Raw genomic sequence first — 112,064 nt, 5'->3', positions numbered from 1 at the left:
CCAGGGCATCGGCGGCGGTTGCTGCCACCCGGGTACTTCCGGTGGTTTCGAGCGCATGCGTCACGCCGCCGCCGTTGGTCAGCTCGAACAAAGCCTGCAGCGCGTCGGTGCTGCCGGAATTGATGACGTCGGTGGCACCAAGTTGGCGGGCCAGCTCCAGCCGGGAGTCCACCAGGTCCATCACCACAATGCGGGTGGAGCCGGAAAGGGCTGCGGCCATCACCGCGGCCAGGCCCACGGGTCCGGCTCCGAAGACGGCGAGGGTGGACCCGGGCTCCGGCCGCAGGACGTTCATCACCGCGCCGGCCCCGGTCTGGATGCCGCAGCCCAGCGGTGCCAGCAGGCTCAGGTCGGCGTCCGGGTCCACCCGGGTGACCCCGCGGGCATCGGCCAGAACGTAGTTCGCGAAGGAAGACTGGGCGAAGAAGTGCCCGTGGACCCCTTTACCGTCCTTGGTGATGGTGGCGCTGCCGTCCATGCGCTGCCCGCCCACCAGGTTCAGGTCCAGGAAATCAGTGCAGTAGGCCGGGTGGCCCATGCGGCAGTTCCGGCAGACTCCGCAGCTGGAAAAGCTCAGCAGCACCTGGTCGCCGGGCACAACCGAGGTGACGCCGGAGCCAACAGCCTCCACGATGCCGGCGCCTTCATGCCCAAGGACTCCGGGCAGGGGAAAGGGAATATGTCCGGCCTGGACACCCAGATCGGTCCCGCACACTCCGGAGGCGGTAATCCGGACCAGCACCTCGTCCGGCCGGGGATCATCGAGGGTGACGTCGGTGATTTCGAAGGGTTCGTGGACGCCGCGCAGAATCGCGGCACGTGCCTGGGTAGTCATAGGGCCACGCTACGCCGCCGCCGTCGCCGCCGTCAGGGCCTCCGGGAAGTATGGCGGCCGGATGAACCGGGATTTTTGCCGCCCGCATCCTAGACTGTTGCGCCATGGAAGAGATCAAGGAACCGGTGCAGCTGTCCCGGAAGAACGGCACCCTGAATCCCGCCGCCGCAGGCTTCTCCCGCACGGCCCTGCATGGCTTCACGGACCTTCCCGCCGGGCTGCGGCACGGCTGGCGGACCAAGCGCTGGGAGTACTGGGGTGTGCTGACTCCGGAGCTGGCCGTCGACATGACGATCGTTCATCTGGACTACGCGGCTGCACTGCAGCTCTATGTCCTGGAGCGGGCCACCGGCAAGGAGATCAGCTATGACCCGCTGACCATCCCGCCCGGTTCCACCGCCGTCCTGCCCAATACGCCCCCGCCGCTGACCGCCGTCGGCACCATGGGCGGGACGCACCTGCGTTTCCACGACGACGACGGCGGCACGCACCTGCGCGCCGCCGCGGAACGCATCGGCGTCGAACTTTATGCGCCCGCTGCCGGCGACGTGCTCGGCGTCGTGGTCCCCTGGTCGGCTACCCGCTACCAGTACACGCTCAAGGACGTTGCCCGCGAGGTCAGCGGAACCGTCACCGTGGACGGCCGGGAGTACCGGGTCGGTGACGGCGCTTTCGCCGTGCTGGACCGCGGCCGCGGCCGCTGGCCGTATGCGAAGCGGTGGATCTGGGCGGCCGGGTCCGGGACCGTGGACGGCACCCGGCTGGGTCTGCAGCTGGGCGGGCTGTGGACCGCCGGCACACCGGCGACGGAGAACGCACTGATCGTGGACGGTGTGCTGCACCATTACGACGGCGAACTGGAGTTCAGCTATGACCTCACCAATCCGATGGCAGCGTGGAAGGTCCGGGGCGAGTGGATCGACGCAGTGCTGACCCCGTTCCACCGGCGCCGGGCAGCCACCAACGCCGTGCTGGTGTCCTCCAAAATCTGGCAGGCCTTCGGCACCTGGTCCGGCTGGGCGGCCTCGCCGGACGGCACCCGCTACCAGCTCGACGGGCTGGAAGGCTGGGTGGAGGAGGCCCGGAACCGCTGGTAGCTGCGCCTCCCGGGTCGGCAGAAGCATCGTTCCCGGTCCGGTCCCGCGGCCGGGAGAGCTGTCCATTGACGCCCGGAGAACGCCGCTGCTAAGTTCGCAGGTACTTTTCCGCGCCGCCGAAGGAGCCAGCCGTGAGCAGCAGATTCTCGTCCCTCGCCCTGGACGCCGTTGACGTCCCCATGCTGGCCGGGTTTTGGACCCGGGCACTGGATTACCGGGTGGCCGAGGAGTTCGACGGCGGGATGAGCCTGGCACCACGCAACGGTTTCCTCGGCCCACCGCTCGACGTTTTCCCTGTCCCCGAACCCAAAAAAGCCAAGAACCGGCTGCACCTGGATCTGGTGCCGGACGGCTGCACCCAGGAGGAGGAAGTCGAGCGGCTGCTCGCTCTGGGCGCCGTCCTGGTCGACGTCGGCCAAGGACCGGATGTCTCCTGGGTCGTGATGGCGGATCCGGAGGGCAACGAGTTCTGCGTCCTCTCCGGCGACGGCTCGGAGTAGGCCACGGGCTCGAAACGGCGGCAGGACAGGCGAAGGCCCCGCAGCCAAACGGCTGCGGGGCCTTCGCTGGAAAAAACTACTCGCTGATCAGGTCGCGGATCACGATCGTCTGGTCGCGGTCCGGGCCGACGCCGATCGCGGAGAACCGGGTGCCGGACAGTTTTTCCAACGCCAGCACGTAGTTCCGGGCGTTCTCCGGCAGGTCCTCAAGGGTCCGGGCGCCGGTGATGTCCTCGGTCCAGCCGTCGAAGTACTCGAAGACCGGCTTGGCGTGGTGGAAGTCCGTCTGCGTCATCGGCATTTCGTCGAAACGCACGCCGTCGACGTCGTAGGCCACGCAGACCGGGATCTTCTCGATGCCGGTGAGCACGTCCAGCTTGGTCACGAAGTAGTCCGTGAAGCCGTTCACGCGGGAAGCGTGGCGGGCCAGGACGGCGTCGTACCAGCCGCAGCGGCGCGGACGGCCGGTGTTCACACCGAACTCGCCGCCGGTCTTCTGCAGGTACAGGCCCATGTCATCGAAGAGTTCGGTGGGGAACGGGCCGGCGCCGACGCGGGTGGTGTAGGCCTTGATGATGCCCACAGCGCGGTTGATGCGGGTGGGGCCGATGCCGGAGCCCACCGAGGCGCCGCCGGCCGTCGGGTTGGAGGAGGTCACAAACGGGTAGGTGCCGTGGTCCACGTCCAGGAACGTCGCCTGGCCGCCTTCCATCAGGATGACCTTGTCTTCGTCCAGGGCCTTGTTCAGCTCGTACACCGAGTCGATGACCATCGGGCGCAGCCGGTCCGCGTAGGAGAGGAAGTACTGCACCATCTCTTCGGGATCCACGTCGCGGCGGTTGTAGACCTTCAGCAGCAGCTGGTTCTTCTGCCGCAGCGAGCCTTCAACCTTCTGCCGCAGGATCGACTCATCGAAGATATCCTGCACCCGGATGCCGAGGCGGGCAACCTTGTCGATGTAGGCCGGGCCGATGCCGCGGCCGGTGGTGCCGATGGCACGCTTGCCCAGGAAGCGTTCGGTGACCTTGTCCATTACCTGATGGAACGGGGCAACGAGGTGGGCGTTGGCGGAGATCCGCAGCTTCGAGGTATCCGCCCCCCGGGCCTCAAGACCGTCGATTTCGGCGAACAGCGCCTCGAGGTTCACTACGCAGCCGTTGCCGATGACCGGAATCGCGTTGGGGCTCAGGATGCCGGCGGGCAGCAGCTTCAATTCGTACTTTTCACCGCCGACGACGACGGTGTGGCCGGCATTGTTTCCGCCGTTGGGCTTGACGACGTAATCGACGCGGCCGCCGAGAAGGTCGGTGGCCTTACCTTTACCCTCGTCGCCCCACTGGGCGCCGACGATGACAATTGCTGGCATGGGATCCTCCCCCATTAGTTACGCTAGGGAGCCGCGCCAGGCGCTGAACCGCTACCGTGCATGAGAACGCCCCTGCACTCGTGGCGTGGAACACGCTCAAGCTGCGGGGCTCTTACCAGTCAAGTTTAGCCGATCTCCGGCCGGCCCCCTCCGGAAGCGGCCGGCCGGGCGTACGGTTTAAGCCATGGAGCGCTTCCGCGGCTATATCGCCGGGCTGGGCACCGCCTCCGGAACCCGCCTGGTAGTGGGCCACTGGCCGGATTCCCCGTTCGGCCCGTTCACCGATGTCATGGTGGAGAACCGGTTCGGTTCCCGCCTGCTGCTGGCCCCTGACGAAAACACGGCCCGGTACGTTTCCTCCACCTATTCCTTTGATGCGGTGGACGTTGTGCCGGTCAGCGCACGGTTGAACGGCGGAACGCTGGCGGTCGACGGCGGTCCGCTGCGGCTGCGCGCCGAGCTGGGACGGGTGACGGTCCTGGGCCGCGTCCTGCAGACCGTGCCGGCGCCGCTGGCTGTGCATCCTTCCTGGCTGCGGGCAGTGAATCCGCTGGCCGGGCTGATCGTGCGCGGGGTACGGACCGCGGGAACCACCGGGGACCGGCTGGAGTATTACGGTGTGCGTTCCATCCGCCGTATTGCGGCGGCGGAATGCTCCTGGAACGGGCTGGACCTGGGACCACTGGCACCGGTCAACCCGCCGGTGCGGTTTGGGTTCTCCTCGGTGCCGTCCCGGCCGCAGATCCTTGCAGTCACCACCACCATCACCGCCCATGAGGCGGCACGAGACGAAGTGAGCGGGCCATGGCGAACCGTTTTCACCCGCATACCGAATCCGTCTGGTCTTACCCGCGCCCGCCCCGGATCGAACCCAGCGATGAATCGGTAGAAGTCTGGCTGGGCGGGACCCTGCTGGCGCAGTCCTCGTCGGCGCTGCGGGTGCTGGAGACCAGCCATCCTCCGGTCTACTATCTGCCGCTGGAGGACTTCATCTCCGGCGCCCTGCACCCGGTGCCGGGCCGCACCTTCTGCGAGTTCAAGGGTGCTGCTTCCTATTACGACGTCGTCGCAGGCGGCCACCGTGCCGCGCGGGCGGCCTGGGCCTATCCACACCCGGCACCCGGCTACGAGGAGCTGGCCGATACGGCCGCCCTGTACCCCGGGCTGATGGACTCCGTGCGGGTGGACGGCGAGGAGGTGCAGCCCCAGGACGGCGACTTTTACGGCGGCTGGATTACCAGCCGGGTGACCGGCCCGTTCAAGGGCCCGCCTGGCACCTGGGGCTGGTAACCGCCCCGCCGGATACCTGGGCCTGGTTAGGGGCTATAGGAGCAGACAGACGGCAGTGCACGTGGCGGCTGAATAACATCTGGTTTATAAGGATTAGAGTTTTGACCTCCCCAGCCGCCCTTAGCACCCGCCGTCTATTGACTTAAATGACCTCATTGTTTCCGCCATTAAGGTCCGGGAAAACAAAAATGGTAACACCGCGGGACTGTGGCGAGAAGATCAGAATGCGTATCGCAGTGGAAGCTGCTAAATGCCTCTGCATTCCAGCAGGGACCCTTGCTTTCATTAGTCTTTCCGGGTTTTCATCATGACATCGCGAGTCTTTCCCCTGTGCGACCCACGCCTGTCGAGCTGTACCGGAAAAAGGAGCACCATGACTTTGGCAACGCAAACACACCGCAGCAGCGGAAGGGACACGGACCATCGGGCAGCGACCTTGACTGTTCTCACCACTCAGCTCCCGAGCCAGGCCGCCACTGACCGGGCGTGCACCTTGATCCTCACCCCCCTGGTGGCGCAGGCCCGCACATGGAATTCCCAGCGCTGGTATTTTTCGCGGCGGCCCGCCAAGGGCGGCATTTTGCTTGAAACCCGGTTCTCCGGCGCGGCGGACTCGGGGCGGCGGATTACTTCATTCCTTGCCGCCTTGCGGCAGCAGTCAGAGGAAGAGCTGGGTCTTTTGCCCACGGAGGTGAGCACCCGCAGGCACACCTCCGCCGGCTCCAGCCCGGACAGCGGCAGCGAAGATTCCCTGCAGCTGTACCGGCTGGGCGGTGAGCAGGGGCTCAATCTGGCGGAGGAACTGTTCGAGCTGTCCTCTGACCTGACGCTGTGGGCAGTCTCCAGGTTTGCCACTGCACAGACCCGCCGCGCGCTGCTGGCCCTGCTGATGTACGACGCAGCCGACGCGATGATGCGCGGTCCCCGTTCCGCAGCATGGGCGGACCGGCGACGCGTCTCCTGGGATTTCTTCTGGGATGCCCATCTGGACACCACGCTGGGCCGGATTGGCCGGTCAGGGGGCCACAGCAACCGGAGCTTCCACCGCCAGGTTTCGACCCTCCTGCACCGTGAGCATGCCGTGATGCGCGCCGCGGCCGCCGAACAATCGGTACACAACTGGCGCCGGAAATGGCTGCGCGGAGTCGATAACTACCTCTACCGCGCAGACAAGGCCGGGGTCAGCCGCTGCGCCCAGCAACTGACACTTCACCAGATTCATGAAATGGCGGCCCGCTTCGGCATGGATGCGCAGTCCGAATCCCAGGCCGGCATACAGTCCAGGCATTGGAAAGCACCCCAAGAGGACTAAGATTAATGAGCGTCATTCACTTTTCCGGATTAGCTCTGCAGAGAACCCTGACTATCCTGTGCCAGAAAGACCATGCGCTTTTCGGCAAATAACTCCCGGGAAATAAAAGAAATCCAAGGAGCCCTCAGGCTCCTTGGATTTCTTTTATCGGTTATTTCAGTTATGCGGCTTCGATGGCGGCCTTGGCCGCCGGATCGGAGCTGTCCAGGAACTTCTCGATCCGGTCCACCTCTTCACCCTCATTGATCGCGGCAGCCGCGCGGCCCAGGGCGTAGAGCGACCGGAGGAAACCGCGGTTCGGCTCGTGCTCCCAAGGGATGGGCCCGGTGCCGCGCCAGCCGGCCCGGCGCAGGGCGTCCAGGCCTCGGTGGTAGCCCACCCGTGCGTAGGCATAGGACTCCACCGGCTGGCCCTCGGCGTAGGCATCGTCGGCCAGCAGGGCCCAGACCAGGGAGGACGTGGGGAACTTAGCTGCCAGGTCCACGGGCTCGTCACCGGCCTCGAGGCGGGCGAGGACGTCCGTTTCCTCGGGCAGATAAGTGGGCTCGGGGCCGAGCAGGTTCTTGCGGAATTCGTCTGACATTAGAGGTGCTTTCCTGCCGATCCAAGGGACTGTGCTGCTTCGACCACGCGGGCGGCCATGCCCTTCTCGGCAGAGGCACCCCAGACGCGGGGGTCGTACTGCTTCTTGTTGCCAACCTCGCCGTCGACCTTCAGCACGCCGTCGTAGTAACGGAACATGTGGTCCGCCACCGGACGCGTGTAGGCGTACTGGGTGTCGGTGTCGATGTTCATCTTCACCACGCCGTAGGACACGGCGTCAGCGATCTCCTGGGCGGAGGAGCCGGAACCGCCGTGGAAGACCAGGTCGAACGGGGTTTCCTTGCCGATCGAAGCGCCGACTGCGGTCTGGATTTCCTGCAGGATTTCCGGGCGCAGTTTCACGCCGCCAGGCTTGTACACGCCGTGCACGTTGCCGAAGGTCAGCGCGGTGAGGTAGCGGCCCTTGCTGCCGTCGCCGAGGGCCTGGATGGTGGCCATGCCGTCTTCGACGGTGGTGTAGAGCTTCTCGTTGATCTCGTTCTCCACGCCGTCCTCTTCACCGCCGACGGTGCCGATTTCGACTTCGAGGATGATCTTGGCGGCCGCGGTACGGGCCAGCAGGTCCTGGGCGATCTTGAGGTTTTCATCCAGTGTTTCGGCGGAACCGTCCCACATGTGCGAGTTGAACACGGGATCCTCGCCGCGCTTCACCCGCTCCTCGGAGGCTGCCAGCAGCGGGAGCACAAAGTCCTCCAGCTTGTCCTTGGGGCAGTGGTCGGTGTGCAGCGCGATGTTCACGTCGTAGCTCTTGGCCACTTCGCGGGCGTAGGCGGCGAAGGCCAGCGAACCGGTGACCATGTTCTTGACCGAGGCTCCGGACCAGTAGGCCGAGCCTCCGGTGGAGACCTGAACGATGCCGTCGGAGCCCGCTTCGGCGAAGCCGGCAAGCGCGGCGTTCAGCGTCTGCGAGGAGGTGACGTTGACAGCCGGGTATGCGAATCCCCCCGCCTTGGCCCGGTCGATCATCTCTGCGTAGATCTCGGGGGTTGCAATAGGCATGCTGACTCCTTAGCGAAGTTGAGAAAATGCGGCAGGGACGGGCCCTCTTTGGCTCCTCCCATCCTAGCCACAAGTGCCCCGGGAGCATCAGGGTGGTTAAACTCCTTCGCCGGGGCTCAGGAGACTTTCTGCCCGAAAACGTGCCGGCGCACCCAGCCGTGCATCGCGATGGCCGCCGCCGCGGAGGCGTTCATGGACCGGGTGGAGCCAAACTGCGCGATCGAGAGGGTGGCTTCAGCGGCTTCGTGGACTTCCGGCGTCAGGCCCGGACCTTCCTGGCCGAAGACCAGGACGGCGTTGCGCGGCAGGTCGTAAGTTTCCAGCGGAACGGAGTCCGGGAAGTTATCGATCCCGATGATCGCCAGCCCCTCCGAGCGGGCCCACTCGGTGAAGTCCTCCACCGTGGGGTGGTGGCGCACGTGCTGGTAGCGGTCGGTGACCATGGCTCCGCGCCGGTTCCACCGGCGTCGTCCGATGATATGCACTTCCTTGGCCATAAACGCGTTGGCCGTGCGCACCACGGAACCGATGTTGAGGTCGTGCTGCCAGTTTTCGATGGCGACGTGGAATTCGTGCCGCTTGGTATCCAGGTCCGCGACGATCGCGTCGTGCTTCCAATAGCGGTATTCATCCACCACGTTCCGGCGGTCGCCGGCGGCCAGCAGCTCAGGGTCCCAGTGTTCTCCCTCAGGCCAGGACCCTTCCCACGGTCCGACGCCGACCACGTGGACTGCGGAGTCCGCCGGTCCGGGCTCGGGAACGTCAATTGTTTCGGGGCTCTCTATCACCCTTCCAGCCTAAGGTGAAAGACTGGACCTTCCCGCATCCGCGCGGGGCGGAGACTTTGCGCCCCGGCGTTCCGCGGGACGAGCCGGCATTGAACGCAGGAAGAGGGAACCGTGGGCGAAAACGAGAACATCGAGTGCTGGCTGACCGACATGGACGGAGTGCTGGTCCACGAGAACCAGCCGATCCCCGGGGCCTCGGAACTGATCAACCGCTGGGTGGACACCTCCAAGCGGTTCCTGGTGCTGACCAACAACTCGATCTACACACCGCGGGACCTGGCCGCCCGGCTGCATGCCTCCGGCCTGGAAGTCCCGGAGGAAAACCTCTGGACCTCGGCTCTGGCCACCGCGGAGTTCCTCAAGGACCAGCTCAAGAACTCCTCGTCCCCGGGCCGCGCCTTCGTGATCGGCGAGGCGGGACTCACGACGGCGCTGCATGAGGCCGGCCTGATCCTCACCGACACAAACCCGGACTATGTGGTCCTGGGCGAGACCCGGACCTACTCCTTCGGCACGATCACCAAGGCCATCCGGCTGATCCTGGACGGTGCCCGGTTCATCGCGACCAACCCGGACGTCACCGGTCCCTCCGCGGAGGGTCCCATCCCGGCGACGGGCGCGATTGCGGCGCTGATCACCGCGGCCACCGACCGCGTCCCCTACATTGTGGGCAAGCCGAATCCGATGATGTTCCGCTCGGCCATGAACAAAATCGACGCGCACTCGGAAACCACGGGCATGATCGGTGACCGGATGGACACCGACATCATCGCCGGGATCGAGGCCGGCCTGACCACGGTGCTGGTGCTCTCCGGGATCACCCAGCGGGAGGACATCAGCCGCTACCCGTTCCGCCCGTCCCAGGTGCTGAACTCCGTGGCAGACCTGATCAACACGGTTTAGTTCCCGGTTCCGGCGCGGAGGCTAGAACGGTGTTTTAGTGCCTCCGCCGCCGGTGGCCGGGAGCGGCGCGTAGGTATCCAGGATGTCCTGGACCACCTGCTGGTAGATGACCGGATTCCACTGCGGGCTGGCGTGCGCCGGCCGCGCGCCGTCGGTCACCAGGCCGTTGGAAACCATGTTCTGAGGGAACAGTTCGGTCCAGCGCTGCCGGGCGGTGTAGTAGTTCACCGTGGTGTCATCCGGGTTGCCGAGGTACGCGAGCTCGGCCTTCCCGAGAGCACCGGCAAAGGTGGCTGCGTTGTAGTGGTAAATGTAGGACGATTCCGATTGGATCAGGGTGCTCGACGGCGCCAGCGGTGAGAGCTGCTCCAGCGTCTGGTCCGCGATGGTGCTCCAGCTGCGTTCGTCCTTGTGCAGGATCCGCTCGCCGAGCTCGTAGCCGCCGCGCAGTGCACTGGGGATCCGCGCGCCGGCTTCGTAGAGGAAAACCACGCCCTGGATCATGGCCGCGTCCAGCACGTCGAACCGGCCGGACGGGCTGGAGTCCAGCAGGATGATTTCCACCTGCACGCCGCGGGCCAGCAGCCGGGCGGCGATTTCCACAGCGAGCATCCCACCGAAGCTGTGGCCGTAGAAATAGACCCGGTTGATCCGGCGGGTGCGGATGAACCGGAAGACCTCCGCCTCCACGGTATCCACGTCCAGGCCCTTGTTGGAGTAGCCGACGGCGGCCATCTGCCCGCGGCTGGCCAGGGCTGGGCGCAGCGAATTGAGGATCCAGACGGCTTCTTCCCAGCTGGTTTTGTATCCGGGAAAGAGGAACCACATGGACCGCGGGAAGCGGGCGGCCGCCTCGTCGTCGCGCACCGGCAGGATTTCCAGTTCCTCGCGGCCCTCCTGGATGAGCCGGGTGACAAACAGATCCGTGGCCAGGGTCAGGCCTGCGGCGGCTCCCACCAGGAACCGCCGCCGGGAGTAGCGTCCCAGGTCCGACGCCGAGCGCAGGACCTCTTCTGGGTCATCGGTCATAGGCTCCCGCTGCAGGTGTTGGACCTAGTCGAGTCCGAGTTCATCCTTGCCGAACGCGAACAGGTACGGGACGCCGGCTTCGGCTTCGATCCGTTCCTTGGCGCCGGTATCGCGGTCCACGATGACCGCGACGGCCACCACGTTGCCGCCCGCCTTGCGGACCCCTTCCACGGCGGCGAGCGCGGAGCCGCCGGTGGTGGACGTGTCCTCGAGCACCACAACATCCCGGCCGGACACGTCCGGGCCTTCAACCTGGCGGCCCATGCCGTAGGACTTCTGCGCCTTGCGGACCACGAATGCGTCAACGGTGCCGCCGTTGCGGGCCGAAGCGTTCATTACGGCAGTGCCCACCGGGTCGGCACCCATGGTCAGGCCGCCGGCGCTCTGGAAGCTGATTCCGGCGGATTCGATCATGTCCAGCATGACCTCGCCGACCAGCTGGGAGGCTTCGTGCTGCAGCGTGACGCGGCGCAGGTCAATGTAGTAATCGGCTTCCTTGCCGCTGGAGAGGATCACCTTTCCACGCACCACCGCCAGTTCCTTGATTAGTTCCAGGAGGCGGGCACGGGACGCGGCGGTCTGCGGGGAAGTCATGGTCCTAATCCTATCGGAGCACGTTGATCTGGCCACTGTTGGGACAGCCGTGCCTGGCCCGTCCCTCCGCAGTGATTCGTATCACCTGCTGCACCGGCCCTGCTTTGGATAGGCTGAACGCCATGCGCGAACTACAAGCACAAATCATTGCCGAAATGGGTGTGCAGCCCAGCATCGATCCGGAGACGGAGATCCGCCGGCGGGTGGACTTCCTCAAGGACTACATGCTCGCGTCCCACACCGCAGGATTCGTGCTGGGCATCAGCGGCGGTGTGGATTCCACTCTGGCCGGCCGGCTGGCCCAGCTGGCCGTGGAAGAGCTGAACGACGGCGGCACCGACGCCAACTTCATCGCGCTCCGCCTGCCCTACCGCGTGCAGCACGACGAAGACGACGCGCAGGCCGCCCTGGACTTCATCCGGCCCAAAACTTCCTGGGTCTACAACATCGGGGACGCGGTGGACGGCTTCGAAAAGGAATACACCGCCATGTCCGGCGAGAACATCAGCGACTTCAACAAGGGCAACATCAAGGCGCGCGTGCGCATGACAGCCCAGTACGCCGTCGGCGGCCAGCACAACCTGCTGGTCATCGGCACCGATCACGGCGCGGAGTCCGTGACCGGGTTCTTCACCAAGTACGGCGACGGCGGCGCGGACATCCTGCCCTTGTTCAGCCTCAACAAGCGCCAGGTCCGCCAGCTGCTCGCAGCCCTGGGTGCCTCGGACACCCTGGTCGGCAAGGTCCCGACGGCGGACCTGCTCGACGGCGTTCCGGGCCAGACAGACGAAACCGAACTGGGCATCACGTACGACCAGATCGATGACTACCTCGAGGGCCGCGAAGTCTCCGAAGACACCGCGCAGAAGATCGAGAAGCGCTATCTGGCGACCCGTCATAAGCGCACCACACCGGTTTCGCTGCTTGATTCCTGGTGGAAGTAGGGGCGGGCCTTTCCCTTCCATCGCGGTTCCACGGGCGTCGCACGGCGGGTGGCCAGCCGGGCACCCCAGGGTCGCCCGCCGGGCGGCCCGGAACGGCGGCAACGAAACTCCTTTGCTCGCAGAGCTCGCCGGAGTATTAAAGCCGCCTTATCCGGCCCGTCCGGAGGGCTGCTCGGTAGCTTCCCGCGGGACCCGCGGCGGAGCATCGGACGGAGTCCGGAGTGAGGGGCGGGCGTCCTTCGTGATTGTTGCTGCGGCGGCGATGGCAGCGAAAAGCCAGATCGAGGAGAGCAGTTCCATCCACCAAGGGCCATGGCCCTGAATACGCCCGAAATAGACGAGGCTCATGGTGTAGGAGGACGTTAGGAACAGAGCGTAGAGGCCTGCCGCGCCGACCCGCATCCTCCTCCGGGCCAACCGCGAAACGTGTTCGGGCGGGAAGGCCAGCGCCGGCAGCAGCAGGATGAACCAGACCCAGTGGTGGTACCAGCTGATGGGCGAAATGATCAGCATCACCAGGGCTGCCACCCCCACCGCTGCCAACTGCTCGGATGCGGCCAGCAGCCGGCGGATAGCTGCGTACCCGGAGATCACTGCTGCGAGCGACAGGGCTGCCCACAGGGCGGTGGCCGCGTGTTCCGGTAATCCGAGGTGCAGCGTGAACGACCGCAATGCCGCGTTGTACATGTCATCCACGGTGCCGACCCTTGAAGCCGTCCACAGGGCTTCGGTCCAGTAGTAGACGGACCCTTCGGCGCTGATGATGAAACCGGCTGCCACGGATCCGAAGAGACCCGCCGCCATCCAGAGCAGGGCCTTAAAGTCGCGCTGGGCCAGGAAGAACAGCCCCAGGGCCAGGGGCGTCAATTTCACCCCGGCCGCAAGACCTGTGAGAAGGCCTCTCGGAAGTCCCAGCTTCCGGGCACCCAGCAGGTCGGCCAGGAGGATGGCCATCAGTGCCGCGTTGATCTGGCCAAAGGACAGTCCCTCCCGCCACGGGCCGCACATGCCGATGAGGACCACAATCAGCCCAGGCAGAACCGCAGTCCGCCAATCTGTCCGCCGCTGCAGGAGCCCGGCTATCCCCTTCGATCTGGTGATGATCAGATGCACAACGGCCAGCAGGGACATCAGCAGAATCACCGAATGGATGTGAGCACCCGTTTCGGCAGGCATCACGGCGTACGGCAGGAACAACAGGACCGCGAAGGGAGGATAGGTGAACGGCAGCCACGCATCCCCGGCGATGTTCCATAGCTTCTCGTCATACAGCTGGGCGGATCCGTCCAGCCCCAAAAAGGCCCGCGCCCCTGCCCGGTAGACGTTGAAGTCCAGGCTGTGGACTGAGGCGGCCCACCAGACCAGTGCACACCCAACAGCAACACTGAGGACCGCCGGAACGCTGCGCAGCAAGGGTGATTTGGAAAACACCCCCAAAGCCTACGGTCCAGCTGAGGCGGGTCAGGGAGGCGCCGCGGCGGTAATCTCTGCGGAGGCTTCAGCCGCAGGTCCCGCTACCGGCGACCGCGCTTCGGGCTGGACCGCTCGCGCTCAGATTCCCACCTGCCGTTGCCCAAGTGACCATGGGGAACCCACCAACACCACACGCACCACCACCTGGGAAAGCAGATCGCCAAACGTCCTCACGGCGGGCTTGGACCCCGTGCGGCCTTCACCCCGGATGCGGTTCCATTCCGAACAACCCTTTGCCTGCCCATGGACGCACTGCGGACCAGCACACCAGTCCGGACGAGGAGGATTCGGCGGAAACGACCTGCCAAGATACCTGACCATGCAAACCTCGGCCAGCGGTCGGAGGCGGCCTTATCCACCCCGGCAATCCACCCCGGCAGTCCAACCCACCGGACGGTCCAGGTAAGCAGTCCTGCCCCCCCCAGACGGTCCGGGTTTACGTAATCCAGCCCGCCGCGACACCTGACCATGCAGACCCGCGGCCCGCGGTCGGAGGCCAGAGTGTCCACCCAATCGGTCCAGCCCGCCGGTCGGGTCAAGCTACGCGGTCACCCCGCCGGTCGGGTCAAGCAACGCGATCCAGCCCTCCGGACGGACCGGGTTAGGCGGCTTTAATATTCCGGCGAGCTCTGCGAGCAAGGAATTTCGTTGCCGCCGTTCCGGTCCGCCCGGCGGGCGGACGGGCGGGCGGACGGAAGGGCAGGCCGCTCACCCGTCCGCGGTCGCCCACCAACGCGGCGCACCCCGGCACCGGCCTCGCCCCGGCACCACCCCAGCCCCGGCCAGCCCAAGAGACGCGCGAGCCAGCACCGCAGGACGCCGATGCCCGGATTGGGTAACGTAGCAAGGGTGAAGATTGCTACCTGGAATGTGAACTCCATCCGTGCCCGTGCCGACCGCGTTGAAGCCTGGCTGCAGCGCTCCGACGTCGATGTCCTCGCCATCCAGGAAACGAAGGCGAAGGATGAGAACTTTCCGTGGGACATGTTCGAGTCCAACGGCTATGAAGTTGCGCACTTCGGCCTGAGCCAGTGGAACGGCGTCGCGATTGCGTCCCGGGTGGGGCTCGACGACGTCGAACGCACGTTCCCCGGTCAGCCGCACTTCGGCAAGACCGAGGAAACCACGGCTGCTGAGGCCCGGGCCATCGGTGCCACCTGCGGCGGGGTCCGGATTTGGAGCCTGTATGTTCCCAACGGCCGGGCCGTTGGCGATCCGCACATGCCGTACAAGCTGGAGTGGCTGAAGGTCCTCAAGGACCAGGCGGCTTCCTGGGTGGAGGCTGACCCCAAGCTCAACCTGGCGTTGATGGGCGACTTCAACATCGCTCCCCGGGATGAGGATGTCTGGGACATCGACTGGTTCCGGGCCCAGAACGCCACCCACGTCACCGAGCCGGAGCGCGCTGCCTTCCAGGCTTTCCTGGATGCCGGGTTCCAGGACCTTTCCCGGCCCTATACCGAAGGCCCGGGCGTGTACACCTACTGGGACTACACCCAGCTACGTTTCCCCAAGCGGGAAGGCATGCGCATCGACTTCGCCCTGGGTTCCCCCGCCCTGGCGGCGCGGGTCACCGGCGCGAGCATTGACCGTGAAGAACGCAAGGGCAAGGGCGCTTCTGACCATGCGCCCGTGATTGTGGAGCTGGATTAGCCGTGGCCGGAGCATCCGGGGGTACCGCGTGGCGCACGTTCCCGTACGTGTCCTACCTCCGCGTCTATGAACCACTGGATGCCTTCGACGACGACCAGCAGCTGAGGATCCTGGACCAGCGCTCCCGGGCCCGGCATGAGACCGAGGTGCTGGAGCGCAGCGACGCGGTCCGCCGCCTGGTCCGGGCCGTATCGGATCCGTTCCCGCACAATTCGACGGATCTGGTCCGCGTCCTGCACCATCCCCGGCCGGACGGAACCACCACCCGCCTCTACTGCCCCAACCAGCTGGCAGTGCGGACGTCGTTGGCGGCCGAATCCCTTGGCGAGACGGTCAATGGGCCGCTGGTGGACGTACTGCTGCCGGAGGTTGCCCGCGAAGCCCATGCTGCCCGCATCGATCCGGATTCCTTCGCGGATTCCCTCGCCAAACTGCACACGCGCTCGGCCACCTGGGGCGTCCCGTTCGGCTGGTTTGTGCTGATCCATGAGGACGACCAGGCAGAGGTTATTGAGGATGACGGCCGGGTCCTCACCGTTAGGCTGTCCGCACCGATCCTCCAGTGCATTGAACGGGCGCGGCACGCCGCCGCAGCCCTTGCGCTGGCGGCCCCGGAGCTGGACCTGCTGGATGAACTCACCGACCTGGTGGCCTGGCTGGATGTTTTCTCCCCGGACGCGGTGCTGGAGCTGGACTACGGGCCGGTGGCGGAACTGGTGTATCCGGACGATTCCCCGTCCGACGTGCGGCTGGGCATCGAATCCCTCGCCGAGGGAGACATGACCGGCGCAGCCGCCGCCTACCGCCGGCTGGCCGGCCGCTGGATTCCCATCCGTCAGCTGGCCCGCGCCTCCTAAGCGTCCGGGGTTCCAGCCTTTCGGTGTCCCAGCGTCCCGGCGTGTCAGAGTCCGGTGACCCAGTCCCGGCGCCTCAACGTTCCGGGCCCCCATCGTTCCGGCCCCTCCAACGATCCCGCGCCTCCAACGTTCCGGGCCCCCATCGTTCCCGCGCCTCCAACGATCCGTCAGGTCACCGGTCCAGCCGCGTCAGCGCACCCGGTCCTCGCGGCCGAGCCGGTAGCGCGGCCCTGCCTCCAAGCTGATCAGCACCGTCGAGCTGCGGCCGAGGGCAGCGTCCAGTGCGTCCACCAGATGTGTGGCGTCGGCGGCGACCAGATGCGGCGCGGCCCCCTGGCGGGGCGTAATACGGACCCGCAGGCCCGTTCCGGAACGCAGAGACCAGGTACTGACCGCCACCGATGTGACGTCCGGATCCTGCTGCAGTGCCGCCCGCAGTGCCTGCTCAGGCACGGCACCGCTGACCGCGATGCGGCCGGGGGCGCCGTCGTCGTCGTATTCCTCCAGCAGCGTGTCCACCCGCCCGCGGCCCTGGGCGGAAATCCAGAGGACCAGCAGCACGGCGGTCACGGCCATGGCCAGCGCAAGCAGCGGCCACAGCCAGCTCTGGGATTGGCCGGGCATGGCCGTGTCCTCGAGCATCCGTCCGGCATCGGCCACCAGCGACGGAGCCGTGTCCTGCCACCAGCGGGCCGCCGCGGCGTTGGTGCTGAGCAGCAGCAGGCCCCCGCCGGCCGCCAGCAGCAGCAGGCCGCCCAGCCCCAGCAGGACCCGGTTCAGGGTTCGTGGTGTGCGGTTCACTGGCCGATCGCCCCCATGGTTGAAATCTGGATGCTGACGGCAGGCTGCGGATCCAGGCCGGTCAGCGCCAATTCATCCTCCACCGCGGCCCGGACGGCGTCGGCGTTCACCGGAATTCCCGAGGTGGGGCGGATGCGGACCTCAACGCGGGTCCGTCCCACCGTTACCAGGACCTGGCCGGCGGTGACCCCGGCACTGACCCGGCTGCGGCGGGCCAGCGACGCTGCCAGCACTTCGGCTTCAACCACGACGGCGGCACGCGGGTTGGGGATGGCGTAGCGTGCACGGCGTCCCGGGAGGACAGCCATGAGGAAAAACCACAGCCCGGCCAGGAAGATCAGGCCCCCGGCGAGTCCCAGGAAAAGCGGATCGGCGTCCCGGGGCAGGCCGGCGAGCCAGTGCGCGAAGGTCGGCGGATCGATCAGCCATTCCTCCTGGCCCAGGGACTGCAGGACCGATTCGAGCAGGACGTAGAGGCAGAACAGGATGCCGAAGACCGCAGCGATGATCGCAGGAACCGTACGCGCGGCATGGGTTTCACGCCGCACGATCCGCTTGATGGTGCCCTCTGCCGGCGGCGCGGCGGTTGTCGCACTCACCGGACCCGGCTCCCTTCCTGTACCCGGATACCAGTCACGCGGATGTCAACGAGGGAAAGGATCGAACCGGTGAGGTAGGTGATGCGCTGCAGCAGCAGCGGCTTCGCCGCGTGGACCCGGTGCCAGACCGAGCCTCCGGTGCGCTCCACCAGCCCCGGGTCTTTCACGACGGCGTCCAGCGGCGGCATGGTGACGGGCAGGGCCAGGGCCAGGGCAAGCAGCCCCTCGTCGTCGCTCCAGGTGACGCGGACCGCTGCGGCAGGGATGCCGAAGTGTTCTGCGGCCACCGCCTGCGCCGTGCTGGTCAGCGCCTGCGTGCTGATCCGGTTGTGTCCGGCCAGCTTGGAAGCCGTACGGGTTCCGGCGGGTGCGGTCATAACGGCACTGCTCATGAGGAGGAACGGCGTCCGGTCAGCGCATCCCGCACGCTGCGGAAGTCGACCTTGCCTTCTGCTGCCCGGCCCAGGAAGGCTCCCACTGCTATGAACAGGGCCATCAGCAGGAAGCCCCAGAAGTCGAAAATCAGGGCAGTGAAGGCCAGCACGGCGCCTACGGCCATGCCCACCACGGTCGGTTTCATAATTCCTGCCTTACTTTCGTTTCCGCGCGGGGCTGGAGCCACGTTGGGTATTCGGTTAATGCCATCGCGCCGTTCACGCACGGCTACTCCTGGCCGCCTGCGCCGGGCGGGCGTTTGGCGCCGCGGCTCTCCGCGGCCTCCGGAAGGTGCACATCGGCAATGGAGACGTTGACCTCCACCACGTTCAGTCCCACCAGGTCTTCGACCGCCGAATAAACGGCCTGCCGGACCTGATCGGCGATCCCGGTCAGCGGTGTGCCGTACTCGGCGATGAGGGTGATGTCCACAGCGGCTTCGGTCTCCCCCACTTCGACATTCACGCCGGCGGTGGCGCTGCTGTCCGAACCGGCGACGGCATCGCGGACCGCCCCAAGCGTCCGCCCGCCGCCGGAACCCAGAGCATGGACGCCCGGGACCGCACGCGCAGCGATCGCGGCAACCTTCGCGACGGCCTGTTCGGAGATGGCAGTCCGGCCGCCGGCCGCTTCACCAGGGACAACGGGGACTGCCGGAGGCATCTCCGCAGCAGGGGAAACGGTACCGGGCACTGCGGCATCCGGGATTGCAGTGGCGGGCGCTGCGTTGGCTGCCCGGCCGCCGCTTGGCTCCTGCGGTTTGGGTCCTGGCCCGGGTGGCGGAGCCGATGCGCCGGCCGGACCATTCCCGCCGGCGGGATGGGGCTGGCTGGCAGGAGGAGGCCCCGCGGGGCCGCGCTGGCCTGCGGGAGTATGCCGGCCGGACTGAGCGCCCGGCTGCGGCGGCAACGGTGATGCTGGCTGTGCTCCGGGATCGGCGGGACCGGACCCCGGCGTGTTCTGGGCGTCATCCATAACAGCCAAGCCTAGCCCCTCACCTGCTTCGTTGGGCAGGGAAGGGCTCAGCCCATCTGCACCCGTCTGCCTGTCACCTCGGTCGGCTCGATGCCCACAAACAGGTTTCGCTCTCCGCCGCCATAGGGCGCCGCAGCCCGGAGCCCCCACAGCGTAGTGAGCAGGGCTTCGTCCCGGACAGCGTTGGCGCGCCCGCTGACCAGCACGGACCAGCCAGCCATGCGCTCCCCGTCGTGGGAATCCACCTGGAAAGAGGTGTTCAGGTCTCCCGGCAGCAGCGCCAGCCCGCTCTGGCTGCTGGTCCGGAAGTAGACGGAGTTCCCATGCACCAGATAGTTCACCGGGAAGACGAGCAGCCTCCCGTCCTGCAGGAAGGCGATGCGCCCGGTGTCCTCGCCGCTCAGCAGTGCCCAGCATTCTGCCTCACTGAGCTTTTGGTTTTCGTGGGGACTCACGGACTCCCACTCGAATCTCTCGCTGCTTGGAAACATCTTTGTCCTCCAGGTAGGGGTCGGGCGTCCCAGTGAACCCGGTAAAGGAGGAGTTGAAAAGGGTGCCGGCGCCCGGGGAGCCTGTAACCCGGATTCGGGCAAAAGAAAAACCCCGCACTCAGTGAGTACGGGGTTTTTAGCTGGTGGCTCCGACCGGCGTCGATCCGGTGACCTTTCGATTTTCAGTCGAACGCTCTACCAACTGAGCTACAGAGCCGGGCATCATCGAATCGATGATCACCGAGATCTTCCAAATCGCTTCAGAAAATCTGAGCGACCCTGACGGGACTTGAACCCGCGACCTCCGCCGTGACAGGGCGGCGCGCTAACCAACTGCGCTACAGGGCCTTGCATTTCACGAGTGTCAACTCTACCAGCTTTTCAGCCGGCCATTTACCACTTGCGTGAGTACCCCCAACGGGATTCGAACCCGTGCCGCCGCCGTGAAAGGGCGGTGTCCTAGGCCGCTAGACGATGGGGGCTCAGAACACGCAGCGTTCAACTTGACCAACTCCGAACATCTGTTCGGTGTCAGTCAGATTTCCCGGCTGCGGACCTATAAAACTATAGGGCCTACTTCCCGGATTTCCAAAATCGGCACCCGCACGGCCCCGGACCCGGCAGTAACAGCGTCACCCCGGGCCCTCCCCGGAGCCACGCATTAGAGTGGAAACGTGCCGATCGAGATGACTCCCGACGACTTCGAAGCAGCGGTCGACGACGCCCTGAACTCCATTCCCGCCGACCTCGCCAAGGCCATGAACAACGTGGCCGTCTTCATCGAGGACGAATATGTTCCCGCCCCCGGCGAGGACCCTGCCACCGAGCTCCTGGGCCTCTATGACGGCACTCCCCTGACCGAACGGGATTCCTGGTGGGGGGCCGGCTCCCTGCCCGACCGCATCGTGGTCTTCAGCGGTCCGCTCATGCGGATGTGCGGCACCCGGGAGGAACTGGTGGACGAAATCCGGATTACCGTCATCCATGAAGTGGCCCACCACTTTGGGATCGATGACGCGCGGCTGCACGAACTCGGCTGGGGATAGCCTGTAAGCATGGGGAATCATTCCGGCCACAGCCACGGCCTGCCGCAGGGCACAGCGACTGGTAAGCACCGCCGCAAGCTGCTTGCCGTCTTCCTGATCACCATCACCGTGGTCTTCATCCAGGCAGCAGGGGCTTTGGTCTCCGGCTCCCTGGCTCTGATGGCCGACGCCGGGCACATGCTTTCCGACGCCGCCGGCGTCTCCATCGCACTGCTCGCGGCCTGGATCGCGGGACGGCCCGCGACGTCGAAACGGACCTACGGTTATCAGCGGGCCGAAGTCCTGGCCGCGCTGGCCAACTCGCTGCTGCTGATCGTGATCGCCGTCGTTATCTTCACCGAAGCGATCCGGCGGATCGGGGATGCCCCGGAAGTGCAGACCGGCATCATGCTTTTCGCGGCGATCATCGGCGGGCTCGCCAACCTGGTGTCGCTCTTCATCCTGCGCAGCGGCCGTAAAGAGAGCCTGAACGTGCGCGGCGCCTACCTGGAGGTCCTTGGGGACCTGCTGGGCTCCGCCGCCGTCGTGGTTTCGGCCCTGGTGATTATGCTTACCGGCTACCAGCAGGCGGATGTCTGGGCATCCTTCCTGATCGCCTTCATGATCCTGCCGCGCGCCTGGTCGCTGCTGCGCGAGGTGATCGATGTGCTGCTCGAAGCCACGCCGCAGGGGGTGGACGTGGAAATGATCCGCGAGCACATTGTCTCGGTCGAAGGTGTCAGCGACGCCCATGACATCCACATCTGGACGATTACCTCCGGCGTTCCCGTCTTCTCCGCCCACGTGGTGGTGGACGAGGAGTACCTGACCCCGCATGGGATGGACACCATCCTGGACCGGCTGGGCACGTGCCTCTCAAGCCACTTCGACACCGAGCACTGCACCTTCCAGCTCGAGCCCGAGCGGCATGCCGTCCACGAAGGTGAACGGCACGCCTAAGCGCTGGCTCCGGAGGCCGGCCTAAAGGTTACTGCTCCACCATCGGTCCGAACTTCGGACGGTCCGCCAGGCGCGGATCCTCATGATCGGGCACCACCATGACCGGGCCCTTGGCGTGGTGCAGCACGCTCTGGCTGGTGGAGCCCAGCAGCATCCCGGTGAATCCACCGCGGCCCCGGGTACCCAGGACCACCAGTTCGGCCTTCGCCGTGCGTTCCACCATAATTTCCGCGGGCGGGCCGTCCACCAGTTCCACTGACATCTCCAGGTCCGGGAAGTGGCTCTGCAGCCATTCCCGTCCCGCGGTGAGCTGCACCATCAGTTCCTCGTGGAGCGCTTCGACGTCCAAGGGTGCCGGCACCCAGGCAAGGGAGCCGCTGAACGGGGGCAGCGCGCACACAATCCGCAGCGGCAGGCCCATGCTGCGGGCCTGCTCGGCTGCAGCCAGCGAAGCCGCGCGTGCGTGTTCGGAACCGTCAACACCCACCACGACAGCCTGATGCACGTCGTCGGTCACCGGAGAGCCCGCCGGTGCGGCCACACCGGATTCCGGCAGCCGGCCGGCCGTCCGCAGCGGAACAATGACGGTGGGGCACTTGGCATGGGCCGGAAGCGCACTGGAGACCGAGCCGAGGAGCCGCCCCACGAATCCGCCGCGGCCGCGTGAACCCACAACCATCAGGTCGGCGTCTTCGGAGAGTTCCAGCAGGACGGCCGCAGCGTCTCCGCTTTCGACGCGGGGGATGATTTCCAGGCCGTGCTGGTTGAGCCTGGCCAGAGTTTTCTCCTGGACGGAGCGGGCGCCGTCACGGATTACGGCGTCATCAACGGCCGTGTAGCCGGCATCCATCGAGGATGCGGCGAAGATCGGAACCGTATAGGCAGTCACCACATGGAGCGGGACATCACGCCGCCGGGCTTCCCGCGCTGCCCAGGTCAGCGCACAGATACTCTGGTCCGAACCGTCAACGCCGACGACGATCCCGGACCGGGCAGCAGCCGCATTCCACTCTGAATCGGTCATTACCGGCTCCCTTCGGGTAAGCGCCCAACCACCATCGGTTGCGCTCCTGAACCCAGCCTACTGCGCGGGGCGGGGCGCTGTGACTTACATCCAACACACGCACGCTCTGTTAAGGGGCCGGTTCCGTGCAGGACTATTATCGGTATGCGGCATGTCCGCTCGCCCCCAGACACCACAACATCTTCAGAGGAAATCCGCCATGCTCAAGCAAGGTTCCAGACTGGACCGGTATTTTGAAATTTCCAAGCGCGGTTCCACGGTAGGGACGGAGATCCGTGGAGGTCTGGCCACCTTCTTCGCCATGAGTTACATCGTGGTGCTGAACCCGTTGATCCTCGGCGGGGAGGACGGCACAGGCCGGTCCCTTGGCGGGCCTGCGGTCGCAGCGGCGACCGCTCTGGTAGCCGGCGTCCTGACCATCATCATGGGCGCCTGGGCCAAGCATCCGTTCGCCATGGCCACCGGGCTCGGCGTCAACGCATTCGTTGCCGTGACCGTGGCAACCAATGAGAATCTCACCTGGCAGGATGTTATGGGCCTGGTGGTGCTGGCCGGCATCACCATGTTCATCCTGGTGCTCACCGGATTCCGGACAGCCGTGTTCAAGGCTGTACCCGCGAGCCTGAAGACTGCGATCGTGGTGGGCATCGGTATGTTCATCGCGCTGCTCGGCTTCGTGAACGCCGGCTTCGTCCGCCGGATCCCCGACGCCGCCGGAACCACCGTGCCGGTGCAGCTTGGCAACGGCGGTGAACTGCTCGGCTGGCCCACCCTGGTCTTCGCTTTCGGCCTGATCCTGACCATTGGGCTGATGGCCCGCAAGGCCCGGGGCGCCATTCTGATCGGCATCCTGGCCTCCACCGTGCTCTCCGTGATCATCGAGGCTGTGGCATCTCCCGGAAGCCAGGGCGCAGGCGAGGCAACCGGCTGGTCGCTGGTCACCCCGAGCATGCCCGAGTGGGGCGCACCGGATCTGTCCCTGATCGGCAACTTCAATCTCTTCGGTTCCTTCGAGAAGCTGGGCATCATCGGTGCTTCCCTGCTTGCGTTCGTCATCCTCCTCAGCATCTTCTTCGATGCGATGGGCACCATGGTTGGCCTGTCCAGCGAGGCCGGAAGCATCGACAAGGACGGCAACATCCCCAACACCGAGCGGGTGCTGCTGGTGGATGCAGCCGGCGCGATCGTCGGCGGCGGTGCGAGCGTCTCCTCCAACCAGCTGTTCGTCGAATCCGGCGCCGGCATCGGCGAAGGCGCCCGCACCGGGCTGGCGTCCATTGTCACCGGCCTGCTGTTCATCGCGGCGATGTTCCTGACCCCGCTGATCTACCTGGTGCCGTTCGAGGCCGTGGCCCCCGCCCTCGTCGTCGTGGGCTACCTGATGGTCAGCCAGGTCGGCAAGATCGACTGGTCAGACATCGGGTTTGCGCTCCCGTCCTTCCTGACCATCGCCCTGATGCCCTTCACCTACTCGATCGCCAATGGGCTCGGCGCCGGGTTTGTGTCCTACGTGCTGATCCGTGTCTTCCAGGGACGGGCCAAGGAGATCCACCCGGTGATGTGGGTTGTCGCCGCTGCCTTCGCGGTCTTCTTCTGCGTCGGTCCGATCGAAGCTGCACTGGGCGTGTAGTTCCCAGCGGACACACCAAAAATGGTGCCCCTGCCGATCCGGCAGGGGCACCATTTTTGGTCAAGGCAGTATTCAGCGCGCTGCCGGGACCTCCGCTTCGGCGTCCAGGAGCACCTGGGCGCCGCGGGCAAACGCCCGCACCTTGGAGTCATCCCAGAGCTGGGCCGGAACGGCCCCGCCGAGCAGCCTGCGCGGCAGCCCCGGGTCCTCCGCGAAGGGAACATCCGCGCCGGCGATGATGATGTTGCCGTAGCGGCGGCCCTTGAGCATGGGCGGGTCAGCGATGATCGCGGTGTGGGGGAAGGCGGCGGCGATCGTCGCGGCTTCCCGGCGCGCGGTGCGCAGGTCCGGAGCGTCCCCGCAGTTGACCACGTACAGGCCAGCCGGGCCGAGCACCCGCTTGGCGTGGCCCAGGAATTCGGCTGTGGTCAGCGGCAGCGGAGTTTTATCTCCCGCGAAGACGTCGCGGATCAGCAGGTCCCTGCTGTCCTCGGTGAGCGACTCCGTGACCTCACGGGCTTCACCGACCCGCAGCCGCATCAGCGGAGCCCGCGGCAGGTCGAACCAGCCACGCACCAGCTCCGCGAGCCGGCCGTCCAGTTCCACGACCACCTGCCTGGCGTTGGGGTAGACGTCGGCGAAGTAGCGGGCCATGGAACAGGCGCCGCCGCCCAGATGCAGCGCCCGCAGTTTGGTCTCCGGAGCGAACCGGGACTCCACCAGCGCGGCAATCCAGCGCATGTACTCGAAGTCGAGTTCCCGCGGGTCCGCCAGGTCGATGTGGGAGGAGTGCACGCCGTTGATCTTCAGCAGCCAGCCGGAGGAGGAGAACTGGTCCGGGAGCAGCTCGCACGTGCCGGTATCAATCTCGTACCGGCCGGGCACGGGGCCGGTACCGTCACCGGCTGGTTGTTCCGTGCCGGTGCGGCCGGGACGTTTCCTGCCCATCAGGGACCGGCCGGAGGAAATTGCGCAAAGCTCATGCTTCCAGCTTAGGCGCGGCGGAACCTGCCCCGCGCCTAGGTCACGATCGCCAGGGCGAAGCCGTCCCAGCCCTTGGCGCCAACGGTTTGCAGGGCAGTGGATTCCAGCCGGGGGTGTGAACCCATCAGTTCCAGCGCGGCCCGCGTGCCCTGGATGGCTGAATCGCCGCCGGCGTCCAGCACCCCGCCGTAGCGGACCACGTTGTCCAGGACAATCACCGTGCCGGGCCGGGAAAGCCGGATAGCCCATTCCAGGTAGGCAGGGTTGTTTTCTTTGTCCGCATCGATGAAAACGAGGTCGAACGGCTCACTGCCTTCCAGCCCGGGAAGGGTGTCCAGAGCCGCGCCCACCCGGATATCCACCAGATTTCCGACGCCGGCCCGGTCCAGGTTCTTCCGCGCCACCTCCGCGTGCAGGGGCACGTATTCACAGGTCACCATGGAGCCGTCCGCCGGCAGCCCGCGGGCCAGCCAGGACGTGCTGAACCCGCCGAGGGTGCCGATCTCCAGGATCCGGCGGGCGCCGGCCAGCTGCGCCAGCAGCATCAGGAACTTGCCCTGCCCCGGGCTCACTTCGATCGGCGGAAGGCCCGCGGCAGCGGCGTCCTCCACCGCGGCGACCAGCGCTGCATCGGGACGGACGACGACGCCGGTGAGGTAGGAGTCGACGTCGGCCCATTGGCTGGAGCCGTGCTCCGTCCGGATGCCCCGGTGCTGGCCGGCCATCAGGAGTGCCCGCGGTACTCGTCTTCGGCGTCCAGGACCTGCTCCAGGCGCTCGATCTTGCCGGTCAATTCGCCGGTGTGGCCGGGCCGGATGTCCGCTTTCAGCACCAGCGAGACGCGGCTGCCGTACCGCCCCACTGCCTCGGTGGCGCGGCGGATCACGTCCATCACCTCGTCCCATTCACCCTCGATCGTGGTGAACATGGCGTCGGTGCGGTTCGGCAGGCCCGACTGGCGGACGATCTTCACGGCGGCGGCAACGGCGTCGTGCACCGAGGCGTCTGCGGACGGGCCGCCGGGACCGGTCTCCGGACCCACGCCGGAGGGAGCAACTGAGAAGGCTACAAGCATGCGCCCAGTCTGCCACCGGTCCGGACAAACCTGAACCGCTGCGTAGTAACGCGCAACACAGCCCTAGCCTTCCTCGGCCGCTGTCCGCTTGGCGGCCGCTTCCTCCTGCTCCACTGCGGGGTTCAGCCGTGAACGGCGGCGGCTGTACCCGAAGTACACCACAAATCCGAGGAGCAGCCAGCCGGCGAAAAGGATCCAGGTTTCCACCGACAGGTTGGTCATCAGGTACAGGCACAGCAGGGTGGACAGCACCGGAAGCACCGGGCCGAACGGTACCCGGAAGTCCGGCCTCAGGTCCGGCCGCTTCCGCCGCAGCACCAGCACACCGGCGCTGACCACCACGAAGGCCGAGAGCGTTCCAATGTTGATCATTTCCTCGAGGACGTCCACCTGGGTGAATCCGGCCACGAACGCCACGAGCACACCGCAGAGGATCTGCAGCCGGGCCGGGGTGGCGTGCTTGGAACTGGTCCTGGACAGGGCCCGGGGCAGCAGGCCGTCCCGGGACATGGCCAGCACCACCCGGGCAAGCCCCATCAGCAGCACCATGATGACCGTCGTCAGGCCGATCAGCGAGCCTACGGCAATGACCTGGGCGGCGCCCATGTTGCCGACGAGGCTGAACGCCGTCGCCAGGTTGGGAGCCTCCACGGAGGCCAGTTCGGTATACGAAACCATGCCGGTCAGGGCCAGGGAAACCCCGATGTACAGGGCCGTGACCACGGCGAGGCCGGCGAAGATGCCGCGGGGCAGGGTACGTCCCGGATTCTTGACCTCTTCGGCGGACGTCGCGACGACGTCGAATCCGATAAAGGCGAAGAACACGACGGCGGCGCCCGCGAACACACCCATCAACCCGTACTGGGCGGGAGCCGCACCGGTGAGGAAGGAGAAGAGCGACTGCGCCATGACCCCTTCGGTGCCGGCCGCTTCGGTGGACACGGCATCCGGAATGAACGGGGTGTAGTTGTCGAAGTCGATGTAGAAGAAGCCGGCGACGATGACGAAGAGGACCACACCGATCTTGATCAGCGTGAAGACGTTGCCAACCCGTGCCGAGAGCTTGGTGCCCATGACCAGCAGGACGGTGAAGGCCGCCACGATCAGGAACGGACCCCAGGTCATTTCGATCGGGCCCAGCGAAATGCTGGCCGGGATATCCCAGCCGATCAGGGCGAAGACCTCACTGAGGTAGATGCCCCAGTATTTGGCGATCACCGCCGCCGCGGTGAACAACTCCAGGATCAGGTTCCAGCCAATGATCCAGGCGACCAGCTCCCCCATCGTGGCGTAGCTGAAAACGTAGGCGGAACCGGCCACCGGGATCGCGGTGGCGAACTCGGCGTAGCACATGATCGCCAGTGCGCAGGTGATGGCGGCCAGCACGAAGGAGAGCGTGACGGCCGGGCCGGAGAAGTCGGCCGCGGCTTTGGCACCCACGGAGAAGATGCCGGCGCCCACGGCGACGGCGACCCCCATGATCATCAGGTCCCACGTGGTCAGCGATCGTCTGAGCCGGCGGCCTTCCTCATCGGCGTCGGCCAGTGATTTCTCAATGGGCTTGGTGCGGAAAAGGCTCACTCCGGAATCCTTGCTGTGGGGCGCTGGCAGGAAGGGCCCCAGTGGGGCCGAGGGGTACCAGTGTAGTCACAGGGCGGTAGCGAAGTGCAGTGCGCATTTGGGAGGATGGAGGTGGCTTGCCCCATGAGGACCGGGTGCGGGCCCCTCCTAGAGATCGGATGCTCCCATGGCCCGCGGAATCTACGTAAGCGCGATGACGCCGGGATCGGGCAAGACGCTGATCAGTCTGGGCCTGGCGGACATGCTCCACCGGCACGCCGACCGGGTGGGATTTTTCCGCCCGATCGTGGAAGGCTCCGACCGCGAGGACGATCCGGTGGTCCGCCTGATGCAGCGCCGCTTTAACCTCAGCACCTCCAACTGCCGCGGCGGGCTGACCCGGCGGGAGCTGCGGGCCCTGCTGGTGACCGGAGAGCGCGGCGAAGTGGACGCGCGCTGCATGGCCATCTACAGCGAGATTGCCGCCAACTGCGATGTGGTGATCGTGGAGGGCACGGATCTTTCCGGGCACGACGTCGCCCTCGAGTTCGATTTGAACGCCCGCCTGGCGAACAACCTGGGCGCCATGGTCATGGCCGTGGTCAACGCCCGGGACATGTCCGTCGATGAGGTTGCCGACGCCGTGGATGTTGCCCGCCGCCAGCTGGCCGCCGCCAAGTGCGACCTGCTGGCAATGATGGTCAACCGGGCGGAGGAGCCCGCTGTGGATGAGCTTCGGTCACACGTCCGGCCAGGCGCCTCCCACCGGCCGGTCTACGTGCTCCCGGAGCTGAATGAAATCTCCCAGCCCTCGATCTCCGAGGTCGCCAAGGCCCTCTCCGCCCGGCAGATAGCCGGCAGCAGGTCACTGGAACGCGATGTCACGGGCGTGAAGGTCGCAGCGATGACCGTCAGCAACTTCATCACCCAGCTGGCCGACGGCTCGCTGGTGATTGCTCCGGGCGACCGCGCCGACGTGATGGTCGCTGCCCTCGCTTCCTCCTTCTCGGCGGAGTTCCCCGTTCCCAGCGGCATGATCCTCACCGGCGGCCTGCCCCTTGACGCCGGTGTCCTGGCCCTTCTCGCCCAGGCTCCCTTCCCGGTGTTTGCCGTGGACAGCGATACCTATTCCACTGCCCGGGACGTCAGCCAGGTCCGCGGCGAGATCGCCACCGGCCAGCGCCGCAAGGTCGCGGCGGCGCTGGGCATCTGGTCCCGCTACGTGGACGAGCAGGAGCTGCTGGAAAGGCTGGAGCTCCCCCGCCCGGAAAAGACCACTCCCCTGCGTTTCCTGAACGAACTGATCGTCCGGGCCCGGGCCAAGCGCCGGCACATCGTGCTCCCCGAAGGCCTGGACGTGCGGATCCTGCGGGCCGCGGAGATCCTGCGCCGCCGCGATGTCTGCGCCCTGACGGTGCTCGGCCCCGAGATTGAGGTCCGGGAGCTCGCGGCCAGCGAGGGCATCGACCTGGCCGGAATCACCATCATCAACCCGGCCACCAGCGGACTGCGGGACGACTTCGCCCGCGAATACCAGCAGCTGCGGGCCAAAAAGGGCGTCACGATGGAGGACGCCCAGGAACGCATGCTCCAAGGTGCATATTTCGGAACCATGATGGTCAAGCTGGGCCGGGTGGACGGTATGGTCTCCGGCGCCGCCCACACCACGGCCAACACGATCCGGCCGGCCTTGGAGTTCATCCGCACCAAGGAAGGCTCCCAGATCGTTTCCTCGGTGTTCCTGATGCTGCTCCAGGACCGGGTACTGGTCTACGGTGACTGTGCGGTGAACCCGGATCCAAATGCCGAGCAGCTGGCGGACATTGCGCAGGCCTCCGCGGACACCGCCGCCCAGTTCGGCGTCACTCCCCGCGTGGCCATGCTTTCCTACGCGACCGGAGCCTCCGGAGCCGGCGAGGCTGTGAACAAGGTCAGGGAAGCCACCGAGATTGTGCGCAAGGCCCGCCCGCAGCTTCCCGTTGAAGGTCCAATCCAGTACGACGCCGCCGTGGATGCCTCCGTCGCCGCGTCCAAGGCCCCGGGATCCACCGTCGCCGGGCAGGCGACCGTGTTCATCTTTCCGGACCTGAACACCGGCAACAACACCTATAAGGCGGTCCAGCAATCCGCCGGGGCGGTCGCCGTCGGACCCGTTCTGCAGGGTCTGCGGAAACCCGTCAATGACCTGTCAAGGGGCGCTACGGTGGAAGACATTGTGAACACCGTGGCCATCACGGCCATCCAGGCGCAGGAGGACTAATGCTGATCTTGGTGATTAACTCAGGTTCCTCGTCGCTGAAGTACCAGGTGCGCAATACCGACACCCACGAGATCCTGGTCAAAGGCCTCATTGACCGGATCGGTGAGGCTGAGGTGCCGGACCACCGGGCTGCCCTGCTGCGGCTCAGTGAGGAAGTCGGGCCGGTGCTGCACGGAAAAACGATTGAAGCCGTAGGACACCGCGTGGTCCACGGCGGCGAACGCTTCAGCCAGCCGGTGCTGGTGGACAATGAGATCACCCGCGCCATCGAGCGGCTCAGCCCGCTGGCACCGCTGCACAATCCCGCAAGTGCCATGGGTATCCGGGCGGTCGCAGAACGCTATCCCGGCGTCCCCCAGGTCGCCGTCTTTGACACGGCATTCCACCGGACCCTGCCGCCGCGCGCCTGGCGGTATGCCATCCCGCAGCCGCTCTACCGGCGCTACGGGATCCGGCGGTATGGCTTCCACGGCACCAGCTGCGCTTATGTCAGCGAACTCGCCGCCGAATTCCTGGACGCCCCCCTGGACGAGTTCAACGCCGTCGTGGCCCATCTGGGCAACGGGGCGTCGGTGACCGCCCTGCAGAACGGCCGGAGCATCGACACCTCCATGGGATTCACCCCGCTGGCCGGGCTGGTGATGGGAACCCGCAGCGGCGACATCGACCCTTCGATCCTGGTCTTCCTGGCCCGTGAGGGCTACAGCGCGGATGACATTGACACCCTGCTGAACCGTGAATCCGGGCTGCTGGCGCTCAGCGGGGTCGCCGACATGCGGGAGATCACTGCCGCGGCCGAGGCGGGAGATCAGCAGTCGGAACTGGCACTGGAAGTCTCCGCCTACCGTTTGGCGAAATACATCGGCGCCTACCACGTGGCCGTGGGCGGCGCGCGCGCCATTATCTTCACGGCCGGGATCGGGGAGAACGACGGCGCCTTCCGGGCCCGGGTGGTGGCCCTGCTTGGTGCCCTGAACGTCCGGCTTGATGACGCCGCCAATAACCTCCGCTCGAATGAGGTCCGCAGGATCAGCAGTCCGGATTCGACCATCGACGTGCTGGTGGTTCCGACGGACGAGGAAGAAGCGATCGCCGAGGCGACGGCGGATACCGTTTTGGCGGCAGGACGCGAATAGCGCCCCATCATGGCACGCAGTTCCGGCACAGCAACCCCTACCAGCCGGTACCACGCGAAAGTTCGTGGAGCAGTCTCTCCGGCGCGACACGGGTGCCCGGCCTTGCTAGCATTCTCGGCAGGTTAAGCAGAAGCCGCGGATCCCTTGTGCGTGGAGTTGGCATGGAACACACCCTGCGGGTACTGGTAAGAATCGATACGAAAAGCTCATCAGCCGGCATTGAGGTGCGCGGGTGCCTGGTGCCGGCCAACTGCCCGGACCTGGTGGAAATCCTCCGGCACACCGCCACCCTGGGCGCCCATATGGTCCTCAACCTGACCAAAGCCCTGCATCTGGACGCCTCCGCTCTGGATGAACTGCTGCTGCAGACCGGGCAGGTTCCGTGCCTGCCGCTTGATGGCGGGCACACCACGGTCTCGGTGCGCCTGCCCTCCCGCCTTCCGTCCTGCGCACCCCGGGTCCAGGTGCCGGATTGGAATCCGCTGAGCAACGCGCAGGCGTTCGAGCTGGCCTTCCAGCAGCATGATCCCGCCGCCCTCCGCTCTGCCCGGCGGCCCGGCTGAGCTGGACTCCGCTGTGCGGCCGTTCAGCGCCGCACCCCGCCGCACCCCGCCGAATTGTCAGCAGGCTTATGAATTTGGGAGGATGGAGCCTATTCATCCCGCAACGAGCAGGAGGCCAGCATGAAGGCAGTGACATGGCAGGGCAAGCGGAAGGTCAGCGTCGAGGAAGTGCCCGATCCGGTGATCGAGCAGCCAACTGACGCGGTCATCAGGATCACCTCCACCGCACTGTGCGGTTCGGACCTGCATCTTTACGAAGTTCTGGGGCCCTACATGAAGGCCGGGGACATCGTCGGGCACGAGCCGATGGGCATCGTGGAGGAAGTCGGCAGCGCCGTCACCAACCTCAAGCGCGGCGACCGGGTGGTCATCCCCTTCCAGATTGCCTGCGGACAGTGTTTTATGTGTCGGCAGGGACTGCAGACCCAGTGTGAAACGACGCAGGTCCGGGACAAGGGCATGGGTGCTGCCCTGTTCGGCTATTCAGAGCTCTACGGGTCCGTTCCCGGCGCCCAGGCCGAGTACCTCCGCGTGCCGCACGCTGACTACGGCCCGATCGTCGTTGGATCCGAACTCCCCGACGACCGGTATCTCTTCCTGTCCGACATCCTCCCCACCGCGTGGCAGGGAGTGAAGTACGCCAACGTGCCCGACGGCGGCACCCTGGCGGTCTACGGACTGGGCCCGGTGGGACAGTTCGCCGCCCGGATCGGAGCCCACCTCGGCTACCGGGTTATCGGCGTCGAACCCCAGGCGGAGCGCCGGGATCTGGCGGCCCGCCACGGTGCGGAGGTGCTGGACCTGTCCAAGGACCTCGGCGATGAGCTGCGTGAGATGACCCAGGGCCGCGGCCCGGATGCGGTGGTGGACGCGGTGGGCATGGAAGCGCACGGCTCCGGGGTCGGCGCTTTCGCCCAGGCAGCCGTTGGACTGCTGCCGGATGCCCTGGCGCAGAAGGCCATGGAAACCGCGGGTGTGGACCGCCTCGCGGCACTGCACAGCGCGGTCGATTCCGTGCGCCGCGGCGGCACCATCTCCCTGAGCGGGGTCTATGGCGGTACCGCCAGTCCGATGCCGCTGATGACCATGTTCGACAAGCAGCTGAACCTGCGGATGGGGCAGTGCAACGTGAAGCGGTGGGTGGATGACCTGCTGCCGCTCGTGGAGGACCCGGCAGATCCGCTGGGTGTCACGGACCTGGTCACCCACCGTGCGGGGCTGGACGCCGCTCCGGAACTGTACGAAAAGTTCCAGAAGAAGGAAGACGGCTGCATCAAGGTCGTTTTCCAGCCCGGCCTGAACTAGGCCTTTCGTGCCCTGCCTGCCTCCGCGGCGGGCAGGGCACGCGGGCTAGCTCCTCCGCAGGCTCCAGGCCCAGCGGATCAGCGGCAGCTGCAGGGGCAGCCGCAGGCTGTGGATAATCCGTTCGCGGTCCGAGCCGCGCTCACCAAAGGCACGCTCCAGGGCACCGATGTGTCCAGCGACAAAAGCGGTGAACATCAGGGCAGTGCCGGTGGCCGCGGCCTTCCTCGTGGCCGGGAGCAGCAAGCCCGCCGCTGCCATACCCTCAATGACCCCGCTGCCGGAGATCCACTGGCTGCGGGTCAGCAGCCCGAAACGCCCGCTCTTGTCCCGGCAGAGGGAGCGTGGCACCACTGACGCGTAGAACCCCGGGTTCCGGAAGTGATTGGCGGCGCTGATCCCCAGCAGTGCGGCAAGAGCGGCGGCGGAGGCAGTCTGTTTATTCATGGGCTTCTTCCATTGGCGGAACGGAGGGCGTCGGCGCCTTCTGCGCGCCGGAGTGCATCCTGTGCATGGCGTCAGCAGCCCGGACCAGGGCCAGGTGCGAGAAGGCCTGGGGGTAGTTGCCTGCCATACGCCCGTTCACTGTGTCATATTCCTCGCTGAGCAGGCCAACCTCGTTCGCGCAGCTGACCAGCCGGTTCATCAGCTCCACCGCGTCGCTGGTGCGTCCCGTGTGCGCATACTGCTCGGCCAGCCAGAAACTGCAGGCCAGGAACGGATTCTCTCCCGGTTCCAGGCCGTCGATTCCGGTAGCGCTCTCATAGCGCAGCAGCAGGCCTTCCCGGTTGAGCAGGTCCTGCTCCATCCGGGCCACCGTCCCGAGCATCCGGGGATCGTCATAGGAGACGAACCCCACGTGGGTCAGCTGCAGCAGCGAGGCGTCAACTTCAGAGCTGCCGTAACACTGAACGAAGGAGTTCAACCCGGGGTCATACCCGTGTTCCAGGATCTCCGTGCGCAGGCCGTCCCGAAGCGCTTCCCACAGCTCCACCGGACCATCCAGCCCGTCCTCCCGGACCGCCCGGGAAGCCCGGTCGAAGGCTGCCCACATCATCACCCGTGAGTGGGTGAAGAACCGCGGTTCGCCGCGGACTTCCCAGATACCGTGGTCCGGATCCTCCAGATGCCGTTCCAGGAAACCAAGCAGTGCACGCTGCAGCGCCCAGGAGAAGTTGTCCTCCTTCACACCCCGTTCCCGCAGGCGGGCCAGGGAAACCATAACCGTGCCAACGACGTCGGCCTGGTACTGGTCAACCGCTCCGTTGCCGTGCCGCACCGGAAGCGAGCCGGAATGCCCCGGAAACTGGTGCAGTATGCGTTCGGGCAGGTCCCGGCCCCCGTCCACGGTGTACATGATCTGCAGGTCCTCCGGGTCCCCCGCAACTGCCCGCAGCAGCCAGTTGCGCCAGTGCAGCGCTTCGTCGTGGTAACCGTGCGTCATCATCGCTTCCAGGGTGAGCGCCGCGTCCCGCAGCCAGCAGTAGCGGTAGTCCCAGTTCCGGCTGCCGCCGAATTCTTCCGGCAGGGAAGTCGTGGGCGCAGCCACAATACCCCCGGTGTCCTCGTTGGTCAGTGCACGCAGCACCAGCAGCGAGCGCCGCACCGGCTCCTGGTAGCGCTCCAGGTCCACGCACCGCCCGGCCCAGTCCTGCCAGTACTTGGTGGTGGAAGCCAGAGCCGCATCCACGTCTGCCTTCGCCGGGGTTTCCCGGTGTGAGGGGTACCAGAGCAGTTCCAGATCCACCGTGGAGCCCTCGCGGACAGTGAACCTCCCGGTATGACGGTGATCGCTGCCGTGCGGAATGTTGCCCCCGTACAGGACCATCGCGCTGGGCCCGGCAATGGCGAGCAGCTGCTCAACCCCGCCGTGGCGCTCCCGCCGCATCCAGGGAACGGTGTCACCGTAGTTGAACCGGACTTCCAGCTCCTGCCGCATTTCCACCGTGCCGCGGAGTCCTTCGATACGCCTGATCACAGACGCCCGCCGGTCACCGACAGGCATAAAGTCCGTTACCAGGACTTCTCCCCCGGCGGTCCGCCACACAGTCCGCAGGATGAAACTGGCGTCAAGATAGCTGCGGCTCAATACCCGGGCTCCGGAGGCAACCGGCTCCAGCAGCCAGCGGCCGTGGTCCTCCGTTCCGAGGAGCGCACCGAAGACAGAGGGGGAATCAAACCGCGGCAGGCAAAGCCAGTCCATGCTTCCGGCACGGGAGACCAAAGCTCCGGTGTGGAGATCGGAAATCAGGGCATAATCCTCAATCGGAGTGGCCATTGCACCACTCAACCACACGGGCCGTCCGGGGCCTATGGGCCGTGCCTATCCGGCCCCGGGCCTAGTCCGCCAGCTCAAGGGCAGCCAGAACGCTTCGCAGCCCGCTCGGATAATTCGTGGTGAACTCCTGTACTCCCAGCCGGTAGGCAGCCTCCGCATCGGCAGGATCATCAACAGTCCACGCCCGGATTGTCCTGCCCGCAGCTACCCAACCGGCAACCCTTTCCGGATGGGCGCGAAGATACTCGACGCCCGGACCGGCGATGCCTGCCGCGCCATCGGACACCAGTGCCTCACCTTCGGCCAGCGCACGGTTCAGCATCCCCGCAGTGTCGAAGCCGGGCGGCAGCAGCGGCGCTGCTTCGGCGGTGGCGGCCTCGTCGACGTCGGCCAGCAGCTGGCAGACGAAGGCGGCCGGCACGCTGCGGCGCAGGTGGCGGACGGACTCCGGGCTGAAACTCATGAAGCTGACGGTGACCGGTCCGAGCCGGGAGTCCGCCGGGTCCCACCCCCGGGCTTCAAGCAGGGCCAGGACGGTGTCCTCCAGGTCCAGCCCGAACGGGCCGGGCTGTTTGAACTCGACCGCCAGGGAAATCCGGCGGCCTGCGCCTGCGAGCAGGTTCAGCAAATCGGCGAGGGTAAGGAACTGCTCGGCTGGGGTTCCGTACGCGGCGGGAATCGCCGCGTGCTTCCAACCACTGAAGTCCAGTTGCCGCAGCTGCTCCACGGAATGCGAGGCCACCGGCCCCGTTCCGTTGGAGGTGCGGTCCACCGCAGCGTCATGGATGAGCACAGGCTGGCGGTCCCGGCTGAGATGGACGTCGCACTCCACTCCGTCAGCGCCATCAGCCAGGGCCTGCAGGTAGGCGGCGCGCGTGTGCTCCGCGAAAACACCGCTGGAACCGCGGTGGGCATAGATGATCGATCGCACGTGAGGCCTTTCGCCGCTGGGTCCCTGCAGGCAGTCCACGCTACGCGAGCCGCCTGCCGCGCATGGCGCCGCCCAATCCTGCCGCGCGTGGCGCGAGCTGAATCCTGCCGCGCGTGGCGCGAGCTGAATCCTGCCGCGCGTGGCGCCGCCCAATCCTGCCGCGCGTGGCGCGAGCTGAATCCTGCCGCGCGTGGCGCCGCCCAATCCTGCCGCGCGTGGCGCGAGAGTCCCTGGTGCTGGTTAGATGGCAGTGCCGGTTCGCGCAGGCACCGGAAGAGCCGGACGCCTGGAATACGCTGTCCCGCACTCTAGCCCAGGAGTTGCTGCATGTTTGGTCGCCCGCTTTCTTGGATTGCCGCGAATTTGCGGGCTGCGCGGTCCGCAGCCGGATCCGGGGCACGCCGGTGAGCACGCCATTGCTGGAGAAGGATGCGGTGAAGGCCGCCGCCCTGCGCCGGATGAAGCTCGTGGCCACCAGTCTGCTGGTCATTCTGGGCATCATTTTTGTGGTGGCCTTCGCCCTGCAGGACCAATACCCCTGGCTGCAGTATGTCCGGGCCGCCGCCGAGGGCGGTATGGTCGGTGCGCTGGCGGATTGGTTTGCGGTGACCGCACTGTTCAAACATCCGCTCGGGATCAAGATCCCGCACACGGCAATCATCCCGCGGAACAAGGACCAGATTGGCGCCACCCTGGGCGACTTCGTCGAGGACAACTTCCTCTCCGACGAGGTCGTGGAAGCCAAGCTGGCCTCCATCGGGATAGCGCAGCGGGCCGGCGCCTGGCTGGCCCGGCCGGAGAGCGCGGACCGCGTTGCCCGGGAGGGAGCGGCAGCGATCCGGGGCATCCTCCGCGTGCTCGACGATGAGGCAGTCCGGGACGTCCTTGAATCCATGTTCCGCCGGCATGTGGTGGATGTGCCCTGGGGCCCGCCCGCCGGCCGCATGGCCGAACGGATCTTCGATGAAGGCCATCACCATCAGCTGGTGGACCTGCTGGTGGACAGCCTAAGCGACTGGGTGCAGCAGAACCCCGACGTCGTTTCCCGGCTGGTCGCGGAGCGTTCCCCCTCCTGGGTGCCCGGGTTCCTGGACGACCTGGTGGGAGACCGTGTCCAGGTTGAACTGAACCGGTTCCTCGCGGCCGTGCAGGATGACCCGAACCACCAGGTCCGGGTGGCGCTGGATAACTATCTCCGCGGCCTCGCCAGGGACCTGCAGCATGATCCGGAGGCGATGGCCAAGGCTGAGCGCGTCAAGGAACAGGTGCTGGACGATCCCAGGGTCCGGGAGCTGGTCACCCAGACCTGGAGCACCATCAAGTCGGCACTGAGCGATGCGGTGGACGATCCAGACAGTGAACTAACCACCAATTTCAAGGCAGCCGTGCAGGATTTCGGCGCGCGGCTGGTCAGCGATCCGGAGCTGGCAGCGAAGGTCAACGCCTACGTCGCTGATGCAGCGGGTTACCTCGTGCGCACCTACCGCAAGGACATCGCCGGAGTGATCACGGAGACAGTGGAACGCTGGGACGCCGAAGAAACCTCGGAGAAAATCGAACTGCAGGTCGGAAAGGACCTGCAGTTCATCCGGATTAACGGAACCGTGGTGGGTTCACTCGCTGGCCTGGCCATCTTCACCGTGGCCCACGCCATCTTCGGCTAGGCGGACCGGCGTTCGGGAAGTGCGCGGATGTCCGCCGCAAGCTCTCCCGGGATAGCGCCCGGAGCTTCGCCGAAGGCCCGGTGGGTTGCCTTGATGACGGAGCGGCCCATGGTGTAGTTCCCGGCCCCGCCGATCACGGCCCCGATCCCCAGCGGAAGCGCCCGTCCAATAATGACGGACCCCTGCTTGGCCAGCATCTTCCGCATGAACTGCTTGCGGATGGAGGAGCCTATGCTGCCCAGCATTCCCGAGGATGCGCTGCCCATCGCACTGCCCCAGGGCTTTCCCTTGCTGAGCTGCTGCATCATGGCCGTGCCCTCTTCACCCAGCATGATCGCCATAACAACCGTGCGGGACCGCTCCGGGTCCTGGAGCCGGACACCGTGCAGCTCCGCCACGGACTGGGCGTAAAGAGCGGTCGCTTCCAGGAAGCCGAAGGTGGCGGCTGCGGACAGCCCGAGCGCGGCAGCGGTTCCCACCGCAGGAACGACGGCGGTTGCCCCAACGGCTGCTCCGCCTCCGGCGACAGCTGCAAGGTAGTGGTGCTCGAGGATTTTGACCAGTTCTGCTGCTGAGGCCTCTGGATGCCTGCGCTGCAGCCGGCGGATGTTGGCCAGCACCAGCGGGCGCTGCACTTCCACAGCCCGCTCGATTCCGCGGGCAATGTGGGACTTCGGCTTGCCGTCCCGGTCAAAAACCGCTCCGCCGGCAAGCCTGAGGGCACTGGTGGTCTTGAAGCCCATGCGCATTCGCTCCTTACGTGTACCGGATTCATCCGCCCACCCAGCCTACGCGAGCGGGGTTAAAGACGAACGGGTCCACGGAAGTTATCCCGTGGACCCGTTCGCTGGCTGCGGGTAAGTCCCGCGCCCTGGCCTGGCTAGGCCCGGGCACCACGCTTGGTGATCATGCCGTAAACCAGCAGGACGACGATCGAGCCAAGAATGGCCACGATCCAGGTCTGGAGCGACCAGAAGTTCTCAAGGCCAACATTGAAGATGGCGTTGCCGATGAAACCGCCCAGAAGGGCACCTACAACACCGAGAACGAGGGTGATAACCCATCCGCCGCCCTGGCGTCCCGGAAGCAGAGCCTTCGCAATAGCACCTGCAATGAGTCCCAGAATAAGGAAAGCAATGATACCCATGTGAATACTCCTCGCTGTGTGAGTGACTGGTGAAAGTCAACATGGCCTGTGGGCCACGCTTTCCATAAGCCTACTTCATAAGCATGCTTATGCGAAGCCGGTTTCGCGTAAATTTATCCCTGTTTTTTGTATCATGCCTAGTCAGGGCCTTAATCAGTGACCTTATTTTTCTGCGGCGCCAAGGCGAAACGGCGCAGGAAGACAGCTATGTCCCGCATTTCGTCTGATTCGATCCGGTGCCCCATTCCCGGGTATGTCCTGGCGGTCAGCAGGGTGTTGAGTTCGAGCCATCTGCCTGCTGCCGCGATGGCCTCTGAGTGGATTACCCAGTCGGCCCGGTCCCTGCCCCAGAAAAAGGGCACCTTGGGCGTCAGGGGCTCCGCCATGGCCAGCAGTTCGCTTTCCACGACGAATCCGGAGAGCCCCACGGCGCTGGTGAACGCGGCCGGGCGCAGCCGCAGTGCAGTGACGGCGAGCGCCATGCCCTGCGAGAACCCGAGAAGTGATACCCCCGTGAAGCTGCCCTGCTGCTCAAGTGTGGAGATCGTGGCCAGCAGCTCCGAGCCTGCCTGGAGAACCTCCGCGGCATCGGAGTCCAGCATCGGATCCAGCAGGAACCAGCCGAAACTCTCTCCTACGTGAAATTTACCCCGCAGCGCAACCCCGGTGATCCCGGGCGGAAGGGAGTGGAAGAGCGCCTGCATCGCGGTTTCATCCGAGCCGTAACCGTGAAGCATCACCAGGAGGTGGGTGCCCGGACGCTCGGCGGCAGGTGCGGACCAGATGAGGTGATGCATCCCTCCAGAGTAGGGCCGGAGCGTGCCCGGGCGCGTTTGCCCCCGCGCCCGCCGGGCCGCCTGCCGACCATTGTGTTGGGCATGGCAGGAATCTACAGTTTCAGACAGCGCATAGATGTGCGCCGCGGCTGCTGATAGCGGGGGCTCATGTACTCAGGGACAAACCGGGGCGCCATAGTGACGCTGACCGCCAACCCCAGTCTGGACCGGACCGTGGAACTCTCCGGAGTCCTGGCCCGCGGGGCTGTCCAGCGGGCTGTGGGAGTCCATGAAGAACCCGGCGGGAAGGGCGTGAACGTCTGCCGGGCACTCAAGGCCTCCGGCTCGGACTGTGTGGCCGTGCTCCCCGGGGATAACGAGGATCCCGTGATGGCAGGCCTGCGGGCTGCGGGCATCAACCACCGGAACCTGCCCATTGGAGCCGCCCTGCGCGCGAATCTCACGTTCACGGAACCGGATGGAACCACCACCAAGATCAATCTTCCCGGCCCGCAGCTCGGCACGGCGGTCCAGGAAAACCTGCTGGCCTTGACCTTGGAGGCGTGCACCGGACCGGATGAAGGCGAGCCGGCGCGCTGGCTGGTGCTGGCCGGATCGCTGCCGCCCGGGGTTCCCGCAGATTTCTACGCTGTAGCCGCCGATGCCGTACGGCGGCGCTTCCCCAACAACACTCCCGCCCTTGCCATCGACTCCTCCGGGCCGCCCCTCCTGGGTGCACTGCTGCATGGGGCTGCACCCAATCTCCTGAAGCCCAACGGCGAAGAACTGGCGGAGGTCACCGGCATCGCCACGGGCGATGACCTTGAGGCTGATCCTTCGCTGGCTGCCGGCGCGGCGCTGACGCTGATCGAGCGGGGTGTGCAGACCGTCCTGGCCACCCTCGGTGCCAGGGGTGCACTCCTGGTGACGTCCGACGGTGCCTGGCTGGCTACCCGCCCGCCGGTCACGGCACGGTCCACGGTCGGCGCCGGCGACTCCTCACTGGCCGGCTATCTGCTGGCCGAATCTGCCGGAAAACCGCCGCAGGACTGTCTTCGGCAGGCAGTGGCACACGGCGCGGCTGCTGCGTCACTGCCCGGCACCACCGTGCCTTCGCTGGACGAAACCCGGCCCGAGGAGGTCACTGTCACGCCGGTGGAACTGCGGCCGGTTCCTGCTTCCAGCACCAGGCGCGGACCTGCACCAACCTCATCTAAGGAGCAATCCTGATGTCAGACCTTATTACACCGGACCTGGTTACCCTGGACCAGAATCTTGGCAGTTCACGGGACCAGGTCATCCGCTTCCTTGCAGAAAAGGTGGTCGCTGCCGGACGCGCCACGGGTTTCGATGAACTGTATGCCGATGCCATGGCCCGGGAGCAAAAGACGGCAACCGGCGTCCCGGGCGGCATCGCCATCCCGCACTGCCGTTCCGCGGCCGTGACCCAAGCCAGCCTGGCCATGGCGCGGCTGCAGCCCGCCGTGGATTGGGGCGCTAAGGACGGGCCGGCGGACATCGTCTTCTTCATCGCGGCACCGGAAGGTGCTGACCAGGAACACCTGCAGCTGCTGGCTAAGCTGGCGCGGTCCTTGATCAAGAAGGATTTCACCGCTGCCCTGCGCAGCGCGGAAACGCCGCAGGCAGTTGTGGAACTCGTTGACGGCGCCCTCGGGCTGGGGCCTGCACCGGGGCCGGATACCGCGGGAGCTGGTGAACCGGGTTCTGCCGGCGCCCACCAGGCCGGGAGCCCTGCCTCAGCGGGGGCGGGCGCCGCCGCCGGAGCGGGCGCCGCCGCGGGAGCTGGCGCGGCGGCCGGGGCTGGCGCAGCCGGCACGCGGGGAACCTCAGGTCCGGAGGGCGGCACCGGAGCGGCTGCGGCGGACGAGGGACATGAGGCCCAGTCCGGGGCTGCGCCGCACCGGCTCGTGGCGGTGACCGCCTGCCCCACCGGAATTGCCCACACCTATATGGCGGCGGATTCCCTGGCTGCAGCCGCTGCGGAACGCGGCATTGATCTGCAGGTGGAAACCCAGGGGTCGGCCGGAGCCACCCCTCTGGATCCGGAAATCATCAAGAACGCCGACGCCGTGATTTTCGCGGTCGACGTTGATGTCCGGGACAAGGGCCGGTTTGCCGGCAAACCGGTGGTCAGCGGCCCGGTCAAGCGGGGCATCGACGAGCCCGGGGTGATGATCGACGAGGCCCTGGCCGCGGCGAAGGATCCGAACTCCCGGAAGGTGGCAGGCGGAGGCGGCGGCGGCGAGGAACGTGCAGCCTCCGGCGGTGAGAATTTCGGCGGGCAGCTCAAGCGTGCCCTGCTCACCGGCGTCAGCTACATGATTCCCTTCGTGGCCGGCGGCGGCCTCCTCATCGCACTGGGCTTCCTGCTCGGCGGATACGAACTCGCACTGTCGGACGAGGCCGGGGTCGCCAACGGCGACAACCTGCTGGCCGGGTCCGGCCTGTTCAACCTCCCGCCCGAAGGACTGTGGGCCTATCTGGGGGCCGTCTTCTGGAAAATCGGCACCATCTCGCTGGGCTTCCTGGTTCCGGCGCTGGCCGGCTACATCGCCTATGCCCTCGCGGACCGGCCCGGAATCGCACCGGGCTTTACCGCCGGCGCCGTCGCCCTGTTTATGGACGCAGGCTTCCTCGGCGGCATCGCGGGCGGCCTGCTCGCCGGGTATGTGGCCATGTGGGTGGGCCGCTGGAAGGTTCCAGCCTGGCTGCGCGGCCTGATGCCCGTAGTGATCATCCCCCTGCTGGGTTCGCTGATAGCCTCCGGGCTGCTCCTGCTCGTGCTGGGCGGCCCTATCGCTGCACTCACCCTTGCCCTGAACAACTGGCTGTCCGGGCTCACCGGTGTGGCGGCCATCGGCCTGGGCGCGATCCTCGGCCTGATGATGGGCGCGGACCTCGGCGGACCCATCAACAAGGTTGCCTATGCCTTTGCGGTCGCCGGACTCGGCGAAGCATCGTTTGAAAACCAGGCCCCGTGGGAGATTATGGCTGCCGTGATGGCTGCCGGCATGGTCCCGCCGCTGGGCATGGCGCTGGCCACGGTGCTGGACAAGAGCCAGTTCACCATGGCCCTGCGGGAGAACGGCAAGGCAGCCTGGGTACTGGGCGCGGCATTCATTTCCGAAGGCGCCATTCCCTTCGCCGCCTCGGATCCGCTGCGGGTTATTCCCTCCACAATGCTCGGCGGGGCGGTGGCCGGTGGCATCTGCATGGCAGCCGGCGTAACGTCGCAGGCGCCGCATGGCGGGCTTTTCGTGTTCTTCGCGATTGGGAACTTCTTTATGTTCCTTGTGGCCATCATCGCCGGGATGGTCGTTACGGCATTGGTGCTGGTCGGCCTCAAGCGCCTCACCGCCCCGAAGATGGCCGAAGAACCCGTTGTCGCCTAGGGACCTGAGACGAGTCCACAGAGAGGTACAGAAATGCGCACCATCAAGGGAATCGGTGTCAGCCCGGGCCGGGTCCTCGGCCCGTCGCTGCGGATGCCCCCGCCCGTTCCGGAGCCCGACGCCGAGTCAAGGTTTGGTCCCGGCAGTTCCGTGGACGCGGAAAAGGAACGCCTGAAGGACGCCGCGGAGAACGTGCGGGAGGATCTGAAGCGGCGCTCCGCCGCGGCCTCCGGCGACGCCAAGGCGGTCCTTGACGCGACCGCGATGATGGCGACGGACCCCATGCTGCTGAAAGCCGCCGGCAAACATATCAACAACGGCATGGCCGCCGACCGCGCCGTCTGGGAGGCCGGGCTGGAAGTCGCAGCCATGCTCCAGAGCCTGGGCGGTTATATGGCCGAACGGACCCAGGACGTCCTGGATGTCCGGGCGCGCATCGTGGCGCAGCTGGACGGGCTGCCCGCTCCCGGGATCCCGGCGTCGGACGTTCCATTCATCCTTACCGCCGAGGAACTGGCTCCGGCGGACACCGCCACGTTGGACCCCTCCCTGGTCATCGGACTGGTGACCAGCGGCGGCGGTCCGCAGTCCCACACCGCGATCCTGGCCCGCTCCCTGGGCTTGCCCGCGGTCGTGGGAGCGGTGGGCGCCGACTCGATTCCCGACGGCGCTGAGGTCTACCTCGATGGAGCTGGCGGGAGCGTGGTTGTGGACCCCGGTCCCGCAGAACGGGACGCGGCACAGAAATACGCTTCCCGGGCGTCGCTTCCGGCCTTTAACGGCATCGGAACGACGTCGGACGGCCACCGGGTGCCGCTGCTGGCCAACGTGGGATCGGGCAAGGACGCGGCTGCTGCCGCTACCGCCGGAGCCGAGGGTGTCGGGCTGCTGCGGACCGAGTTCTGTTTCCTCGGACGTGATACCGAGCCCAGCCTGGAGGAACAGGTTGCCGCCTACGGGGACGTGTTTGCCGCCTTCCCGGGCAAGAAAGTCGTGATCCGGACCTTGGATGCCGGTGCGGACAAGCCCCTGCCGTTCCTGACCGACGCCACCGAACCCAACCCTGCGCTGGGGGTCCGTGGATTCCGCACCGACCGTTCCTCTCCCGGGGTCCTCGCCCGGCAGCTCGAGGCCATTGCTGCTGCCGCCGGATCACACGAAGCCGATGTGTGGGTCATGGCGCCAATGATCTCCACCGCCGATGAAGCCAGCGATTTCGCGGTGATGTGTGCCGGAGCCGGGCTCGCCACCGCGGGCGTGATGATCGAGGTTCCGGCCGCGGCGATCAAATCCCAGGCTGTGCTGTCCAAGGTGAAGTTCGCTTCCCTGGGCACCAATGACCTGACGCAGTACGCCATGGCTGCTGACCGGCAGCTTGGCACCCTGGCCACGCTCAACGACCCCTGGCAGCCGGCCGTCCTGCAGCTCATCGGCATGACGGTGGACGGCGCCGCACAGGCGGGCGCGGCGGACAGCCGGCCCCGGAACGTTGGGGTCTGCGGCGAGGCGGCAGCGGACCCCGCCCTCGCCGTCGTCCTGACCGGTCTGGGCGTCAACACCCTCTCCATGACGCCGCGCGCGTTGTCCACCGTCGGAGCGGTACTGGCGTCAGTGACGCTGGCCCAGGCCCAGGAGCTTGCCCGCGTGGCGCTCTCCTCCCAGACTGCTGCAGAAGCCAGGTCCCAGGTCCGTACCAAACTGCCCATCCTCGACAAACTCGGACTGTAGCCGCAGCCCGGCAGCAGACACCACAGCCAACCCAACCGGAAGGAACCTCCCATGCCAGAACGTTCTGCAACCATAGCCAGCCGCGTTGGGCTGCATGCCCGCCCGGCTTCCCTGTTCGCGGAAGCCGCCGCGGCGCAGCCGGTGGAGGTGACGATCGGAATGGAGGGAGACCCTGCAGAAGACGCTATGGATGCCACGAGCATGCTGGCCCTGATGAGCCTGGGCGCCTCGCACGGCGACGTTGTTGTCCTGCGCGCTGAGGGGGAAGGCGCCGATGCTGCCCTGGATGAATTGGTCAAGGTCCTCGAGACGGATCTGGACGCCGAGTAGAGGCGGGAAGTCTGCCGCCAACCGCGGCGGACCGGACAAACAACGAAGCCAGCGGCACGGGGCCGCTGGCTTCGGTAGTAACTTCACGCTGACCCCCCACAGGCAGCGGACGTTACATATTCATTAGTCTGGCACAGGGTCATGAAGTTGTGAACAGATTCTGTGAAATTCAACTCACGTTTCGGTAACTTTCCGCCAAGAGGTTCTGGGGCGGCCGCCGGCGCTGGCGGACATGCGAGACCCACATAATCGTCAGCCCCAACGTCACCAGGACGACGGCGGAAAACGGCAGGACCAACCCGAACACGCCGATGACGAACAGTTCGATCAGGACGCTGAAAACAAAGACGACAGCCAGCCCAACCCCGACGAACCCCGCGCCCGTCCTGTGGAGGACACTGAGCCGCGGATTGGCGGCGGCCGCGAGCGCTGGAATGCAGACGCACGCGGCTACATACCCGGGATAGAGCCGGCCGACAGAGGCATACCACTGGACCGTCTGCTGATCGGCATAGGCCCACAGACCCGCAGAGGACACCGGCAGCTCACTGGCCGCGAAGAGGTAAACGGTCAACCCGATTGTCAGACCCAGCACCGCCAGTCCTACGGGGCCGATGATCAGCTTCCTTGACCATCGGGCACCAAAGGCCGCCGCGGCTTTCACACCCAGAATGACGAAGACCGCATCCAGTGCCAGTCTTAGTGCCAAGTTGGCAAGGTTGCGGCCGCCCAGCAGGGCATCAACCGGGTCGTAGAATCCCGGAAGGCTCAGTGCCATGGCGAGCGCAATCAGCACCATGCAGGCAAACATTCCGCGGTTCCTGCCCTGCAGCGCCCCCGGCAGCCGAAGCAGCGCAAAAAGCGAACTGAGCCCCAGCGCCGCCAATTGGATGGCAACATCTACGGTCATCCCAAATTCTCCAAAAGTGCCTGATCGAACTTTGCATCCTGCTCCCGCTTGCGCAGCACCTTCGACAGCGCATCCAGGCGGTCCCGTGCCAGCGTGACCAGGTCGATGTCGGAAAGTTCCGCTATGGCCTTCTCGCGGCCCTTGGGCGGCCATCCTCCCTCTTCAGGGTGCAGCACACCGGTTACTACCAGGCCACTGGTGAGGGACACACCGGCAAGCCGGGCTGCTGCGATGGCCAGATCCGGGGCCAGACGCCCCGCGGTCAGCTGCGCGGAAATGTTCTGGGGCGCGGTCCCGGTGGCTGCAGACAGCTGCTGGCGAAGATCGCCCGGATCAACGGCATCGAACCACTGCCGCACGGAGCCGGTATCCGGATAGGTGCACAATTCCGGCTCGGGGACCTTCCCGCCCTTGGCCGCGGTGGCCCGGTCCAAGAGGGCCTTGAGGATGCAGGGGTAGGACACCTGGCTGATGAGTTCAGCTTGAGTGGGCTCCCGCCTGCCCTCAGCCAGGCCCGCGAACTCAGTGAAGGAGGAGAGCGCGGCGACGGGATCCTGCCCGTAGGCGCGGGCCACCCGAATGACCGTGGCCATGGAAACCTTGTTCCGCACCAGCTGCTGGGCGAGTGTAGACCGCTTGATTCCGGTCATCCGGCACAGGTCCGTTGTGGACTCGTCGGGGGCTATGGTTGCGCGCCAATGTTGGAATGCCTTGGCGGCTACCGCCATTGCCCCTCCTCGATTGGATTCTCCGGTTACCAGTTAGTATACTTCTGGAACTGGCTCCCCCCTCTGTGTTCCCCCCATATGCAGAGGCGGGAGCCAGCTCCAATTAGCGGCCGGCTTTACACCCGGTCCGCCAGCGGTCCCGCGAAGCACCAAAAACTCATCCTGCCCGCCGCCGCGCGGCATGGCGGGCAGCTTCCCAGGCTTCTTCCAGACGGTCGACGGCGGCGGCATACGTGCCCAGCGCAGCAGGTTCCCGCGACGGGGACTGCGCGGCTTCCTGCGCCGCGAGAGCGTCCCGGGACGCCCGTGCGAGCCGGCTCGTTTCCGCTTCCCGCACATCCCCCAGTCCCGGGTATTCCACACCTTTCCAGGGGTCGAGTTCGTAGGAACTCCACTCCCGCAGGACTGCTTCCCGCCGCAGGTCCAGGCCATGGAGGCGTTTGGCCCAGATCCGCTCTGCGCGTGCCAGCTTCCTGGCCCGGTGCCGGCGCCGCAGCCAGATCGATGCTGCGGCGGATCCCGCCACCAGGACCAGGCCGGTGACGGCGGCAGCGCCGGTGCCCGCCAGTCCAGCCCAGGCCACCGCCAGGATTCCGGTCAGCAGCCCGGTGAAACCCACCCAGAACAGGCGTTCGCCGTCATCCCGGCGCAGCGCTGCATCCAGTGCAGGCGCAGTGAAGAGAACAGCCCCAGCCGCCAGCAGGATTGCAGGAATCGCTGCCAGGAGACTGCCGTCCACGCCGGGCATAACGCCCCCTTTCCTGTCCCTGCCGGCACTGGCAGGGTTCGGGATCGCTCCAAAATACCAAGTATGCTTATCTCCGGAGTTACCACTGGAAACCACTGGACCTCCAGCATTGCATGACGCCTCACACCTAAGGAACGACATGTTGCTACCTGCTCCCCGCGGAGCGTTGACCTCCGCGCTTCTGGATACCCTGCTGGCCGGAGCCGATGCCGCGCCTGAAACACTCGGCCAGCTATCCGCCGCCGGGGAAAGCGCCCTAGCCGCTTCCGGTGACCTGCTTCGCGACGACGATATTCAGCTTGCGCTTTTCTGCCTCTACGAGCTCCACTACAGCGGGCTTGGGGGCGTGGACCCCGCGATGGAGTGGGAACCGGAACTGATCCGGCTGCGGCGCACCCTGGAAGCGGCTTTCGAAACCGCCCTGCGGAACATCGTTCCGGTACCGGAGGCGCCGGAACCGGACGCTGAAGCAGTGGCCCAGACCCTGTTCGGACTGGCCGCGGAGGACGACGGCCCCTCCGTGTCCCGGTTCATTGCCCGCTCAGCCACCGGGGACCAGCTGCGTGAGTTCCTGATTCTGCGCTCCGTCTACCAGCTGCGCGAAGCTGATCCCCACAGCTGGGCCATTCCCCGCCTTCCGGTCGGACGGGCCAAGGCAGCCCTGGTGGAAATCCAGGCCGATGAGTACGGCGGCGGGCGTCCGGAGCGGATGCACTCGCACCTGTTTGCCCGCACCATGGCAGGCCTGGGACTGGATACCCGTTACGGCTACTACCTGGACCGGATTCCCGCGCTGGTGCTCGCTTCCTCCAACACCATGTCCCTGTTCGGACTGAACCGCCGGCTGCGCGGCAGCATCGCCGGGCACCTGGCAGCCTTTGAGATGACCTCCTCCATCCCGAACTCCTTTTACGCCAAGGGTTTCCGCCGTGCGGGGTTCGGCCCCGACGTCACCTTCTACTTTGACGAGCACGTCGAAGCGGACGCCGTCCATGAGCAGATTGCCGCCCGGGACCTTGCCGGCGGCCTCGCCGAAGCCGAACCGGAGCTTCTTCCGGACATCCTCTTCGGGGCGGCCGCCGTCCTGACCCTGGACGCACTCCAGGGCGAGTTTCAGCTGGCGGCCTGGAAGGACAACGGGTCGGCGCTCCGTGCAGCCGCCCCCGCTCCCTCCCCTGCTGCCTCCGCCCTGGCCGCCGATGCCGCAGCGGCAGGGGTCTCACCGTGAGCAGCACCCCTGCCGGCAAGCCCGTGGCACTGGTCGAAGCCACCGGCGTGAGCGTTTCCGCCACCGTGGCGGGCCAGGACGGCGCTGCCGGCAACCCTGACCCGGTGTCAGTCATGGTTTGCCCCGGCGGCCCCCTGCTGGTGCGCGGCGACTTTGAGGTGTTTGACGCCGAGGGCAACCTGGTTCCCAAGAACCGGGAAACAGTGGCGCTGTGCCGCTGCGGCGGGTCCAAAATCAAACCCTGGTGCGACGGAACACACAAACTGCTGAAGCACGGCTCCGCCGCGGACTAGGCGGTCTGGAGCAGGAAGCTGCAGGGCCTTCAAACACTGGTCTTATACCCATAGGGGGTATAGGCTGGTTTCATGAGCAGTCACGAACACCAGCCCCATCCTGACCCGTCGGCCGCACCTCATTCCCACTCCGCTCACGGCTGCCAGGCAGCGGCGGACCATAACGGCCACACCGCTGCCGGACAGATGGGCCAGGAGGGCCACGCTCAGGCTGGCCACGGTGATCACGGGCACGGGGGGCACGGACACGGCGGACACGGTGGCCACGGTGACCATGTTGGGCAGTTCCGGCGGCTGTTCTGGATCATGCTCATCCTCGCCGTTCCCGTGGTGGGGTTCAATGACATGTTCGCCCACCTCATCGGCTATCACTTGCCGGATGCTGCCTGGGTCTGGTGGGTCTCCCCCGTCCTGGGCACGGTGATGTACTTCTGGGGCGGCCAGCCATTCCTCACCGGGGCTGTATCAGAGGTCCGTTCGCGCAAACCGGGGATGATGCTGCTGATCGGGCTGGCAATCACGGTCGCGTTCATCGCCTCCTGGGGTGCCAGCCTGGGCCTGCTCGATGCTCAGCTGAACTTCTGGTGGGAGCTGGCCCTGCTGGTCGTGATCATGCTGCTGGGCCACTGGATCGAGATGCGCTCCCTCGCCCAGACCACGTCGGCTCTGGATTCGCTCGCGGCGCTGCTGCCCGACGAAGCCGAGAAGGTTGACGGGGACGAGGTCGTTAAGGTCTCACCCGCCGATCTGGCGGTGGGAGACGTCGTTATCGTCCGCCCCGGCTCCTCCGTACCAGCTGACGGAAGAATCGTTGACGGCTCCGCCAGCATGGACGAGTCCATGGTCACCGGCGAGTCCCGGACCGTCCGCCGCGGACGTGGCGATGCCGTGGTCGCCGGCACCGTCGCGACCGATTCGGGTCTGCGGGTGGAAGTCACGGCAATCGGGGACGACACAGCCCTGGCCGGTATCCAGAAACTCGTCGCGGACGCCCAGGCCTCATCCTCGCGCGCCCAGCGGATTGCTGACAGGGCAGCAGCCTGGCTGTTCTGGTTCGCCCTCGGCTCCGCGGCCGTCACCGCCGTCGTCTGGTCCCTGCTTGGGCTGCCGGATGACGCCGTGGTCCGCACCATCACCGTCCTGGTCATCGCCTGCCCCCATGCCCTGGGCCTGGCGATCCCGCTGGTGGTCTCGATCGCAACCGAACGCGCAGCCCGCGGCGGTGTGCTGATCAAGGACCGTCTGGCCCTGGAGTCCATGCGTTCGGTGGATGCTGTGCTGTTCGACAAGACGGGGACCCTGACCAAGGGCGAACCCACCGTCACCGCCGTCGAACCGGTTGACGGCCACACGGAGGACGAAGTCCTCGCGCTGGCTGCCGCTGCCGAAGCTGACAGTGAGCATCCCCTGGCCCGGGCCGTCACCGGCGCGGCGCGTGCCCGCGGACTGCGCGTCGCCAAGGCGTCGGATTTTTCCTCCTCGCCGGCAGTCGGGGTAAAGGCCACCGTGGCGAGCCCGGGCGGAAGCACGGTGGTGGAGGTTGGCGGGCCCTACCTGCTTGAGGAACACGGCGCTGCCGAACTGCCCATCGCCGATACCTGGCGGACTGAAGGTGCCATCATCCTGCACGTCCTGGAAGGCGGCAGCGTCATCGGCGCCCTGCGGCTGGCCGACGAGATCCGCCCCGAGTCCCGGCAGGCAGTGGACGCACTGCACGCCGCCGGCGCGCAGGTGGTGATGATCACCGGCGATGCCCAGGCCGTCGCGGAGACCGTGGCCAGGGAGCTGGGGATCGACAGGGTCTTCGCCGGTGTCCGCCCCGAAGACAAGGCGGCGAAGGTCGCCGAGCTCCAGGCAGAAGGAAAGAAGGTCGCCATGGTCGGCGACGGCGTCAACGACGCTCCTGCCCTCGCCCAGGCTGATGTAGGAATCGCCATTGGCGCCGGCACCGACGTCGCCATCGGCTCCGCCGGCGTCATCCTGGCCAGTTCCGACCCGCGCTCGGTACTCTCAGTCATCGACCTCTCCCGGGCCAGCTACCGGAAAATGAAGCAGAACCTGTGGTGGGCCGCCGGTTACAACCTCATTTCCGTGCCGCTGGCCGCGGGCGTCCTGGCACCGGTAGGGTTCGTGCTGCCCATGAGCATCGGCGCGTTACTCATGTCCGCCTCCACCGTCGTCGTCGCCCTCAACGCCCAGCTGCTCCGGCGACTGGACCTGTCGCCGGCGGCCAGCACCGCCCGCTTCACCGGCAGCAGCATCACCACACAGCACGGCACCGCACATCCCAATACCGCCCAGCACATCACCTCCGACTAACCAGCACCCCCGAATCAGGAGCACCACAATGGCTACCAGCACCAAGCCGTCCAGCGGAACCGCACACGGCTACATCAGCGACAAAGACCGCTACCTCGCCCGTCTCAAGCGGATCGAGGGGCAGGCCCGCGGCATCCACCGCATGGTGGATGAGGACACCTACTGCATCGACATCCTCACGCAGATCAGCGCTTTGACCTCGGCCCTGGAGAACGTGGCCCTGGCCCTGCTGGACGACCACCTCAAGCACTGCGTCGTTAACGCAGCCAAGGCCGGCGGTCCCGAAGCTGACGAGAAGATCAAGGAAGCCTCCGACGCCATTGCCCGCCTGGTGAAGTCCTGACCCGACCCATCCGCCTGGTGACCGGCGGGGAGCGCCGCGCCCGCATCGGGGTACGGCACGCCCTGGCCCCATCGGCCAGGGCCGATTCGCCGGAGGCGGCAGCCCGGTCCGTGGTGTGCCTGCATGCAACAGAGGCGCCAAGCGTGCATCTGTCCTGCTGGGCGCGCACCAGCAGCGTCGGCGTGGACGACGTCGAACGTGCGCTCTACGATTCCCGCTCGCTCATCAAACAGCAGTCCATGCGTGAGACGCTCTTCGTTTTTCCCCGTGAGCTGCTGCCCGCGGTGTGGGGCAGTGCTGCCGCGCGGGTAGCCGCAGTGCACCGCAGACGGCTGATCCGGGACCTCGAACGCTGGGGACCGGCCGGTGAGGGGCGCGGCGCGGCCTGGCTTGCTGCCGCCGGGGACGCAGTGCTGGCTTGCCTGGCCGACGGCGTGCCGCGGTCCTCGAAGCAGATCCGCCAGGAAGTACCCGAAGCCGACGGCGTCATCATGCAGGCCCCGGGAAAGTCCTGGGGAGGGCCGGTAGCGATCGCACCGCGGGTGCTCGCCCAGCTGGGCTTCGACGGCGCTGCGTCACGTGCCGGAAATGCAGGAGCCTGGTACGCCAGCCGCCCCACCTGGACGACGGCGGAGGCGTGGTGGGGCCAGGCGGTGCCAGCTGCCCTGGACCCGCGGGAGGGTTATGCCGAGCTGGTGGACCGGTGGCTGTGGTCCTACGGGCCGGGCACCGTGGAGGACATCGCCTGGTGGCTGGGCGGAACCAAGGGCACGGTCCGGACGGCCCTTGATGATCTCGGCGCGGAGTGCGTGTCCCTGGAGGACGGTTCAACCGGGTGGCTGCGTGCCGACGATCTGGATCCGGTTGCTGCCCCCGAGCCGTGGGCAGCGCTCCTGCCGCTGCTGGATCCGACGGTCATGGGCTGGAAGGAGCGGGCCTTTTACCTCGGCGGGTTCGGACCCCAGCTCTTTGACAGCATTGGCAATGCCGGAACCACGGCCTGGGTCAACGGACGGGTTGCCGGGGCATGGGTGCAGGACCCGGAGGGGGAAGTCGAACTGCGGCTGCTCGACGGCGGCCTCTCCCTGGATGAGGGCGAAGCATTGGCAGCCGAAGCCCGCCGGCTGTCCGCCTGGCTGGACGGCCAGCGCGTCTTCGCTGTCTATCCGTCACCGGCCATGCAGCCCGGCGCTGGTTCCCAGCCCGGGTAGTCCGTTGAAATGCCGGGGTGTGAAATACCCGGGGCCCAGCCGGTCGGCCGGCCCCGGGCGCGCACTTTAGCTGGACTGGGACCTTTCGCTGGACTGGGACGCCTCTGCGATAACTGCTGCAAGATCCGCGGGACGGCTCCACATCGGCCAGTGGCCTGTCGGGAGGTCGAGAAGGTCCAGGTTCCGGAGCCTGGCAACGTCGGCGAACATGGGATTGCCGGCGGTGGCCAGCTCCATCATCTGTGAGCTCGGAAGAGAGCAGCAGATGATGGTGGCCGGCACCTCAAAGCGTGCCTCGCTGCTCAGTTCCACTGACTCGCGCAGCACGGGTCCGGGCTCGGGGACTGCCCGGGTCCGGAAACGCTCAAGAACTCCGGCGCCGAGGCCTTCGAGACTGGCTTGCTGTCCGAGCACTTCGAAGGGCGGCAGCGGAAGCTCTTCCATGTCCGCTCCGGGGGCGAACACGGTGCCGGACGAGACCGGGCCGCTGTCGACCCAGATCACCCTGCGGATCAGGTTGGGGAGCCGGTCGAGAACGAGGCTCACCGGGGCATTCGCTCCGCTGTGGGCAACGATGATCACCGGGCCGGTTTCACTCGCCACGGCCTGCTCGATTGCCGCGGCTTGATCCCCGAGGGTCCTGGACGCCCTTTCCGGATCTGTCGCGTCGAGTCCGGGCAAGGTGATCGGAACAGCCCGCCGGCCCAGGCCAGTCAGGTGTTCCAGGACGTCGTCCCACGCCCAGGCCCCCAGCCAGTGTCCGGGGATCAGAAGGATAGTTGGGCTATACAAATCAGTCGTCATGCCACGATCATCGCAGGCCTGGTGGACAGCTGCCTGTCACTATTTCTGGCATGATTTGGCTGGAGGTTGAGACATGAAAAGAGCAGAGCGGCTCCACGCATTATCGGAGATGCTGCGGCGCAGCGGTACCCGAGGGTGCACGGCGGACCGGCTGGCAAGTGAGTTTGGCGTTTCGGTGCGGACGATCAAGCGGGACCTCGACGCGCTTGAGAACAGCGGCGCGCCGATCTGGTCGCGCCCCGGCCCCGGCGGCGGATACGGCCTGAGCACCCGGTCCAATCTCCCGCCGATCAGTTTGACCCCGTCCCAGGCCGTGGCGCTCCTTGCGGCAGTCTCGGCAGCCCCCGATGCCCCCTATGCTGACCTGGCCTCGGCCGGCATCCGGAAGATCCTGGATGTCCTTGACCCCCGGACCCGGAAGCAGGCCGACGAGCTCGCGAGCCGCGTCTGGGTCAACAGCGGACCGGCTCCGGCGCGGGCCGTCAGATCGGCCCTTGAGGAGGCCATGGCCGATCAATATGTTGTGCGGATCCGCTACATTTCGCAGTCCGGGGAAAAGACCACCCGCGACGTCGAGCCGGTTATTTTCGGGTCCACAAACGGCCGGTGGTATCTGATCGGCTGGTGTCAGCTGCGGAATGAAATGCGCTGGTTCCTCGTGACGCGCATTGAGCAGGCCAACGTGACGAGGACGCGTTGTTCCGGCCACACCATCCAGGAGATTGGTGTTCCCCCAGCAGCGGCCAGGTCCGTGCACAGTGCCGGTGAGTGAGGTGCCGGTGAATGAGGTACCGGCAAGTGAGGATGTTCAAACCTGCGGGCACCGCAGGTTTGAACATCCAACAAGGGGTGGGCCCTGTGGGGCTCGAACCCACGACCCACGGATTAAAAGTCCGATGCTCTACCAACTGAGCTAAAGGCCCCCACCAACAAAACCAGGTGCTGCCCAAAAACGGAACACACCTGCCGTGTTGACTTTCCCACTTTATCGCACCGCCGAGGAAACGCGGAAACCTCCTCCGCCCGTCCAGGGATGCCCCTTTCGGCTGTCCCTCCGGCCGGACTCCGGCTGCGGGCAGCCGCCTCGATTCCCTGTGCCGGCGGGAGTATTCTCAAAACATGAGTGAGCCGGATTCATCAGCCCCCCGCCATCACAAGCCGAAACTCTATGCACCCATGGACTTCGCCAACCATCCCGGCGGTGCGGACCCTGCCCGGGTTTCCGAGGCCGCCCATCTGGCGGCCCAGGCCCTGGTCCACCATGGACGGGAAAGTGACGATCCCGAGGTCACGCGCCGCCTGGTGGAACTGGCAGACCAGCAGGGGCTCGAAGCCGTGGCGGAGATCTGGGCGACCAGCCCGGCGCGCTCCCTGCCCGGAGCCCTCTGGCGGCTCTACGCCCTGCGCGCCGCCGTCCAGCAGAACCCGGAACGTGTTGCCGCGTTGTATGCCGCCGGCAAGGAAGCCGCACAGGTCTCCAAGGTGGTGGCAGGCGTGGCCGAACCCCTGGGGGCGGACGAAGTGCGGGCCATGGCGGACACCATCCTGTCCGGCGCCTTCAAGGGGGACTTCGACGTCGCCCTGGAACGTTTCGCCGCGTTCTGCCGGGTTGTGTCCCTTGGCGAAACCCACCACGCGGACTCGGCGGAAGCAGGCAACAGCGCGCGTGCCACCGAACTCACCCGGAATGCCCGCCAGCTGGTGGTAACCGCCGAGGACCTGGAGTATTCGGCCGAGGCCTGGCGCCGCGGAGAACTGGACTAAGCCCATCCCGGGCAGCTTCCAGGCCTGTGGACACTCCAGTTGACATCGGGGACAGGGAGTAGAAAACTGAAATTGGTGTCGGACCGCGGAACCCCCGGGCTTCAACTTAGAGCCGCTTCGAGCGGCCTTCCGCCGAGAGGCGCTCCCGGTCCGGCACCGTTCACATCTTCTCCATCGGATATTCTTACCGGTGTGATGAGCTCCCAGCGCACCCGGCCTGTCCGATGAAACTCCGGCTGTTCCCGCAGGAAAGCGCCGGCCTGGACCTTCTTTCCCGCATGGCGGTACAAGCCGTCCGAGGCACCGCTACGCTCTCCGAGGCTTTGGGAGCCGAACCCGCGGAGTTCCCGCGGCTCGCCGAAGAGCTCCACACTCTGGAGGCGGAAACCACTGAGCTGCATTTCGCCCTGATGACGCAGATGCGGACCAGCTTCATTAATCCGCTGCCCCGCGAGGACCTCTACGACCTTTCCCTCATTCTGCTGGCCGTCATGGAGCGGCTGGACAGTGCCGCCGAGATCATTTCGCTGTACAAGCTGACGCACGTTTCCCGGCGGGCCGCCGAACAGCTCGAAGTACTGGGCCGGCAGTCCGAACTGACCGTGGCCGCGATGCGCACCCTGGCTTCCCTCGAAGACCTGGAAGACTACTGGATCGAAATGCTGCGCCTGAGCAAGCGCGTGGAGCGGACCCACCGGATGTGGCTCGCCGAGTTGATGAACGACCACAAGGCGCTGTCCTACATCCGCCACCGGGACCTGGCCGACCAGCTCGCAGCGGCGTCGAAGGAACTGCGCCGGGTCGGCACCTACGTCGGCAACATCCTCGTGCGGGAATCGTAGGTTGACCACCGCACTGCTCGTCGCCGTGTTCGCCTTCGCGGGGTGTTACGCCTTCATCAACGGCTTCCACGACGTCTCCAATTCGGTTGCCGCAGCAGTGCGGACACGTGCCCTGACACCGGGCGTCGCCGTCGTGCTGGCCAGCGTTTTCAACCTCCTGGGCGCGCTGATGAGCACCGCCCTGGCGCTGGTCCTGGCGGATCTGTTCGTGAAGCTGCCCCCGGGCAGCAGCGGCCTGGGGATCCTGATGGCCGGGCTCGCCTCGGCCTGCGCGTGGGGCCTGTGGACCTGGTGGCGGCGGATGCCGTCCTCCTCAACACATGCCCTGGTGGGCGGCATTGTGGGCTCCGGAGCCGCATCCGCACTGGTGGGCGGACCCAGCATCGCTGAATCCTTCCGGATGCTCTGGGACCAGATCGCCCTGCCGCTGCTGCTCTCCCCCGTCCTTGCCTTCGTGCTGGCCTATCTGCTGGTCTACCCGGTGATGTGGCTGATGCGGTACAGCTCGCTGCGGCGCGGCGACGCCGGGAACCGCATTGCGCAGTCAGTGCTTTCCGCGGCGTTCTCGCTGGGCCACGGGATGCAGGACGGGCAGCGGACCATGGCAGTCCTGGTGCTCGGCCTCGTGGCGGCGGGATACTCGACCGGCGGGGAAATTCCCTGGGGCGTGCAGGTTTTTGCCGGCACCGCCCTGGCCGCCGGGTCGCTGTTCGGCGGGTGGCGGATCACCCATACCCTGGGCTACCGGCTGGTGCGGATCGATCCGCTGCGGGGTATGAGCGCCCAGGCGGTGGCCACCGGAATGCTGTTCCTGGGCGGATTGTGGCTGCACATCCCGCTCTCCAGCACCCAGACCATGACGGCGGCGATTGTCGGCGCCGGAGCGAACCGCCGCTTTGCCGCCGTCCGCTTTATTCCGCTGCGCAACATCCTGGGCACCTGGCTGATCACGGCGCCTGCGGCAGCCCTGCTGGGCGGAATCTTCTTCCTGGCCCTCAGCCCGCTCCTCTAGCCTCCCCGCCCCGCAGAAGACCCTCCAGACACCGCAGGACCGGACACAGCTGGTGTCCGGTCCTGCGCGTGCGTTGGTGCGTGCTTTATCCGAAGCGTCCGGAGACGTAGTCCTCGGTGGCCTTGACCGTCGGGTTGTTGAAGATCACCGTGGTGTCGTCATATTCGATCAGCTTGCCGGGCTTGCCGGTGCCGGCGATGTTGAAGAACGCCGTCTTGTCCGAAACGCGGGCGGCCTGCTGCATGTTGTGCGTGACGATCACGACCGTGTAGTCGCTCTTGAGCTCCTCGATCAGGTCCTCGATGGCCAGCGTGGAAATGGGGTCCAGGGCGGAGCACGGCTCGTCCATGAGGATCACCTCGGGGGACACCGCGATCGCCCGCGCGATGCACAGGCGCTGCTGCTGTCCGCCGGAGAGGCCGGAACCGGGCTTGTCCAGGCGGTCCCGGACTTCCTTCCACAGGTTGGCTCCGGTCAGTGACTTCTCCACCAGGTCATCGGCGTCGGACTTGGAAATCCGCTTGTTGTTCAGCTTCACCCCGGCCAGCACGTTGTCCCGGATAGACATGGTGGGGAACGGGTTGGGCCGCTGGAACACCATGCCGATGTGGCTGCGGACGGTCACCGGGTCAACCCCGGGGCCGTACAGGTTCTCGCCGTCGAGCAGCACCTCGCCCTCGACCCGTGCTCCGGGCAGGACCTCGTGCATGCGGTTCAGGGTGCGCAGGAAGGTGGACTTGCCGCAGCCGGAAGGGCCAATGAACGCCGTTACCGAACGCGGTTCCATCTTGATGCTGACGTCTTCGACCGCCAGGAAGTCGCCGTAGAAGACGTTGAGGCCCTTGACGTCGATTCGCTTGGACATGTGTTTCCTTCTGTTCTTTTCCGGTGGAGCATCCAGGCGGATTCTCCGGTGCCGCCGCAGCGGCCGGGTCTGGAGGGTCAGCGGCCGGTCTTGGGTGCGAAGATCCGGGCAACGAGGCGGGCGCCGAGGTTCAGCAGCATCACCATGACGATCAGCAGCAGCGCCGCAGCCCAGGCGCGCTGGGTGCTCGGGTCAGTGTTGGTGGGCGAGGTGGGGCTCATCAGCTGGCGGTAGATAAACGTCGGCAGGCTGGACATCCAGCCGGCGAAGACATTCAGGTTGATGGTGTTCACGAACCCGGCGGTCACCAGCAGCGGCGCGGTTTCGCCGATCACGCGGGCGATGGCCAGGGTGACGCCGGAGGCGATGCCGGAGATGGCGGTGGGAACCACGATCTTCAGGATGGTCCGCCACTTCCTCACACCCAGGGCGTAGGCGGCTTCGCGCAGTTCGTTGGGAACGATCTTCAGCATTTCCTCGGTGGAACGCACCACCACGGGAATCATCAGGACGGACAGCGCGACGGCGGCGACGAAGCCGGTGCGGGTTCCGGGACCGAAGAGCAGCCCGAAGAACGCGGCGGCGAACAGGCCGGCCACGATGGACGGGATGCCGGTCATCACGTCCACGAAGAAGGTGATGGCCCGGGCCAGGGGGCCGCCCCGGCTGTATTCCACCAGGTAGACGGCGGTCAGCAGGCCGATCGGCACGGAGATGATGGTGGCCCACAGCGTGATCAGCAGCGTGCCCATGATCGCGTGGTAGGCACCGCCCAGGACGGGCCCGCCGGTCTCGGCAGTGTTGTTATCCACCGTTCCGGTCATGCCGCCCATGGAGGTCAGCAGGAAGTCCGGGCTCAGTCCGGGCAGGCCCCGGACCAGCACGGTGAAGATGACCGAGATGAGCGGTACCAGGGCCAGGATGAAGGCGCCGTAGATCAGGTTGGTGGCAAACCGGTCGGTGGCGCGCCGGCTGCCTTCCACCATCCGGGTCACGATGGTGCTGCCGGCCACGAAGAGAAGCGCGGCAAAAATGGCGAACGACGCAACATGGAACCCCAGCAGCGCAGAGAGCGCCGCTCCCAGCACGATCGACGCGGCCAGCACGGCCCACATCGCGTAGCCGGGGAGCTTGTTCTTGGTCAGGGCGGAAGAACGGGTCAGGGTGGTCTCAATCATCAGTTGGCTCCCGAGAATTCTTTGTGGCGGCTGATGATCCAGCGGGCAATCACGTTGACGATCAGGGTGATCACGAACAGGACCAGGCCGGCGGCGATCAGCTCAGACAGCCGCAGTCCGTAGGCCTCGGGGAAGTTCAGGGCAATTTCGGCGGCGATGGTCTGGTTTCCCGGCCTGATCAGGCTGGCGATCAGCCCGCCGGAGGAGAGCACCAGGGCCACGGCCATGGTCTCGCCCAGGGCGCGGCCGAGTCCAAGCATCACGGCGCTGATGATGCCGGGCCGGGCGAAGGGCAGCACGGCCATGCGGATCATTTCCCAGCGCGTGGCACCCATGGCCAGGGCGGCTTCCTCATGCAGTTTCGGCGTCTGCAGGAAAATTTCCCGGGTCAGGGAGGTGATGATCGGCAGGACCATCACGGCCAGCACGACGCCGGCGGTCAGCATGGTCTTGCCGGTCTGGCTTGCGGGTCCGGCGAAAAGCGGGATCCAGCCGGCGTTCTCGGCCAGCCAGTTATACGGCCCCACGAGGGCCGGTGCCAGGACGGTCATGCCCCAGGCGCCGTACACCACGGAAGGGATCGCTGCCAGCAGGTCTACGACGTAGCCGAGGCTCTGCGCGAGCCGGCGCGGCGCGTAGTGCGAGATAAAGAGCGCGACGCCGATTCCCACCGGGGTGGCGATCAGCAGTGCGATCGCGGCCGCGATGACCGTACCGATGACCAGCGGGAAGATGTAGGTGAAGAAGCCTGAGCCGCCCGAGATCTCCGACGAGGGGGCGGTGAAGGTGGGAAGCGCCTGCCAGAGCAGGAACGCAGCCACCGCGAACAGGACAGTCAGGATCAGGCAACCCGCCAGCAGTGTGATGCCGGAGAAGACCTTGTCTCCTGCACGTCCGGCACCGCCGGCGCCCTGTATTGACTTGCTTGACACTGCACAACCCTTCGAACAATTGTTGGCAACTTGCTTCACCTGTGGACAAGACACCGCACTCGCCAGTTTTCACTGTCAGCCGGTGAACTTCAAGCTGGCTCCCTGGCGGGGCAAATGCCCCCGCAGTGCGCCGTGGCGCTGTGCGGGGGCCTGCCTCGGCTGGCCGGGTATTAGGAAGCGACCTTGATGGATTGGAGGGCCTTGACGGCCTGCTCCTGCAGGTTAGCGGACAGCGGGGCATTGCCGGCGGCGTCGGAAGCTGCAGCCTGTCCCTCTTCGCTCACCACGTACTCACCAAAAGCCTTGATCAAATCCACGGTCTCCTGGTCCTGGTAGGTGGTGCAGTAGATGTGGTAGGAGACCAAAACCACAGGGTAGGCGCCGGATTCCGTGGTGTCGCGGGCCAGATCCATCGCCATGTCAACGTCCGGACGGCCTTCGCCGGTGACCGGAGTGGAGGCCTCGACGGCCTTGGCCGCGGCGTCGGAGGTGTAGGCAACGTACTCGTCGCCCACCTTGACCGATACCTTGCCCATGTTCCCGACGGCGGAGGCATCGGCGTACGTGATGGCGCCGTTGGTTGCGCTGGCCGCGGAGACGACGCCGCTGGTGCCCTGCGCGTTCTCCTGGCCGTCGAGTTCAGCCGGCCATTCGCCGTCGGCCTCGGTAGTCCAGACCTCCGGAGCCGCGGCGGCGAGGTAGTCGGTGAAGTTAGTGGTGGTTCCGGAGTCATCTGCCCGGTGGACAACGGTGATCGGTGTGGCGGGCAGCTCGGTGCCCTCGTTCTGCCCGGCGATCGCCGGATCGTTCCAGGTGCTGATCTCTCCGCGGAAAATGCCGGCGATCGTGGCGGCGTCCAGGTTCAGTTCCTTCACACCGTCCAGGTTGAAGGCAATCGCAATCGGGGAGATGTAGGCGGGAACGTTGAAGGCGCCGTCCGGACCGCAGACCTTCTGCGACGCGGCAGCTTCCTCATCCTTCAGGTAGGCGTCCGAGCCGGCGAACTGCGCACCGCCGGCCAGCAGGGCCTCCCGTCCGGCACCGGAACCATCCGGTGAATACTGGACGGACGCGCCGGGGTGCGCGGCACTAAACCCTGCAATCCAGGCATCCATGGCCGAGGCCTGTGAACTGGCGCCGACGCCGGACAGTGTTCCCGAGACGGTCGAGGCGGAGGCAGAAGTTTCAGTGCCGGCGGCGTCGGTGGCGTTGTCGCTGCCGCATGCGGCCAGGGACAGTGCTGCCACCGAGAGAACGGCCGCGGTGCGGCCAAAGCGGAATACCTTCACGATTGTGTTCCCTTTCAAGGGTGGTATATCCGGCGCGTCAACGCCGGGAGTCTTTTCGCTGGGACGTTTGGTCGTCCCGGATTGAGACTGGCCCGCCAAGGTGAACGGAAAGTGAACTCGAACCAAGCAGATCGGGAATTCTGCGCCGGGGCAGGATTCGGAGCTTCCGCGCGGGCTTCCGCGGCGCGTCACGGCGGTGATCGGGAGGTCACAGTGCCCGCGCAGCACCCTGACTGGAGCCGCACCGTCCTAGACTGTTGGCATGCCCGCCCGTGACAGTCTCTCCGCCACCCGCGGTTTCCTGCGGGACCGGTTCCGGATCGGGCTGAAACGCAGCGGCGCCTCGGTGATCCCCGCACTGCAGATGACCATCTGTGCGGTGGGCGCCTATGCCTTCGCCGAGTATGTCCTGGGCCACGAGGCCCCGCTGTTCGCCGCGACCGCTGCCCTGATCTCGCTTGGCTTCTCCCGCGAACCGCGCACCCGGCGGGTGCTGGAAGTCGGGATTGGCTGCACCTTGGGCATCACTATCGGTGAAATCCTCCTGCAGGTGCTCGGCAACGGCCTGTGGCAGGCCGCCATTGTGCTCTTCACCTCGCTGATGCTGGCCCGTTTCCTGGACCGCGGTGTCATCTTCACCACGCAGCTGGGCCTGCAGTCCCTGCTGGTGGTGCTGCTTCCGGCGCCCGACGGCGGGGTGTTCACCCGCAGCGCCGACGCCGTCGTGGGCGGACTCTGCGCCCTGATTGTCACCATGCTGGCGCCGCGTGATCCCCGGCGGGAGCCGAAGTCCAATGTGCGTGAGCTGCTCAGCGAGCTCTCCGCGGTGCTGCGCCAGACCGCCGACGCCCTGGCCCGCAGCGACTCCACGCTGGCCTGGCACGCGCTGGTCCGGGCACGGAATACCCAGCCGCAGCTGGACATGCTCTCCCGCAGTATCCGCGACGCACGCGAGGTCGCCCGGATTTCCCCGGCCTACCGCCGCTACCTTGCCGAGCTGGGGGACCTGCGCGGTTCGGTCAGCTACCTGGACCTGGCCATCCGGAACAGCCGGGTGTTCGCCCGGCGGACCACCTCGGTGATCAACCATGCTGCCCTCTCGGATGAGGCGGTGGAGAAGGTCTCAGAAGTCATCAATGACACGGCCGACGCCGTTGACGTGCTGGCCCGTGCGTTGGGCGGCGGCGAGTCCCCTGCCATGCGGGAGCGCCACCTGCGCCAGGCACGGAACGAACTGGCCGCCGTCGGCTCCCGCCTGCATCCGGCGTCCCTGGCCGTCACCGACCTGCACGGCGACGCCCTGGTGATGTTGTTCCGCCCCCTGGTCGTGGACCTGCTGGAAGCCACCGGCCTCAGCCACGAGGAAGCGGTGACCTACCTCTCCGAGGTCTAGCAGCCGCCATCCTCCGCGGCGCTTTCGCGGCGAAGCCCCGTCAGTGCCGCGGGATAGCCTGTTGGCATGGCCACGAAGACAACACGGGCGAAGACCGCCAACTACCGCTGCACCGAATGCGGCTGGACCGCCGCTAAGTGGGTGGGCCGCTGCGGCGAGTGCCAGGCCTGGGGAACGGTCGAGGAAGCCGGGGAAGTCCTGGCCCGCACCACCGCAGCAGCAACGGTTGCCCGCCCCGCACAGCTGATTGCCGACGTCGACGCCACCACGGCCGCCTACCAGCCGACCGGCGTCGGCGAACTGGACCGGGTGCTGGGCGGCGGTCTGGTCCCCGGGGCCGTGATCCTGCTGGCCGGGGAACCCGGCGTCGGAAAGTCCACCCTGCTCCTGGATGTCGCCTCACGGGTTGCCGGCCTGGGCCGGGACGTCCTGTATGTCACGGGCGAGGAGTCAACGGCGCAGGTCAAGCTGCGCGCGGAGCGGATCGGCGCGGTCTCCGGCAGCCTTTATCTCAGCGCCGAAACCGACCTGGGCCAGGCCCTGGGCCAGGTGGAGCAGGTCAAGCCGGCCCTGCTGATCGTCGACTCGGTCCAGACCCTCAGCAGCGCCGCGGTGGACGGCAGTGCCGGCGGGGTGAGCCAGGTCCGCGAGGTCGCCGCTTCCCTCATCAACGCCGCCAAGACCAGGAACATGACCACCCTGCTGGTTGGGCATGTCACGAAGGACGGCTCCATCGCCGGGCCGCGGCTGCTGGAGCACCTGGTGGACGTGGTCTGCCAGTTCGACGGCGACCGGCACTCCCGCCTGCGGCTGCTCCGCGCCGTCAAGAACCGTTACGGCCCCACGGACGAGGTCGGCTGTTTCGACCTCACTGAGGACGGCATTGAGGGACTCGCCGACCCCAGCGGACTCTTCGTCTCCCGGACCAAGGACCCGGTTTCCGGAACCTGCATCACCGTGACCCTCGAGGGGCGGCGTCCGCTGGTTGCCGAGGTGCAGGCACTGCTCGCCGAAACCGGCAATGCCCAGGCCCGCCGGGCCACCAGCGGGCTCGATTCGGCCCGGGTGGCGATGCTGCTGGCGGTCCTGCAGCAGCGGGCCTCGATGAACCTGGCCAAGGATGACAGCTACGTGGCCACCGTCGGGGGCGTGAAGCTCACCGAGCCTGCCACTGACCTCGCTGTTGCGCTGGCCGTCGCCTCCGCCAAAATGAACAAGCCGCTTCCAGCCCGCCTCATCGCCTTCGGCGAGGTGGGGCTGGCGGGTGAGGTCCGCCCCATCCCCGGAATCGCCCGCCGGGTGCAGGAAGCCGAACGGCTCGGTTTCAGCCACGCCGTGGTTCCGGCGTCGCCCAACGGACCGGGGCAGGTGCCCGCCGGATTCAAGGTAAGAGAGGTATCCACGCTTTCCGAGGCGTTGGAACTGCTCTTCTAGATCCTGCCGGCCCAGCCTGATGGTTCATTTGTCATACTCCGGTGACGGAAGTGACAAATGTGGCCGTTTCGCGCATTACTATGGTGAAGTGTCTGCGCACCCACGCCCAGAACGTCCGTGGGCCGGACTGGCCGGAAGGAAGTGACAATGGCTCGCACCCCCGAGGATGCGTTGAAGGCCACGCTGGCCAGGGTTGCCCCCGGAACCGCCCTGCGCGATGGACTCGAGCGGATTCTGCGCGGCCGCACCGGAGCGCTCATCGTCCTGGGGTTCGACCGCACAGTGGATTCCATCTGTTCCGGCGGGTTCGACATCGGCATCGAGTTTTCCTCCACCCGGCTGCGCGAACTGGCCAAAATGGACGGTGCCATCGTCTGCGACAAGGATGGCGCGAACATTCTCCGGGCCGCGGTCCAGCTGGTGCCGGACCACACCATTGAGACGCACGAATCCGGAACCCGGCACCGCACGGCGGAGCGCGTGGCCATCCAGACAGGCTTTCCCGTCATTTCCGTCAGCCAGTCCATGCAGATCATCCAGCTCTACGTCGGCGGCCTCCGCCACGTCCTGGAAGGGTCCGAGCCCGTGGCGGCCCGCGCCAACCAGGCGCTGGCCACGCTGGAGCGCTACCGTGCCCGCCTGGACCAGGTCACCAACTCCCTCTCCGCGCTGGAGATCGAAGCCATGGTCACCATGCGGGATGTCGCCGTCACGCTCCAGCGCCAGGAAATGGTCCGCCGCATCTCCGAGGAAATCTCCCAGTACGTCCTGGAACTCGGCGTCGATGGGCGCCTGCTCTCCCTGCAGCTGGAGGAACTGACCACCGGCCTGGGCCCGGGCAGCGAAATGATCATCCGGGACTACGTGGACGTCAGCGGCAGCCTGGATGACGTGGAGGAACGGATGGCGACGCTGCAGAACCTCAGCTCCTCCGACATGGTGGACCTGGGCAAGATCGCCACTGTGGTGGGTTTCCAGCCCGGCCAGGAGTCCCTGGAAGCGGTGGTGCAGCCGCGCGGGTACCGCCTGCTGAGCAATATCAAGAGCGTCCCTCCGGCGGTCTCCAACCGACTGGTGGACCATTTTGGCGGCCTGCAGAACCTGATGGCCGCGAACATCGAAGACCTGATGCAGGTGGACGGAATCGGAGAACAGCGCGCCCGCACGGTTCGTGAGGGCCTGTCCCGGATTGCTGAAACGAGCCTGCTCGACCGGTTTATGTAGCCGGTTGATGTGGCCGGGCGCCAATCCGCGGCGCCGCCGCGGACAGGCCGGCCGGAAAGCCTTAGTCCAGCTGGAAAACTGCCTTCTCGCTCGTCACCTCACCCAGCCGGGCGGTGAAGACGTACCAGCCTGGATTCGGGTTGCTGGCAACGGGCCCGCAGCCGGGTGCCGACCGCAGCCGCTCCCAGGTGAAGTTGGCTTTTTCGGTGGCTCCGGCAGCGAATTCCTTCATCAGGTCCGCCCCGCCGTCCTGGCAGTCCGCGGAGGAGAAGATGCGGTCTGAACCGCTGGTGACGATGAATTCCATCTGATTGGTGCCCACGTTGATTTCACACGGTTCCGTCCCGGTGTTGGTCACGGAGAGGGTCAGCAGAGGGTTGGTCCCCGCGGCATAGGCCGGGGCGTCGGTCGCGGCAGCCACCTTCACCGCTGCAGCCGGGCAGCTGGCATCGGGTTCTTCAGCCTTCCCGGAGGCATCCGGTTCCGGTTTCGGGGCGGGCTCCGGGGCACTCGCCTCCGGGCTTGCTGGCGGGGAGGATTCCGGGGCCGATTGGAACGGTTCGGAGGCCGAGGCTTCCTTGTCTCCGGCCAGGGCACCGGCCAGGGCGAATCCGCCCCACACCAGGCCGCCGAGGACTGCGGCCAGCACCAGGAACAGGAACAGCCGGCGACGGCGGTAGACCGCTTTGCTGGGCTGGGTTCTGCTGGATCCTTTTACCGCCATGGCTTAAGGCTAGGGAGACTGGTCCGGATTACGGCGGACCCCACGCCGATCAGTAGAGTATTGCTGGTCATTACGGAAGGAGCAGCGCATGGAACCGGAGCAGGAAGCCCAAGTGCCGCAGCTGCATACCCGTATCACCTCCTGGTTCGCCCGCAACGCCCGCCCGCTGCCCTGGCGGGAACCGGATTGCAGCCCGTGGGGCGTCCTGGTCAGCGAGGTCATGCTGCAGCAGACTCCGGTGGTCCGGGTCCTGCCCGTCTGGCAGGAATGGATGCAGCGGTGGCCGGAGCCGGCGTCCCTGGCGGCGGAACCCAGCGGAGAGGCCGTCCGGGCCTGGGGCCGGCTGGGTTATCCCCGGCGGGCCCTCCGCCTGCATGCGGCGGCCACAGCCATTGTCACCGGACACGGCGGCGAAGTCCCGGGCACCCATGCCGCGCTGCTCACCCTGCCCGGAGTCGGCGACTACACCGCGGCGGCCGTGGCGGCGTTCGCCTTCGGGCAGCGGGAAACGGTGGTGGACACCAACATCCGCCGGGTGCATGCCCGGCTGGTGACCGGCAACGCCCTGCCCTCGCCGTCCCTGACGGCGGCCGAAATGCGTCTGGCGGTCTCGCTGCTGCCCGGCGACACCGCTGAGTCGGTGGCCTGGAACGCCTCCGTCATGGAACTCGGGGCGCTGGTCTGCACGGCCCGGAACCCCAGCTGTACGGATTGCCCGGTGCTGGCAGACTGCGCCTGGGTGCGCGCCGGGAGACCGGAACCGCACTACGTCCCCAAGGGCCAGGCCTGGCACGGGACCGACCGCCAGGTGCGCGGAGCCATGATGGCCGTGCTCAGGGAAGCTGAGGGACCGGTCCTGCGCGAACTGCTGCTGGCCGGCCCGGTGGACCTCACCGCCGGCACGGAAGAAATGACCACGCCGCTGGCAGCGCTGCACGCCCTGTCAGCTCCCCAGGAGCAGCTCGAAAGGGCTCTGGACGGTTTGCTGCGTGACGGTCTGGCGGAACTCTCTGCGGGCGGCCTTCGGCTGCCGGCCTAGATTTCCCCGAAACCGTTTCGGACTTCCAGCCCCAGCATCTCCACCGCTCGTTCCGCGTCCGGCCCGTGCGCTGAAACGGTGAGGGTGTCCCCCGCCTTCAGCCCGAGGGTCATCAGCATCATCACGGACTTGCCGTCCACGCCGTTGATCGTAATGTCCGCGTCGAGGTCCGCCATGGCCTGGGCAACAACCGCTGCGGGCCGGGCATGCAGTCCCATCGGGTTGATCAGTTCCCACGATGCCTCGCGCACGCCGGTGTCATCCTGGTCGATGTCGTCAAGCTCAGGCACGGCCTCCGCCGGCGCCGTACTGCCCGCGGCTCCGGCCATCGATGCGGCCGCTGCCTCAGCGTCCCGCACCACGGCCTGCAGATCCTGCCCGGTCTGGGCGGCCACCGCAGCGGCAACGGCCCCTTCGACCAGCGGAGCATCAGCGAGCCGGACCCTGTCCCGCTGATCCGGTTCCAGGAATTCCAGCGCCATTTCAGCGGTCATCACGGCCGAGCCGAGATCGGCCAGCACCGCGACGCCGGCGCCCCCATCAGCCTGGGCGATGCCCGCCTGGATTTTCTCGAGGCTGGTGCCAATCCCGCCGTCGTCAGTTCCGCCGGCAGCGATGATGGCCACATCCGGCGCCATCTGGCCGGCGAGTTCACTGAGCCCCTCGGCGAGCTTGTCGCTGTGCGAAACGATAACGAGCCCGACCTTCATGCCTTCTCCCCTGCAGCCTGCGCTGCCGCCTGCAGGATCAGGGTCGTGGAGGCGGCTCCGGGGTCGAGGTGGCCGACGCTGCGCTCCCCGAGATAGCTGGCCCGCCCCTTGCGCGCGATCAGCGGTTCGGTGCCGGCCAGGCCGGCCTCGGCAGCGTTGGCTGCCGCCGCCAGGGTTTGGGGTCCGCCGGCGTCCGCGGAGGCTGCGGTCTGCGCCGCTTCCACAGCGGGCGTGAAGGCATCCACCATGGTCTTGTCCCCCGGTTCTGCCTTCCCGCGGCTGACAATCCCGTCCCGTGCGGCCGCAAGGAAAGCGACGACGTCGTCCGCGCTAAGGACCTCCTTGCCCGTCACGGCCGTGGAACCACGCAGGAACGCCGTGCCGTACAGCGGTCCGGCGGCGCCGCCAACCTTGGACATCAGCGTCATGGCCGCCAGCTTGAAGACGTCCGCGGGAGTGGCTGGAACGCCGTCGGCGTCGAGTTTTTCCACGATCGCGGTGAAGCCGCGGTCCATGTTCTCGCCGTGGTCCGCGTCCCCGATGGCCCGGTCAAGGTCGATGAGGCGTTGGCGGTTTTCGGACATGGCCGCGGCCGCGTCACGCATCCAGGCAGCGGCCCACTGGGCGTTGAGGTCCATGCCTATACTCCCCACCGCAGGGCCGCGGTATGAACCGGCGAGTCCCACAAGTCGATCATGTCGTCATCCAGTTTCAGTACGGTCACTGACGCTCCCTGCATTTCCAGGGCAGTGATGTAGTTGCCCACCAGGGAACGTTCCACGTGGACCCCGCGGTCCGCCAGGACCTTAGCGGCGTGGCGGTAGACGATGTACAACTCGCTCAGGGGCGTCCCGCCCATGCCGTTCACGAAGAGCAGCACGCGGTCTCCGGAGGCTGTGTCCAGGTCCGCGAGGACCGGTTCGAGCAGCTGGTCGGTGATTGTGTCCGCGTTCGCCATCGGCATCCGCCGCCGCCCGGGTTCGCCGTGGATCCCCACGCCCAGCTCGATCTCGTTCTCCGCGAGCTCGAAGCTCGGCTCCCCGGCATGCGGAACGGTACAGGCGCTCAGGGCCACACCCATGGAGCGGACATTCGCGTTGACGCGCTCGGCAACCGCGGTGACCGTGTCAAGGTCGTCACCGCGTTCCGCCGCGGCTCCGGCGATCCGCTCCAGCAGCACGGTGCCGCCGACCCCGCGCCGGCCGGCCGTGTACAGCGAATCTTCCACCGCGACGTCGTCGTTCACCACTACGGTCCGGACCTGGATGCCCTCAACCTGGGCCAGTTCCGCTGCCGTCTCAAAGTTGAGGATGTCCCCGGTGTAGTTCTTGACGATGAGCAGCACTCCGGCGCCGGAGTCCGTGCCGGTGATAGCGGGCAGGACCTGGTCCGGGGTGGGCGAGGTGAAGACGGCGCCCGGGACGGCGGCGTCGAGCATGCCCCGCCCTACGTAGCCGGCGTGGAGCGGCTCGTGTCCGCTGCCGCCACCCGATACCAGCGCGACTTTGCCCTGCACGGGGGCGTCACGGCGCAGGACGTAGGCGGGATCGGTGTGAACGGTGACGAGGTCGTGGTGGGCCTGTCCGAAGCCTTCCAGGGATTCGGCTACCACCGCGCGGGGATCATTGATGAGTTTCTTCATGGCCTGACGCTCCTCTTACCCACAAGGACGGGATTAAACCGGACAGGCTCCGTCGCCTGTCTGATCGCTGATTCAGGCAACCCTACCCCTCGGCAGCGGCGCTGCACAGGCCGCGAATGTGCCCGGACGCACTGAAGGAAGGGCGTTTGCCCTTCCTTCAGTGTTTCCCGGGTTTTCCGGGTTTCCCGGTCAACAGCGACAACAGCGGCCGGGAGTCTGCACGGATTCGGTCCGTGCCGGGTATAGCCGAGACTATTTACCCTTGAAAGCATCCTTGACGTGTTCGCCGGCCTGCTTCATGTTCGCCTTGGCCTGGTCTCCCTGACCTTCGGCTTCCATGCGCTCGTTTCCGGTGACCTTTCCGAGGCCTTCCTTCACCTTGCCGCCGACTTCTTCGCCCTTATTCTGCATCTTGTCATCTGCGCCCATATTAGGTACCCGCTTTCTGATCTCCCGAGGTGCTTACCGCGGCGGATTCTTTACGATTCCCGCTGCGGCCGGCTCTCGGCTTATGTGGATGCTAAGTACCCTTACTCTATCTGGTTCGCTACTCGATGGCCAGTAATATCGGGCAGTTCACTACCCGCGAACAGATCGAATCATGCGGGTATTGCCAAGCGTATTTGGTTTCACCCGTGCAAGGTCCAGGAATTCGGCCACGCCTTCATCCTGGGAACGCAGGAGTTCTGAATAAACCTGCGGATCCACCGCAGCTTGGTTTTCCATCACCTCAAAGCCGTGCCGTTCAAAGAAATCAACCTCGAAGGTCAGGCAGAAAACCCTGGAAACGCCAATGTCCACCGCATCAGCCAGCAGCTGTTCCAGCAGCAGGTGGCCGACGCCGCGGCCCCGCCAGTCCTGATGCGTTGCCAAGGTGCGGACTTCAGCCAGGTCCTCCCACATCACGTGCAGCGCGCCGCAGCCAATCACGTTTCCCCCGGCGTCCTGGGCGATGCGGAACTCCTGCAGGCCTTCGTAGTAGGCCACCGCTTCCTTGGCGATCAGGACCCGTTCGTCGGCAAGCGGAGCCACCAGTTCCCGGATGTGCTGCACGTCCGAGGTGCGGGCTCGGCGGACGGTGACCGGGGCTGTCTGTGCGGTAAGCGTCATTGGTTCAGTCTAGGACTTCTCCGGGCTCCGGCCGCGAACCGGGCATCCGGTCCGGGCGGAACGCAGAAGGAGCCCCCGGATTTTCCGGGGGCTCCTTCTGCTTGGTTCTGCTCTGTGCTTCTGGTGGTGCCTGCCGCTACTTGGCGTCGCCTACGCCGGCCTCGATGGCCGAAGGGGCTTCTTCGATGGCGCGCGGGGCACCGTGACCCACGAAGGTGAACTTCGCGTCGTCGCCTTCGCCCTCAACGTCAACCGAAACCGTTTCTCCGGGCTTGAGATCCCCGAAGAGGATCTTCTCGGAGAGCTGGTCTTCGATCTCGCGCTGCATGGTGCGGCGCAGCGGGCGGGCTCCCATCGCGGGATCGTAGCCGCGGGTGGCCAGCAGGATCTTGGCAGCCGGGCTGAGCTCGATACTCATGCCCTTCTCCGCAAGCCGCTTGCCCAGGCGTTCGGCGAACAGATCCACGATCTGAACGATTTCGTCCTGGGTCAGCTGCGGGAACACCACGGTGTCATCCACACGGTTCAGGAACTCGGGGCGGAAGTGCTGGCGCAGCTCTTCCGTGACCCGGGCACGCATCCGGTCGTAGCCGGTCTTCGTGTCGGTTCCGGACTGGAAACCGGTCATAACGCCCTTGGAGATGTCCTTGGTGCCAAGGTTGGTCGTCATGATGATGATGGTGTTCTTGAAGTCCACGACCCGGCCCTGGGAGTCGGTCAGGCGGCCGTCTTCCAGGATCTGCAGCAGCGAGTTGAACAGGTCCGCGTGGGCCTTCTCAACCTCGTCGAACAGCACCACGGAGAACGGACGGCGGCGGACCTTCTCGGTCAGCTGCCCGCCCTCTTCGTAGCCAACGTATCCCGGAGGGGCACCAAACAGGCGGGACACCGTGTGCTTCTCGGAGTACTCGGACATGTCCAGGGTGATCAGTGCTTCTTCGTCGCCGAAGAGGAATTCCGCCAGGGCCTTGGCGAGTTCGGTCTTGCCGACGCCGGTGGGGCCGGCGAAGATGAACGAACCGCCCGGACGCTTGGGATCCTTCAGGCCGGCACGCGTACGGCGCATGGCCTGCGAAATCGACTTGATGGCTTCGTCCTGGCCGATGACCCGCTTGTGCAGCTCATCTTCCATCTTGAGCAGCCGCGTGGATTCTTCTTCATTCAGCTTCACCACGGGGATGCCGGTGGAGTTCGCCAGTACTTCGGCGATCAGTTCCTCATCCACCTCGGCGATGTCATCCAGGCCGCCGGACTTCCACTGGCGTTCCTTCTCTGCGCGCTGGTCCTGGAGCTTCTGCTCCTTGTCCCGCAGGGAAGCAGCACCTTCGAAGTCCTGCGCGTCGATCGCGGATTCCTTCTCCATCTTCAGGGCGGAGATGCGCTCGTCGATTTCCTTCAGCTCCGGCGGAGCGGTCATACGGCGGATACGCAGCCGGGCACCGGCTTCATCGATCAGGTCGATGGCCTTGTCCGGCAGGAAACGGTCGCTGATGTAGCGCTCGGCCAGGGTTGCTGCCGAGGCCAGCGCCGCATCTGTGATCGAGACACGGTGGTGGGCTTCGTAGCGGTCCCGCAGGCCCTTGAGAATTTCGATCGCGTGGGCAACGGAAGGTTCGTTGACCTGGATCGGCTGGAAGCGGCGCTCAAGCGCTGCATCCTTCTCAATGTGCTTGCGGTATTCATCCAGCGTGGTGGCGCCGATGGTCTGCAGTTCCCCGCGGGCCAGCATCGGCTTCAGGATCGATGCTGCGTCGATGGCGCCTTCGGCGGCACCGGCGCCCACAAGGGTGTGGATCTCGTCGATGAAGAGGATGATGTCGCCGCGGGTGCGGATTTCCTTGAGGACCTTCTTCAGGCGTTCCTCGAAGTCGCCGCGGTAGCGGGAACCGGCCACGAGCGAGCCGAGGTCCAGTGTGTAAAGCTGCTTGTCCTTGATGGTTTCCGGAACATCGCCGCGGACGATCGCCTGCGCGAGCCCTTCGACGACGGCGGTCTTGCCCACGCCGGGCTCACCGATCAGGACCGGGTTGTTCTTCGTGCGGCGCGAGAGCACCTGCATGACCCGTTCCATCTCGTGCTCGCGCCCGATGACCGGGTCAAGCTTGCCCTCACGCGCTGCCTGGGTCAGGTTGCGGCCGAACTGGTCAAGCACCACCGAACCCGCCGGCTGGCCTTCCTGCTGCTGGCCGCCGGCGGAGACGGGCTCCTTGCCCTGGTAGCCGGAGAGCAGCTGGATAACCTGCTGGCGGACCCGGTTCAGGTCTGCGCCCAGCTTGACGAGCACCTGCGCTGCGACACCTTCACCCTCGCGGATGAGGCCCAGCAGGATGTGCTCGGTGCCAATGTAGTTGTGGCCCAGCTGCAGGGCTTCCCGCAGTGAGAGTTCCAGGACCTTCTTGGCCCGCGGAGTGAAGGGGATATGGCCGGACGGGGCCTGCTGGCCCTGGCCGATGATCTCCTGCACCTGCTCGCGGACGGCACCCAGGGAAATGCTCAGGGATTCGAGGGCCTTGGCGGCAACACCCTCACCCTCATGAATGAGCCCAAGCAGGATGTGCTCGGTGCCGATGTAGTTGTGGTTGAGCATGCGTGCCTCTTCTTGGGCAAGCACGACAACGCGACGGGCACGGTCGGTAAATCTTTCAAACATGAGGCACACTCCTAGCTAACGCGTAATTCGATGCTACGGCTCCACACCCCGCTTAAGGGGCGTGTTCGCCATGGGCGTGACCTCACGCGGGTGGTTAGCCCTGGGCTGCGCGGTAAGCCTCGATAATTTCGCTGTTGACGCGGCCCCGCTCGGAAACGGTGTAGCCGTTGTTCCGGGCCCATTCCCGAATCTGTGCTGCCTCATTGCTGCGTGCGGCGCCGGTGCCGCGGGGGCGCCCGGTGCGTCCGCCGGTTTTGCGGCCGGCATCCACATAAGACTTCAATGCCGCGCGGAGGTTCTTCGCATTGTCAGTTGAGAGGTCAATCTCGTATTGTGACCCATCGAGTCCGAAACGGACTGTTTCATCCGCGCTTCCACCGTCGAGATCGTCGACCAGAATGATTTTTACCTTTTGCGCCATGTCAGGCTCCTATGCAGTCAAAGCAGCGGAATGTTTGATAATTCGAGACTACTTCGAGTATGACGCAATTGGTTATGCCGCGTCAAAGCAGAGGAGGCATTTTCAATAACTATTCTTTATTGGCCGGTCCGGTGGCACCGCTTGCTGCCTCCGGATCATCGATAGCCAACTGATCGGCCTCGCGTTCAGCTTCAGCAAGGGCTTTTCGCTCGGAACGATCAGCGTTCAACAGCGCCTTCATTGCGAAAAAGAAGAGAGCTGCGACACAAATGGAAGGCAGCAGGACTTCCACATATTCCATGATCTAACCCATTTCCGGCTTTAGGAGGGGAAACAGAATTGTTTCCCTGATTCCAACGTTCGTGAAAAGCATGACCAGGCGGTCGATGCCCAGGCCGATGCCGCCCATGGGCGGTGCACCGTACTCCAGGGCGCGGAGGAAATCCTCATCCAGCGCCATGGCTTCCTCATCACCCGCGGCAGCCCGGCGGGACTGTTCCGTCAGGCGTTCACGCTGGATGACCGGGTCGATCAGCTCGGAGAACGCCGTTCCCCGCTCCATCCCGCCGATAATCAGGTCCCAGGCCTCAATCAGGCGGGGATCTTTGCGGTTCGGGCGGGCCAGGGGCTGGGCCGACGGCGGGTAATCGTAAACAAAGGTGGGCTGCAGCAGGGTCGGTTCGACGATTTCCCCGAACAGTTCGACGACGAGCTTCTCGGCATCCCACTTCGGGTCCACCTTGACGCCCTTTTCTTCGGCAATCCGGAGCAGGGTGACTGCATCCGTGTCCGGGGTGATTTCCGTTCCAACTGCCTCGGACAGGCCCGGGTAGACGGCCAGCCAGCGCCATTCGCCGTCGAGGTCAATGGTTCCGGCAGCGGTTTCGATCTGCCGGCTTCCGGCTGCGTCCGCAGCGTTGAGGATGATCTCCTTGATCCGGTCCGCCATAACGAACTGGTCGGCATAGGCCTCGTAGCATTCCAGCGTGGTGAACTCGGGGCTGTGCGTGGAGTCGACGCCCTCATTGCGGAAGATGCGGCCGAGTTCGAAGACGCGTTCAATGCCGCCGACGACGGCGCGCTTGAGGTACAGCTCGGTGGCGATGCGCAGCGTCATCGGCTGGTCGAAGGCGTTCAGGTGCGTTTCGAACGGCCGGGCGGCCGCGCCGCCGTGGATCAGCTGCAGCATCGGGGTCTCGACTTCGACATAGCCGTGATCGTGCAGGGTGTCGCGGACCGCGCGGATGATCGATGCCCGCTTGTAAACCATGTCCCGGGCCTCGTCACGGACCATCAGGTCGACGTAGCGCTGCCGGACCCGGGTTTCCTCGTTCAGGCCGGCGTGCAGGACGGGCAGCGGACGCAGGGCCTTGGAGGCCATGGACCAGGACTCGGCCATCACGGAGAGTTCCCCGCGGCGGGAGGAAATCACTTCACCGCGGATGAAGACGTGGTCACCGAGGTCAACCAGGGCCTTCCAGTCCGCGAGGGCTTCCTCACCGATGGAGGCCAGGGACAGCATGGCCTGCAGCCGGGTACCGTCGCCTGCCTGGAGGGTGGCGAAGCACAGCTTGCCCGTGTTGCGGATGAAAACGACGCGGCCGGTTACGCCGACGGTCTCGCCGCTGGCCTCATCTGCCTGCAGGTGTCCGTATTTTTCCCGGACCTGCCGCAGGGAGTGCGTGCGTTCGACGCTGACGGGATAGGCTTCGTCGCCGCGTTCAAGCAGCTTGGCGCGCTTTTCCGCGCGGATGCGCATCTGCTCGGAGGAATCGGCTGCTTCGGGAACGGGGCTAGAGGTGGTCACGGTTCTTAAGTCTACCCAGCCGTGCGGCGGGTCCCTGACGGGACTGCCCGGGATCAGTGGTTCAGACCTGCAGTTCCATGTTGTCGATCAACCGGATTCCGCCCACGCGGGCCGCCACGAGGGCCAGTCCTGGGCCTGACAGGGTGTCGTCCGGACCGGCCGGCAGCGGGTCGAGGGTGAGCGGGTCCACAACCTGCAGGTAGTCCAGTTCCACACCGGCCTGCGCCGCGATAAGTCCGGCGGCGGCGGGCAGGTCCAGCGGCCGGCCGGCAGCGGCGCGGTCCCGCAGCTGGCTCAGGGCCGCGGAGAGCACGAGCGCGTTCCGCCGCTGTTCCGGGTCCAGGAAAACATTGCGGCTGGACTCCGCCAGGCCGTCCGCTGCCCGAACGATGGGTACCGGGCGGACTTCCACGGGGAAGTTGAGGTCGGCGGCCATCCGTCGGATCAGTGCCACCTGCTGGGCGTCCTTCTGCCCGAAGTAGGCCCGGTATTCAGCGGGAACGGCCGGCTGGGCGCAGTGCAGCAGTTTCGCGACGACCGTCAGGACGCCGTCGAAATGTCCTGGCCGGGAGGCTCCCTCAAAGCGCGTGCCCAGGCTCCCGGAACTGACCCGCACCAGCGGCAGCCCCCCGGGGTACATGGTTTCCTCGCTGGGAGCGAAAACCAGGTCCACGCCCGCCGCTCCGAGGAGGTCCAGGTCCGCTTCGAGGGTACGGGGGTAGCGTGCCAGGTCGTCAGGGTCATCGAACTGGAGCGGATTGACGAAGATGCTGGCCACCACCACGTCGTTCTCCGACCGGGCCGCCCGGGCCAGGGCTGCGTGGCCCTGGTGGAGTGCCCCCATCGTGGGGACGAGGCCAAGCGAGGGGCGGTCCTTGCCGGCCGCCGCCAGGAGTTCGGCTGTTGCCTTGCTGAGTTCTGCGGGGGTTGCTGCCAACCGGGGGTGGTTCACCGGGGTCCTTCGGGTTCGGAATTCAATACTTCAATAATGGCCTGTCCCTGGGCCTCGCTGAGCAATCCGCGGGCAACTGCCCGCCGGGCGGTGGCCTCGGAGAGCGCCCGGTAGGCTGCGGCCAGGTCCGGGGAGGCCCCTTCGTTCAGGGCCTGAGTGTGAGCCTGGACCGTGCCGGTGTCCCCGCGTGCCACTGGTCCGGTCAGGGCATGTTCCCCCGAGGCGAGGGCGTTCTCCAGTGAAGCCCGCATCAGCGGTCCCAGCAGGCGCGCGGGTTGTTCCACGCCCAGGCGGCGCAGCAGTTCGGAGGACTGTGCTGCGATGGTCACCAGGTGATTGGAGGCGTGGGCCAGGGCCGCGTGATAGGGCACCCGGTCCGCTTCGTCGATGACTATGGGTTCGGCACCCATTTCCACGACCAGCGCCTGGGCGATGGGCAGCACCGCGGTGGGTGCGGTGACTCCGAAGGAGCAGTCGGCCAGCCGGGTCAGGTCCAGGCTCATGCCCGTGAACGTCATCGCCGGGTGTAGCGCAAGCGGAATCGCACCGGCCCGGCGGGCCGGTTCCAGCACCCCGGTGCCGAACCTGCCGGAGGTGTGGGCCACCAGCTGCCCGGCCTGCCAGGCGCCGGTGGCCGCGAGGCCGGAGACCAGGGGCGGCAGGGCGTCGTCGGGCACGGCTAGGAGCACCAGCTCCGAACGTTCAACAATGTCCGGAATTTCGAGGACAGGGACGCCGGGGAGCAGGTTCTCGGCCCGTTCCCGGCTGGCGTCGGACACTGCGGAAACGCCGACGACGGCGTGTTCAGCTGCCCGCAGCGCGGCGCCGAGGACGGCGCCCACTTTGCCGGCACCGATGATGCCGATTCCGAGCCGGCCACGCCGGCGCTGATCAGCGGTGTTCATTCCAGTTCTCCTCAGTCGTGGTGCCGGTTGAGCCGGCGGGCGGCCCCTGCTGGGCACCCGGCCCCTGCTGGGCACCCGGCGCCTGCTGGGCACCCGGGGCCTGCTGCGCGCCCGGGGCCTCCTGAGCCTCCGGGAGATCCGCTGCAGGCACCCCGGGGGCCGGCGGCGTTCCGGGCGGTGCTGCTGCGGATGGCGCGGTGGCGTCCCCGGCGGCTGGCGCGGGTCCAGTGGCAGTTTCCCGGTGCAGCCAGCGTTCGGTCCGGTCCCGCCGCCGGGCATCGCGCGCCCGCAGGGACTGCTCGTCGAAGAGTTCCAGGGCGGCAGCGGCGTCGATCTGGCGGATGCGCGGGGCGACGGGTCCGGGCGTGGAGTGCAGCCGCAGGTCCGCGATCCTCAGTTTCCGGGCCAGCGGCCCCTGTTCCAGGGCCATCGACTGGATCCGCTCATGCGGGACGACGGCGAGGTTCCGCCAGAGGCGCCCGGACCGGCACAGCAGCGCCGTCTGGGTCACGGCAAATCCGCTGCGGCGCCACTGCAGCGGCGCCACCCAGCGGGCGCGGCGCGGCGACACGGTGAATCCGTGGTCCTCCCCGCTGCCGGCCATCCCGGCGGCAAAAAGCCCGCGGGGATCATCGGAGCCGGGATTGGGCAGGACGATGGCCAGGATCTGCATGGTTTCTTCGAGTGTTCCGGCGGGGAGCAGGCGGGTGCGGGCAGCGCCCTCCGACGTGGTGCCGGTTCCGTAGCCGGCCACGTTGACGGAGATGCGGTACCAGCCGGTGAGCCGCCACAGCAGCGGCTGGGAGACAGCGACGGCCTGGATGCGTCCGGGCGGCACGGTCTGGGTCCGGGTGTCCAGAAGTCCGTAGCGGATCCGGATCCCGTCCCTGGAGACCGCGGCGCGGAAGTTCCAGGCGCTGTTGAAGGCGGACCAGTAGCCGCCGGCCACACCGAGGATGACCGGGATGATCACGGCGAGGGAGACACCCGCCCGGGTCACGGAAGCAAGGACCACCACGAAGGCTGTGCCGAGGATCAGGAAGATGGTGTTGCCGGAGAGCAGGGTGGCCCCCACCACTCTTTTCGGTGCCAGGGCCAGGATCGGGTATTCCGGCGCTTCCGATGCAGGGGCCCGCCCGGCACCGTCGCTGCCAGTGCCGTCGCTGCCGGTGCCGTCGCCGGCCTCCGGTTCAGCCCCGGAGGCGCGGTCCAGGATGGTGGCGCGCAGCGACCGGGCGTCGTCGATCCGCAGGAACGCCAGGCGGACCGCTGATTCTCCGGCGTCCGCGACCTCGAAGCGCAGTTCGGCCAGGCCGAAGAGCCGGGCCAGCAGGGGCTGGACAATGTCGATTGCCTGGACCCGGTCCAGGCGCGCCTGCCGGTGCTGGCGGAAGAGGACGCCGGAACGGACCCGGACGTGGTCCGCGGTGACCTGGTAGCGGGTGAACCACCAGGAGAGGAAGAATATGCCGGCAACAATCAGGAGCACGGCGAGCAGCCCGAGCACCGCCCAGAGCAGGGGCGTGCCCTCCGGCAGCGGACCGGTGCCGCCCTCGTTCCGGAACATCGCCTCGACCCGATCGCGGCCCACGAAGTATGCGATCGCAGCCAGGGCAATCCAACCGCGGACCAGCGGGGAGACAGGATGGACCCGTTTCCATTCCGGCTCCGCGGCCGGGACGGTTCCCGGGCGTTCCGGGTTTGGCGGGAGCTGGTTTTCCCGGTCCCCGGACGCGGCAGTCACAGGCCCGCCAGCTGCGCCTCGCCGCGCGCAGACAGGTGTTCGCGGAGCCGTTCACCCTCCGGGGCGGGGAGGCCGGGAATGGTGGCGTTGGTTCCCGGGGCTGCGGTGTGGAGCTTCAGTGTGCACAGACCGAACATCCGCACCAGCGGGCCGACGCCGACGTCGACGTACTGCATCCGCCCGTAGGGGACCACCAGGGTGCGCTGGAAGAAGATGCCGCTGCGGAGCAGCAGGTCCTCCCGCCGTTCGGCGTATCCGATGGCCCGGACCTGGCGCGGCAGCAGGATTGACCGCCAGATAAAAATTGCCAGGAACAGTGCCGGAAGGCCCCAGGCGATCCAGGCGGGAAAGCCGCCCCAGATGTCCAGGGAGCGCAGCACCAGGGGAACCGAAACCACCGCGAGGGTGATGACTGCCTCCACGGCCAGGGAAAGCACCCGCAGGGTCAGGTACCGCGGAGAGACCCGCTGCCAGTCCACACCCTGCGAATCGATGGCTTGGCTACGCATATTCTCCTCCGTTGTCCGGCATGTTGGGGTCGCCGCCGTTTTTGTCCTCGGGAGGCAGTTTGCAGAACCGTTCCACGACCAGGCCGGTGGCGATCATAATGATCCCGCCGGCTGACATGGCGAGCGAGGCCCAGGTCGGGGCATGGTTGGGCCGCATCTCCCAGAGGCCTACCTGGTCAAGGAAGATGCCGCCGTGCCAGCCGAGCAGGAGGGCACCGGCGTAGGCGGTGGCCTGAGCCAGGACCAGGGTCCGGGCCGCTGCGATCGGATCAAGCTGCTTTTCGCGGTTGCCGTCCCGCCACCGGCGGACCCGGAGGCCAAGAAACAGGGTGAAACCGACGATGAACGCCAGTGTAAGGAGGGCCGTCAGATTCAGGACCGGTGCCGGATACCCGTTGCGTGTGGCCCAGGAATTCACCAGCCAGCCTGCGATCCCAAAGACCACGGCGATGACTGCGAGCCAGCGGTACCGGATGGTCCTCACGCGGAATTCACTCCCCCTCGAAGCGTTCAAGCCCGGGCAGGTCAGCGGCCCGCGCAGCCAATTCTGCCACCGGGACACCTTCCAGTACGGCGCCGGGATCCATCCAGGCCCAGGGCTGCAGCACAAAGGCCCGCTCTGCGGCCCGCGGGTGGGGAATGGTCAGGTCCGGATCATCAACGTGGTCCGAGCCGTAAGTGATGATGTCGACGTCGAGCGTACGCGGCCCCCAGCGCACCTCGCGTTTGCGGTGGTGCCGGTTTTCGACGTCGTGGCAGTGCTCCAGCAGGGCATGCGGGTCCAGCGTGGTGTCGAAGGCAGCAACCAGGTTCAGGTAGTCCGGCTGCTCCGGTCCGCCCACGGGACGGGTCCGGGCCACCGGGGAGACGTCCACCAGCGTCATCTGCGGATGGCGGGCGAGGGCGGCGACGGCGTCGGAGAGGGTGCTGCGGGACTCACCGAGGTTGCTGCCCAGGGCCAGGATGGTGCGTGTCCCGGGGGTGCTCATGCCCGCTCCCGGTGGATCAGGATTTCCACGTCGCCGAACGGGACGGTGATGGGCGCCTGCGGCTTGTGCACCGTAACGTCCACGGCTTCGATGACCTCGAAGCCAGCCAGCACGTGGGCGGCGATCCGTTCAGCGAGGGTCTCGATCAGGTTTACCGGATCGCCTTCGATGATGCCGCAGACCTGCTCCGCCAGCTCACCATAATGAGCGGTCAGGGTAAGGTCGTCGGCGGCTGCAGCCGGACGAAGGTCGGTGTAAAGCACCAGGTCCACCACGAACCGCTGCCCTTCACGCCGCTCGTGTTCGAAGACGCCGTGGTATCCGGTCGCGCTGAGTCCGCTGAGCCGGATGCGGTCCCGGGAGGCCGGCGGGCCGGCTGGAAGAGACACGGCCTAGCCCTGCCAGGCGGCGACGACTTTGACGGCGTCGGCGTTGGCCGCGACGTCGTGCACGCGCACACCCCAGACGCCCTGGCTTGCCGCGAGGACGGAGGTAGCCAGGGTGGCGTTGTCGCGCTCCGCCGGAGGCGCCGCCTTGCCGGCCGTGGTCAGCAGCGAACCCAGGAAGCGCTTGCGGGAGGCGCCGATGAGGACGCGGTGGCCCAGCACGGTGAGGCGGTCGATGTTGCGCAGCAGCGCCCAGTCGTGCTCCGCGTTCTTCGCGAAGCCCAGTCCCGGGTCAAGGATGATCTGCTCCGGAGCCACTCCGGCCTCGTAGAAACGGTCGCGGAGCGACGTCAGTTCGGAAATAACGTCCTCAACCACGTCGTTGTACTCGGCCTTCGGGTCCTGGCTGCGGACGCTGCCGCGGCTGTGCATCAGGATGTAGGGCACCTTGGTCCGGGCGATCAGTTCCGGCATCCCGGGATCCAGCTCCACCCCGGAGACGTCGTTGATGATCCCGGCGCCGGCTTCGATGGCCTTTTCCGCGGTGGAAGCGTTCATGGTGTCAACGCTGACCAGGGCACCGGCTTTCATCAGGGCCTGGACCACCGGAAGGATCCGCTGCTGTTCTTCCTCCGCGGTAATCCGCGTGGAGTCGGGGCGGGTGGACTCCCCGCCGACGTCGATGATGTCCGCGCCGTCATAGTGCATCTTGAGTCCGGCGCGGATAGCGGCGTCGGCCGTGACGTGTTCACCGCCGTCGCTGAAGGAATCCGGCGTGACGTTGAGGATGCCCATCACCAGCGCGCGTCCGGTGGGCAGGTCCTCGAACCGGCGCGGTTTCACGCCGGGACGGATCACCGGCAGCGGGTTGGTGGCCGGGCCGGTTCCGGGGGTGGCGGCGAGGGAATCCATTCGTAGCGTCCTATCGTCCGAGTATCAGGCTCATTGCTTCAGCACGCGTGGCAGTCTCGCGGAGCTGGCCGCGCACGGCCGAGGTCACCGTCCGGGCCCCGGGCTTGCGCACGCCGCGCATGGACATGCACAGGTGTTCGCATTCGATGACCACAATGGCACCCACCGGCTGCAGGTTATCCATCAGGGCGTCGACGATCTGGGTGGTGAGCCGTTCCTGGACCTGGGGGCGCCGCGCGTAGACCTCCACCAGGCGGGCAAGCTTGCTCAGCCCGGTGACCTTGCCGTCATGCGAGGGGATGTAGCCGATGTGGGCGGACCCGTGGAAGGGCACCAGGTGGTGCTCACAGGTGGAGTAGAACGGGATGTCCTTCACCAGCACCATTTCCTCATGGTCCAGGTCGAAGGTGGTGGCCAGCAGGTCGGCGGGGCTCTGGTGCAGCCCGGCGAAAATCTCCGCATAGGACTTGGCCACGCGGGCGGGGGTCTCCAGCAGGCCCTGCCGGTCCGGGTCCTCCCCGATCGCGATGAGAATTTCGCGCACCGCCCGCTCGATCCGGGGCTGGTCGACCGGCGAGGCGGTATCGGTCAGCTCGGCCAAAATTAGTTCGTCGTCGAAATCGGTCACTGCTTGATCCTACCGTGGACGCCGGAACGGCCCGGACGGCAGCCGGTGTTGATTGGCTGCCGTCCGGTCCTGCGCTATTCGCTGCGGCTGGCGGAGCCGCGGTGGCTTCCCTGGCCGCTGTTCTCGGGCTCAGGGAGCCCGTCATTGGAGACGTCGAAGTCCTGCGGGAGATCGGCGTCGGCGATCTGGTCCTGCGGAGCCACGGTCTCCGGATCCGGTTCACCGGCCGCAGCGGCTTCTGCCCGTTCCCGCGGGGAGACCACGGGCGGGATGTCGTGGACCGGGCGGGTGGGCTTGGACAGCCAGACTTCGCGGAGGTCCCGCTTGCGGACATCGTGGAAGATCTCGGCGATCTCTGCCTGGTTCAGCGTTTCGCGTTCCAGCAGTTCCAGCGCCAGGCGGTCCAGGACGTCCCGGTTCTCGGTCAGGATCTGGTATGCCTCATCATGGGCGTTGTCCAGCAGGCGCCGGACTTCCTCGTCCACCACGTAGGCCACCTGATCGGAGTAGTTTCGTTCCTGGCCCATGTCCCGGCCCAGGAACGGCTCGCCGCCGCCGGAGCCCAGCTTCACGGAACCGATCCGCTCGCTCATGCCGTACTGGGTGACCATCTTGCGGGCCGTGGACGTGGCCTTCTCGATGTCATTGGAGGCACCGGTGGACGGATCGTGGAAGACGATTTCCTCAGCGACCCGGCCGCCCATGGCGTACGCCAGCTGGTCCAGCAGTTCGTTGCGGGTAATCGAGTACTTGTCGTCCTGCGGCAGCACCATGGTGTACCCCAGGGCGCGGCCGCGGGGCAGGATGGTGACCTTGGTGACCGGGTCGGTGTTGCGCAGGGCCGCGGCCACCAGCGCGTGTCCGCCTTCGTGGTAGGCGGTGATCTTGCGTTCGAGTTCCTTCATCACGCGGCTGCGCTTCTGCGGGCCGGCGATGACGCGGTCGATCGCCTCGTCCAGGGCACGGTCGTCGATGAGCTGGGCGTTGGAACGCGCGGTCAGCAGGGCGGCCTCATTCAGGACGTTGGCCAGGTCCGCACCGGTGAAACCGGGGGTTTTCTTGGCCACGGAGGCCAGGTCCACGCCCGGTGCCATCGGCTTGCCCTTGGCATGGACCTGCAGGATCTGCAGGCGCCCCTGCATGTCCGGGGCCTCGACGCCGATCTGCCGGTCGAAGCGGCCGGGCCGCAGCAGTGCGGGGTCCAGCACGTCCGGACGGTTGGTCGCGGCAATGAGAATAACGTTGGTGGTGCTGTCGAAGCCGTCCATCTCCACCAGGAGCTGGTTCAGGGTCTGCTCGCGTTCGTCGTTGCCGCCGCCGACGCCGGCGCCGCGGTGACGGCCGACGGCGTCGATCTCGTCAACGAAGATAATGGCCGGAGCGTTGTTCTTTGCCTGTTCGAACAGGTCGCGGACACGGGAAGCGCCCACGCCAACGAACATTTCCACAAAGTCGGAACCGGAGATGGAGTAGAACGGCACGCCGGCCTCACCGGCCACGGCGCGCGCCAGGAGCGTTTTACCGGTGCCGGGAGGGCCGTACAGCAGCACACCCTTGGGGATCTTGGCGCCAACGGCCTGGAACTTTGCCGGTTCCTTCAGGAATTCCTTGATTTCGTGCAGCTCTTCGACTGCCTCATCAGCGCCGGCAACATCGGCGAAGGTCACCTGCGGCATGTCCTTGTTGGTCAGCTTGGCCTTGGACTTGCCGAACTGCATCACCTTGGACCCGCCGCCCTGCATGCGGGAGAGCAGGAACCAGAAGATCACACCGAGGATGATGATGGGCAGGAAGAGGCCCAGGAAGCTGGTGAACCAGTTGGTCTGGACGGGCTGGTCCGTGAAGCCGTCAACGTCGGAGTTGTTCACTGCCTCGACGATGTCCTCGCCGCGGGCCGATCCGAAGAAGAACTGGACGTTCTCGCCCTTGTCCTCGTACGGCTCCCGGAGCGTAAGGTCCACGCGCTGGTCGCCGTCGTAGATCTTCGCCTGCTCCACCTTGTTGTCCCGCAGCAGCTGCAGGCCAACGTTGGTGTCCACCTGGGACGCGCCGGAGTTGGAAAGGTTGGGAAGGATGATCAGCAGTGCGGCCAGCGCCAGCACGATCCAAATGATCGGTCCCTTGAAGAAGTTCTTGGATTTCATTCGTCGTCAGGGCAGATGCCCCGTCCCTCCTGATCAACAACGCTTGATTGTGCGCGGGAATTCGTTGGCTAGCAGTCTCTAGCTATACACCGTCCCCAGAAATACACGGCCCGCGGGGCGCATTAGTTCCCTCTGGGCGTATCCCGGCGGCGTGATTCGCCTCATGAGGATAACGAAAAACCCGCTGCCCCGGTTCGCGGCCGGCAGATCTGCTGCCGGCTGCAGCGGCCCGGGGTCAGCGGGCGGGGCACGAAAGTGCCTTTGGCCTACTCGTAAACGTGCGGCGCCAGGGTGCCGATGAAGTCGAGATTGCGGTACTTCTCGGCGAAGTCCAGGCCGTAGCCCACGACGAACTCGTTCGGGATGTCGTAGCCGACATACTTGACGTCGATGTCCACCTTTGAGGCAGCGGGCTTGCGCAGCAGGGCGCAGATTTCCACGCTGGCCGGGCCGCGGGATTCCAGGTTGGTCCGCAGCCAGGACAGGGTCAGGCCGGAGTCGATGATGTCCTCGACGATCAGCACGTGCTTGCCCAGCAGGTCGGTCTCGAGGTCCTTCAGGATCCGGACGACGCCGGAGGACTGGGTTCCGGAGCCGTAGGAGGACACCGCCATCCAGTCCATGGAGACGTGGCTGTGCAGGGCGCGGGACAGGTCCGCCATCACCATAACGGCGCCCTTCAGGACACCGACCAGCAGGACGTCGCGTCCGGCGTAGTCGCGGTCGATCTCCGCCGCCAGCTCCTTGATCCGATCGGCGATCTGTTCCCTGGTGTAAAGAACGTGCTTGAGGTCTGACTGGACGTCGTGTGAATCCACGAATGGCTCCCGGGTACGAGATGTTGCAGCTGAAGTTAGGCGCTGCTCTTTTTCCTAAAAACAAGATTGCCATAGCTTGGGGTGCCTTGGGGAACCGGTTTGCCCCGCACCTGGCGGTAGGCGCTGACCTTACCCACCAGCTGGACCGGTCCGGCCGAGCCCTCACGGCGCAGCAGTGCCTCTACCGCGCGCACGCGTTCCCAGCTGGGCTGGGCACCTCCAAGCTCGACGGCGGCGAGGGCCAGGACCCGCTGGCGCAGGGACGGAGGCAGGCCCCGCAGCGCTTCTTCCGAGAGCAGGATCTCATCCGGCCCGGCGGCGGCCGGGGCTTCACGGCGCAGCCGGGTGTAGGTTTCCGCGGCCTGGAGGTCCAGGTAGTCGGCGTCCTGGGCAAGGATCCGCGAACTGCGGTAGAGGGCCTCAGCGATGCCCGGTCCTAGTTCGCGTTCCAGGAAGGGCAGCACGGTGGTGCGGACCCGGGACCGGGCGTAGGCGGGATCCGCGTTGGTGGGGTCATGCCACGGATCCAAGTCCTGGGCCGCGCAGATCTCATCAACCTCGGCCCGCCGCAGCCCCAGGAACGGCCGGAGGTAGCGGCCGCGCTGTTCCGGCATGCCCGCCAGGGAGCGGGTGCCGGAGCCGCGGGCCAGGCCCAGCAGCACCTGCTCGGCCTGGTCATCCAGGGTGTGCCCCAGCAGCACCACGGCTGCCTCCGCGGCATCCGCGGCCTCGTCCAGCGCCTCGTACCGCACGCTCCGGGCGGCAGCTTCCGGACCCATGCCGGATTCCGGGACGTGCACCCGGTGAACGGTCACCGGGTCCAGTCCCATGGCCCGCAGCTTGGCAGCAGCGGCTTCCGCAACACCGGCGGAACCCGGCTGCAGCCCGTGGTCGACGACGGCGGCGCCAACCCGGTAGTCGCCGCGGCGGCTGAAGAAGCTGGCCGTCTCCGCCAGGGCGAGCGAGTCAGGGCCTCCGCTGCAGGCGACCAGCAGCATCGGCGGCGCTTTGGGATCCGGCATGATCCCGGCATCGCGCAGGGAATCGCGGAGCAGGCCGCGGGCTTTCCCGAGCGTGGGGTTCAGCCGCTGGCGGGGGCGCGGGGCGGGCAGGGAGGAGGTGCTGGAGGATGAAACTGGAAGGTCGGTCACTGGCGGTTTACAGACCCATCCGCTGGATCCACAGTTCCGGATTGTGGATCTCAGCCTCGGTGGGCAGGTTCGCGGCGCTTTCCCAGACGCGGTTGAACCCCTCCATGCCGGCTGTGTCCACCACGGCCCGGACGAACTTCGAGCCGTCCGCGTACTGGCGCATCTTGGCGTCCAGGCCCATGATGCGGCGGAAGAACCGGTCCAGCCAGCGGCGGTTGGCGCCGCGGTCGTTGAAGCGGCGCCGGATGGTCTTGACGCTGGGAATGATGCTGGCGTCCACTGCGTCCATCACCACGTTGGCGTGGCCTTCCAGCAGGCTCATCACCGCGGTGATGTGGGAGAGCCGGGCCTTGTCCTCCGGGTCCTGGAGCAGTGACAGGACATCGGTCTGCCTGGCGGGTACGCCGTCGGACGCGGTTTCCTGCTTGTCCGTTCCTGCGGCGGCCGAAAGCTGCTTGGCCAGCTGGCTGATCCGTTCCGGCAGGCCCTGTGCCTTGTCCATCAGGCCGTTACTGAGCGCGCCGATCTGTTCCAGCATGTGATCGCGCAGCCAGGGGGCGGCAGCGAACTGCACCCTGTGGGTCTGCTCGTGCAGGCAGACCCACAGGCGGAAGTCCGTGGGGTCAACGTTGAGTTCGCGCTCCGTGCTGATGATGTTCGGGGCTACCAGGAGCAGCCGGCCTGCCGTCTTGGCCGGGTTGTCCGAGGCCAGCGCCGCGAACGGATCGTACTGGCCCAGGACCTTGCTGGCCAGGAACGCCAGGACGGCCCCCAGCTCGGCGCCGGTCAGCGCGCCTGCCACGGCCGTGTTGGTCGAGTTGACTGCCTCGGGACGGGTTGTGGCCAGGTGCTGCAGCATGGGATTCATCAGGGCCGCGAAGCTCTGGGAGTTTGCCTTGGCCCAGGATGCCCGGTCCACGATCAGCACCGGGGAATCGCGCAGGTTCTCTGCGGCATCGAGCCCGGTGATCCGGTGCACGTGGGCGACGGCGGCGTCAGCCTGCCGGCGCAGGTCCGCGACTGCGTCCTGGATTTCGCGCCGGGACATCTTGGGCCCCGGCGCCACGAGGGTGGCAGCCGTCGCAGCGGCGAAGTCCCAGTTCACCAGGCGGGCGGCGGTTTCATGGCTGAGTTGCTGCTGGTTGCTCTCCATTGCTCCATTCGATCACAGCCGCAGCCCAATGCGCTCCCGCCAACACCAATCGGGTGCGGGCTTACCGGCAGCCGCAGCCGGCCAGCACGGCGGCTGCGGAGTCGACGGCGCTGCGGGCCTCTGCCGTGTTGCCGTCCAGTCCCCGGGCCACCAGTGCGAAGGCCAGGAGCCGTCCGTCCGCATCTGTGACGTAACCGCTGAGTGCGGTGACCTCGAAGAGGGTTCCGGTCTTGGCGCGGACCAGACCGGCCCCGGCGGCGTCGTCGTCCCCGTCGTCGTACCGGCCCTGCAGCGTCCCGCTGAGCCCGGCCACGGGCATCCCGCGGGCGACGGCGCGCAGGCCCTCGTCATTCGCGGTGAGCACCAGCCGGACGGCGTCAGCCAGCTGCCTGGCACTGACCTCGTTCTCCGCTGCGAGCCCGGACACATCCGCCAGTGCCATGCCGGCGGTGTCGATGCCGAGGGCCGCCGCCTGCGCCGTCACGGTGTCCACGGCCCCGGTGAAGGATGCATCGCGTCCGGATGCCAGCGCTGCGGAACGGGCCAGCGCCTCGGCGAGGTAGTTGTCCGAAATCAGCAGCATCTGCTCGATCTGCTCCGCCACTGTCGCGGATTCCACGGCGGCCAGCAGCCGGGCACCGGCGGGAACGGCGCCGCGTTCGACTCCCTCAGCCACGGTGATGCCGGTTTCGGCGCCGGCGGCTGCCAGCGCGGCGCGGAACGCTTCGGCGGCGGCCAGCGCGGCGTCGTCCTCGCGTTCACCGGACCGGCGGGACTCATCGGTCCACGCTGAATTGATGGCAAGCGGGTAGAGGGGCGCGATTTCGCCGGCTTCCACGTCGGCGGGGTTCCAAGCCCCGGAAAGTGACGGGCCGGAGAACAGCGTGTCATCGAGCAGGACCTGCACCGTCCCGGCGGAGCTGCCCAGGGATTTGATGGTCTCCTCAGCGAGCGTGGCCAGCCCTGCCCGGCCCACCACTGCGTCGTCGTCGGAAGCTCCGGAGGCCAGCAGGACGTCTCCGCCGCCGCGCAGCACCAGCTGCGTTCCGCCGTCCGCCGCCGGCCCGGCGTGCACGGTGGTTTCAAACCGGGAGTCCGGTTCCAGCGTGGAGGCGACGGCCGCCGCCGTCAGGATCTTCAGGGTGGAGGCAGGCATCCCGGCATCCGCAGCATTCTGTTCGTACAGGACGGCGCCGGTGCGCACATCGGTGACGACGGCGGAGACGGTGCCGCTGCCTGTCAGCCCGAGTTCGCCGTCGAGCAGCCCGCCCAGAACGGCTGTATCCGGCACGGGCGCCGCGGGGTCCAGGGTGGTCACGAACGGCGTCTGGGTCAGTTCCGCCGGCGCCCGCTGGTAGGTGGGCACAGCTGCCTGACGTTCAACGCCGGTACCGCTGAGGGCCTTCAGCACGGGCGGGCCGGCGTAGACGGCCAGGGGAACCAGCAGGACGGCAAAGGCCAGCGCAAGGGCAATGCCGGAGAACATCCTAGCCACGGGCCACCAATTTCCGTCTCGTTTACGTCCCTGATGCCTCAGGGGTTCCGCCTCATCGGCGGCGGTTTGCGAGGCGGCAGGGACCGGGGTGGAACCCGGTAACGCCTCAGGACATATATCTTTAACACTAGACCGGCGCGGTGAGCCAAACGGACATTCCCAAATGGACGGGGGATTCCGGCTGCGCCCATTGTCCGTCAGCGCCTGAAATGCGCTGAAACCGTCTGTCCGTTTGCGTGGCCGCAGGGCCGCTTTCAAGGAGCCGTTATGAAACTCGACGTAACGATCGAGATCCCCAAGGGATCCCGCGTCAAGTACGAAATTGACCATGAGACGCACCGTCTGCGCCTGGACCGCGTGCTGTTCACCTCGATGCAGTACCCGACCCACTACGGCTACTTCGAGAACACGCTTGGCGAAGACGGGGATCCGCTGGACGCCCTCGTGATGCTGCAGGACTTCGACCTGATCCCGGGTGTCCTGGTGGAGTCCCGCCCGATCGGCGTCTTCAACATGGTCGACGACGGCGGCGGCGACGCCAAGGTGCTGTGCGTTCCGGCAGACCCGCGCTTCGACCACATCCAGGACCTGTCCGACGTTTCGGATTTCCTGCTCGATGAGATCAAGCATTTCTTCACCAAGTACAAGGACCTGGAACCGGGCAAGTGGGTAGAAGCCGCGGACTGGGCCGGCCGCGAGGCTGCCGAGGCCGAGGTTGAGGCCTCGCTGGCACGCTTCGAAGCGCTGGGCGAAAAGAGCGAAGAGGACGAGCCGCAGGGCCGCGACGTCGACGCCAACGCCGAGAACAACTAGCGTTTTCAGCCTTCACGGCAAGCGGCCGTCCACCGATCCGGTGGGCGGCCGCTTCGTCGTTCAAGGCCGGTTCCGCTCCGAAGGGCCCGCTGAATCTGCCGCGCCGCGCCCGATCAACCGTTTTCGGTTGTTTGGTGTCCTTCTCTGGCATGCTGATGCCATGCATTTTGTGCTGACCATCAACCAGCGGGATACCCGCGAGGCGGGAGACCAGGTTCCAGAGCTGCTGCGCTCCCTGCGGCACATCCCTGCGGCCGTGGCGTTCCAGCGCTCCGTGGGTGACGAGGCCCAGGGCATTCTGGCTGATCCCGCGGCGGCCGTGGACGCCGCCCTGATAGCTGTCCGTGCCCGCCGGTGGCATGTGGGCCTCGGTGTCGGAGAGGTGCGCCGGCCCCTGCCCGCCGAAGTGCTGGAGGCCGAAGGGTTTGGCCTGGTTTACGCCCGCCGAGCGGTTGAGCGCGCGCAGCGCACCGGCGACCGGATCCCGCTTGCGGTGGAGGGTCCGGACACGCAGGTCGCCGCGGAGGCCGAGGCGGTCCTGCGGCTGCTGGGCCAGATCGTGGCGGGCCGGACGGCTGCCGAGTGGAAGGTCCTGGACCTGATGACGCCGGGCGCCCGCGGACAGCAGAAATACGTCGCGGAAGCGCTGGGGATCACCACCCAGGCGGTCAGCAAGGCCGTGGTCCGTTCGTACTGGGCGGAGGAGTGGGCCACCCGGCCCGCTGCGGCCCGGCTGCTGGACCTGGTGGCAGGGCCGGCGGCGCTGCCGCCGGCAGCACTGTCCTACGGCCGGTAAGGTCCCGCTAGCGGGCGGTCACGAGGCTCTGGAGCACCGCGGCAGCACCGTCTTCGTAGACCGTTCCGGTAACCTCTGAAGCCGCGGCGATGACTTCCTGCGGTGACTGGCCCATGGCAACCCCGCGGGCAGCCCAGGAGAGCATCTCAATGTCATTGCGGCCATCGCCCACGGCCACCGTGTGCCGGGGATCAATATTCAGCCGGCGCCGGACCTGCTCCAGCGCGGAGGCCTTGGTGACGCCGGCCGCCGCGATGTCCAGCCACGCGGTCCAGCCGACTGAGTAGGTGACCCCGTGCAGGCCGATTGCCTCAACGGCTTCGCCGAATTCCTCGGCTGTGCTGTCGGTGCTGAAGACCACCACGCGGACGGCCTTGCTCTCCCGCAGGTATTCGAAGTCCACGGCCTGCGCTTCGGCGCCGAAACTGGCGTCCTGGAAGCGTTCGGTGGAGAGGAAGCGGCCTTCGTGGTCCTCGAGGGCGAATTTCGCGGTGGGCAGCTGGATGCGGAGGGCGTCCAGGGCCGGCCGGGGGTCGAAGACCACACGGTCCACGATCTCGTATCCCTCCGGCAGTGCACTGTCCACGCGGAGGGTGACGCCGCCGTTGGAGCAGACGGTGAATCCCTCGGTCAGGCCGATGTTCTTGAGGATCGGCAGGGCCGCACCGAAGGAGCGGCCGGTGGAAATGACCAGGTGGTGTCCGGCGTCGATGGCGTCCCGGGCAGCGGAACGCACGTTCGGGGACATGTGCCCGTCGTGGTCCACGAGAGTCCCGTCGACGTCGAGGGCAATGAGGTGGGCGGTATCTGAACGGAGCCGGTCTTCGATGCCGGCTGAAGTGAGAGTAGTCATCGATTTATATAAACAGACAGTCGTGAATACCGGTAGGACGGGGTTCACACTCGGTGCGAACAGCTGGTTAACACCTGCCGTCCCTGCCGGCGCAGAACCGCGCCGGCAGGGCCGGGGCTAGAGGACCGGCAGGACTTCCAGGCCGCCCATGTAGGGCTGCAGCGCCTTGGGAACGTTGACCGAGCCGTCCGGGTTCTGGTGGTGCTCCAGGATCGCGACAATCCAGCGGGTGGTGGCCAGGGTGCCGTTGAGCGTGGCGACCGCGCGGGTTTTGCCGTCCTGGCGTTCACGGATGTTCAGGCGGCGGGCCTGGAACGTGGTGCAGTTGGAGGTGGAAGTGAGTTCGCGGTAGGCGCCCTGGGTGGGAACCCAGGCTTCGCAGTCGAACTTGCGCGCGGCGGACATACCGAGGTCTCCGGCAGCGGTCTCGATCACCCGGTAGGGCAGCTCCACCTTGGCCAGCATGTCCTCTTCCCAGGCGAGCAGCCGCTGGTGCTCGGCGGCGGCATCCTCCACCCGCGTGTAGGTGAACATCTCCACCTTGTTGAACTGGTGCACACGGATAATGCCGCGGGTGTCCTTGCCGTGGGAGCCGGCTTCGCGGCGGTAGCAGGAGGACCAGCCGGCGTAACGGACGGGACCTGCGGCCAGGTCGATGATCTCGTCAGCGTGGTATCCGGCCAGCGGAACCTCCGAAGTGCCCACCAGGTACAGGTCGTCCTCGGCGAGGCGGTAGATTTCGGCGTCGTGGGCGACGTCGAAGCCGGTGCCCTGCATGGTTTCCGGGCGGACCAGCGTCGGAGTGATCATGGGAACGAATCCGGCCTTGATGGCCTGGTCCATGGCCATCTGCAGGAGCCCCAGTTCCAGGCGGGCGCCGACGCCCCGCAGGAAGTAGAAGCGCGAGCCGGAGACCTTCGCGCCACGTTCCATGTCGATCGCGCCGAGCAGTTCACCAAGTTCCAGGTGATCGCGCGGGGTGAACCCCTCGGCCTCGAAATCGCGGGGCTTGCCAACCGTCTTGAGGACCTCGTAGTCGTCTTCACCGCCGGCGGGAACGCCGTCTTCAACGACATTGGCCACGCGCCGGACCAGTGCCTCCTGCTCGGCCTGGACCGCGTCAGCCTCGGCTCCGGCAGCCTTGACGGCAGCAGCGAGTTCCTTGACCTCGGCCAGGAGCGCCTGCTTCTCCTCGCCCTTGGCCTGGGCTACCCGCTTGCCGAAGGCATTCTGTTCCGCACGCAGCGTTTCGTAGCGGGTACGGGACTCACGCCGGCGGGCATCAGCGGAAATGATTGCGTCCACCAGCTCCGGATCGGCCAGCCGGGCGCGCTGGGAGGCTCGGAACTTCTCGGGATTTTCGCGCAGTTCATTAACATCGATCACGTCTCAAGGGTACCGAAAACCCTATCCGGCGATTGCACACCCGCCGGCGGCTATTCTGGAGGGCACCATGCCTGCCGAATTAGCCGTGATCCTGCTCCTGGCCACCGCCGCCGCCGCGTCCCTGGCCACGTGGCTGATAGCTTCCCGCCGGCACCGGCGGCAGCTCGCCGCGGAACGCATCACCCGCCCGCTTGCGGCACCCAGCCAACGGGTCGCCATGGTCATCAACCCCGTCAAAGCGCAGGCCGGCCCCGCCCGGACAGCCTTGGCCGAGGCCTGCGAGCTCGCAGGCTGGGAGCCGCCGCTGATCCTGGAGACCACGGTGGAATCCCCCGGCTTCCGCCAAGCCCAGCAGGCCCTGGCAGCGGGAGTCGACGTTGTCCTGGCTGCCGGCGGGGACGGCACCGTCCGTGAGGTCGCCCGCGCCGTCACCCACTCACCGGCGGCCATGGGACTGCTCCCGCTGGGCACCGGCAACCTGCTGGCCCGGAACCTCGGGCTGCCGGTGAACGATCTGCACGGCAGCATCCAAACAGCACTGCACGGCGCTGAGCGCCGGATCGATATGGGCCGCATTGCGCTGGAGAACTCGCGCACCGGAACCCGTTCCAGCAGTAATTTCCTGGTGATGGGCGGGATCGGGCTGGACGCGGAGGTCATCGCGGCGACCCGGGACGAGCTGAAGAAGCGGGTGGGCTGGCTGGCCTACAGCGAAGCCGGCGTGAGGCTGCTGCCCGGGCCGAGGCGCCGGATGCGGGTCCAGGCAGACGCCGGCGTTCCGCAGGTCCGGAAGGTCAGCAGCGTTGTCTTCGCGAATACCGGCCAGCTGCCCGCGGGAATCGATTTCATTCCGCTCGCCGCAGTGGACGACGGCATGCTGGACATCGTGGTGCTTAGTCCGCGCACGGTGTTCGGCTGGGCGGCTGTTCTGGGCAAGGTTGTCACCCGGAACCGGCGGGAACTTCCGGTCATTGAGTACCAGCGGGCCCGCACGGTAACCGTGAGCACGGAGGAGCCGACCATCACCCAGCTCGACGGCGACCTCAGCGGTGCGGCGACCAGCGTCACCGTGACGGTTGACCCGCAGTCGCTGCGGGTCCGGGCCTTGGACGCCGGGCAGCCCGGCGGACACACTGCCGGACCCGCAGCCTAGGGCAGCGGGTCCGGTGGCTGATTCAGTCCCGGGCCGGCCGCGGCCGGATGGAGCTCAGTCCTGGGTGCCCTCGGAATCCGTGTAACCACCCTCGGTTTCCTTGGATCCGGCAGTCCCGTCCTGGCCGTGGCCGCGGTTCTCCTTGTGGCCCCGGCCTGCAGTGGGCTCTTTGGATCCTTCGGCGTCGGTATATTCACCGTCATCATCCCGCCGGACGGATTCCGGGGAGGCCTGTTCGCGGATGAGTTCCTGCTCTTCGGCGAAGCGGATGTCATTGCCCTGGTCCGCCGCGTCTCCGCGCCAGTTGTCATCGCCCGTGGACTGGCCGCTGGGCTTGGGGTTCTTGAGCTGCTCTTCTTCGTTCGGGTACTCGCTCATGGTCCGCCTTTCGTTGGCTGGCTTGCCCGCACGCCTCCCGGCATCGGGTCTATAAGCATACTTACCATAGGGAGGCGCGCAAGTGGGCGCTATCCGCCGAGCATCTGGCGCACAGCCGTCTCGGAGGCAGAGTAGCCCGCTGCCGGAATGACCTCGCCCGCCAGGAACCGGTCCACCACGCGGGGGTCGACGTAGGATTTCCGGGCAACGGCCGGGGTATTGCCCAGCCGTTCAGCGACACCCCGGATGGTCGCAGCCACAGCCTGCTGCCGTTCCCGCTTGGTGACCCGGCTGCCGGCGCGCGCCAGTCCCATGGCGGCCGACACCGTCGCCTGCCAGGTCCGGAAGTCCTTGGCCGTGAAATCTCCTGCGGAGACCTCCCGCAGGAAACCGTTCAGCTGGGCTGCATCAATGCTGTGCCACTGGTCATCGGCGCCCAGGTAGGCCAGGGCGGTATCCGCTTCGGGACGCGCGAGCATGGGCCGGACAGCTGCCGCCAGATCTTCATCCTCCAGCTCCACCTGCCACTCCTGCCCGCTTTTGCCGGGAAAATGCAGGAGCAGGCGCGTGCGGTCCAGCCGGACATGCTCCGTGAGCAGCGTTGTTGTTCCGTAGGAGCCGTTCATTTCGGCGTAGCGGGATCCGCCGACCCGCAGGGCACCCGAATCGATGATGCGCAGGGCAGCCGCGAACGCCCGCTCCGGCCCGTTACCCTCGGAGCGCAGGTGCTTGGTGATGATCCGCCGGGCCCCCGGGAGGGCCTCCGCCAGCGCCAGTGCCCGGTCGAACTTCTCCCGGTCCTTCAGTTCACGCCAATGCGGGTGATAAATGTACTGGCGCCGGCCAGCAGCATCCTGCCCGGTGGCCTGGATGTGGCCGTTGGGGTAGGGGCTGATCCAGACATCCTCCCAGGCCGGCGGGATGGCCAGTCCCCGGATGCGCCGCAGCTCCGCGGGATCGCGCAGCACCTCCCCCGCCAGGCCGCGGTAACTGAACCCTTTGCCCCAGCGGCGCCGGGTATAGCCGGGATGCTCGCAGTTGCTGCGGCGCAGGCGCGGCATGCGCTCAGCCGTTAATCAGGGATTCAAGCCACTGATCGGCTGCCTCGAACGCCTGGTCCGATGTGTGCGGCAGCACCTCCGGCCGGCGGTAATCAGCCCGGGCGTAGGAGCCCAGGAACCGAAGGTCCGGGGAGATCCGGTGCAGCCCCTTGAGGGCGTCTGCCACCCGGGCATCGAAGACGTGCCCGTCGGCGTCAATGCTGAAGAAGTAGTCCCCCAGGAATGCGCCGGTGGGGCGGGATTCAATGCGGCTGAGGTTCACGCCCCGGGCCATGAAGTGCTCCAGGATTTCCATCAGGGCGCCGGGCCGGTCCTCAGGCAACGGGATCACCACTGTGGTTTTGTCTGCCCCGGTGGGCTCGGGCAGCAGGCCCGGCAGGCTGACCAGGATGAAGCGGGTGACGGCCTCCGCGTAGTCCCCAATGCCGCGGGCAATAACGTTCAGCCCGAGCCTGGCGGCCACCAGCGGCGCGCAGATGGCGGCGTCGAACCCGGAATCCTCTTCCAGCAGCCCGACGGCGGCTGCCGCAGTCGAGGAGGACGGAAGATATTCCGCCTGCGGAATATTCTGCGCAGCCCAGTTGCGGCACTGCGCCCAGGCATGGCTGTGGGTGGAGACCCGCTGGACGTCGGCAAGTTCCATGCCCGGCCGCACGGCCAGGACAAAGGTGATCGGGACCAGGATTTCCCGCAGGATCCTCAACGGCTGGCCAACGGAGATGGCATCCAGGGTGGCACTGACGCCGCCCTCCACCGAGTTCTCAATGGGCACCACGGCAGCGTTCGCGTGTCCGGACCGCACCATTTCCAGTGCCGCCGTGACCGAGGTCGAGGGAATCCGGACAGCGTCCTCGGCGCCGGGGACCTGCAGCAGGGCGGCCTCGGTGAACGTGCCCTCGGGCCCGAGGAAGGTGTAGACCATGGTGCCAGGCAGGCGGGAGTCCAGGGCCGCAGCCTTGCCGGGAGCACTCATACGACTGTGGGTTCCGTTCCGGCATCGGAGACCATCGGCTTGCCGGCTTCCAGCCAGGCGCCCATGCCCCCGGTGACGTTTACAGCCGAATAGCCGTGCGCCTCCAGCCACTGCGTGGCCCGGGCGCTGCGGCCGCCGGTGCGGCAGATGACGGCGAGGTCCCCGTCCGGGTCAAGGTCATCCAGGCGGTCCGGAAGCTGATCCAGGGGAATGTGCAAGGCATCGGGAATGTGTCCGGCCTCCCACTCATAGTCCTCGCGGACATCGAGTATCTTGGCGCCTACGGGAATGGCTTCCACTGACACGTTTTCCATCTCGCTCATAGCTTCCTCGCAGTAGTTCCTTGCCTGGGCTGACTAGGCGGTAAACCCGCGGACACGCGGGCGGTTCTGCCTGCCATCCAGCCTATAGTGGGATGCACCGCCAGAGAACCAGACGGCCCCCGCCCCGGAGGTAGCAATGCCCATTGGCCCACCCGCGCACGGCCCTGCAGATGCGCCTTCCGATGCAGAACTGGGCGCACTGACCGCCCTGCAGCTGAGAAACGCCCTGGCCGCGCGCCAAGTCTCCGCGCGGGAAGTCACTGAGTACTATCTGAGCCGGATCGAGGCCCTGAACCCATCGCTCGGAGCGTTTATTGCGGTCACCGCGGACCTCGCCCGGGCTGAGGCGTTCCGGGCCGATGAAGCCCTGGCGCAGGGCCGGGCCCCGGCGCTGCTTCACGGCATGCCGCTGGCCCACAAGGACCTCACCGATGTCGCCGGCGTGCCGACCACCATGGGCAGCGCGGCCGTACCCCCGGCGCCGGCTGCGGAGGACGGGCCGCTGGCCTCCATCCTCCGCGCCGCAGGGGCGATCAGCCTCGGAAAAACGCAGGTTCCGGAGTTCGGCCTCAGCAGTTACAGCGAGAACCTCATTGCACCGCCGGCGCGCAACCCGCTGGACCCGTCCCTCAGCCCGGGTGGATCCTCCGGCGGCTCCGCGGCTGCAGTGGCTGCTGGAATGCTCCCGTTTGCCCCCGGCACCGATGGCGGGGGATCCGTGCGTATCCCGGCGGCTGCAACGGGGCTGGTCGGCCTGAAACCCAACCGCGGCCGGATTCCGGCGGGCGGCGGACAACGCGACCTGGGGCAGTTCGTCGTGGCCGGCCCCCTGGCCCGGAACGCGGCAGATGCGGCCCTCATGCTGGACGCCATGGTGGCCGAACCGAATTTCCATGCCACCTCCGCCCCAGCTCCTGGCGGCAGCTTCCTGGAAGCCGCCCTGCGGGCTGAGGGACGGTTCCGGATTGGCCTGAGCACCCGCTCCCCCTTTGAATCCCGTCTCGACATCCAACTGGATCCGGAGGCCGTCCTCGGGCTGGAGGCCGGGGTGCTCGCACTGACCGGTGCTGGTCACATCGTCGAAGATGCCGACGTGCAGTATGACGAACGGTATCCGGACGCCTTCAGCCTCGTCTGGACCGCCCCGCTCGCCAACATTCCCCTTCCGGCCGATCAGGAAGACCAGCTGGTTCCGCTGACGGCGACCATGCGCCGCCGTGCCCTCCAGCGCTCTGCGGCGGATTTGGCCGGAGCCGTGGACATCCTGCGCGGTTTCGAGGAAGACACCATCCGGCAGTATGCCGCGTGGGACATGATGCTCACTCCGGTGCTTGGAATGACCCCACGGCCCATCGGCTGGTACTGGACGGGCGACGCCGATGAGGACTATGCGCGGCAGTGCCGCTATTCGCCGTTCACCTCGATGGTCAACGTCTGCGGCCTGCCGGCCATCACGGTTCCCACCTACCGCACGGCGGACGGGCTGTGGATGGGCATTCAGCTGATCGGCCGGCCCGGCGCCGAGGCGGAGCTGCTGGCCGTCGCCGCCCAGCTGGAGTCCCAATAACAGGTGAACACCTTCATGGAGCGCCATTTTGTCCAAAATGTGGACAAAAGTGTGCAATTTGCGGTGATTCTCCACACAGAACCTTGCTTCTAACCCCTAGAAGCAACCGGTTTTTGAGCAACATGCTTAAACGGACCTCGCTAGGCTTTGCGACGATGGAGACATGACTTCAAGTCCTCCCTCCACACAACCCGCGTCTGCAGCACCTACGCGCAAGGCCTTCTTCGGCCACCCCCGGATGCTAGCCAACCTGTTCAGCGTTGAGCTCTGGGAGCGGTTCTCCTTCTACGGTATGCAGGGCATCCTGCTGTACTACATGTACTACTCCGTCACGGACGGCGGACTGGGCATGAACGAAGGGGTCGCGGCAGGACTCGTCGGGGCCTACGGCGGCGGCGTCTACCTCTCCACCATTCTCGGTGCATGGGTGGCGGACCGCATCCTCGGTTCGGAACGGACCCTTTTCTACTCGGCCATCATCATCATGCTGGGCCATATCTCACTCTCGCTGGTCCCGGGCTACGCCGGACTGGCCATCGGCCTGGTGCTGATTGCCCTGGGCTCCGGCGGCCTGAAGGCCAACGCCACTGCCCTCGTGGGAACGCTTTACGCGGAGAAGGATGAGCGCCGGGACGCCGGTTTCTCCATCTTCTACATGGGCATCAACATTGGCGGCCTGCTGGGCCCGATCCTGACCGGACTGGTTTGGAACAGCATGGGCTTCCACTTCGGCTTCGGCCTGGCCGCCGTTGGTATGGCCATCGGCCTGGCCCAGTACGCTGCGACCCGCAAGCACCTGCCGGAATCGGCACACCTCGTCGCCAATCCGCTGCCCAAGAGCCAGTACGCCCGCATGGGCGCAATCACCGCAGCAGCGCTGGTCGTCGTCGCCCTGGCCATCGTCTTCGGCGTGGTGACCAGCGAAAACCTGGTCAGCTTCATGGCTGCGCTGGCCCTGATCGCGTCCATCGCCTACTTCGCGGTGATCCTCACCAGCAAGCGCGTCAACACACTGGAACGCCGCCGGGTGTTCTCCTTTATGCCGCTCTTCGTGGCCAGCACCGCCTTCTGGGCCCTGTTCCAGCAGCAGTTCACTGTGGTGGCAATCTACGCCGACTCCTCACTGAACCTGGACCTGTTCGGCTGGCAGATGCCGCCGAGCTTCGTCCAGTCGATCAACCCGATCTTCATCATCATCTTCGCGGCCATCTTCGCGAGCATGTGGACCAAGCTGGGCACCCGGCAGCCGGGCACCCCGGTGAAGTTCGCCATTGGGCTGAGCGTGATGGGCCTGGCGTTCCTCGCCTTCATTCCGTTCTCCGGCGGCGGCCCCAACAGCACACCGCTGCTGGCACTGGCCGGCATCCTGCTGCTGTTCACCTTCGCTGAGCTCTCGCTCTCCCCGATCGGACTCTCCGCGGCAACCAAGCTCGCTCCGTCCGCTTTCCCGACCCAGATGGTGGCACTGTTCTACCTCTCGGTGTCCCTGGGCAGCACCCTTTCGGGCTGGCTCGCGCAGTTCTACACGGCGGAGACCGAAGTGGCCTACTTCTCCTTCCTGGGGATCACCGCCGTCGTGCTGGGCATCGTCCTGGCCCTCTGCGCCCCCTCGATCAAGAAGCTCATGGGCGGGGTGCGGTAGCCCCCACCCTGCAGCCGGCCCCACCGGGGCCCGCCGGCGTCCACCGGCATGGAAGTGCCCGCCCTGTTCCTGCAGGGCGGGCACTTCTGCGTTCAGCGGCAAGTTCAACGGCAGGTTCAACGGCAAAGCGGACGCAATCCAACCTAGACAATCTGACGGCCATGGCTCCTTGAGCAATGATTTTTGTCCTTGATGGCCACGAACAACCAGTCAACTGTCTTCACAGTGCGCGCCGAATTAGACAATGTGACCACCCTCACAGTTAGTATCGTGGAACCAGCCGGTGCGCAAAGGCACCCGTGCACCGAGGGACCGATAACGACGTCGGCCCCAAGGACCCGGGGCCCCGCCCGGTACCACGTCACCCTGCCCCGGCGCCGTCCGCCGCTGGGCAGCGCACTGAAAGGGCAATGATGAAACGTTCGAAGACAGGGGCACTGGGGGCCCTGCTGCTGGGTGTCTCACTTGCAGCCACAGGCTGCGGCGGCGACACAGCTGCCGGAAGCTCCGACATGGTCCGGATCGGCATCAGCCAGCTGGTGGAGCACCCGTCCCTGGATCAGGCCCGCAAGGGTTTCATCCGGGCTTTTGAGGAGAACGGGTACACCGAAGGCGAGAACCTGGAACTGGATATCCAGAATGCTGCCGGCGACCAGGCCACGGCCACCACCATCGCGTCCACCTTCGCCTCGGACGGCAAGGACCTGGTCCTGGCCATCGCCACCCCCGCAGCGCAGGCGGCTGCCCAGGCGATCACCGACGTTCCGGTGCTGTTCACCGCGGTCACCGAGCCGGAAGTTGCCGGCCTGGTTGATTCCTGGGACAGCCCGGGTGCCAACATCACCGGCACCTCGGACCTGAACCCGGTCAAGGAGCAGATTGGTCTGATCAAGGAACTGGCTCCGGACGCCAAGAGCGTCGGCATTGTCTACAGCTCGGGCGAGGTCAACTCCGACGTGCAGGTGGAACTTGCCCAGGAAGCGGCGAAGGAGCTCGGCCTGGAGGTCAAGCTGGCCACCGTCAGCAACTCCGCCGAGGTGCAGCAGGCCACCGAGTCCCTGGACGTGGATGCCCTGTACGTTCCCACTGACAACAACGTCGTCTCGGCCCTGCAGTCGGTCATTCAGATTGCGGAAACCAAGCAGATCCCCGTTGTGGTTGGCGAAGGCGACTCCGTGGAAAACGGCGGCCTGGCTACCTACGGCCTCGACTACGAGTCCCTGGGCTACCAGACCGGACTGATGGCACTGAAGATCCTTGAGGACGGCGCTGACCCGGCCGGGATGCCGGTGGAGACACTGACTGAAATCCAGCTCATCGTCAACAAGTCCGCTGCGGCCAACATGGGAGTCGAAATCCCTGCTGCCCTGCTGGAGAAGGCCGACAAGGTCATCGAATAACCTCCCGCTGCCATCACTATCTGCTTGAAGGAACGGATCTTCCATGATCACTGCTGTTGAACTGGGGCTTATCTATGCGGTGATGGCCCTGGGTGTCTATCTCACCTTCCGCATCCTGGACTTTCCGGACCTCACGGTGGATGGCAGCTTCACCACCGGCGCGGCCGTGGCGGCCGTCATGATTATCAACGGGGCTCCGCCCCTGGCCGCCACTGCCGCGGCGTTCGGTGCCGGGCTGCTGGCCGGCTGCGTCACCGGACTGCTGCATACCAAGGGCAAAATCAACGGCCTGCTGGCCGGCATCCTCACCATGATCGCGCTGTACTCGATCAACCTGAGGATTATGGGCAAGGCCAACCTCCCGCTGCTCCGGGAGGACACCCTTATCTCCCCGCTCCGGGAGAACGGCTACCTGGGAGGCGTCGTCGCAATCGCGATTTTCGCCCTGCTGGCCATCGGCGTCAAACTTTTCCTGGACTGGTTCCTGCACACCGACCTGGGCCTGGCCATGCAGGCCACCGGCGACAACCAGGAAATGATCCGCAGCTTCGGTGTCAGCACTGACCGGATGAAGATCCTGGGCCTGGCGATCTCCAACGGTTTCGTAGCCCTGTGCGGCGCCCTGATCGCCCAGTACCAGGGTTTTGCGGACATCGGCATGGGCATCGGCCTGATCCTGGTGGGGCTGGCCTCGGTGATCATCGGCCAGGCCGTCTTCGGCAGCCGCATTATCGTGATTTCCACACTGGCCGTGATCCTGGGCTCCATCGTCTACCGGCTGGTTATTGCCCTGGCCCTGCAGGTGGGCTTCAACCCGTCGGACATGAAGCTCATCTCCGCGGTCCTGGTTGTTGTGGCGCTGGTGCTGCCGCAGTGGAAGCTGTTCCGCCGATTGCCCACGTTCCGCAGCCTGCGGAAGTCCACCGTTACGACGTCGAGCTAGCCGGGAACCGAACATGCTGAAAATCCAGAACGTACAGAAGACCTTCTTCGCCGGAACCGTCAACGAACGGACCGCCCTGGCGAACATCGACCTGGAGCTGGCGGCCGGGGAATTCCTCACGGTCATCGGCAGCAACGGCGCCGGCAAGTCCACGCTGCTGAACATGGTCTCCGGAAAGCTGCGGCCGGACACCGGATCAGTCATTATTGACGGCAGGGACGTCACCCGGCTGCAGGACCACCAGCGGGCCCGCTACATCGGGCGCGTGTTCCAGGACCCGATGGCCGGTTCCGCGCCGCAGCTGAGCATCGAACAGAACATGTCCATCGCCTATGAGCGCGGAAAAACCCGCGGCCTGGGCTGGGGTGTCTCGGCCAAAAAGCGCGAGCTGTTCCGTGAGGAACTGAAATCCCTGGAACTGGGGCTCGAAGGGCGGCTGAAGTCCAAGGTTGGCCTGCTCTCCGGCGGGCAGCGTCAGGCGCTGTCCCTGCTGATGGCCACCTTCAGCGAACCCAAGATCCTCCTGCTGGACGAGCACACCGCGGCACTCGATCCGCAGCGCGCGGCGCTGGTCTCCCGGCTGACCGGGGAAATCGTGCAGCGGCACCGGCTCACCACGCTGATGGTTACGCACAACATGCAGCAGGCCCTGGATCTGGGCACCCGCCTGGTCATGATGCATGAGGGCCGGATCATCCTGGACCTGGACAGTGCCCAGAAGGCGGAAATGACCGTCCCGGACCTGCTGCACGAGTTCGAGAAGATCAAGGGCAGTTTGGACGACAGGACCATGCTCCAGTAGCCCGGCCCGGCCGGCAGAAACCGGAAGTGCCCCCTTTGCCAAACGTCGAAGGGGGCACTTTCTGCCGTTTCGCTGCGGAGAAGCAGGAATCTTTGGCATGCTTGGGTCTATGTCTAACCGAGCCGGTACCCCTGCCCAGCCTTCTGACCTCGTTGACCTGACGGCACTCCTGGATGCCTATTTCGACGTCGCCCCGGACCTCTCGGATCCCGGACAGCGCGTCGCCTTTGGTACCTCAGGCCACCGCGGCAGTTCGCTGAAAGCCGCGTTCAACGAACCCCATATCGCCGCCATCACGCAGGCGATCGTGGAGTACCGCACAGGGCAGGGCATCACCGGGCCGCTGTTTATGGGCAAGGACACCCATGCCCTCTCCGAGCCGGCGCAGAACACCGCCCTCGAAGTGCTGGCCGGCAACGGCGTTAACGTGCTGATCGACGCGCGGACCGGCTTTACGCCCACCCCGGCCCTGAGCCACGCCATCCTGAAGCACAACGCCACCCGGACGGACCAGGCGGACGGGATCGTGATCACCCCGTCCCACAATCCGCCGGCCGACGGCGGCTTCAAATACAACCCGCCCTCCGGCGGACCCGCGGATTCCGACACCACGTCCTGGATCGCGAACCGGGCCAATGAACTCCTGGAAAACGGACTGCGGGGCGTGAAGCGCATCCCGCTGGGGCAGGCCCGGCTGGCCGACTCCGTGGGCTCCTACGACTTCCTCCAGAACTACGTCGGCGACCTCGGATCAGTGCTGAACATGGATGCCATCGCCGCCGCCGGCCTGCACATCGGCGCCGATCCCATGGGCGGGGCGTCGGTGGACTACTGGGGTGCCATCGGTGAGCAGTACGGCCTGAACCTCACGGTGGTGAATCCCAACGTGGACCCGCAGTTCGGTTTTATGACCCTGGACCGGGATGAGAAGATCCGCATGGACTGCTCCTCCCCGAACGCGATGGCGTCCCTGATTGCGCAGGCCGGCCAGTACGACATTGCCACCGGCAACGACGCCGACGCCGACCGGCACGGGATCGTCACCCCGGACGCGGGCCTGATGAACCCGAACCACTACCTCGCCGCAGCCGTGGAATACCTGTACGCGAACCGTTCCGGCTGGCGCGGCGATGCCATGGTTGGCAAAACCCTGGTCTCCTCCTCGATGATCGACCGGGTGACCTCCAGCCTGGACCGCCGGCTGATGGAGGTTCCGGTGGGCTTCAAATGGTTTGTTCCCGGCCTGCTGTCCGGTGAAGTTGCCTTCGGCGGAGAGGAATCCGCCGGCGCCTCCTTCCTGCGCCTGGACGGGACCGCCTGGACCACGGACAAGGACGGCATCCTGCTGGCCCTGCTCGCCTCGGAAATCACTGCCGTGACCTCGAAAACGCCGTCCCAGCACTACCGCGAACTCACCGGCCGCTTCGGCGACCCGGTCTACGCGCGGGTTGACGCCCCGGCCACCCGCGAACAGAAGGCAGCATTGTCCAAGCTGGCGCCGTCGGACGTCACCGCAACCACCCTGGCCGGTGAGGAAATCACCGCCCGGTTGACCGAAGCACCGGGCAACGGTGCGGCAGTGGGCGGCCTCAAGGTCACGACGGAGAACGCCTGGTTTGCAGCCCGGCCGTCCGGCACCGAAGACGTGTACAAAATCTACGCCGAGTCCTTTAAGGGCGTGGAGCATCTGCGCCAGGTCCAGGACGAGGCGAAGGCGATCGTGGACGGCGTCATTTCCTAGCCTGCGCCCCCACCTGCCTGCGGCTCCCGGACGTCTGTTCGGGAGCCGCAGGCATTTTCCGGGCGGGTTCCGCTAGAGCAGGCGCCGCAGGATCCGGGATTTGAACCCGTTGTACGGCGGGTAGGCAACGCGCAGGGTGTCCAGCAGTGTGCCCTTGGAAAACACCGGCCGCAGCTGGCTGAACGTGTCGAACGAGGCCTTGCCGTGATAAGCACCCATTCCGCTGGCGCCCGCACCGCCAAACGGAAGTTCGGGGACGGCCAGCTGCACGATGGCCGCGTTGTGGTTCACGCTGCCGGCCCGGATCCCTTCCTCGAACCGCCGCTGCTGTGCGGCTGAGGAGGTGAACAGGTAGGCAGCCAGCGGCGCAGGCCGGGAGTTGATGATGTCCATCGCCGCGTCCAGGTCCGGCACGGTCACCACGGGCAGGATCGGACCGAAAATCTCCTCCCGCATCACCGGGGCGTCCAGCGGTACCCCGGTCAGCACAGTGGGTTCCAGGTAGAGACTGTCCCTCTCATACCGGCCCCCGGACGCCACTGTCCCGTCCTGGAGGTAGCCGGTGAGCCGGTCGAAGTGGTGTTCATTGATGATCCGGCCGAAGTCCGGGCTCCGGGACGGGTCCTTGCCGACGAACTCACGGATGGTTTTACCAAGCTGCTTCACGAGCTTCGGGGCGGCCTCCGGCGTGGTGAGGACGTAGTCCGGTGCCACACAGGTCTGCCCCGCATTCATCAGCTTCCCGTAGACGAGCCGCCGCGCGATCGTGGCCAGGTTCCCGTCCAGCACGACGGCGGGAGACTTGCCGCCCAGCTCCAGCGTCACCGGGGTCAGGTGCTCCGCGGCCGCCCGCATCACCACCTTGCCGACGCGTTCTCCGCCGGTGAAGAAAATATGATCGAAGCGTTCCTTGAGCAGCGCCTCGGATTCCGCCTGGGCCCCCTCGATGACCACCACGGCCTCGGAATCCAGATACTCGGGCAGCAGCCGGGCCAGCGTCCGTGACGTTGCCGGAGCCAGTTCACTGGGTTTGAGCACTGCGGCATTTCCGGCCGCCAGCGCGCCGATCAGCGGTGCCAGCAGCAGCTGCACCGGGTAATTCCAGGGCGCGATGATCAGCACCATACCCAGCGGCTGGGGTTCGGTGCGGGCCGACGCCGGCTGCAGGCCAAGCGGGACCGGCACCTTCCGGACGCGGGCCCAGCCATCCAGGTGCTTGAGGGTGTATTCAGCCTCTGAGCGGGTGATGGAGACCTCGGTCAGGTAGCCCTCCAGCGGGTTCTTGCCCAGGTCTGTGCGCAGGGCGGCGAGGAGTTCCTCCTCGCGTTCGGAGAGCAGCCCCAGGAGAGCTTTCAGCTGCGCACGCCGCCAGGCGAGCGGGCGGGTCCGGCCAGAATCGTACGTTTTCCGGACGGCGGCGACCTGCGCGGGAATGCCATCGACACCCTTTCCGGTCCAGGTTTGCGTTGAGGTGCTCATCCCCGGCCCCCTGTCTGCCCCTGCATGATTCCTTGTGCCTGCCCGGCTTGTATTTTTCCGGCAGGGTGCGGATCTGCACCCGCTGCCCCAGGCCGCCCGGTGAAGTGGTCCATTGACTGGTAAACCTTGAACACACGCCCTGCCACAACATCCCAGACCGGCTGTGGCAACAGCCCGCGCAGGGCACTGCCCAGCGGCACGGTCCAGGGCAGCTGCACCCGGGCCTTGCCTTCCATCAGCGCGGTCCAGGCCTTGTTGACCACGAATCCGGGCTCCATCAGCGGGGTCATCAGCGGCCCGCGGGCGCCCTCGAACATACCGGTCTTGATGTAGCTGGGAATCAGCGTGGTCACCATGACCTGCTCGTGTCCGGCCTCGGCGAGTTCCAGCCGCAGCGAGTCGCTCCACCCGATCATGGCCCATTTGGACGCCGTGTAGACGCTCATTTTCGGAACTGAAAGGGTGCCGGACGCCGAAGCGACGTTCAGGATGCGGGCCGGGGTCCGCCGCTCGATCATGGCGGGCAGGAAGGCCCGGGTGATGTGCATCGGGGCCAGGGTATTCACTGTCATCACGGCGTCGATGTCCGTGTCCGAATGGTCCCAGAAGTATTTTCCGCGGACGATTCCGGCGTTGTTGATCAGGACGTCCGGGGCGCCCGCGTCTGCCAGCACGGCCGCAGCAGCCTGGGATATTTCCTCCACGGAGGAAACATCAAGCACATAGGGATGGATCTCAGTGCCGCCCAGCGCCCGCAGTTCAGCAGCGGTTGCCTGCAGCGCCTGCGCATCGCGGTCCCAGAGGATCACGGCCCGCGCACCCTCGCGCACAGCCCGTTCCGCGTAGAGCCGGCCCATTCCCATGGCGCCGCCCGTGATGAGGACGCTCCGTCCTGATACTGATATACCCACGCTGTTCCGTCCGTTCCAGGCCGCCGGGCGGCCAATCGCTTGCCGGTAAAAATACTGGGTGCCGTGCAACAAAGGCGTGCTAACCATGCCGCACCGGTAACATTCTCCACGAATCATTCCCCCTTGTCCTTTGGAAGGCACACGTATGAGCAGGCTCGGCACAGACTGGACAATGCACGGCGATGGGAAGACGATTCGGCCTGGCGCCTATGTAGCTCCCGACGAGCGCCTCACCTGGCCCCGGACCATCGGCATCGGCGCCCAGCACGTGGTCGCCATGTTCGGCGCAACGTTCCTGGTTCCGCTGCTGACCGGGTTCCCGCCGGCCACGACCCTGTTGTTCTCCGGCATCGGAACCATCCTGTTCCTGATCATCACGGCCGGAAAGATTCCCAGTTACCTGGGCTCATCCTTTGCGTTCATTGCACCCATTGGCGCAGCCGTGAACCAGCATGGTCCCGGCGGCGCCCTTGGCGGCATCATCATGGCCGGCGCCACGCTTTTCCTGATCGGCCTGGCAGCACAGCTGGCCGGAACCCGCTGGATCCAGGTTCTGATGCCGCCGGTCGTGACCGGCGCGATCGTCGCGCTCATTGGCCTCAACCTGGCGCCCACCACCAAAACCAACTACGAGGCCGGTCCGCTCACCGCCACTGTGACCGTGGTGGCGATCCTGCTGTGCACCGTGCTGTTCAAGGGCTTGATCGGCCGTCTCTCGATCCTGGTCGGGGTGCTCGCCGGCTACGTGGCGGCAATCATCCAGGGTGAAGTGGACTTCGCTGCGATCAACGACGCCGGCTGGTTCGGGCTGCCGGAGTTCACCGCACCGACCTTCCACTTCAACGTCATTGGGCTTTTTGTTCCGGTGGTGCTGGTGCTGGTTGCCGAGAACATCGGCCATGTGAAGTCCGTGGCGGCCATGACGGGCCGCAACCTCGATCCCTACACCGGCCGGGCCCTGATGGCCGACGGCGTCGCCACCATGCTTGCCGGCTCCGGCGGCGGTTCGGGCACCACCACCTACGCCGAGAACATCGGCGTGATGGCTGCCTCCCGGGTGTACTCCACCGCGGCCTACTGGGTCGCCGGCATCGTCGCGGTCCTGCTGAGCCTCTTCCCCAAGTTCGGCGCCCTGATCGCCACCATCCCCGCAGGCGTCCTCGGCGGAGCCGGCGTGGTGCTGTACGGGATGATCGGCATCCTGGGCGTGCGCATCTGGGTCGACAACCGGGTGAACTTCTCCAACCCGATCAACCTCTCGGTCGCCGGTGTGGCCCTGGTGGTGGGCATCGCCAACTACACCTGGAACATTGCCGGACTCACCTTCGAAGGCATCGCGCTCGGTACGGCGGCCACCCTGGTGATTTATCACGGCATGAGCGCCATTGCCCGGTGGCGCGGCACCATGCCGGATGAGCCGCAGGAGGACGTGGGCGCCACGCCCTCCAGCCTCGGCTAGTCCCGCCTCTCGGCCGGCCGTGCGGGACGGGGTGTCCACCCTCATCCCGCACGGCCATCTACGCTTCCCCTCACCGGGGCTGCCCATTAGCATGGGCCCGGCATCCGTGCCCGGCCGCTTTGCCGGACCCGGTTATGGGGGTGGTACCTAACCACTGAAGCGTGACGTTCAGAGGAGCGGCAGATAAGCCTTGAGGGGAAACAGCACACTGGATGGCCGGGGCAGCGCCCCCGCCTGACCTCCTTCCTCCTGCTGGCTGCCGTAACGGCCGCCGGGAGCGGACTCTCCTACTTCCGGATCCCGCCGGTTTCCGCGCGCACGGTCTGGGCGGAAGACGGGGCACTGTTTCTCCAGGAGTACCTCACCCAGGGGCCCGGCCTGCTCAACCCCTATGCCGGGTATCTGCACTTCCTGCCACGTTGCCTCGTGGCGCTGGTCGCTTCGGTCTTCGACCTTGAGGTCTATCCAGTAGCCATCTCGATTGCGTGCAGCATCGTCCTGGGCCTGATCGCAGCGGCCACTTTCTACTGCTCCTCTGAGCTCACGGCCAATCTGACCGCCAGGCTGTGCTGGGCTTCGATTCCTGTACTCGTTGCTCCCGGCGGGCTGGAAACGGTGGGCAACGCTGCCAACCTGCACTGGTACCTGTTGTGGCTCACTCCGTGGGTCCTGATGAAGACCCCCGCCGGGATCGGCGGAGGACTGGTCCTGGGGGTCTCCGCCCTCGTTGTCAGCCTGAGCGAAATCCAGTCAGTGCTCTTCCTCCCCCTGGTATTCCTCCGCCCCGGAAACAGGGGACTGTGGTGGGCCAAGACGGGCTTCGTCATCGGTGCAGGGTGCCAGGTGTTCAATATGTGGGTGTATCCCCGGGCGCCGGGAATGGAAGTGGACATGGACTTCCTGTCCGTCTTCAACGGATACTTCCTGAACTCAACCGGCGCCATTTTCTACGGCGCCAGTTCGGTGATCATCAATCACATTCACGCCTTCGGTGCAGCGCCGATTCTCGTCAGCGCCATCCCATTTGCCTTCGCCGCCCTCCTCGTGGGGTTCTTTGGCAGCCGCCGGCAACGCCTGGCCGGCAGTATCTGGTTCCTTGCGTCTGCGGCAACCTGGACCGCGGCAGTGGTGATTAACCCCGCACCCTATTTCCGGTATTCAGACTTTGTCTCCGCTGAAGACTGGATGTTCTTCTACATCAGCCGCTACAGCGTTGTCCCCTCAATGTTCCTGCTGGCGCTGCTGCCCCTCCTGATCCCGCGGAAGGCCGCGGAAGCTGGGGCCCGGGGCCGCTGGGCGGCTCTTATGGACAGCCGGCAGTTTCGGGGCGGGGTGGCAGGTGCCTTTTTGATTCTGCAGTCCGTGTATTACTTTCCCATCGATGATGCGCGCGGCTCCGGCCCTGAATGGGCCCCCGGAATTCAGGCAGCCCGGGAGGCATGCGCCGCGGATCCGGATTTGGCCAGCGTCGAGATCCCCCAAGCCCCGAATAAGTGGACTACCCACATCCGCTGTTCGGATCTTTAGCCGGGACGGGAATCAGCCGGGGCTCCGTCAGGGGACTTCAGGCCCCTTCAAGGGCCGCACGGGTAGCCCGGACGACGTAATAATCAGCCCGGGCCATCGCTTCTTCGGGGCTCGGCGCCAGATCCAGCAGGCTCACGGCGGCCTCCACGCCGTACTCCGCCAGAACCCTGGGATCCAGGGTGATCCGGCCGGCAATGAGCACCACAGGAATCCCGGCGCCCGCCGCCAGCCGGGCGACTTCCAGTGGGGCCTTGCCGAAGCGCGACTGCTCATCCAGCGACCCTTCGCCGGTCAGGACCAGGTCCGCTCCGGCGAGGGCGGGGACCAGCCCCACCAGATCCGCGATGAGGCCGAACCCGGGTTCGAGCGTGGCGTTGGTGAAGGCCAGGAAAGCGGCCGGGAATCCCCCGGCCGCGCCGGCACCGGGAACGTCGACGTCGACGCCGGTGGCCTCCTTCAGCAGCCGGGCCCAGTTGACCAGCGCCTCATCCAGCAGCAGCCGGGCCGAGTTGTCCGCGCCCTTCTGTCCGCCGAAAACATGAGCGGCTCCGTCGGCTCCGGTCAGCGGGTTGGTGACATCTGCGGCGATCCGGATACTGACATCTTTCAGCCGCGGGTCCAGGCCCGAACCGTCAACGGCGGCGGCTAGGGCAAGGCCGGCGCCACCGAGCGGAACCTGGCTGCCGTCCGCCGCCAGGATCTTCAGGCCCAGCGCCTGGAGGGCGCCGGCGCCGCCGTCTGACATCGCGGACCCGCCAATGCCGAGGATGATCTCCCGGGCGCCCGCGTCAAGGGCCGCCTGGATGAGCTGGCCGCTGCCGTAACTTGAGGCTGCCAGGGACGTCTGCACCGTGGGCTCAACCAGCATCAGCCCGGAGGAGCGAGCCGTCTCGATGACCGCCGTCGAACCGTCCAAGGCCCACACAGCCGTGATTTCGCGGCCCATTGGACCGCGGACGCTGCTGGTTTGTTCCACCGCGCCGGCGGCCAGCGCCGCTTCCAGGGTTCCCTCGCCGCCGTCGGCGACGGGCAGCCGGGTGACCTCGGCGTCCGGATAGACGGCGAGCACGCCCTGGGCCATGGCAGTTGCCGCTTCTTCGGCGGACAGGCTGCCTTTGAAC

111 protein-coding genes and 4 tRNA genes (2 of these 115 running past the window's edge) are annotated in these 112,064 nt (G+C 66.5%); 45 read left to right on the top strand and 70 right to left on the bottom strand.

Annotated features, from left to right (window positions below):
- Nucleotides 1-835, bottom strand: partial view of an NAD(P)-dependent alcohol dehydrogenase gene (locus AL3_RS11585; protein ID WP_066300862.1) — the 5' portion only. It extends 284 nt beyond the left edge of the window; the window shows 835 of its 1,119 coding nt (coding positions 1-835); the start codon lies at nt 833-835; its stop codon lies beyond the left edge, outside the window.
- 104 nt (nt 836-939) lie between these two features.
- Here AL3_RS11585 and AL3_RS11580 point away from each other — a divergent pair, with 104 nt between their 5' ends.
- Complete coding sequence (locus tag AL3_RS11580; protein ID WP_066300859.1) at nt 940-1,932, top strand: DUF2804 domain-containing protein; 993 nt, start codon at nt 940-942, stop codon at nt 1,930-1,932.
- Between the two features lie 131 nt (nt 1,933-2,063).
- The gene (locus AL3_RS11575; RefSeq protein WP_066300854.1) at nt 2,064-2,432 is read left to right on the top strand and encodes a VOC family protein; all 369 of its coding nucleotides are present in this window, start codon (nt 2,064-2,066) and stop codon (nt 2,430-2,432) included.
- 76 nt (nt 2,433-2,508) lie between these two features.
- Here AL3_RS11575 and AL3_RS11570 read toward each other — a convergent pair whose 3' ends face one another.
- Complete coding sequence (locus AL3_RS11570; RefSeq protein ID WP_066300852.1) at nt 2,509-3,798, bottom strand: adenylosuccinate synthase; 1,290 nt, start codon at nt 3,796-3,798, stop codon at nt 2,509-2,511.
- Nucleotides 3,799-3,982: 184 nt separating this feature from the next.
- Between AL3_RS11570 and AL3_RS11565 the strand changes: the two genes are divergently transcribed.
- The 3 genes from AL3_RS11565 to AL3_RS11555 all read left to right on the top strand — a co-directional run bounded on the left by AL3_RS11565 (nt 3,983) and on the right by AL3_RS11555 (nt 6,400).
- Nucleotides 3,983-4,687 (top strand): hypothetical protein, encoded by a 705-nt coding sequence (locus AL3_RS11565; RefSeq protein WP_306303033.1) that lies wholly within the window; start codon nt 3,983-3,985, stop codon nt 4,685-4,687.
- Entirely contained in the window at nt 4,603-5,088 is a 486-nt protein-coding gene (locus tag AL3_RS11560) for a DUF427 domain-containing protein (protein ID WP_066300849.1), read from the top strand. Before AL3_RS11565 ends, AL3_RS11560 begins: the two co-directional genes overlap by 85 nt.
- 307 nt (nt 5,089-5,395) lie before the next feature.
- Nucleotides 5,396-6,400, top strand: coding sequence for a lantibiotic dehydratase C-terminal domain-containing protein (locus tag AL3_RS11555; protein WP_370665308.1), 1,005 nt, complete (start codon nt 5,396-5,398; stop codon nt 6,398-6,400).
- Nucleotides 6,401-6,560: 160 nt separating this feature from the next.
- Here the strand turns inward: AL3_RS11555 and AL3_RS11550 are convergent, their stop codons facing one another.
- The 3 genes from AL3_RS11550 to AL3_RS11540 form a co-directional block, all read right to left on the bottom strand.
- Nucleotides 6,561-6,983, bottom strand: a complete 423-nt coding sequence (locus tag AL3_RS11550) for a DUF3151 domain-containing protein (RefSeq protein ID WP_066300844.1) — start codon at nt 6,981-6,983, stop codon at nt 6,561-6,563.
- Nucleotides 6,983-8,002 carry a class II fructose-bisphosphate aldolase gene (gene fbaA, locus AL3_RS11545; RefSeq protein WP_066300840.1) on the bottom strand — a complete coding sequence of 340 codons (1,020 nt, stop codon included), beginning with the start codon at nt 8,000-8,002 and terminating at the stop codon, nt 6,983-6,985. The genes AL3_RS11550 and fbaA overlap by 1 nt, the downstream gene beginning before the upstream one ends.
- A 116-nt stretch (nt 8,003-8,118) precedes the next feature.
- The gene (locus AL3_RS11540) at nt 8,119-8,769 is read right to left on the bottom strand and encodes a TrmH family RNA methyltransferase (RefSeq protein ID WP_246168447.1); all 651 of its coding nucleotides are present in this window, start codon (nt 8,767-8,769) and stop codon (nt 8,119-8,121) included.
- A 171-nt stretch (nt 8,770-8,940) separates the two neighbouring features.
- Here AL3_RS11540 and AL3_RS11535 point away from each other — a divergent pair, with 171 nt between their 5' ends.
- Nucleotides 8,941-9,693 carry an HAD-IIA family hydrolase gene (locus tag AL3_RS11535; RefSeq protein ID WP_083521695.1) on the top strand — a complete coding sequence of 251 codons (753 nt, stop codon included), beginning with the start codon at nt 8,941-8,943 and terminating at the stop codon, nt 9,691-9,693.
- 21 nt (nt 9,694-9,714) lie between these two features.
- On the opposite strand, the gene AL3_RS11530 is transcribed toward AL3_RS11535, so the two are convergent.
- A complete protein-coding gene (locus AL3_RS11530) occupies nt 9,715-10,722 on the bottom strand; it encodes an alpha/beta fold hydrolase (protein WP_066300832.1) in 1,008 nt (335 codons plus the stop codon).
- A 24-nt stretch (nt 10,723-10,746) separates the two neighbouring features.
- Nucleotides 10,747-11,316: an orotate phosphoribosyltransferase gene (pyrE, locus tag AL3_RS11525; protein ID WP_066300831.1), complete on the bottom strand. Its 570-nt coding sequence runs from the start codon at nt 11,314-11,316 to the stop codon at nt 10,747-10,749.
- A gap of 122 nt (nt 11,317-11,438) precedes the next feature.
- Between pyrE and nadE the strand changes: the two genes are divergently transcribed.
- Complete coding sequence (gene nadE / locus AL3_RS11520) at nt 11,439-12,260, top strand: NAD(+) synthase (protein ID WP_066300830.1); 822 nt, start codon at nt 11,439-11,441, stop codon at nt 12,258-12,260.
- A gap of 147 nt (nt 12,261-12,407) precedes the next feature.
- On the opposite strand, the gene AL3_RS11515 is transcribed toward nadE, so the two are convergent.
- On the bottom strand, nt 12,408-13,691 hold the full coding sequence (locus tag AL3_RS11515; protein ID WP_066300827.1) for a glycosyltransferase 87 family protein: 1,284 nt from the start codon (nt 13,689-13,691) through the stop codon (nt 12,408-12,410).
- 891 nt (nt 13,692-14,582) lie between these two features.
- Here AL3_RS11515 and AL3_RS11510 point away from each other — a divergent pair.
- Entirely contained in the window at nt 14,583-15,386 is an 804-nt protein-coding gene (locus AL3_RS11510; protein ID WP_066300824.1) for an exodeoxyribonuclease III, read from the top strand.
- Between the two features lie 2 nt (nt 15,387-15,388).
- The gene (locus AL3_RS11505; RefSeq protein ID WP_066300821.1) at nt 15,389-16,243 is read left to right on the top strand and encodes a DUF8083 family protein; all 855 of its coding nucleotides are present in this window, start codon (nt 15,389-15,391) and stop codon (nt 16,241-16,243) included.
- Between the two features lie 189 nt (nt 16,244-16,432).
- Here AL3_RS11505 and AL3_RS11500 read toward each other — a convergent pair whose 3' ends face one another.
- From AL3_RS11500 to AL3_RS11460, 9 genes are all read right to left on the bottom strand, one after another.
- A complete protein-coding gene (locus tag AL3_RS11500; RefSeq protein WP_066300819.1) occupies nt 16,433-17,044 on the bottom strand; it encodes a hypothetical protein in 612 nt (203 codons plus the stop codon).
- Nucleotides 17,041-17,643, bottom strand: a complete 603-nt coding sequence (locus AL3_RS11495; protein ID WP_066300815.1) for a DUF6286 domain-containing protein — start codon at nt 17,641-17,643, stop codon at nt 17,041-17,043. Before AL3_RS11495 ends, AL3_RS11500 begins: the two co-directional genes overlap by 4 nt.
- Nucleotides 17,640-18,020, bottom strand: a complete 381-nt coding sequence (locus AL3_RS11490) for a hypothetical protein (protein ID WP_066300813.1) — start codon at nt 18,018-18,020, stop codon at nt 17,640-17,642. The genes AL3_RS11495 and AL3_RS11490 overlap by 4 nt, the downstream gene beginning before the upstream one ends.
- An 11-nt stretch (nt 18,021-18,031) precedes the next feature.
- Nucleotides 18,032-18,223, bottom strand: coding sequence for a DUF2273 domain-containing protein (locus tag AL3_RS11485; protein ID WP_066300812.1), 192 nt, complete (start codon nt 18,221-18,223; stop codon nt 18,032-18,034).
- Between the two features lie 83 nt (nt 18,224-18,306).
- Nucleotides 18,307-18,741, bottom strand: coding sequence for an Asp23/Gls24 family envelope stress response protein (locus AL3_RS18965; protein ID WP_066301066.1), 435 nt, complete (start codon nt 18,739-18,741; stop codon nt 18,307-18,309).
- 359 nt (nt 18,742-19,100) lie between these two features.
- Entirely contained in the window at nt 19,101-19,508 is a 408-nt protein-coding gene (locus AL3_RS11475) for a pyridoxamine 5'-phosphate oxidase family protein (protein WP_161599326.1), read from the bottom strand.
- A 177-nt stretch (nt 19,509-19,685) separates the two neighbouring features.
- A tRNA-Phe gene (locus AL3_RS11470) sits at nt 19,686-19,761 on the bottom strand.
- Nucleotides 19,762-19,818: 57 nt separating this feature from the next.
- Nucleotides 19,819-19,892 (bottom strand) — tRNA-Asp (locus AL3_RS11465).
- Nucleotides 19,893-19,953: 61 nt separating this feature from the next.
- A tRNA-Glu gene (locus tag AL3_RS11460) sits at nt 19,954-20,026 on the bottom strand.
- A 204-nt stretch (nt 20,027-20,230) separates the two neighbouring features.
- Between AL3_RS11460 and AL3_RS11455 the strand changes: the two genes are divergently transcribed.
- Both AL3_RS11455 and AL3_RS11450 read left to right on the top strand, forming a co-directional pair.
- Nucleotides 20,231-20,590, top strand: coding sequence for a metallopeptidase family protein (locus tag AL3_RS11455; protein ID WP_066301064.1), 360 nt, complete (start codon nt 20,231-20,233; stop codon nt 20,588-20,590).
- A 9-nt stretch (nt 20,591-20,599) separates the two neighbouring features.
- Entirely contained in the window at nt 20,600-21,529 is a 930-nt protein-coding gene (locus AL3_RS11450) for a cation diffusion facilitator family transporter (protein WP_066300807.1), read from the top strand.
- Between the two features lie 28 nt (nt 21,530-21,557).
- Here AL3_RS11450 and AL3_RS11445 read toward each other — a convergent pair whose 3' ends face one another.
- Nucleotides 21,558-22,553, bottom strand: coding sequence for a universal stress protein (locus AL3_RS11445; protein ID WP_066300804.1), 996 nt, complete (start codon nt 22,551-22,553; stop codon nt 21,558-21,560).
- Nucleotides 22,554-22,752: 199 nt separating this feature from the next.
- Here AL3_RS11445 and AL3_RS11440 point away from each other — a divergent pair, with 199 nt between their 5' ends.
- Entirely contained in the window at nt 22,753-24,183 is a 1,431-nt protein-coding gene (locus AL3_RS11440) for an NCS2 family permease (protein WP_066300802.1), read from the top strand.
- 72 nt (nt 24,184-24,255) lie between these two features.
- On the opposite strand, the gene AL3_RS11435 is transcribed toward AL3_RS11440, so the two are convergent.
- The 4 genes from AL3_RS11435 to AL3_RS11420 all read right to left on the bottom strand — a co-directional run bounded on the left by AL3_RS11435 (nt 24,256) and on the right by AL3_RS11420 (nt 27,823).
- Nucleotides 24,256-25,131 (bottom strand): spermidine synthase, encoded by an 876-nt coding sequence (locus tag AL3_RS11435; RefSeq protein WP_066300800.1) that lies wholly within the window; start codon nt 25,129-25,131, stop codon nt 24,256-24,258.
- Between the two features lie 71 nt (nt 25,132-25,202).
- Nucleotides 25,203-25,892 (bottom strand): O-methyltransferase, encoded by a 690-nt coding sequence (locus tag AL3_RS11430; RefSeq protein WP_066300798.1) that lies wholly within the window; start codon nt 25,890-25,892, stop codon nt 25,203-25,205.
- The gene (locus AL3_RS11425) at nt 25,892-26,242 is read right to left on the bottom strand and encodes a thiamine-binding protein (protein ID WP_066300796.1); all 351 of its coding nucleotides are present in this window, start codon (nt 26,240-26,242) and stop codon (nt 25,892-25,894) included. The genes AL3_RS11430 and AL3_RS11425 overlap by 1 nt, the downstream gene beginning before the upstream one ends.
- A 63-nt stretch (nt 26,243-26,305) precedes the next feature.
- Nucleotides 26,306-27,823: an APC family permease gene (locus AL3_RS11420; RefSeq protein WP_066300795.1), complete on the bottom strand. Its 1,518-nt coding sequence runs from the start codon at nt 27,821-27,823 to the stop codon at nt 26,306-26,308.
- A gap of 166 nt (nt 27,824-27,989) precedes the next feature.
- On the opposite strand from AL3_RS11420, the gene pta reads away from it, so the two are divergent.
- The 4 genes from pta (at nt 27,990) to AL3_RS11400 (ending at nt 33,066) form a co-directional block, all read left to right on the top strand.
- Nucleotides 27,990-30,062 carry a phosphate acetyltransferase gene (gene pta, locus AL3_RS11415; RefSeq protein WP_066300794.1) on the top strand — a complete coding sequence of 691 codons (2,073 nt, stop codon included), beginning with the start codon at nt 27,990-27,992 and terminating at the stop codon, nt 30,060-30,062.
- Nucleotides 30,062-31,198 carry an acetate/propionate family kinase gene (locus tag AL3_RS11410; protein ID WP_066300789.1) on the top strand — a complete coding sequence of 379 codons (1,137 nt, stop codon included), beginning with the start codon at nt 30,062-30,064 and terminating at the stop codon, nt 31,196-31,198. The genes pta and AL3_RS11410 overlap by 1 nt, the downstream gene beginning before the upstream one ends.
- A gap of 161 nt (nt 31,199-31,359) precedes the next feature.
- Entirely contained in the window at nt 31,360-31,761 is a 402-nt protein-coding gene (locus tag AL3_RS11405) for a hypothetical protein (RefSeq protein ID WP_066300787.1), read from the top strand.
- A 120-nt stretch (nt 31,762-31,881) separates the two neighbouring features.
- Entirely contained in the window at nt 31,882-33,066 is a 1,185-nt protein-coding gene (locus AL3_RS11400) for a zinc-dependent alcohol dehydrogenase (RefSeq protein WP_066300785.1), read from the top strand.
- A 45-nt stretch (nt 33,067-33,111) separates the two neighbouring features.
- On the opposite strand, the gene AL3_RS11395 is transcribed toward AL3_RS11400, so the two are convergent.
- The 3 genes from AL3_RS11395 to AL3_RS11385 are packed head-to-tail and all read right to left on the bottom strand — an operon-like array spanning nt 33,112 to nt 36,272.
- Nucleotides 33,112-33,510: a DoxX family protein gene (locus AL3_RS11395; RefSeq protein ID WP_066300782.1), complete on the bottom strand. Its 399-nt coding sequence runs from the start codon at nt 33,508-33,510 to the stop codon at nt 33,112-33,114.
- A complete protein-coding gene (locus tag AL3_RS11390) occupies nt 33,503-35,359 on the bottom strand; it encodes a glycoside hydrolase family 15 protein (protein WP_255220896.1) in 1,857 nt (618 codons plus the stop codon). Before AL3_RS11390 ends, AL3_RS11395 begins: the two co-directional genes overlap by 8 nt.
- Before the next feature lie 43 nt (nt 35,360-35,402).
- Nucleotides 35,403-36,272, bottom strand: a complete 870-nt coding sequence (locus tag AL3_RS11385) for a glycerophosphodiester phosphodiesterase (RefSeq protein WP_151723836.1) — start codon at nt 36,270-36,272, stop codon at nt 35,403-35,405.
- A gap of 458 nt (nt 36,273-36,730) precedes the next feature.
- On the opposite strand from AL3_RS11385, the gene AL3_RS11380 reads away from it, so the two are divergent.
- Nucleotides 36,731-37,936 (top strand): DUF445 domain-containing protein, encoded by a 1,206-nt coding sequence (locus AL3_RS11380; RefSeq protein WP_083521693.1) that lies wholly within the window; start codon nt 36,731-36,733, stop codon nt 37,934-37,936.
- Here AL3_RS11380 and AL3_RS11375 read toward each other — a convergent pair.
- The 3 genes from AL3_RS11375 to AL3_RS11365 all read right to left on the bottom strand — a co-directional run bounded on the left by AL3_RS11375 (nt 37,933) and on the right by AL3_RS11365 (nt 39,880).
- Nucleotides 37,933-38,679, bottom strand: a complete 747-nt coding sequence (locus tag AL3_RS11375; RefSeq protein ID WP_066300778.1) for a hypothetical protein — start codon at nt 38,677-38,679, stop codon at nt 37,933-37,935. The two genes, AL3_RS11380 and AL3_RS11375, sit on opposite strands and share 4 nt — an antisense overlap.
- A gap of 137 nt (nt 38,680-38,816) precedes the next feature.
- Nucleotides 38,817-39,083 (bottom strand): GlsB/YeaQ/YmgE family stress response membrane protein, encoded by a 267-nt coding sequence (locus tag AL3_RS11370; RefSeq protein ID WP_066300776.1) that lies wholly within the window; start codon nt 39,081-39,083, stop codon nt 38,817-38,819.
- A 149-nt stretch (nt 39,084-39,232) separates the two neighbouring features.
- Nucleotides 39,233-39,880, bottom strand: coding sequence for an alpha/beta hydrolase (locus tag AL3_RS11365; protein ID WP_066300775.1), 648 nt, complete (start codon nt 39,878-39,880; stop codon nt 39,233-39,235).
- Nucleotides 39,881-40,027: 147 nt separating this feature from the next.
- Between AL3_RS11365 and AL3_RS11360 the strand changes: the two genes are divergently transcribed.
- From AL3_RS11360 to AL3_RS11345, 4 genes are read left to right on the top strand one after another with little or no spacing between them, the layout of a single operon-like run.
- Nucleotides 40,028-41,089 (top strand): 1-phosphofructokinase family hexose kinase, encoded by a 1,062-nt coding sequence (locus AL3_RS11360; protein WP_083521681.1) that lies wholly within the window; start codon nt 40,028-40,030, stop codon nt 41,087-41,089.
- Nucleotides 41,089-43,272, top strand: a complete 2,184-nt coding sequence (locus AL3_RS11355) for a PTS fructose transporter subunit IIABC (RefSeq protein WP_066300773.1) — start codon at nt 41,089-41,091, stop codon at nt 43,270-43,272. Before AL3_RS11360 ends, AL3_RS11355 begins: the two co-directional genes overlap by 1 nt.
- Before the next feature lie 33 nt (nt 43,273-43,305).
- Nucleotides 43,306-45,000 (top strand): phosphoenolpyruvate--protein phosphotransferase, encoded by a 1,695-nt coding sequence (gene ptsP, locus AL3_RS11350; protein ID WP_066300771.1) that lies wholly within the window; start codon nt 43,306-43,308, stop codon nt 44,998-45,000.
- Nucleotides 45,001-45,051: 51 nt separating this feature from the next.
- Nucleotides 45,052-45,330: an HPr family phosphocarrier protein gene (locus AL3_RS11345; RefSeq protein ID WP_066300769.1), complete on the top strand. Its 279-nt coding sequence runs from the start codon at nt 45,052-45,054 to the stop codon at nt 45,328-45,330.
- A gap of 169 nt (nt 45,331-45,499) precedes the next feature.
- On the opposite strand, the gene AL3_RS11340 is transcribed toward AL3_RS11345, so the two are convergent.
- The 3 genes from AL3_RS11340 to AL3_RS11330 form a co-directional block, all read right to left on the bottom strand.
- A complete protein-coding gene (locus tag AL3_RS11340; RefSeq protein ID WP_066300767.1) occupies nt 45,500-46,240 on the bottom strand; it encodes a hypothetical protein in 741 nt (246 codons plus the stop codon).
- The gene (locus AL3_RS11335) at nt 46,237-46,968 is read right to left on the bottom strand and encodes a hypothetical protein (RefSeq protein ID WP_066300765.1); all 732 of its coding nucleotides are present in this window, start codon (nt 46,966-46,968) and stop codon (nt 46,237-46,239) included. The genes AL3_RS11340 and AL3_RS11335 overlap by 4 nt, the downstream gene beginning before the upstream one ends.
- A 157-nt stretch (nt 46,969-47,125) precedes the next feature.
- Nucleotides 47,126-47,716, bottom strand: a complete 591-nt coding sequence (locus AL3_RS11330) for a hypothetical protein (protein ID WP_066300761.1) — start codon at nt 47,714-47,716, stop codon at nt 47,126-47,128.
- A gap of 139 nt (nt 47,717-47,855) precedes the next feature.
- Between AL3_RS11330 and AL3_RS11325 the strand changes: the two genes are divergently transcribed.
- The 5 genes from AL3_RS11325 (at nt 47,856) to AL3_RS11300 (ending at nt 53,110) form a co-directional block, all read left to right on the top strand.
- Entirely contained in the window at nt 47,856-48,944 is a 1,089-nt protein-coding gene (locus AL3_RS11325; RefSeq protein WP_066300758.1) for an iron-containing redox enzyme family protein, read from the top strand.
- Nucleotides 48,941-49,237 (top strand): CDGSH iron-sulfur domain-containing protein, encoded by a 297-nt coding sequence (locus tag AL3_RS19080; RefSeq protein WP_306303032.1) that lies wholly within the window; start codon nt 48,941-48,943, stop codon nt 49,235-49,237. Before AL3_RS11325 ends, AL3_RS19080 begins: the two co-directional genes overlap by 4 nt.
- Before the next feature lie 72 nt (nt 49,238-49,309).
- Nucleotides 49,310-51,556, top strand: a complete 2,247-nt coding sequence (locus AL3_RS11310) for a heavy metal translocating P-type ATPase (RefSeq protein WP_083521680.1) — start codon at nt 49,310-49,312, stop codon at nt 51,554-51,556.
- A 28-nt stretch (nt 51,557-51,584) separates the two neighbouring features.
- Complete coding sequence (locus AL3_RS11305) at nt 51,585-51,899, top strand: metal-sensitive transcriptional regulator (RefSeq protein WP_066300753.1); 315 nt, start codon at nt 51,585-51,587, stop codon at nt 51,897-51,899.
- Nucleotides 51,900-51,916: 17 nt separating this feature from the next.
- Nucleotides 51,917-53,110: a winged helix DNA-binding domain-containing protein gene (locus tag AL3_RS11300; protein ID WP_255220895.1), complete on the top strand. Its 1,194-nt coding sequence runs from the start codon at nt 51,917-51,919 to the stop codon at nt 53,108-53,110.
- A gap of 66 nt (nt 53,111-53,176) precedes the next feature.
- Here AL3_RS11300 and AL3_RS11295 read toward each other — a convergent pair whose 3' ends face one another.
- Complete coding sequence (locus AL3_RS11295) at nt 53,177-53,914, bottom strand: alpha/beta fold hydrolase (protein ID WP_066300749.1); 738 nt, start codon at nt 53,912-53,914, stop codon at nt 53,177-53,179.
- 73 nt (nt 53,915-53,987) lie between these two features.
- Here AL3_RS11295 and AL3_RS11290 point away from each other — a divergent pair, with 73 nt between their 5' ends.
- Nucleotides 53,988-54,686 (top strand): helix-turn-helix transcriptional regulator, encoded by a 699-nt coding sequence (locus tag AL3_RS11290; protein ID WP_066300746.1) that lies wholly within the window; start codon nt 53,988-53,990, stop codon nt 54,684-54,686.
- 78 nt (nt 54,687-54,764) lie between these two features.
- Here AL3_RS11290 and AL3_RS11285 read toward each other — a convergent pair.
- Nucleotides 54,765-54,837 (bottom strand) — tRNA-Lys (locus tag AL3_RS11285).
- 196 nt (nt 54,838-55,033) lie between these two features.
- On the opposite strand from AL3_RS11285, the gene AL3_RS11280 reads away from it, so the two are divergent.
- The 3 genes from AL3_RS11280 (at nt 55,034) to AL3_RS11270 (ending at nt 57,532) form a co-directional block, all read left to right on the top strand.
- On the top strand, nt 55,034-55,678 hold the full coding sequence (locus tag AL3_RS11280; protein WP_066300743.1) for a hypothetical protein: 645 nt from the start codon (nt 55,034-55,036) through the stop codon (nt 55,676-55,678).
- A gap of 224 nt (nt 55,679-55,902) precedes the next feature.
- Nucleotides 55,903-56,520 (top strand): DUF47 domain-containing protein, encoded by a 618-nt coding sequence (locus AL3_RS11275; RefSeq protein WP_066300741.1) that lies wholly within the window; start codon nt 55,903-55,905, stop codon nt 56,518-56,520.
- Between the two features lies 1 nt (nt 56,521).
- Entirely contained in the window at nt 56,522-57,532 is a 1,011-nt protein-coding gene (locus AL3_RS11270; protein ID WP_066300739.1) for an inorganic phosphate transporter, read from the top strand.
- 85 nt (nt 57,533-57,617) lie between these two features.
- Here AL3_RS11270 and pstB read toward each other — a convergent pair whose 3' ends face one another.
- The 4 genes from pstB to pstS form a co-directional block, all read right to left on the bottom strand.
- Nucleotides 57,618-58,397, bottom strand: a complete 780-nt coding sequence (gene pstB / locus AL3_RS11265) for a phosphate ABC transporter ATP-binding protein PstB (RefSeq protein WP_066300736.1) — start codon at nt 58,395-58,397, stop codon at nt 57,618-57,620.
- Between the two features lie 77 nt (nt 58,398-58,474).
- On the bottom strand, nt 58,475-59,575 hold the full coding sequence (pstA, locus tag AL3_RS11260; RefSeq protein WP_174522139.1) for a phosphate ABC transporter permease PstA: 1,101 nt from the start codon (nt 59,573-59,575) through the stop codon (nt 58,475-58,477).
- Entirely contained in the window at nt 59,575-60,507 is a 933-nt protein-coding gene (gene pstC, locus AL3_RS11255; RefSeq protein WP_066300733.1) for a phosphate ABC transporter permease subunit PstC, read from the bottom strand. Before pstC ends, pstA begins: the two co-directional genes overlap by 1 nt.
- Nucleotides 60,508-60,677: 170 nt before the next feature.
- A complete protein-coding gene (gene pstS, locus AL3_RS11250; protein WP_066301057.1) occupies nt 60,678-61,796 on the bottom strand; it encodes a phosphate ABC transporter substrate-binding protein PstS in 1,119 nt (372 codons plus the stop codon).
- Between the two features lie 262 nt (nt 61,797-62,058).
- Here pstS and AL3_RS11245 point away from each other — a divergent pair, with 262 nt between their 5' ends.
- The 3 genes from AL3_RS11245 (at nt 62,059) to disA (ending at nt 65,847) form a co-directional block, all read left to right on the top strand.
- Nucleotides 62,059-63,189: an FUSC family protein gene (locus AL3_RS11245; RefSeq protein ID WP_066300730.1), complete on the top strand. Its 1,131-nt coding sequence runs from the start codon at nt 62,059-62,061 to the stop codon at nt 63,187-63,189.
- 66 nt (nt 63,190-63,255) lie between these two features.
- Entirely contained in the window at nt 63,256-64,623 is a 1,368-nt protein-coding gene (gene radA / locus AL3_RS11240; protein ID WP_066300728.1) for a DNA repair protein RadA, read from the top strand.
- Nucleotides 64,624-64,770: 147 nt separating this feature from the next.
- Nucleotides 64,771-65,847 (top strand): DNA integrity scanning diadenylate cyclase DisA, encoded by a 1,077-nt coding sequence (gene disA, locus AL3_RS11235; RefSeq protein WP_066300726.1) that lies wholly within the window; start codon nt 64,771-64,773, stop codon nt 65,845-65,847.
- A gap of 61 nt (nt 65,848-65,908) precedes the next feature.
- Here the strand turns inward: disA and AL3_RS11230 are convergent, their stop codons facing one another.
- Nucleotides 65,909-66,571, bottom strand: coding sequence for a hypothetical protein (locus AL3_RS11230; protein WP_066300724.1), 663 nt, complete (start codon nt 66,569-66,571; stop codon nt 65,909-65,911).
- An 88-nt stretch (nt 66,572-66,659) separates the two neighbouring features.
- On the opposite strand from AL3_RS11230, the gene AL3_RS11225 reads away from it, so the two are divergent.
- Complete coding sequence (locus AL3_RS11225; protein ID WP_066300721.1) at nt 66,660-67,610, top strand: HhH-GPD family protein; 951 nt, start codon at nt 66,660-66,662, stop codon at nt 67,608-67,610.
- Here the strand turns inward: AL3_RS11225 and dhaM are convergent.
- From dhaM to dacB, 23 genes are all read right to left on the bottom strand, one after another.
- A complete protein-coding gene (gene dhaM, locus AL3_RS11220; RefSeq protein ID WP_066300719.1) occupies nt 67,607-68,320 on the bottom strand; it encodes a dihydroxyacetone kinase phosphoryl donor subunit DhaM in 714 nt (237 codons plus the stop codon). The genes AL3_RS11225 and dhaM overlap by 4 nt on opposite strands.
- Nucleotides 68,317-68,958: a dihydroxyacetone kinase subunit DhaL gene (dhaL, locus tag AL3_RS11215; RefSeq protein ID WP_066300717.1), complete on the bottom strand. Its 642-nt coding sequence runs from the start codon at nt 68,956-68,958 to the stop codon at nt 68,317-68,319. The genes dhaM and dhaL overlap by 4 nt, the downstream gene beginning before the upstream one ends.
- 2 nt (nt 68,959-68,960) lie before the next feature.
- Nucleotides 68,961-69,962 carry a dihydroxyacetone kinase subunit DhaK gene (gene dhaK / locus AL3_RS11210; protein ID WP_066300715.1) on the bottom strand — a complete coding sequence of 334 codons (1,002 nt, stop codon included), beginning with the start codon at nt 69,960-69,962 and terminating at the stop codon, nt 68,961-68,963.
- Between the two features lie 252 nt (nt 69,963-70,214).
- The gene (locus AL3_RS11205; RefSeq protein ID WP_066300712.1) at nt 70,215-70,391 is read right to left on the bottom strand and encodes a CsbD family protein; all 177 of its coding nucleotides are present in this window, start codon (nt 70,389-70,391) and stop codon (nt 70,215-70,217) included.
- 150 nt (nt 70,392-70,541) lie between these two features.
- Nucleotides 70,542-71,072 carry an amino-acid N-acetyltransferase gene (locus AL3_RS11200; protein ID WP_066300709.1) on the bottom strand — a complete coding sequence of 177 codons (531 nt, stop codon included), beginning with the start codon at nt 71,070-71,072 and terminating at the stop codon, nt 70,542-70,544.
- Between the two features lie 136 nt (nt 71,073-71,208).
- A complete protein-coding gene (locus tag AL3_RS11195; protein WP_066300707.1) occupies nt 71,209-73,722 on the bottom strand; it encodes an ATP-dependent Clp protease ATP-binding subunit in 2,514 nt (837 codons plus the stop codon).
- A gap of 94 nt (nt 73,723-73,816) precedes the next feature.
- On the bottom strand, nt 73,817-74,143 hold the full coding sequence (locus AL3_RS11190; protein WP_066300705.1) for a histone-like nucleoid-structuring protein Lsr2: 327 nt from the start codon (nt 74,141-74,143) through the stop codon (nt 73,817-73,819).
- A 109-nt stretch (nt 74,144-74,252) separates the two neighbouring features.
- Nucleotides 74,253-74,444, bottom strand: a complete 192-nt coding sequence (locus AL3_RS11185; RefSeq protein ID WP_066300702.1) for a hypothetical protein — start codon at nt 74,442-74,444, stop codon at nt 74,253-74,255.
- Between the two features lie 3 nt (nt 74,445-74,447).
- Complete coding sequence (lysS, locus tag AL3_RS11180) at nt 74,448-75,902, bottom strand: lysine--tRNA ligase (protein ID WP_066300696.1); 1,455 nt, start codon at nt 75,900-75,902, stop codon at nt 74,448-74,450.
- A gap of 109 nt (nt 75,903-76,011) precedes the next feature.
- Nucleotides 76,012-76,902 (bottom strand): pantoate--beta-alanine ligase, encoded by an 891-nt coding sequence (gene panC / locus AL3_RS11175; protein ID WP_066300694.1) that lies wholly within the window; start codon nt 76,900-76,902, stop codon nt 76,012-76,014.
- Nucleotides 76,899-77,807 carry a Rossmann-like and DUF2520 domain-containing protein gene (locus AL3_RS11170; protein WP_066300691.1) on the bottom strand — a complete coding sequence of 303 codons (909 nt, stop codon included), beginning with the start codon at nt 77,805-77,807 and terminating at the stop codon, nt 76,899-76,901. Before AL3_RS11170 ends, panC begins: the two co-directional genes overlap by 4 nt.
- Nucleotides 77,794-79,551 carry a PH domain-containing protein gene (locus tag AL3_RS19050; RefSeq protein ID WP_083521679.1) on the bottom strand — a complete coding sequence of 586 codons (1,758 nt, stop codon included), beginning with the start codon at nt 79,549-79,551 and terminating at the stop codon, nt 77,794-77,796. Before AL3_RS19050 ends, AL3_RS11170 begins: the two co-directional genes overlap by 14 nt.
- Entirely contained in the window at nt 79,548-80,060 is a 513-nt protein-coding gene (locus tag AL3_RS11160) for a PH domain-containing protein (protein ID WP_066300686.1), read from the bottom strand. The genes AL3_RS19050 and AL3_RS11160 overlap by 4 nt, the downstream gene beginning before the upstream one ends.
- Nucleotides 80,053-80,544, bottom strand: coding sequence for a DUF3180 domain-containing protein (locus tag AL3_RS11155; protein WP_066300683.1), 492 nt, complete (start codon nt 80,542-80,544; stop codon nt 80,053-80,055). The genes AL3_RS11160 and AL3_RS11155 overlap by 8 nt, the downstream gene beginning before the upstream one ends.
- A gap of 7 nt (nt 80,545-80,551) precedes the next feature.
- On the bottom strand, nt 80,552-81,049 hold the full coding sequence (folK, locus tag AL3_RS11150) for a 2-amino-4-hydroxy-6-hydroxymethyldihydropteridine diphosphokinase (protein WP_066300680.1): 498 nt from the start codon (nt 81,047-81,049) through the stop codon (nt 80,552-80,554).
- The gene (gene folB / locus AL3_RS11145) at nt 81,046-81,438 is read right to left on the bottom strand and encodes a dihydroneopterin aldolase (protein ID WP_066300678.1); all 393 of its coding nucleotides are present in this window, start codon (nt 81,436-81,438) and stop codon (nt 81,046-81,048) included. Before folB ends, folK begins: the two co-directional genes overlap by 4 nt.
- A gap of 3 nt (nt 81,439-81,441) precedes the next feature.
- On the bottom strand, nt 81,442-82,347 hold the full coding sequence (gene folP / locus AL3_RS11140) for a dihydropteroate synthase (RefSeq protein ID WP_066300676.1): 906 nt from the start codon (nt 82,345-82,347) through the stop codon (nt 81,442-81,444).
- A 10-nt stretch (nt 82,348-82,357) separates the two neighbouring features.
- Entirely contained in the window at nt 82,358-82,975 is a 618-nt protein-coding gene (gene folE / locus AL3_RS11135; protein WP_066300673.1) for a GTP cyclohydrolase I FolE, read from the bottom strand.
- A 74-nt stretch (nt 82,976-83,049) separates the two neighbouring features.
- On the bottom strand, nt 83,050-85,119 hold the full coding sequence (gene ftsH / locus AL3_RS11130; RefSeq protein WP_066300672.1) for an ATP-dependent zinc metalloprotease FtsH: 2,070 nt from the start codon (nt 85,117-85,119) through the stop codon (nt 83,050-83,052).
- A gap of 266 nt (nt 85,120-85,385) precedes the next feature.
- Nucleotides 85,386-85,937: a hypoxanthine phosphoribosyltransferase gene (hpt, locus tag AL3_RS11125; protein ID WP_066300669.1), complete on the bottom strand. Its 552-nt coding sequence runs from the start codon at nt 85,935-85,937 to the stop codon at nt 85,386-85,388.
- 35 nt (nt 85,938-85,972) lie between these two features.
- A complete protein-coding gene (gene tilS / locus AL3_RS11120) occupies nt 85,973-86,992 on the bottom strand; it encodes a tRNA lysidine(34) synthetase TilS (RefSeq protein ID WP_370665323.1) in 1,020 nt (339 codons plus the stop codon).
- A 103-nt stretch (nt 86,993-87,095) separates the two neighbouring features.
- Nucleotides 87,096-88,241, bottom strand: a complete 1,146-nt coding sequence (locus tag AL3_RS11115) for an Rv3626c family coenzyme F420 biosynthesis-associated protein (protein ID WP_066300664.1) — start codon at nt 88,239-88,241, stop codon at nt 87,096-87,098.
- Nucleotides 88,242-88,302: 61 nt separating this feature from the next.
- The gene (dacB, locus tag AL3_RS11110) at nt 88,303-89,727 is read right to left on the bottom strand and encodes a D-alanyl-D-alanine carboxypeptidase/D-alanyl-D-alanine endopeptidase (protein WP_066300661.1); all 1,425 of its coding nucleotides are present in this window, start codon (nt 89,725-89,727) and stop codon (nt 88,303-88,305) included.
- A gap of 276 nt (nt 89,728-90,003) precedes the next feature.
- Here dacB and AL3_RS11105 point away from each other — a divergent pair, with 276 nt between their 5' ends.
- Together AL3_RS11105 and AL3_RS11100 are read left to right on the top strand one after the other, a co-directional pair.
- A complete protein-coding gene (locus AL3_RS11105) occupies nt 90,004-90,549 on the top strand; it encodes an inorganic diphosphatase (protein WP_066300658.1) in 546 nt (181 codons plus the stop codon).
- A 160-nt stretch (nt 90,550-90,709) separates the two neighbouring features.
- The gene (locus AL3_RS11100; protein ID WP_066300654.1) at nt 90,710-91,345 is read left to right on the top strand and encodes a hypothetical protein; all 636 of its coding nucleotides are present in this window, start codon (nt 90,710-90,712) and stop codon (nt 91,343-91,345) included.
- Nucleotides 91,346-91,352: 7 nt separating this feature from the next.
- Here the strand turns inward: AL3_RS11100 and AL3_RS11095 are convergent, their stop codons facing one another.
- Entirely contained in the window at nt 91,353-92,198 is an 846-nt protein-coding gene (locus AL3_RS11095) for an HAD family hydrolase (RefSeq protein WP_066300652.1), read from the bottom strand.
- A gap of 117 nt (nt 92,199-92,315) precedes the next feature.
- Complete coding sequence (serS, locus tag AL3_RS11090; protein WP_066300650.1) at nt 92,316-93,584, bottom strand: serine--tRNA ligase; 1,269 nt, start codon at nt 93,582-93,584, stop codon at nt 92,316-92,318.
- A gap of 67 nt (nt 93,585-93,651) precedes the next feature.
- On the opposite strand from serS, the gene AL3_RS11085 reads away from it, so the two are divergent.
- Nucleotides 93,652-94,737, top strand: a complete 1,086-nt coding sequence (locus AL3_RS11085; protein WP_066300647.1) for a diacylglycerol/lipid kinase family protein — start codon at nt 93,652-93,654, stop codon at nt 94,735-94,737.
- Nucleotides 94,738-94,791: 54 nt separating this feature from the next.
- Here AL3_RS11085 and AL3_RS11080 read toward each other — a convergent pair whose 3' ends face one another.
- The 4 genes from AL3_RS11080 to AL3_RS11065 all read right to left on the bottom strand — a co-directional run bounded on the left by AL3_RS11080 (nt 94,792) and on the right by AL3_RS11065 (nt 97,472).
- On the bottom strand, nt 94,792-95,115 hold the full coding sequence (locus AL3_RS11080; protein ID WP_066300644.1) for a hypothetical protein: 324 nt from the start codon (nt 95,113-95,115) through the stop codon (nt 94,792-94,794).
- Between the two features lie 89 nt (nt 95,116-95,204).
- Nucleotides 95,205-96,176: a DNA topoisomerase IB gene (locus AL3_RS11075; protein WP_066300641.1), complete on the bottom strand. Its 972-nt coding sequence runs from the start codon at nt 96,174-96,176 to the stop codon at nt 95,205-95,207.
- Nucleotides 96,177-96,180: 4 nt separating this feature from the next.
- Nucleotides 96,181-97,149 carry a prephenate dehydratase gene (gene pheA / locus AL3_RS11070; protein WP_246168356.1) on the bottom strand — a complete coding sequence of 323 codons (969 nt, stop codon included), beginning with the start codon at nt 97,147-97,149 and terminating at the stop codon, nt 96,181-96,183.
- A complete protein-coding gene (locus tag AL3_RS11065; protein ID WP_066300639.1) occupies nt 97,146-97,472 on the bottom strand; it encodes a rhodanese-like domain-containing protein in 327 nt (108 codons plus the stop codon). The genes pheA and AL3_RS11065 overlap by 4 nt, the downstream gene beginning before the upstream one ends.
- 136 nt (nt 97,473-97,608) lie before the next feature.
- Here AL3_RS11065 and AL3_RS11060 point away from each other — a divergent pair, with 136 nt between their 5' ends.
- From AL3_RS11060 to pgm, 6 genes are all read left to right on the top strand, one after another.
- A complete protein-coding gene (locus AL3_RS11060; protein ID WP_066300638.1) occupies nt 97,609-99,039 on the top strand; it encodes an amidase in 1,431 nt (476 codons plus the stop codon).
- Nucleotides 99,040-99,202: 163 nt separating this feature from the next.
- Nucleotides 99,203-100,681 carry a peptide MFS transporter gene (locus AL3_RS11055; protein ID WP_066300635.1) on the top strand — a complete coding sequence of 493 codons (1,479 nt, stop codon included), beginning with the start codon at nt 99,203-99,205 and terminating at the stop codon, nt 100,679-100,681.
- Between the two features lie 410 nt (nt 100,682-101,091).
- Nucleotides 101,092-102,081, top strand: a complete 990-nt coding sequence (locus tag AL3_RS11050) for an ABC transporter substrate-binding protein (protein WP_306303031.1) — start codon at nt 101,092-101,094, stop codon at nt 102,079-102,081.
- Nucleotides 102,082-102,124: 43 nt separating this feature from the next.
- Nucleotides 102,125-103,024 (top strand): ABC transporter permease, encoded by a 900-nt coding sequence (locus AL3_RS11045; protein WP_066300632.1) that lies wholly within the window; start codon nt 102,125-102,127, stop codon nt 103,022-103,024.
- 13 nt (nt 103,025-103,037) lie between these two features.
- Nucleotides 103,038-103,826 (top strand): ABC transporter ATP-binding protein, encoded by a 789-nt coding sequence (locus AL3_RS11040; RefSeq protein ID WP_066300630.1) that lies wholly within the window; start codon nt 103,038-103,040, stop codon nt 103,824-103,826.
- A gap of 109 nt (nt 103,827-103,935) precedes the next feature.
- Nucleotides 103,936-105,567 carry a phosphoglucomutase (alpha-D-glucose-1,6-bisphosphate-dependent) gene (gene pgm / locus AL3_RS11035; protein ID WP_174522138.1) on the top strand — a complete coding sequence of 544 codons (1,632 nt, stop codon included), beginning with the start codon at nt 103,936-103,938 and terminating at the stop codon, nt 105,565-105,567.
- 72 nt (nt 105,568-105,639) lie between these two features.
- Here the strand turns inward: pgm and AL3_RS11030 are convergent, their stop codons facing one another.
- Both AL3_RS11030 and AL3_RS11025 read right to left on the bottom strand, forming a co-directional pair.
- A complete protein-coding gene (locus tag AL3_RS11030; protein ID WP_066300623.1) occupies nt 105,640-107,046 on the bottom strand; it encodes an aldehyde dehydrogenase family protein in 1,407 nt (468 codons plus the stop codon).
- Complete coding sequence (locus AL3_RS11025) at nt 107,043-107,957, bottom strand: SDR family NAD(P)-dependent oxidoreductase (protein ID WP_151723839.1); 915 nt, start codon at nt 107,955-107,957, stop codon at nt 107,043-107,045. Before AL3_RS11025 ends, AL3_RS11030 begins: the two co-directional genes overlap by 4 nt.
- Nucleotides 107,958-108,102: 145 nt before the next feature.
- Here AL3_RS11025 and AL3_RS11020 point away from each other — a divergent pair, with 145 nt between their 5' ends.
- A complete protein-coding gene (locus AL3_RS11020; RefSeq protein ID WP_066300621.1) occupies nt 108,103-109,416 on the top strand; it encodes a uracil-xanthine permease family protein in 1,314 nt (437 codons plus the stop codon).
- A 426-nt stretch (nt 109,417-109,842) separates the two neighbouring features.
- Nucleotides 109,843-110,943: a hypothetical protein gene (locus tag AL3_RS11015; RefSeq protein WP_066300619.1), complete on the top strand. Its 1,101-nt coding sequence runs from the start codon at nt 109,843-109,845 to the stop codon at nt 110,941-110,943.
- A 37-nt stretch (nt 110,944-110,980) separates the two neighbouring features.
- Here the strand turns inward: AL3_RS11015 and AL3_RS11010 are convergent, their stop codons facing one another.
- Nucleotides 110,981-112,064, bottom strand: the 3' portion of a protein-coding gene (locus AL3_RS11010) for a glycerate kinase (protein ID WP_066300616.1). The gene runs 26 nt beyond the window's last position; only the last 1,084 of its 1,110 coding nucleotides appear in the window; its start codon lies beyond the right edge, outside the window — the gene reads right to left on this strand; its stop codon occupies nt 110,981-110,983.

It is taken from the genome of Arthrobacter luteolus NBRC 107841 (assembly GCF_001552075.1).
GTDB lineage: Bacteria > Actinomycetota > Actinomycetes > Actinomycetales > Micrococcaceae > Arthrobacter_B > Arthrobacter_B luteolus.
Note: the sequence above shows the minus strand (reverse complement) of the source record. Positions and strands in the feature narration are given on the sequence as shown.

Excerpts from the sequence above, each read along its gene's own strand:
- AL3_RS11580 (WP_066300859.1), top strand. The coding sequence starts at position 940 with ATGGAAGAGATCAAGGAACCGGTGCAGCTGTCCCGGAAGAACGGCACC.
- AL3_RS11570 (WP_066300852.1), bottom strand. The coding sequence starts at position 3,798 with ATGCCAGCAATTGTCATCGTCGGCGCCCAGTGGGGCGACGAGGGTAAA.
- AL3_RS11565 (WP_306303033.1), top strand. The coding sequence starts at position 3,983 with ATGGAGCGCTTCCGCGGCTATATCGCCGGGCTGGGCACCGCCTCCGGA.
- AL3_RS11560 (WP_066300849.1), top strand. The coding sequence starts at position 4,603 with ATGGCGAACCGTTTTCACCCGCATACCGAATCCGTCTGGTCTTACCCG.
- AL3_RS11555 (WP_370665308.1), top strand. The coding sequence starts at position 5,396 with ATGACATCGCGAGTCTTTCCCCTGTGCGACCCACGCCTGTCGAGCTGT.
- AL3_RS11550 (WP_066300844.1), bottom strand. The coding sequence starts at position 6,983 with ATGTCAGACGAATTCCGCAAGAACCTGCTCGGCCCCGAGCCCACTTAT.
- fbaA (WP_066300840.1), bottom strand. The coding sequence starts at position 8,002 with ATGCCTATTGCAACCCCCGAGATCTACGCAGAGATGATCGACCGGGCC.
- AL3_RS11535 (WP_083521695.1), top strand. The coding sequence starts at position 8,941 with ATGGACGGAGTGCTGGTCCACGAGAACCAGCCGATCCCCGGGGCCTCG.
- AL3_RS11530 (WP_066300832.1), bottom strand. The coding sequence starts at position 10,722 with ATGACCGATGACCCAGAAGAGGTCCTGCGCTCGGCGTCGGACCTGGGA.
- pyrE (WP_066300831.1), bottom strand. The coding sequence starts at position 11,316 with ATGACTTCCCCGCAGACCGCCGCGTCCCGTGCCCGCCTCCTGGAACTA.
- nadE (WP_066300830.1), top strand. The coding sequence starts at position 11,439 with ATGCGCGAACTACAAGCACAAATCATTGCCGAAATGGGTGTGCAGCCC.
- AL3_RS11490 (WP_066300813.1), bottom strand. The coding sequence starts at position 18,020 with ATGACCGCACCCGCCGGAACCCGTACGGCTTCCAAGCTGGCCGGACAC.
- AL3_RS11485 (WP_066300812.1), bottom strand. The coding sequence starts at position 18,223 with ATGAAACCGACCGTGGTGGGCATGGCCGTAGGCGCCGTGCTGGCCTTC.
- AL3_RS18965 (WP_066301066.1), bottom strand. The coding sequence starts at position 18,741 with ATGCCTCCGGCAGTCCCCGTTGTCCCTGGTGAAGCGGCCGGCGGCCGG.
- AL3_RS11455 (WP_066301064.1), top strand. The coding sequence starts at position 20,231 with ATGACTCCCGACGACTTCGAAGCAGCGGTCGACGACGCCCTGAACTCC.
- AL3_RS11450 (WP_066300807.1), top strand. The coding sequence starts at position 20,600 with ATGGGGAATCATTCCGGCCACAGCCACGGCCTGCCGCAGGGCACAGCG.
- AL3_RS11445 (WP_066300804.1), bottom strand. The coding sequence starts at position 22,553 with ATGACCGATTCAGAGTGGAATGCGGCTGCTGCCCGGTCCGGGATCGTC.
- AL3_RS11440 (WP_066300802.1), top strand. The coding sequence starts at position 22,753 with ATGCTCAAGCAAGGTTCCAGACTGGACCGGTATTTTGAAATTTCCAAG.
- AL3_RS11435 (WP_066300800.1), bottom strand. The coding sequence starts at position 25,131 with ATGGGCAGGAAACGTCCCGGCCGCACCGGCACGGAACAACCAGCCGGT.
- AL3_RS11430 (WP_066300798.1), bottom strand. The coding sequence starts at position 25,892 with ATGGCCGGCCAGCACCGGGGCATCCGGACGGAGCACGGCTCCAGCCAA.
- AL3_RS11425 (WP_066300796.1), bottom strand. The coding sequence starts at position 26,242 with ATGCTTGTAGCCTTCTCAGTTGCTCCCTCCGGCGTGGGTCCGGAGACC.
- pta (WP_066300794.1), top strand. The coding sequence starts at position 27,990 with ATGGCCCGCGGAATCTACGTAAGCGCGATGACGCCGGGATCGGGCAAG.
- AL3_RS11410 (WP_066300789.1), top strand. The coding sequence starts at position 30,062 with ATGCTGATCTTGGTGATTAACTCAGGTTCCTCGTCGCTGAAGTACCAG.
- AL3_RS11405 (WP_066300787.1), top strand. The coding sequence starts at position 31,360 with ATGGAACACACCCTGCGGGTACTGGTAAGAATCGATACGAAAAGCTCA.
- AL3_RS11400 (WP_066300785.1), top strand. The coding sequence starts at position 31,882 with ATGAAGGCAGTGACATGGCAGGGCAAGCGGAAGGTCAGCGTCGAGGAA.
- AL3_RS11395 (WP_066300782.1), bottom strand. The coding sequence starts at position 33,510 with ATGAATAAACAGACTGCCTCCGCCGCCGCTCTTGCCGCACTGCTGGGG.
- AL3_RS11380 (WP_083521693.1), top strand. The coding sequence starts at position 36,731 with ATGAAGCTCGTGGCCACCAGTCTGCTGGTCATTCTGGGCATCATTTTT.
- AL3_RS11375 (WP_066300778.1), bottom strand. The coding sequence starts at position 38,679 with ATGGGCTTCAAGACCACCAGTGCCCTCAGGCTTGCCGGCGGAGCGGTT.
- AL3_RS11370 (WP_066300776.1), bottom strand. The coding sequence starts at position 39,083 with ATGGGTATCATTGCTTTCCTTATTCTGGGACTCATTGCAGGTGCTATT.
- AL3_RS11365 (WP_066300775.1), bottom strand. The coding sequence starts at position 39,880 with ATGCATCACCTCATCTGGTCCGCACCTGCCGCCGAGCGTCCGGGCACC.
- AL3_RS11360 (WP_083521681.1), top strand. The coding sequence starts at position 40,028 with ATGTACTCAGGGACAAACCGGGGCGCCATAGTGACGCTGACCGCCAAC.
- AL3_RS11355 (WP_066300773.1), top strand. The coding sequence starts at position 41,089 with ATGTCAGACCTTATTACACCGGACCTGGTTACCCTGGACCAGAATCTT.
- ptsP (WP_066300771.1), top strand. The coding sequence starts at position 43,306 with ATGCGCACCATCAAGGGAATCGGTGTCAGCCCGGGCCGGGTCCTCGGC.
- AL3_RS11345 (WP_066300769.1), top strand. The coding sequence starts at position 45,052 with ATGCCAGAACGTTCTGCAACCATAGCCAGCCGCGTTGGGCTGCATGCC.
- AL3_RS11340 (WP_066300767.1), bottom strand. The coding sequence starts at position 46,240 with ATGACCGTAGATGTTGCCATCCAATTGGCGGCGCTGGGGCTCAGTTCG.
- AL3_RS11335 (WP_066300765.1), bottom strand. The coding sequence starts at position 46,968 with ATGGCGGTAGCCGCCAAGGCATTCCAACATTGGCGCGCAACCATAGCC.
- AL3_RS11330 (WP_066300761.1), bottom strand. The coding sequence starts at position 47,716 with ATGCCCGGCGTGGACGGCAGTCTCCTGGCAGCGATTCCTGCAATCCTG.
- AL3_RS11325 (WP_066300758.1), top strand. The coding sequence starts at position 47,856 with ATGTTGCTACCTGCTCCCCGCGGAGCGTTGACCTCCGCGCTTCTGGAT.
- AL3_RS11310 (WP_083521680.1), top strand. The coding sequence starts at position 49,310 with ATGAGCAGTCACGAACACCAGCCCCATCCTGACCCGTCGGCCGCACCT.
- AL3_RS11305 (WP_066300753.1), top strand. The coding sequence starts at position 51,585 with ATGGCTACCAGCACCAAGCCGTCCAGCGGAACCGCACACGGCTACATC.
- AL3_RS11295 (WP_066300749.1), bottom strand. The coding sequence starts at position 53,914 with ATGACGACTGATTTGTATAGCCCAACTATCCTTCTGATCCCCGGACAC.
- AL3_RS11290 (WP_066300746.1), top strand. The coding sequence starts at position 53,988 with ATGAAAAGAGCAGAGCGGCTCCACGCATTATCGGAGATGCTGCGGCGC.
- AL3_RS11280 (WP_066300743.1), top strand. The coding sequence starts at position 55,034 with ATGAGTGAGCCGGATTCATCAGCCCCCCGCCATCACAAGCCGAAACTC.
- AL3_RS11275 (WP_066300741.1), top strand. The coding sequence starts at position 55,903 with ATGAAACTCCGGCTGTTCCCGCAGGAAAGCGCCGGCCTGGACCTTCTT.
- pstB (WP_066300736.1), bottom strand. The coding sequence starts at position 58,397 with ATGTCCAAGCGAATCGACGTCAAGGGCCTCAACGTCTTCTACGGCGAC.
- pstA (WP_174522139.1), bottom strand. The coding sequence starts at position 59,575 with ATGATTGAGACCACCCTGACCCGTTCTTCCGCCCTGACCAAGAACAAG.
- AL3_RS11245 (WP_066300730.1), top strand. The coding sequence starts at position 62,059 with ATGCCCGCCCGTGACAGTCTCTCCGCCACCCGCGGTTTCCTGCGGGAC.
- radA (WP_066300728.1), top strand. The coding sequence starts at position 63,256 with ATGGCCACGAAGACAACACGGGCGAAGACCGCCAACTACCGCTGCACC.
- disA (WP_066300726.1), top strand. The coding sequence starts at position 64,771 with ATGGCTCGCACCCCCGAGGATGCGTTGAAGGCCACGCTGGCCAGGGTT.
- AL3_RS11230 (WP_066300724.1), bottom strand. The coding sequence starts at position 66,571 with ATGGCGGTAAAAGGATCCAGCAGAACCCAGCCCAGCAAAGCGGTCTAC.
- AL3_RS11225 (WP_066300721.1), top strand. The coding sequence starts at position 66,660 with ATGGAACCGGAGCAGGAAGCCCAAGTGCCGCAGCTGCATACCCGTATC.
- dhaM (WP_066300719.1), bottom strand. The coding sequence starts at position 68,320 with ATGAAGGTCGGGCTCGTTATCGTTTCGCACAGCGACAAGCTCGCCGAG.
- dhaL (WP_066300717.1), bottom strand. The coding sequence starts at position 68,958 with ATGGACCTCAACGCCCAGTGGGCCGCTGCCTGGATGCGTGACGCGGCC.
- dhaK (WP_066300715.1), bottom strand. The coding sequence starts at position 69,962 with ATGAAGAAACTCATCAATGATCCCCGCGCGGTGGTAGCCGAATCCCTG.
- AL3_RS11205 (WP_066300712.1), bottom strand. The coding sequence starts at position 70,391 with ATGGGCGCAGATGACAAGATGCAGAATAAGGGCGAAGAAGTCGGCGGC.
- AL3_RS11200 (WP_066300709.1), bottom strand. The coding sequence starts at position 71,072 with ATGACGCTTACCGCACAGACAGCCCCGGTCACCGTCCGCCGAGCCCGC.
- AL3_RS11195 (WP_066300707.1), bottom strand. The coding sequence starts at position 73,722 with ATGTTTGAAAGATTTACCGACCGTGCCCGTCGCGTTGTCGTGCTTGCC.
- AL3_RS11190 (WP_066300705.1), bottom strand. The coding sequence starts at position 74,143 with ATGGCGCAAAAGGTAAAAATCATTCTGGTCGACGATCTCGACGGTGGA.
- AL3_RS11185 (WP_066300702.1), bottom strand. The coding sequence starts at position 74,444 with ATGGAATATGTGGAAGTCCTGCTGCCTTCCATTTGTGTCGCAGCTCTC.
- lysS (WP_066300696.1), bottom strand. The coding sequence starts at position 75,902 with ATGCGCATCCGCGCGGAAAAGCGCGCCAAGCTGCTTGAACGCGGCGAC.
- AL3_RS11170 (WP_066300691.1), bottom strand. The coding sequence starts at position 77,807 with ATGAACACCGCTGATCAGCGCCGGCGTGGCCGGCTCGGAATCGGCATC.
- AL3_RS11160 (WP_066300686.1), bottom strand. The coding sequence starts at position 80,060 with ATGCGTAGCCAAGCCATCGATTCGCAGGGTGTGGACTGGCAGCGGGTC.
- folK (WP_066300680.1), bottom strand. The coding sequence starts at position 81,049 with ATGAGCACCCCCGGGACACGCACCATCCTGGCCCTGGGCAGCAACCTC.
- folP (WP_066300676.1), bottom strand. The coding sequence starts at position 82,347 with ATGGATTCCCTCGCCGCCACCCCCGGAACCGGCCCGGCCACCAACCCG.
- ftsH (WP_066300672.1), bottom strand. The coding sequence starts at position 85,119 with ATGAAATCCAAGAACTTCTTCAAGGGACCGATCATTTGGATCGTGCTG.
- AL3_RS11115 (WP_066300664.1), bottom strand. The coding sequence starts at position 88,241 with ATGGAGAGCAACCAGCAGCAACTCAGCCATGAAACCGCCGCCCGCCTG.
- dacB (WP_066300661.1), bottom strand. The coding sequence starts at position 89,727 with ATGTTCTCCGGCATTGCCCTTGCGCTGGCCTTTGCCGTCCTGCTGGTT.
- AL3_RS11105 (WP_066300658.1), top strand. The coding sequence starts at position 90,004 with ATGAAACTCGACGTAACGATCGAGATCCCCAAGGGATCCCGCGTCAAG.
- AL3_RS11100 (WP_066300654.1), top strand. The coding sequence starts at position 90,710 with ATGCATTTTGTGCTGACCATCAACCAGCGGGATACCCGCGAGGCGGGA.
- AL3_RS11095 (WP_066300652.1), bottom strand. The coding sequence starts at position 92,198 with ATGACTACTCTCACTTCAGCCGGCATCGAAGACCGGCTCCGTTCAGAT.
- AL3_RS11085 (WP_066300647.1), top strand. The coding sequence starts at position 93,652 with ATGCCTGCCGAATTAGCCGTGATCCTGCTCCTGGCCACCGCCGCCGCC.
- AL3_RS11080 (WP_066300644.1), bottom strand. The coding sequence starts at position 95,115 with ATGAGCGAGTACCCGAACGAAGAAGAGCAGCTCAAGAACCCCAAGCCC.
- AL3_RS11075 (WP_066300641.1), bottom strand. The coding sequence starts at position 96,176 with ATGCCGCGCCTGCGCCGCAGCAACTGCGAGCATCCCGGCTATACCCGG.
- pheA (WP_246168356.1), bottom strand. The coding sequence starts at position 97,149 with ATGAGTGCTCCCGGCAAGGCTGCGGCCCTGGACTCCCGCCTGCCTGGC.
- AL3_RS11065 (WP_066300639.1), bottom strand. The coding sequence starts at position 97,472 with ATGAGCGAGATGGAAAACGTGTCAGTGGAAGCCATTCCCGTAGGCGCC.
- AL3_RS11060 (WP_066300638.1), top strand. The coding sequence starts at position 97,609 with ATGCCCATTGGCCCACCCGCGCACGGCCCTGCAGATGCGCCTTCCGAT.
- AL3_RS11055 (WP_066300635.1), top strand. The coding sequence starts at position 99,203 with ATGACTTCAAGTCCTCCCTCCACACAACCCGCGTCTGCAGCACCTACG.
- AL3_RS11050 (WP_306303031.1), top strand. The coding sequence starts at position 101,092 with ATGATGAAACGTTCGAAGACAGGGGCACTGGGGGCCCTGCTGCTGGGT.
- AL3_RS11045 (WP_066300632.1), top strand. The coding sequence starts at position 102,125 with ATGATCACTGCTGTTGAACTGGGGCTTATCTATGCGGTGATGGCCCTG.
- AL3_RS11040 (WP_066300630.1), top strand. The coding sequence starts at position 103,038 with ATGCTGAAAATCCAGAACGTACAGAAGACCTTCTTCGCCGGAACCGTC.
- pgm (WP_174522138.1), top strand. The coding sequence starts at position 103,936 with ATGTCTAACCGAGCCGGTACCCCTGCCCAGCCTTCTGACCTCGTTGAC.
- AL3_RS11030 (WP_066300623.1), bottom strand. The coding sequence starts at position 107,046 with ATGAGCACCTCAACGCAAACCTGGACCGGAAAGGGTGTCGATGGCATT.
- AL3_RS11020 (WP_066300621.1), top strand. The coding sequence starts at position 108,103 with ATGAGCAGGCTCGGCACAGACTGGACAATGCACGGCGATGGGAAGACG.